General features: G+C 37.9%; 105 protein-coding genes, 2 tRNA genes and 1 pseudogene (2 of these 108 running past the window's edge). 63 read left to right on the top strand and 45 right to left on the bottom strand.

Annotated elements, in window-relative coordinates; translation table 11 throughout:
- From ABJH90_RS06380 to dnaE, 3 genes are all read right to left on the bottom strand, one after another.
- On the bottom strand, positions 1–896 hold the 5' portion of the coding sequence (locus tag ABJH90_RS06380) for a DUF58 domain-containing protein (protein ID WP_348137651.1). 34 nt of this gene lie to the left of the window's left edge; the window shows 896 of its 930 coding nt (coding positions 1–896); the start codon lies at positions 894–896; the stop codon falls past the left edge of the window.
- Between the two features lie 70 nt (positions 897–966).
- Positions 967–1,284, bottom strand: a complete 318-nt coding sequence (gene trxA, locus ABJH90_RS06375) for a thioredoxin (RefSeq protein ID WP_297703076.1) — start codon at positions 1,282–1,284, stop codon at positions 967–969.
- 100 nt (positions 1,285–1,384) lie between these two features.
- Positions 1,385–5,770 (bottom strand): DNA polymerase III subunit alpha, encoded by a 4,386-nt coding sequence (gene dnaE / locus ABJH90_RS06370; RefSeq protein WP_348137649.1) that lies wholly within the window; start codon positions 5,768–5,770, stop codon positions 1,385–1,387.
- A gap of 156 nt (positions 5,771–5,926) precedes the next feature.
- Between dnaE and ABJH90_RS06365 the strand changes: the two genes are divergently transcribed.
- The 4 genes and pseudogenes from ABJH90_RS06365 (at position 5,927) to ABJH90_RS06350 (ending at position 11,891) form a co-directional block, all read left to right on the top strand.
- The gene (locus ABJH90_RS06365) at positions 5,927–7,351 is read left to right on the top strand and encodes a sulfatase (RefSeq protein ID WP_348137647.1); all 1,425 of its coding nucleotides are present in this window, start codon (positions 5,927–5,929) and stop codon (positions 7,349–7,351) included.
- Positions 7,352–7,472: 121 nt separating this feature from the next.
- Positions 7,473–8,009: pseudogene (locus ABJH90_RS06360) on the top strand (30S ribosomal protein S16); the annotation flags it as partial.
- Between the two features lie 292 nt (positions 8,010–8,301).
- Positions 8,302–8,829 (top strand): ribosome maturation factor RimM, encoded by a 528-nt coding sequence (gene rimM / locus ABJH90_RS06355; protein ID WP_348137645.1) that lies wholly within the window; start codon positions 8,302–8,304, stop codon positions 8,827–8,829.
- Between the two features lie 92 nt (positions 8,830–8,921).
- On the top strand, positions 8,922–11,891 hold the full coding sequence (locus tag ABJH90_RS06350; RefSeq protein ID WP_348137641.1) for a PVC-type heme-binding CxxCH protein: 2,970 nt from the start codon (positions 8,922–8,924) through the stop codon (positions 11,889–11,891).
- A 118-nt stretch (positions 11,892–12,009) separates the two neighbouring features.
- On the opposite strand, the gene ABJH90_RS06345 is transcribed toward ABJH90_RS06350, so the two are convergent.
- Both ABJH90_RS06345 and ABJH90_RS06340 read right to left on the bottom strand, forming a co-directional pair.
- Positions 12,010–13,056, bottom strand: coding sequence for a TIM barrel protein (locus ABJH90_RS06345; RefSeq protein ID WP_348137640.1), 1,047 nt, complete (start codon positions 13,054–13,056; stop codon positions 12,010–12,012).
- A gap of 23 nt (positions 13,057–13,079) precedes the next feature.
- Positions 13,080–15,878: a discoidin domain-containing protein gene (locus ABJH90_RS06340; protein ID WP_348137639.1), complete on the bottom strand. Its 2,799-nt coding sequence runs from the start codon at positions 15,876–15,878 to the stop codon at positions 13,080–13,082.
- A gap of 125 nt (positions 15,879–16,003) precedes the next feature.
- Here ABJH90_RS06340 and ABJH90_RS06335 point away from each other — a divergent pair, with 125 nt between their 5' ends.
- Both ABJH90_RS06335 and ABJH90_RS06330 read left to right on the top strand, forming a co-directional pair.
- The gene (locus tag ABJH90_RS06335) at positions 16,004–17,437 is read left to right on the top strand and encodes a sulfatase (RefSeq protein WP_348137638.1); all 1,434 of its coding nucleotides are present in this window, start codon (positions 16,004–16,006) and stop codon (positions 17,435–17,437) included.
- Positions 17,434–18,147: a methyltransferase gene (locus ABJH90_RS06330; RefSeq protein WP_348137637.1), complete on the top strand. Its 714-nt coding sequence runs from the start codon at positions 17,434–17,436 to the stop codon at positions 18,145–18,147. The genes ABJH90_RS06335 and ABJH90_RS06330 overlap by 4 nt, the downstream gene beginning before the upstream one ends.
- Before the next feature lie 3 nt (positions 18,148–18,150).
- Here ABJH90_RS06330 and ABJH90_RS06325 read toward each other — a convergent pair whose 3' ends face one another.
- Together ABJH90_RS06325 and ABJH90_RS06320 are read right to left on the bottom strand one after the other, a co-directional pair.
- On the bottom strand, positions 18,151–19,029 hold the full coding sequence (locus ABJH90_RS06325; protein WP_348137636.1) for an arginine deiminase family protein: 879 nt from the start codon (positions 19,027–19,029) through the stop codon (positions 18,151–18,153).
- Between the two features lie 10 nt (positions 19,030–19,039).
- A complete protein-coding gene (locus ABJH90_RS06320) occupies positions 19,040–20,356 on the bottom strand; it encodes an amino acid permease (RefSeq protein ID WP_348137635.1) in 1,317 nt (438 codons plus the stop codon).
- Positions 20,357–20,415: 59 nt separating this feature from the next.
- Here ABJH90_RS06320 and ABJH90_RS06315 point away from each other — a divergent pair, with 59 nt between their 5' ends.
- Together ABJH90_RS06315 and ABJH90_RS06310 are read left to right on the top strand one after the other, a co-directional pair.
- Positions 20,416–21,504, top strand: coding sequence for an SRPBCC family protein (locus ABJH90_RS06315; RefSeq protein WP_348137634.1), 1,089 nt, complete (start codon positions 20,416–20,418; stop codon positions 21,502–21,504).
- A gap of 94 nt (positions 21,505–21,598) precedes the next feature.
- Complete coding sequence (locus ABJH90_RS06310) at positions 21,599–22,777, top strand: acyl-CoA dehydrogenase family protein (protein WP_348137633.1); 1,179 nt, start codon at positions 21,599–21,601, stop codon at positions 22,775–22,777.
- 10 nt (positions 22,778–22,787) lie between these two features.
- Here ABJH90_RS06310 and ABJH90_RS06305 read toward each other — a convergent pair whose 3' ends face one another.
- Both ABJH90_RS06305 and ABJH90_RS06300 read right to left on the bottom strand, forming a co-directional pair.
- On the bottom strand, positions 22,788–23,840 hold the full coding sequence (locus ABJH90_RS06305; protein WP_348137632.1) for an aminoglycoside phosphotransferase family protein: 1,053 nt from the start codon (positions 23,838–23,840) through the stop codon (positions 22,788–22,790).
- A gap of 11 nt (positions 23,841–23,851) precedes the next feature.
- Positions 23,852–24,748 carry a sugar phosphate nucleotidyltransferase gene (locus ABJH90_RS06300; protein ID WP_348137631.1) on the bottom strand — a complete coding sequence of 299 codons (897 nt, stop codon included), beginning with the start codon at positions 24,746–24,748 and terminating at the stop codon, positions 23,852–23,854.
- Positions 24,749–24,888: 140 nt separating this feature from the next.
- On the opposite strand from ABJH90_RS06300, the gene hemN reads away from it, so the two are divergent.
- Positions 24,889–26,250: an oxygen-independent coproporphyrinogen III oxidase gene (gene hemN / locus ABJH90_RS06295; RefSeq protein ID WP_348137630.1), complete on the top strand. Its 1,362-nt coding sequence runs from the start codon at positions 24,889–24,891 to the stop codon at positions 26,248–26,250.
- Between the two features lie 31 nt (positions 26,251–26,281).
- A complete protein-coding gene (locus tag ABJH90_RS06290) occupies positions 26,282–27,106 on the top strand; it encodes a universal stress protein (RefSeq protein ID WP_348137629.1) in 825 nt (274 codons plus the stop codon).
- Between the two features lie 127 nt (positions 27,107–27,233).
- Here the strand turns inward: ABJH90_RS06290 and ABJH90_RS06285 are convergent, their stop codons facing one another.
- The 3 genes from ABJH90_RS06285 to ABJH90_RS06275 form a co-directional block, all read right to left on the bottom strand.
- Positions 27,234–28,106 (bottom strand): PIG-L family deacetylase, encoded by an 873-nt coding sequence (locus ABJH90_RS06285; RefSeq protein WP_348137628.1) that lies wholly within the window; start codon positions 28,104–28,106, stop codon positions 27,234–27,236.
- Positions 28,107–28,116: 10 nt separating this feature from the next.
- Positions 28,117–29,508 (bottom strand): Gfo/Idh/MocA family oxidoreductase, encoded by a 1,392-nt coding sequence (locus ABJH90_RS06280; RefSeq protein WP_348137627.1) that lies wholly within the window; start codon positions 29,506–29,508, stop codon positions 28,117–28,119.
- Positions 29,509–29,586: 78 nt separating this feature from the next.
- Positions 29,587–30,018 (bottom strand): Rrf2 family transcriptional regulator, encoded by a 432-nt coding sequence (locus ABJH90_RS06275; protein ID WP_348137626.1) that lies wholly within the window; start codon positions 30,016–30,018, stop codon positions 29,587–29,589.
- Positions 30,019–30,140: 122 nt separating this feature from the next.
- Between ABJH90_RS06275 and ABJH90_RS06270 the strand changes: the two genes are divergently transcribed.
- The 10 genes from ABJH90_RS06270 (at position 30,141) to ABJH90_RS06225 (ending at position 38,144) form a co-directional block, all read left to right on the top strand.
- Positions 30,141–30,647, top strand: a complete 507-nt coding sequence (locus ABJH90_RS06270; protein WP_348137625.1) for a cytochrome c — start codon at positions 30,141–30,143, stop codon at positions 30,645–30,647.
- 11 nt (positions 30,648–30,658) lie between these two features.
- Complete coding sequence (locus ABJH90_RS06265) at positions 30,659–31,240, top strand: fasciclin domain-containing protein (RefSeq protein WP_348137624.1); 582 nt, start codon at positions 30,659–30,661, stop codon at positions 31,238–31,240.
- A 34-nt stretch (positions 31,241–31,274) separates the two neighbouring features.
- Positions 31,275–33,230 carry a Sec-dependent nitrous-oxide reductase gene (nosZ, locus tag ABJH90_RS06260; protein WP_348137623.1) on the top strand — a complete coding sequence of 652 codons (1,956 nt, stop codon included), beginning with the start codon at positions 31,275–31,277 and terminating at the stop codon, positions 33,228–33,230.
- Between the two features lie 130 nt (positions 33,231–33,360).
- A complete protein-coding gene (locus tag ABJH90_RS06255) occupies positions 33,361–34,020 on the top strand; it encodes a hypothetical protein (RefSeq protein WP_348137971.1) in 660 nt (219 codons plus the stop codon).
- On the top strand, positions 34,010–34,447 hold the full coding sequence (locus tag ABJH90_RS06250; RefSeq protein ID WP_348137622.1) for a nitrous oxide reductase accessory protein NosL: 438 nt from the start codon (positions 34,010–34,012) through the stop codon (positions 34,445–34,447). Before ABJH90_RS06255 ends, ABJH90_RS06250 begins: the two co-directional genes overlap by 11 nt.
- A gap of 89 nt (positions 34,448–34,536) precedes the next feature.
- Entirely contained in the window at positions 34,537–34,830 is a 294-nt protein-coding gene (locus ABJH90_RS06245) for a cupin domain-containing protein (protein WP_348137620.1), read from the top strand.
- 8 nt (positions 34,831–34,838) lie between these two features.
- Entirely contained in the window at positions 34,839–35,411 is a 573-nt protein-coding gene (locus ABJH90_RS06240; RefSeq protein WP_348137618.1) for a nitrous oxide reductase accessory protein NosL, read from the top strand.
- A 12-nt stretch (positions 35,412–35,423) separates the two neighbouring features.
- Positions 35,424–36,662, top strand: a complete 1,239-nt coding sequence (locus ABJH90_RS06235) for a nitrous oxide reductase family maturation protein NosD (protein WP_348137969.1) — start codon at positions 35,424–35,426, stop codon at positions 36,660–36,662.
- Entirely contained in the window at positions 36,659–37,369 is a 711-nt protein-coding gene (locus ABJH90_RS06230) for an ABC transporter ATP-binding protein (protein ID WP_348137616.1), read from the top strand. The genes ABJH90_RS06235 and ABJH90_RS06230 overlap by 4 nt, the downstream gene beginning before the upstream one ends.
- On the top strand, positions 37,362–38,144 hold the full coding sequence (locus ABJH90_RS06225; protein ID WP_348137614.1) for an ABC transporter permease: 783 nt from the start codon (positions 37,362–37,364) through the stop codon (positions 38,142–38,144). The genes ABJH90_RS06230 and ABJH90_RS06225 overlap by 8 nt, the downstream gene beginning before the upstream one ends.
- Here the strand turns inward: ABJH90_RS06225 and ABJH90_RS06220 are convergent.
- The 12 genes from ABJH90_RS06220 to ABJH90_RS06165 all read right to left on the bottom strand — a co-directional run bounded on the left by ABJH90_RS06220 (position 38,141) and on the right by ABJH90_RS06165 (position 49,997).
- The gene (locus ABJH90_RS06220) at positions 38,141–38,644 is read right to left on the bottom strand and encodes a DUF1643 domain-containing protein (protein ID WP_348137612.1); all 504 of its coding nucleotides are present in this window, start codon (positions 38,642–38,644) and stop codon (positions 38,141–38,143) included. The genes ABJH90_RS06225 and ABJH90_RS06220 overlap by 4 nt on opposite strands.
- Before the next feature lie 18 nt (positions 38,645–38,662).
- Positions 38,663–39,367: a purine-nucleoside phosphorylase gene (deoD, locus tag ABJH90_RS06215; RefSeq protein WP_348137610.1), complete on the bottom strand. Its 705-nt coding sequence runs from the start codon at positions 39,365–39,367 to the stop codon at positions 38,663–38,665.
- A gap of 3 nt (positions 39,368–39,370) precedes the next feature.
- Entirely contained in the window at positions 39,371–40,021 is a 651-nt protein-coding gene (deoC, locus tag ABJH90_RS06210) for a deoxyribose-phosphate aldolase (RefSeq protein ID WP_348137608.1), read from the bottom strand.
- An 8-nt stretch (positions 40,022–40,029) separates the two neighbouring features.
- The gene (locus ABJH90_RS06205) at positions 40,030–41,301 is read right to left on the bottom strand and encodes an acetyl-CoA hydrolase/transferase C-terminal domain-containing protein (RefSeq protein WP_348137606.1); all 1,272 of its coding nucleotides are present in this window, start codon (positions 41,299–41,301) and stop codon (positions 40,030–40,032) included.
- A 50-nt stretch (positions 41,302–41,351) separates the two neighbouring features.
- On the bottom strand, positions 41,352–42,053 hold the full coding sequence (locus ABJH90_RS06200; protein ID WP_348137604.1) for a sulfite exporter TauE/SafE family protein: 702 nt from the start codon (positions 42,051–42,053) through the stop codon (positions 41,352–41,354).
- A gap of 8 nt (positions 42,054–42,061) precedes the next feature.
- A complete protein-coding gene (locus tag ABJH90_RS06195) occupies positions 42,062–42,508 on the bottom strand; it encodes a FixH family protein (protein WP_348137602.1) in 447 nt (148 codons plus the stop codon).
- A 28-nt stretch (positions 42,509–42,536) separates the two neighbouring features.
- Positions 42,537–43,946, bottom strand: a complete 1,410-nt coding sequence (ccoG, locus tag ABJH90_RS06190; RefSeq protein WP_348137600.1) for a cytochrome c oxidase accessory protein CcoG — start codon at positions 43,944–43,946, stop codon at positions 42,537–42,539.
- Between the two features lie 110 nt (positions 43,947–44,056).
- Positions 44,057–44,944: a cbb3-type cytochrome c oxidase N-terminal domain-containing protein gene (locus ABJH90_RS06185; protein WP_348137598.1), complete on the bottom strand. Its 888-nt coding sequence runs from the start codon at positions 44,942–44,944 to the stop codon at positions 44,057–44,059.
- Between the two features lie 5 nt (positions 44,945–44,949).
- On the bottom strand, positions 44,950–45,132 hold the full coding sequence (locus ABJH90_RS06180) for a CcoQ/FixQ family Cbb3-type cytochrome c oxidase assembly chaperone (RefSeq protein ID WP_348137596.1): 183 nt from the start codon (positions 45,130–45,132) through the stop codon (positions 44,950–44,952).
- A 3-nt stretch (positions 45,133–45,135) separates the two neighbouring features.
- A complete protein-coding gene (ccoN, locus tag ABJH90_RS06175; protein ID WP_348137594.1) occupies positions 45,136–47,337 on the bottom strand; it encodes a cytochrome-c oxidase, cbb3-type subunit I in 2,202 nt (733 codons plus the stop codon).
- 2 nt (positions 47,338–47,339) lie between these two features.
- Positions 47,340–47,555, bottom strand: coding sequence for a cbb3-type cytochrome oxidase assembly protein CcoS (gene ccoS, locus ABJH90_RS06170; RefSeq protein WP_348137592.1), 216 nt, complete (start codon positions 47,553–47,555; stop codon positions 47,340–47,342).
- 72 nt (positions 47,556–47,627) lie between these two features.
- Positions 47,628–49,997 (bottom strand): heavy metal translocating P-type ATPase metal-binding domain-containing protein, encoded by a 2,370-nt coding sequence (locus ABJH90_RS06165; protein WP_348137590.1) that lies wholly within the window; start codon positions 49,995–49,997, stop codon positions 47,628–47,630.
- Positions 49,998–50,108: 111 nt separating this feature from the next.
- On the opposite strand from ABJH90_RS06165, the gene ABJH90_RS06160 reads away from it, so the two are divergent.
- A complete protein-coding gene (locus tag ABJH90_RS06160; protein WP_348137588.1) occupies positions 50,109–50,804 on the top strand; it encodes a Crp/Fnr family transcriptional regulator in 696 nt (231 codons plus the stop codon).
- 138 nt (positions 50,805–50,942) lie between these two features.
- On the top strand, positions 50,943–51,785 hold the full coding sequence (locus ABJH90_RS06155; protein ID WP_348137586.1) for a universal stress protein: 843 nt from the start codon (positions 50,943–50,945) through the stop codon (positions 51,783–51,785).
- A gap of 51 nt (positions 51,786–51,836) precedes the next feature.
- Here ABJH90_RS06155 and ABJH90_RS06150 read toward each other — a convergent pair whose 3' ends face one another.
- On the bottom strand, positions 51,837–52,055 hold the full coding sequence (locus ABJH90_RS06150; protein WP_348137584.1) for a hypothetical protein: 219 nt from the start codon (positions 52,053–52,055) through the stop codon (positions 51,837–51,839).
- Between the two features lie 67 nt (positions 52,056–52,122).
- Positions 52,123–53,310, bottom strand: coding sequence for a hypothetical protein (locus tag ABJH90_RS06145; protein ID WP_348137582.1), 1,188 nt, complete (start codon positions 53,308–53,310; stop codon positions 52,123–52,125).
- Positions 53,311–53,533: 223 nt separating this feature from the next.
- Between ABJH90_RS06145 and ABJH90_RS06140 the strand changes: the two genes are divergently transcribed.
- Entirely contained in the window at positions 53,534–54,811 is a 1,278-nt protein-coding gene (locus ABJH90_RS06140; RefSeq protein ID WP_348137967.1) for an NAD(P)/FAD-dependent oxidoreductase, read from the top strand.
- Positions 54,812–55,077: 266 nt separating this feature from the next.
- Positions 55,078–56,235 carry a homogentisate 1,2-dioxygenase gene (locus ABJH90_RS06135; protein WP_348137580.1) on the top strand — a complete coding sequence of 386 codons (1,158 nt, stop codon included), beginning with the start codon at positions 55,078–55,080 and terminating at the stop codon, positions 56,233–56,235.
- On the opposite strand, the gene hutG is transcribed toward ABJH90_RS06135, so the two are convergent.
- The 4 genes from hutG to hutH are packed head-to-tail and all read right to left on the bottom strand — an operon-like array spanning position 56,227 to position 62,072.
- Positions 56,227–57,195, bottom strand: a complete 969-nt coding sequence (gene hutG, locus ABJH90_RS06130; RefSeq protein WP_348137578.1) for a formimidoylglutamase — start codon at positions 57,193–57,195, stop codon at positions 56,227–56,229. The genes ABJH90_RS06135 and hutG overlap by 9 nt on opposite strands.
- 4 nt (positions 57,196–57,199) lie before the next feature.
- Positions 57,200–59,224 carry a urocanate hydratase gene (locus tag ABJH90_RS06125; protein WP_348137576.1) on the bottom strand — a complete coding sequence of 675 codons (2,025 nt, stop codon included), beginning with the start codon at positions 59,222–59,224 and terminating at the stop codon, positions 57,200–57,202.
- A gap of 5 nt (positions 59,225–59,229) precedes the next feature.
- On the bottom strand, positions 59,230–60,486 hold the full coding sequence (hutI, locus tag ABJH90_RS06120) for an imidazolonepropionase (RefSeq protein ID WP_348137574.1): 1,257 nt from the start codon (positions 60,484–60,486) through the stop codon (positions 59,230–59,232).
- A gap of 5 nt (positions 60,487–60,491) precedes the next feature.
- Entirely contained in the window at positions 60,492–62,072 is a 1,581-nt protein-coding gene (hutH, locus tag ABJH90_RS06115) for a histidine ammonia-lyase (protein WP_348137572.1), read from the bottom strand.
- 127 nt (positions 62,073–62,199) lie between these two features.
- On the opposite strand from hutH, the gene ABJH90_RS06110 reads away from it, so the two are divergent.
- Positions 62,200–62,754, top strand: coding sequence for a nitroreductase (locus ABJH90_RS06110; protein ID WP_348137570.1), 555 nt, complete (start codon positions 62,200–62,202; stop codon positions 62,752–62,754).
- A gap of 3 nt (positions 62,755–62,757) precedes the next feature.
- Here the strand turns inward: ABJH90_RS06110 and ABJH90_RS06105 are convergent, their stop codons facing one another.
- Entirely contained in the window at positions 62,758–63,273 is a 516-nt protein-coding gene (locus tag ABJH90_RS06105) for a DUF456 domain-containing protein (protein WP_348137568.1), read from the bottom strand.
- 131 nt (positions 63,274–63,404) lie between these two features.
- Between ABJH90_RS06105 and ABJH90_RS06100 the strand changes: the two genes are divergently transcribed.
- The 11 genes from ABJH90_RS06100 (at position 63,405) to ABJH90_RS06050 (ending at position 71,773) form a co-directional block, all read left to right on the top strand.
- Positions 63,405–63,881: a hypothetical protein gene (locus ABJH90_RS06100; RefSeq protein ID WP_348137567.1), complete on the top strand. Its 477-nt coding sequence runs from the start codon at positions 63,405–63,407 to the stop codon at positions 63,879–63,881.
- Positions 63,882–63,891: 10 nt separating this feature from the next.
- Positions 63,892–64,443 carry a crossover junction endodeoxyribonuclease RuvC gene (gene ruvC, locus ABJH90_RS06095; RefSeq protein ID WP_348137565.1) on the top strand — a complete coding sequence of 184 codons (552 nt, stop codon included), beginning with the start codon at positions 63,892–63,894 and terminating at the stop codon, positions 64,441–64,443.
- 3 nt (positions 64,444–64,446) lie between these two features.
- Positions 64,447–65,196, top strand: a complete 750-nt coding sequence (locus ABJH90_RS06090) for a DUF3667 domain-containing protein (protein ID WP_348137563.1) — start codon at positions 64,447–64,449, stop codon at positions 65,194–65,196.
- Positions 65,197–65,198: 2 nt separating this feature from the next.
- Positions 65,199–66,332 carry a radical SAM family heme chaperone HemW gene (hemW, locus tag ABJH90_RS06085; protein WP_348137561.1) on the top strand — a complete coding sequence of 378 codons (1,134 nt, stop codon included), beginning with the start codon at positions 65,199–65,201 and terminating at the stop codon, positions 66,330–66,332.
- A gap of 19 nt (positions 66,333–66,351) precedes the next feature.
- Positions 66,352–67,104, top strand: a complete 753-nt coding sequence (locus ABJH90_RS06080) for a cyclase family protein (protein ID WP_348137559.1) — start codon at positions 66,352–66,354, stop codon at positions 67,102–67,104.
- A complete protein-coding gene (locus tag ABJH90_RS06075; RefSeq protein WP_348137557.1) occupies positions 67,101–67,460 on the top strand; it encodes a DUF4260 domain-containing protein in 360 nt (119 codons plus the stop codon). Before ABJH90_RS06080 ends, ABJH90_RS06075 begins: the two co-directional genes overlap by 4 nt.
- Positions 67,453–68,076: a DUF4230 domain-containing protein gene (locus ABJH90_RS06070; RefSeq protein ID WP_348137555.1), complete on the top strand. Its 624-nt coding sequence runs from the start codon at positions 67,453–67,455 to the stop codon at positions 68,074–68,076. The genes ABJH90_RS06075 and ABJH90_RS06070 overlap by 8 nt, the downstream gene beginning before the upstream one ends.
- A 24-nt stretch (positions 68,077–68,100) precedes the next feature.
- On the top strand, positions 68,101–68,502 hold the full coding sequence (locus tag ABJH90_RS06065) for a Dabb family protein (protein WP_348137553.1): 402 nt from the start codon (positions 68,101–68,103) through the stop codon (positions 68,500–68,502).
- A 72-nt stretch (positions 68,503–68,574) separates the two neighbouring features.
- Positions 68,575–68,934, top strand: a complete 360-nt coding sequence (locus ABJH90_RS06060; protein WP_348137551.1) for an MmcQ/YjbR family DNA-binding protein — start codon at positions 68,575–68,577, stop codon at positions 68,932–68,934.
- A gap of 61 nt (positions 68,935–68,995) precedes the next feature.
- Positions 68,996–70,768: a DNA mismatch repair protein MutS gene (locus ABJH90_RS06055; RefSeq protein ID WP_348137549.1), complete on the top strand. Its 1,773-nt coding sequence runs from the start codon at positions 68,996–68,998 to the stop codon at positions 70,766–70,768.
- A gap of 3 nt (positions 70,769–70,771) precedes the next feature.
- Positions 70,772–71,773 carry a metal-dependent hydrolase gene (locus ABJH90_RS06050; RefSeq protein WP_348137547.1) on the top strand — a complete coding sequence of 334 codons (1,002 nt, stop codon included), beginning with the start codon at positions 70,772–70,774 and terminating at the stop codon, positions 71,771–71,773.
- A gap of 39 nt (positions 71,774–71,812) precedes the next feature.
- Here ABJH90_RS06050 and ABJH90_RS06045 read toward each other — a convergent pair whose 3' ends face one another.
- Complete coding sequence (locus tag ABJH90_RS06045; RefSeq protein WP_348137545.1) at positions 71,813–72,913, bottom strand: DUF4407 domain-containing protein; 1,101 nt, start codon at positions 72,911–72,913, stop codon at positions 71,813–71,815.
- Positions 72,914–73,074: 161 nt separating this feature from the next.
- Entirely contained in the window at positions 73,075–74,463 is a 1,389-nt protein-coding gene (locus tag ABJH90_RS06040; protein WP_348137543.1) for a dipeptidase, read from the bottom strand.
- Between the two features lie 161 nt (positions 74,464–74,624).
- On the opposite strand from ABJH90_RS06040, the gene ABJH90_RS06035 reads away from it, so the two are divergent.
- Positions 74,625–74,706 (top strand) — tRNA-Leu (locus ABJH90_RS06035).
- 272 nt (positions 74,707–74,978) lie between these two features.
- Here the strand turns inward: ABJH90_RS06035 and ABJH90_RS06030 are convergent.
- On the bottom strand, positions 74,979–75,179 hold the full coding sequence (locus tag ABJH90_RS06030) for a MarC family protein (protein WP_348137541.1): 201 nt from the start codon (positions 75,177–75,179) through the stop codon (positions 74,979–74,981).
- A gap of 11 nt (positions 75,180–75,190) precedes the next feature.
- On the opposite strand from ABJH90_RS06030, the gene ABJH90_RS06025 reads away from it, so the two are divergent.
- The 12 genes from ABJH90_RS06025 (at position 75,191) to ABJH90_RS05970 (ending at position 92,993) form a co-directional block, all read left to right on the top strand.
- Complete coding sequence (locus tag ABJH90_RS06025; RefSeq protein ID WP_348137539.1) at positions 75,191–78,103, top strand: sigma 54-interacting transcriptional regulator; 2,913 nt, start codon at positions 75,191–75,193, stop codon at positions 78,101–78,103.
- A 256-nt stretch (positions 78,104–78,359) separates the two neighbouring features.
- Entirely contained in the window at positions 78,360–78,704 is a 345-nt protein-coding gene (locus ABJH90_RS06020; protein WP_348137537.1) for an antibiotic biosynthesis monooxygenase, read from the top strand.
- Between the two features lie 6 nt (positions 78,705–78,710).
- Positions 78,711–80,582 carry an arylsulfatase gene (locus ABJH90_RS06015; RefSeq protein ID WP_348137535.1) on the top strand — a complete coding sequence of 624 codons (1,872 nt, stop codon included), beginning with the start codon at positions 78,711–78,713 and terminating at the stop codon, positions 80,580–80,582.
- Positions 80,583–80,584: 2 nt separating this feature from the next.
- On the top strand, positions 80,585–81,643 hold the full coding sequence (locus ABJH90_RS06010) for a transporter (RefSeq protein WP_348137533.1): 1,059 nt from the start codon (positions 80,585–80,587) through the stop codon (positions 81,641–81,643).
- 61 nt (positions 81,644–81,704) lie between these two features.
- A complete protein-coding gene (locus ABJH90_RS06005; RefSeq protein ID WP_348137531.1) occupies positions 81,705–82,676 on the top strand; it encodes a hypothetical protein in 972 nt (323 codons plus the stop codon).
- Positions 82,677–82,816: 140 nt separating this feature from the next.
- Complete coding sequence (locus ABJH90_RS06000; protein ID WP_348137529.1) at positions 82,817–83,920, top strand: adenylate/guanylate cyclase domain-containing protein; 1,104 nt, start codon at positions 82,817–82,819, stop codon at positions 83,918–83,920.
- A 282-nt stretch (positions 83,921–84,202) separates the two neighbouring features.
- Positions 84,203–85,501: an MFS transporter gene (locus tag ABJH90_RS05995; RefSeq protein ID WP_348137527.1), complete on the top strand. Its 1,299-nt coding sequence runs from the start codon at positions 84,203–84,205 to the stop codon at positions 85,499–85,501.
- A 305-nt stretch (positions 85,502–85,806) separates the two neighbouring features.
- A complete protein-coding gene (locus ABJH90_RS05990; protein WP_348137525.1) occupies positions 85,807–87,027 on the top strand; it encodes an acyltransferase family protein in 1,221 nt (406 codons plus the stop codon).
- 679 nt (positions 87,028–87,706) lie between these two features.
- Positions 87,707–88,489, top strand: a complete 783-nt coding sequence (locus tag ABJH90_RS05985) for a helix-turn-helix domain-containing protein (protein WP_348137523.1) — start codon at positions 87,707–87,709, stop codon at positions 88,487–88,489.
- A gap of 123 nt (positions 88,490–88,612) precedes the next feature.
- Positions 88,613–89,800, top strand: coding sequence for an acyltransferase family protein (locus ABJH90_RS05980; protein ID WP_348137521.1), 1,188 nt, complete (start codon positions 88,613–88,615; stop codon positions 89,798–89,800).
- 32 nt (positions 89,801–89,832) lie between these two features.
- The gene (locus ABJH90_RS05975; RefSeq protein ID WP_348137519.1) at positions 89,833–90,534 is read left to right on the top strand and encodes a DUF6090 family protein; all 702 of its coding nucleotides are present in this window, start codon (positions 89,833–89,835) and stop codon (positions 90,532–90,534) included.
- A 284-nt stretch (positions 90,535–90,818) separates the two neighbouring features.
- The gene (locus tag ABJH90_RS05970) at positions 90,819–92,993 is read left to right on the top strand and encodes a DUF5916 domain-containing protein (RefSeq protein ID WP_348137517.1); all 2,175 of its coding nucleotides are present in this window, start codon (positions 90,819–90,821) and stop codon (positions 92,991–92,993) included.
- Between the two features lie 81 nt (positions 92,994–93,074).
- Here the strand turns inward: ABJH90_RS05970 and ABJH90_RS05965 are convergent, their stop codons facing one another.
- The 7 genes from ABJH90_RS05965 to ABJH90_RS05935 all read right to left on the bottom strand — a co-directional run bounded on the left by ABJH90_RS05965 (position 93,075) and on the right by ABJH90_RS05935 (position 99,413).
- Entirely contained in the window at positions 93,075–94,370 is a 1,296-nt protein-coding gene (locus ABJH90_RS05965; RefSeq protein WP_348137515.1) for a TRAP transporter large permease, read from the bottom strand.
- A gap of 5 nt (positions 94,371–94,375) precedes the next feature.
- Complete coding sequence (locus ABJH90_RS05960) at positions 94,376–94,834, bottom strand: TRAP transporter small permease (RefSeq protein WP_348137513.1); 459 nt, start codon at positions 94,832–94,834, stop codon at positions 94,376–94,378.
- Between the two features lies 1 nt (position 94,835).
- Positions 94,836–95,813, bottom strand: a complete 978-nt coding sequence (locus ABJH90_RS05955; protein ID WP_348137511.1) for a TRAP transporter substrate-binding protein — start codon at positions 95,811–95,813, stop codon at positions 94,836–94,838.
- A gap of 287 nt (positions 95,814–96,100) precedes the next feature.
- Entirely contained in the window at positions 96,101–96,229 is a 129-nt protein-coding gene (locus ABJH90_RS05950) for a hypothetical protein (RefSeq protein ID WP_348137509.1), read from the bottom strand.
- Positions 96,230–96,370: 141 nt separating this feature from the next.
- On the bottom strand, positions 96,371–97,723 hold the full coding sequence (locus ABJH90_RS05945; RefSeq protein WP_348137507.1) for a sugar porter family MFS transporter: 1,353 nt from the start codon (positions 97,721–97,723) through the stop codon (positions 96,371–96,373).
- A gap of 61 nt (positions 97,724–97,784) precedes the next feature.
- Entirely contained in the window at positions 97,785–98,048 is a 264-nt protein-coding gene (locus ABJH90_RS05940; RefSeq protein ID WP_348137505.1) for a hypothetical protein, read from the bottom strand.
- 126 nt (positions 98,049–98,174) lie between these two features.
- On the bottom strand, positions 98,175–99,413 hold the full coding sequence (locus ABJH90_RS05935) for a glycosyltransferase N-terminal domain-containing protein (RefSeq protein WP_348137503.1): 1,239 nt from the start codon (positions 99,411–99,413) through the stop codon (positions 98,175–98,177).
- Between the two features lie 93 nt (positions 99,414–99,506).
- On the opposite strand from ABJH90_RS05935, the gene ABJH90_RS05930 reads away from it, so the two are divergent.
- The 3 genes from ABJH90_RS05930 to ABJH90_RS05920 all read left to right on the top strand — a co-directional run bounded on the left by ABJH90_RS05930 (position 99,507) and on the right by ABJH90_RS05920 (position 102,199).
- Positions 99,507–100,661 carry a DegT/DnrJ/EryC1/StrS family aminotransferase gene (locus ABJH90_RS05930; protein WP_348137501.1) on the top strand — a complete coding sequence of 385 codons (1,155 nt, stop codon included), beginning with the start codon at positions 99,507–99,509 and terminating at the stop codon, positions 100,659–100,661.
- 55 nt (positions 100,662–100,716) lie between these two features.
- Positions 100,717–101,733: a UDP-glucose 4-epimerase GalE gene (galE, locus tag ABJH90_RS05925; protein ID WP_348137499.1), complete on the top strand. Its 1,017-nt coding sequence runs from the start codon at positions 100,717–100,719 to the stop codon at positions 101,731–101,733.
- Between the two features lie 112 nt (positions 101,734–101,845).
- Positions 101,846–102,199, top strand: coding sequence for a hypothetical protein (locus ABJH90_RS05920; RefSeq protein WP_348137497.1), 354 nt, complete (start codon positions 101,846–101,848; stop codon positions 102,197–102,199).
- Positions 102,200–102,216: 17 nt separating this feature from the next.
- Here ABJH90_RS05920 and ABJH90_RS05915 read toward each other — a convergent pair whose 3' ends face one another.
- Entirely contained in the window at positions 102,217–102,747 is a 531-nt protein-coding gene (locus ABJH90_RS05915) for an alpha-ketoglutarate decarboxylase (RefSeq protein WP_348137495.1), read from the bottom strand.
- Positions 102,748–102,846: 99 nt separating this feature from the next.
- On the opposite strand from ABJH90_RS05915, the gene ABJH90_RS05910 reads away from it, so the two are divergent.
- From ABJH90_RS05910 to odhB, 3 genes are read left to right on the top strand one after another with little or no spacing between them, the layout of a single operon-like run.
- Entirely contained in the window at positions 102,847–105,666 is a 2,820-nt protein-coding gene (locus ABJH90_RS05910) for a 2-oxoglutarate dehydrogenase E1 component (protein ID WP_348137493.1), read from the top strand.
- A complete protein-coding gene (locus tag ABJH90_RS05905; RefSeq protein WP_348137491.1) occupies positions 105,663–106,625 on the top strand; it encodes a peptidoglycan DD-metalloendopeptidase family protein in 963 nt (320 codons plus the stop codon). The genes ABJH90_RS05910 and ABJH90_RS05905 overlap by 4 nt, the downstream gene beginning before the upstream one ends.
- Before the next feature lie 25 nt (positions 106,626–106,650).
- On the top strand, positions 106,651–107,874 hold the full coding sequence (odhB, locus tag ABJH90_RS05900) for a 2-oxoglutarate dehydrogenase complex dihydrolipoyllysine-residue succinyltransferase (RefSeq protein ID WP_348137489.1): 1,224 nt from the start codon (positions 106,651–106,653) through the stop codon (positions 107,872–107,874).
- A gap of 28 nt (positions 107,875–107,902) precedes the next feature.
- Here odhB and ABJH90_RS05895 read toward each other — a convergent pair whose 3' ends face one another.
- Positions 107,903–108,349 (bottom strand): retropepsin-like aspartic protease, encoded by a 447-nt coding sequence (locus ABJH90_RS05895; RefSeq protein ID WP_348137487.1) that lies wholly within the window; start codon positions 108,347–108,349, stop codon positions 107,903–107,905.
- Between the two features lie 40 nt (positions 108,350–108,389).
- Between ABJH90_RS05895 and ABJH90_RS05890 the strand changes: the two genes are divergently transcribed.
- From ABJH90_RS05890 to ABJH90_RS05855, 8 genes are all read left to right on the top strand, one after another.
- Positions 108,390–109,157: a TatD family hydrolase gene (locus tag ABJH90_RS05890; protein ID WP_348137485.1), complete on the top strand. Its 768-nt coding sequence runs from the start codon at positions 108,390–108,392 to the stop codon at positions 109,155–109,157.
- Between the two features lie 62 nt (positions 109,158–109,219).
- Positions 109,220–110,248, top strand: coding sequence for an asparaginase (locus tag ABJH90_RS05885; RefSeq protein WP_348137483.1), 1,029 nt, complete (start codon positions 109,220–109,222; stop codon positions 110,246–110,248).
- Positions 110,249–110,317: 69 nt separating this feature from the next.
- Positions 110,318–110,408: transfer RNA gene (locus tag ABJH90_RS05880), tRNA-Ser, on the top strand.
- Positions 110,409–110,595: 187 nt separating this feature from the next.
- Complete coding sequence (locus tag ABJH90_RS05875) at positions 110,596–111,381, top strand: MotA/TolQ/ExbB proton channel family protein (protein ID WP_348137481.1); 786 nt, start codon at positions 110,596–110,598, stop codon at positions 111,379–111,381.
- Positions 111,382–111,403: 22 nt separating this feature from the next.
- Positions 111,404–111,847, top strand: coding sequence for a hypothetical protein (locus ABJH90_RS05870; RefSeq protein WP_348137479.1), 444 nt, complete (start codon positions 111,404–111,406; stop codon positions 111,845–111,847).
- Positions 111,848–111,859: 12 nt separating this feature from the next.
- The gene (locus ABJH90_RS05865; RefSeq protein WP_348137477.1) at positions 111,860–112,468 is read left to right on the top strand and encodes a biopolymer transporter ExbD; all 609 of its coding nucleotides are present in this window, start codon (positions 111,860–111,862) and stop codon (positions 112,466–112,468) included.
- A 20-nt stretch (positions 112,469–112,488) separates the two neighbouring features.
- Positions 112,489–112,971, top strand: a complete 483-nt coding sequence (locus tag ABJH90_RS05860) for a biopolymer transporter ExbD (protein WP_348137475.1) — start codon at positions 112,489–112,491, stop codon at positions 112,969–112,971.
- Positions 112,972–113,076: 105 nt separating this feature from the next.
- Complete coding sequence (locus ABJH90_RS05855) at positions 113,077–113,760, top strand: porin family protein (protein WP_348137473.1); 684 nt, start codon at positions 113,077–113,079, stop codon at positions 113,758–113,760.
- A 2-nt stretch (positions 113,761–113,762) separates the two neighbouring features.
- Here the strand turns inward: ABJH90_RS05855 and ABJH90_RS05850 are convergent, their stop codons facing one another.
- Both ABJH90_RS05850 and rpoN read right to left on the bottom strand, forming a co-directional pair.
- Positions 113,763–114,368, bottom strand: a complete 606-nt coding sequence (locus tag ABJH90_RS05850; protein WP_348137471.1) for a hypothetical protein — start codon at positions 114,366–114,368, stop codon at positions 113,763–113,765.
- Positions 114,368–115,343, bottom strand: the 3' portion of a protein-coding gene (gene rpoN / locus ABJH90_RS05845; RefSeq protein ID WP_348137469.1) for an RNA polymerase factor sigma-54. The gene runs 482 nt beyond the window's last position; 976 of the gene's 1,458 nt are visible here — the last part of the coding sequence; the start codon falls outside the window, past its right edge; its stop codon occupies positions 114,368–114,370. The genes ABJH90_RS05850 and rpoN overlap by 1 nt, the downstream gene beginning before the upstream one ends.

Genomic DNA, 115,343 nt, shown 5'->3' with positions numbered 1-115,343 from the left:
TTCAGCACCTTGGTAAAGGGTTCCCTGATATCTACTTCTACATATTTTATGCGGTACTGCGCACATTTTAGTTTTAAGTCATCTAAATATTCACTAATCCCGCTTTCATAGGCATCTTTAATAGTGTCCGCATAGAGATCTATATGGCTGCCAGTTTCTACATCAACAAACCTTTTTGGGGTATTCTCAAAGTTAAAATGTAATTCGGTTTCATTGTCCAGTAAATGGAATAAGACTACTTCATGCTTGTTGTATTTTAAATGCCGAAGTGCATCAAAAAGCTTCTCATCTGAGGTTGAGGTCTGGAACATATCCGTAAAAAGAAAAACAAGACTTCGCCTTTTTATCTTCTCCGCTATCTGATGTAAATAGGAATAGAGCTCCGTCTGTTTGGCCGGCTTTTTATCAAAGCTTATTTCACTTAGTTTGGCAAGTAACATTTGGTGATGCCTTTCACTCCCTTTCTCCGAAGTGTAAAAGGAATAGGTATCAGAAAATACACTTAGCCCTACGGCATCCCGCTGCTTTTTAAGGATATTCATTAAAGCAGCAATAGCAAGTACCCCAAACCCAATTTTATTTAAATTATTAATTGAAAGCTTCTGCATTTCCGGATAATACATGGAAGCTGAATTGTCCAATATCATATGGCATCTCAGATTGGTTTCTTCTTCATATCTCTTTGTATAAAGTTTGTCTGTCTTTGCAAACAATTTCCAATCTATGTGCTTTGTGCTCTCTCCGGTATTATATATTTTGTGTTCGGCAAATTCTGCAGAAAAACCGTGAAAGGGGCTTTTATGGATTCCGCTGATAAAACCTTCCACAATCTGATTCGCCAATAATTCAAGGTTTTGAAATAAAGGGGCGCTATGTAGTTCTGAACGCAAATCCATAGGACCAAGATAAACTAAAAAAGGTTTAGCAACTGCTAAACCTTTTCTAAAATAGAAGTTTCTTTTTTAATTAAAGAACCGCTTCAATTGCATCGGTATATACTTTTTTTGGAGATACTCCAACCTGTCTGGTCACTATTTCACCATCCTTAAATACAAGGACCGTTGGAATATTTCGCACCCCGTATTTTGCAGCAAATTCCTGATTGGTATCTACATCAACTTTACCTACTACAGCTTTACCTTCATATTCAGTACTTACCTCATCTATAATAGGTCCTACCATTCTACAGGGTCCGCACCATGCTGCCCAAAAATCTACCACTACGGGTTTGTCACTTTTTAAAACTACTTCGTCAAAAGTAGCATCGGTTATCTCTAAAGCCATATTGTTTTTGTTTTTAATTACGCAAATTTAGTCAATTATTCTACCTTTTCATTACTCCAATAGTATTCGTTTTTCTTATTACCCTATTGAAAAAGCTTATTTAATTTAATTTATAATGTACGTCCTTTTCTTCCAGAGTATGCAATAGTTCGCTGGTGATCTCTACTTTTTGCTTTCTGCTGGACAGGTTTACCTTAATTTCTTCGTTCATTTCGTATATAACAAAATTTAGCGGATGCTTACCCTTATAAGAGATAAGAGTATCTTTTAGATCGTGAATATTTTCTTCTTTGAGTTGGTCAATATTCAATTTTATCGTCAATTTTTTAGCAAAGTTTTCCATGGTATCCTGCAACAACATAAAGTTTACAAACTGTAACCGTGCATCTCCCTTTTTACCGGTTTCACGGTTTGTCCATCCTTCGCGGACAAATACCTTTACAAATACAAACGAATTAATCATAAAAAAGTGTCGGAATTTTAAATATTCTTCTCCAAAAATGCGAAACTCGAAGGTGTCTGTATAATCCTCCAGGGTAAATAAGGCCCATCCCTTACCATTTTTAGATACTCTGTGTTGCACATCCGTAATAACTCCGGCAAAGGAGAGCTCCCTGTTTATATAGTCTTCCAAATTATTAAAGAAAGAAACATTGGCATTGCAAAAGGCATTAATCTCTGATCTGAAATCATCCAGCGGATGTCCGGAGATATAAATACCAACTACTTCTTTTTCTCTTCTGAGTTTCTCCATTGTACCCCATTCATCACAAGGTGGTACTTCAGGTTCCGGAATCTGCACTTCACTGGTGTCGCCAAACAAGCTTACCTGAGATGAGTTTTCGCTTTCCTGAAATTTGGACCCGTATTTTATAACCATTTCAAGAAATGTATTTCCATCTCCTTCCCTGTGAAAATATTGTGCTCTGTGTGTGTCGCCAAATGAATCGAAACCGCCGGCCAGAGCAAGGTTTTCAAAAGCTTTTTTATTGGCTGCTCTCAAATCTATTCTTTTGGTTAAATCAAAAACCGATTTAAATGGCCCGTTCTCTTTCCTGTTTTCAACAATGGTCTCTACGGCTGAACGTCCTACTCCTTTTATAGCACCCATACCAAAACGGACCGCATTTTCCTTATTCACTGCAAATTTATAATAGGATTCGTTAACATCCGGACCCAGAACTTCCAGCCCCATTCGTTTACATTCTTCCATAAAAAAAGTAACCTGCTTAATGTCGTTCATATTGTTAGACAACACAGCAGCCATATATTCGGCCGGATAATGTGCTTTTAAATAGGCGGTTTGATAGGCGATATAAGCATAGCAGGTAGAATGACTTTTATTAAATGCATAGGAAGCAAAAGCTTCCCAGTCTTTCCAGATCTTCTCTAAAATTTCTCTTGGATGGCCATTTTTTTCACCCCCGTCAAGGAACTGTGGCTTAAGTTTTTGAAGCAGGGCAAATATTTTTTTGCCCATTGCCTTTCTGAGAACATCGGCGTCACCTTTAGAAAAACCAGCAAGTTTTTGTGATAATAGCATCACCTGTTCCTGATAAACAGTTATTCCGTAGGTTTCTTTAAGGTTTTCCTCCATAATCGGGAGGTCATAAGCTATTTCCTCCTCGCCATTCTTCCGCGCGATAAAACTGGGGATGTATTCCATTGGTCCCGGACGGTAGAGTGCATTCATGGCTATTAAGTCATCAAATACAGAAGGTTTCAGGTCTTTCAGGTGCTTCTGCATACCCACAGATTCATATTGAAATATCCCAACCGTATCCCCTCGCTGAAATAGCTCATAAGTGGCTGTATCATCCAGGGGAAATTCATCTGGATCTAATTGAATACCATGTTTGGCTTTTACAATTTTAACGGTATCTTTTATTAAGGTGAGGGTTTTCAGACCGAGGAAATCCATTTTCAATAAGCCTGCATTCTCAACCACAGAATTATCAAACTGGGTTACATAAAGGTCAGAATCCTTGGCAGTGGCAACGGGGACAAAATTCGTAATATCATCAGGAGTAATGATTACGCCACAAGCATGGATTCCCGTATTTCGTAAAGATCCTTCCAATACCCTGGCCATATTGACCGTTTGCGCCTCCAGGTCGTCACCTTCTGAAATATTGAGCAGACTATTCACTTTTTCCAATTCATCAGACCGAAACCGTTTTTTAAGATCAGCCTCGGGAACGCCAAATATTTTACTCAATTTGGACATATTAGGAATCAACTTCGCAATCCGGTCCGCATCATTTAATGGCAGGTCAAGAACTCTTGCAGTATCTCTGATAGATGATTTTGCAGCCATGGTGCCATAAGTGATAATCTGTGCTACCTGGTTAGCACCGTATTTATTGATTACATAATCCATGACTCTTCCGCGGCCTTCATCATCAAAGTCAATATCGATATCGGGCATTGAAACCCTATCAGGATTAAGGAAACGCTCAAATAGCAGGTCGTATTTCAGAGGGTCAATATTGGTTATCCAAAGGCAATAGGCTACCACAGAACCGGCGGCAGATCCTCTTCCGGGACCTACGGATACGTCCATATTTCTTGCTTCCCGAATAAAATCCTCCACAATCAAAAAATAGCCCGGATAGCCAGAATTCTCTACAGTTGTTAATTCAAAATCAATGCGCTCCTTAATTTCATCAGTAATCTCATCATATCTTTTTTTAGCCCCTTCATAAGTGATATGTCTTAGATAGGCATTTTCACCTCGTTTCCCACCATCTGCTTCATCCTCTTTAACCTTAAACTCAACTGGAATTTCAAATTCTGGTAAGAGTACATCCCTGGCCAGCTCAAAAGGTTCAATTTTGTTTACTACTTCCTGAATATTTAAAATAGATTCGGGAAGGTCTTTAAACAATTCTTTCATCTCAGCACCGCTCTTAAAGTAGTACTCCTGGTTGGGCAGTCCATACCTGTAACCGCGACCCCTGCCAATTGGGGTGGTCTGTTTCTCACCATCTTTAACACATAGTAAAATATCATGTGCATTTGCATCTTTCTTGGCACAATAATAAGTATTGTTGGTGGCTACTAATTTTACCTGATGTTTTTTGGCAAATTCAATTAATACTTTGTTAGCTCTTTCTTCATCTTCCTGGCCATGCCTCATTATTTCAAGATAGAAGTCATCTTTAAAAACAGATTTCCACCACAGTAACGATTCCTCAGCCTGATTTTCACCAATATTTAATATTTTGGAAGCCACTTCACCATAAAGGTTTCCGCTTAGGACAATGATATCGTCTTTGAATTGAGTTATAATACTTTTGTCAATTCTGGGAACATAGTAGAATCCATCGGTATAAGCAATAGAAGACATTTTTGCCAGATTGTGATAGCCGTTTTTATTTTTAGCCAGCAACACCATCTGATACCCATGATCCTTGACATTTTTATTTGAATGTTCATCACACACAAAAAATTCGCAACCAATAATAGGTTTTATAAAATTTCTTTGAATGTTGTCTTCATTTTCTGTTTCCTTAGCCGCAGCTTCTTCTACCATTTTGTTGTGGGCCTTAACCTCTTTCACAAAATGAAAAGCACCCATCATATTGGCGTGATCTGTCATTGCTACGGCAGACATTTTGTTTTCAGAAGCACTTGCAACAAGATCCTTTATTTTAATGGTAGACTGCAATACAGAAAATTGTGAATGGTTATGCAGATGAATAAATTCTGCATCTTCAAGCGACTTTATATTTTGGCTCAGGTCTTCCTCGGAAACATCTATTATATCTAATTTTTTCAGATGTTTGGCTATTTTTTCAGAGACCTTCTTTAAATTGATATGTTTTAAACCTATTAATTGAATTTCCTGCGGGTTGGCTTCGATAAATTTTTCAAAATAATCTGGTTGTACATCCAATTGTTCTTTGGTGTATTGCTTTCTCCTTACGAGTTCCAAAAAACATCGGGTAGTTGCTTCAACATCTGCTGTGGCGTTGTGCGCTTCTGCAAAGGGAGTTTTAAACAAATATTGATGAAGCTCAGTAAGAGTAGGAAGCTTAAATTTGCCGCCTCGTCCTCCCGGAAGTGCACAGAGCGTGGCCGTATGTTCCGTACATGTGTCCAGAACGGGCAATTCCCCTAATATCGTTTTTAGATCTGCCCGATAATATTCAGCCCCCATAATGTTAATATCAAAACCAACATTCTGACCGACTACAAATTTGGTTTTGGTTAGTGCGTCATTAAATTTTTCCAATACTTCGTCCAAAGGATGTCCATTCTCCTGCGCGAGTTCGGTGGAAATCCCATGAATTTTTTCGGCGTCATAGGGAATATTGAAGCCTTCTGGCTGAATCAGGAAGTCCTGCCGGTCTAATAAATTACCCAGTGCATCGTGCAATTGCCAGGCAATTTGAATGCTACGAGGCCAATTGTCAGTATCACTTACCGGAGCATCCCATCTTTTCGGAAGGCCAGTAGTTTCAGTATCAAAAATGAGGTACATATTAGTTTGGTTTCAGCGTAAAAAAAGTAGCTAAAAATAATCAAAAACAAAATTCATAAATAGCAGAGTTGTCACGAGTTATTAACGCCAAAGCAGATATTATTTTTTAAGTCTTTCGAGATATATATCTTTAAAACTACCAAAAGCTATATTAAAATGAATATTAGGATCAAATTGTCAAATTTACTAGTGATTTTGAGTGCATTGGTTTGCTCAACAGCTGTACAAAAAACCTTAGGTCAAGATAAGAATAATCGGCCACCCAACTTTATCATAATTTTTGCAGATGATCTTGGTTATGGGGATCTTGGGGTTTACGGCCATCCCACTATCCAAACACCTAACCTGGACCTGATGGCCTATGAGGGTCAAAAATGGACCAATTTTTATGCGGCGGCCAGTGTTTGTACTCCCAGCAGGGCAGCATTACTTACAGGAAGACTTACAGTAAGAAGTGGTATGTCTAGTAATAAAAGAAGAGTGCTCTATCCGAATTCCAGAAATGGTTTGCCCTCATCTGAAATCACCCTTGCCGAACAGCTCAAGCAGGTGGGTTATAAAACGGCCTGTATTGGAAAATGGCATTTAGGACATAAGCAGGAATACCTCCCAACCAACAATGGTTTTGATTATTACTATGGAATTCCATATTCCAATGACATGGATAAGGTAGTTGATATTCCCTATTGGGAGTATTGGAAACAACCCAATGAGGCCATTAAAACAAATCATTTTAATGTTCCATTAATGAGGAATACAGAGATCATAGAACGTCCGGCCAATCAGAATACCATTACCGGCAGATATACCAGTGAAACCATTTCATTTATAAAGAAAAACAAGGGAACCCCATTCTTTATTTATCTAGCACACAACTTACCCCATATTCCCTTATTTGTATCAAAAGAATTCAAAGGCAAAAGTAAGCGTGGTTTATACGGCGATGTATTAGAAGAGATTGACTATGGGGTTGGTAAAATAATTGCCACTTTAAAAGAAGAAGGCCTCGAAAATAACACAATAGTTGTCTTTACTTCCGATAATGGTCCCTGGCTCAGTTTTAAACTTAACGGGGGTAGTGCGGGAGTTTTAAGAGCCGGAAAAGGAACAACATGGGAAGGCGGTATGAGGGAACCCGGAATTTTCTGGGGACCGGGTTTAATTAAGCCGGGATTGATAAACGGCCTTGGTTCTACGATGGATCTTTTTACTACTTTTAGCAGTATGGCAGGTGCCAAAATTCCGGAAGACAGAATAATTGATGGGTACGATTTAAGTGAAACTTTGCTATATGGGAATCAAAGTCCCCGGAAGAAGCTTTTTTATTACAGGGGCACCGATCTTTATGCTGTTCGTTTAGGAGATTACAAGGCACATTTTATTACCCAGGGAGAATATGGCGAGTTTGGTAAAAAGGAGGTGCACAATCCTCCAATTTTATATAATTTAAGTACTGATCCGGAAGAGCGGTTTGATGTAGCTAATGAAAATCCGAATATCATTAAAGCGATTAATTCGCTTATTTCTGAACACAAATCAAAATTGGTAATAGGACAGGATCAATTGGTAGAAATAGAATAAAAGGAAATAGTTTAAAAGTATTGGTGGTTTATAGAAAACACTTATATTTGCACCCCATTTTATAGGGAAAAAATAAAGAATTAATAATCGAGGGTCGGGCACCCTGCAAAATTAATGTGATATGCCAGTTAGAATTAGATTACAAAGACACGGGAAAAAAGGAAAACCATTTTATTGGGTAGTAGCAGCAGATGCACGCTCAAAAAGAGATGGTAAGTTTCTTGAAAAGTTAGGGAGCTACAACCCGAACACCAATCCTGCTACCATTGAATTAAACATTGATAATTCTGTTCAATGGCTTGTAAACGGAGCTCAACCTTCAGATACTGCCAGAAGAATTTTATCTTATAAAGGTGTTTTATATAAGCATCACCTATTAGGTGGTGTTCGAAAAGGCGCTTTGACGGAAGAACAAGCAGAAGCAAAATTTAATGCATGGGTTGAAGAAAAAGCAAAGACTATTGCAAAGAAAGAGGCCGGATTAGATAAGGAAAAGGCTGATGCAAAAACTAAAGCTTTAGAAGCTGAAAAAGAAGTAAGCGAAAAACGAGCTTTAGCTGCTACAGAAGCATTAAATGAAGAGGCTGAAGCAGAAATAACTGAAGAAGCTATTGTTGTTACTGAAGAGGCTGGAGCTGAAGCGGAAGTAACTGAAGAAGCTAATGCTGTTACGGAAGAACCAGTAGTGGAGGAAGCTGCGAAAGAAGAGCCTGTAGCCGAAGAAGCTGCTGCCAAAGAAGTTGTTGAGGAAACTGCTCCTGTAGTTGAAGAAACTGCTCCGGTGGCTGAAGAAGCTATTGCCGAAGAGAAAGTCGAGGAAGCTACTCCTGCTGTTGAAGAAGAAGTTGCCAAAGAGGCTGCTCCTGCTAAAGCAGAAGATGCTGCTGCCGAAGGAGACACTGAAGAAAAGCCTGCTGCTTCTGAAAAGAAAAAATAATTTTTAAAGCGAGATGCAAAAGGAAGATTGTTTCTACCTGGGCAAGATCGTTTCAAAACATAGTTTTAAGGGTGAGGTACTTGTTAAACTCGATACCGATGAGCCCGAAATATACGAAAACATGGAATCAGTTTTTGTTTCATTAGGAAACAATCTGGTTCCATTTTTTATTGAAAAGTGTTATTTGCATAAATCGAATCTGCTCCGTATTCGATTTGAAGACATTTCCTCTGAGACCGATGCAGATCGTATCATAGGGTCTCATTTGTATCTTCCCTTAGAATTCCTGCCCAAACTTTCGGGAAACAAATTCTATTATCATGAAATTATAGGGTTTGAGGTCATCGATAGCCAATACGGAAATATTGGAATTATTACAGCAGTAAATGATTCTGTTTCCCAGGCGCTTTTTGAGGTAAAAAAGGATGATAAGGAACTTCTGATCCCAGTAGCTGATAATATTATTGACAAAGTTGACAGGGCCAATAAAACTCTTTATGTAACTACCCCTGAAGGCTTGGTAGACCTTTATCTTTCCTAGTTCTTTCAATTGAGATTAGAAAGGCATTCTACCCTTTAAGTTCTTTCTTTTTTTTCTATCTTTCATAATCCTTTTTTATTTTGGGTAGAAAAATGAATATCAGAACTGTTTTATATTTTTTGGCGGCTATCGCTTTGTTTTTAAACTGCACAACTAAACATTCAGAATCCATTGAAAGTTTTAAAATACACCCTGATTTTAAAATTGAATTAGTTGCTTCTGAACCATTAGTTTATGACCCGGTGGACATGCAGTTCTCTCCCAACGGTAATACGTATGTTTTAGAAATGCCCGGATACCCTCTGCGGGATGAACAAAGCCGGATTATTCTTTTGAAAGATACTGATGATGATGGGTTCTATGATGAAAGGAAAGTCTACGCGGACAGCCTGGGAGTAGCTTCCTCTTTTATGTTTTATAAAGGTGGTTTCCTGGTTGCCTCCCCACCGCATCTTATTTGGATTTCGGACCAGGACTTTGATGGGTTGGCCGACGAACGAGTTCATATTATGGATGGATTTAGCAATGAGAATCTTCAGCATAATTTTAATGGATTGACTTATGGATTGGACAACTGGATCTATACGGCAAATGGGGGAAACTCAGGAAAACCTTATTTTTTCTCTAAACCTGATTCTATTCTAAATTTAAGAGGTGGCGATCTCCGTCTGGATTTGGAAAATGAAATTGCTGAAAGGGTAGGGGAATCTTCAGGGGGATTTAAAATTACTTTTGACGAATGGGGTCGATTGTACGAAACTCATAACCTGGAACATGTTTCTCAATTGATATTTGAGGATCGTTATTTTCAAAATTTACCTGTTACTCCTAGCCATGCATTAACAAATATCTCCGATCATGATGAAAACGGTTTGTCTAGAATTTACCCCATTGGTGAGCAGGAAACCAGGGTGAATCACCCTGAGCAATCCGGGTATTTTTCAGGAGCATGTGGAATTACATTTTATGGGGGAGGAATTTTTCCCGAAGATTTTGATTCGTCTTTATTGGTGGCTGATTGCGTTCTAAATCTCGTTCATATGGACCTATTAACGGAAAACGACGCAGCTTCCAAAGCAAGCAGAGTTGGAGATAAAACCGAATTTTTGGCATCCAGTGATAGGGCATTCAGACCCGTTAATATGACTGTGGGCCCGGATGGGTCTCTTTATGTTTTAGATATGCACAGGGAAGTCATTGAGCATCCTGAATGGATTCCGGATGATATTGAGGCCGGATTGGATTTAAATGCGGGGAGAAACAAAGGAAGAATCTACCGTATTACCGGAATCCAATATAATTATGACAAACCAAAAGATCTGGAAAATTTCAGTGAAATAGAACTTGTAACGGCCTTGGGGAACAAAAACCAATGGATAAGGAAGACAGCTCAGCAACGACTCGTAACCCAAAAGAACTATAAATCAGTTCCTTTAATTGCAACACAATTGGACAGCACTCAAAATCCTTTGGCAAGAATCCATAGTTTATGGACACTTGAGGGTCTGGGTAGTCTAAATAACAAACAATTAATGAAGGCTTTAAATGATCCTTATAGCCCTATTGCCGAAAATGCCTTGAAAATTCTAGAGGCAAGACCAGAAGAAATTGACAAGTTTATGGAATCATTGCTGGGTTTATCACTGGCAAATAATCCACGCCTTAGAATGCAGGCTGCTCTTACCCTCAGTACTATCTCAGATTCTTTATATTTTGCACATAGGGGTCAAATTGCGTCCTTAATGAAAAAGGCATTAAGAGAGACTCAATCAGATCAATGGAATAGAATGGCAATGTCATTTGCATTAAGCAGACAGGCCAGCAGTTTTGTAGGTGAAGAATTAACTTATAACCAGGTGCTAACAGAAGACCAAAAGCAAGTGCTGGAAATTTTGACCGGAATAATTGGAAAAGAAATGGATGGTCTGAGTATCAAATCGGTTCTGGATGGGATCTATAAAAGTAATATACAAAAATCTTTAAAAGCCGAACTTATTGAATCACTTTCCAAAGGATACATTCAGAGGGTAGATCAATTGGCAGACAAAGACAGTAAGAATTCAATCATACAGGCTTTGAGAAATCTGGAAAATATCAATGACCTCGGAATAATAAAAGCCACTGGAGAACTCCGCCTGGCCATGGGATTCCCTTCTTCTAAAAAGATCAATGAAATAATGGCGAAATCCCAGAAGGATATTTTAGCACAAAAGGGGAGTATAGATGAGCAATTGTTACAATTAAAATTAATTGGCTTGTCTGATTTCGAAAACAGGGCTGCTTTACTTTACAAACTGCTTGATAGCAAAAGGCCTATGGTTTTGCAAAGGGAATCCCTTAAACAATTATGGAATTCTAACGAAAAAGAAGTGGGGCCAAGACTTTTAAGTATGTGGAATTTTTTAGCTCCGGAAGCCAGAAAGCACGCAACCGATATTCTGTTATATAAATCTTTTAATCATGATGCACTTCTAACCGCCATGGAAGATGGTACGGTAAACCTCGGTGAATTTAATCTTGATCTGGAACGCAGGAGAGTGTTATTGTTTTCTGATGATGAAGATATTCGAAAACGAGCAGAGGCGTTGTTTTCAGATAGTGGAGTTGTTCAAAGGAAACAGGTAATATTAGAAATGCAACCTGCTTTAGCTCTAAATGGAGATTCAGAAAAGGGAAGTATTGTATTTCAAAATTTATGTTCAAGTTGCCATATTTATGGAAGTACAGGCAATGAAGTAGGTCCTGTTTTAACCGAAATAAGCAGAAAAAGTAAGGAGTCCCTGATTCATGAAATTCTGGACCCTAATGCCGCCGTGGATACCCGATATTTAAACTACAAAGTAGTCACGGCTGGTGGAAGTATCTATTTTGGACTTGTCAGTAATGAAACAGATACAGAACTTACTTTAAAAATGACAGGTGGGGAAGAAGTAATTATTCCAAAAAATACAATTGAAGTCTTTATGTCTACCGGAAAATCTCTAATGCCGGAAGGACTGGAAGCAGGAATAGATAAACAGGACATGGCTGATTTGCTGGCATTTCTGCAACAAGCGCAATAAAGAATATAAACTTAAAGTTTCGTAGTTTCTTCCTATATGGAGGTTAAAAGTTATACACTAAACAATCGGGAAATAAGTTTCACCAAATTGTTATAATAGGAACAGATATAAAGGCTTCTTAAGCCAGAGACTTTTCACAATACTTCAGACACTTTCTAACTTCCTCTATTGCATTTGAACCTTCAGGTATATCGTATTCCAATTCAATCGTAGCTGGAAATTTATATTTGTTATCCCTGATTAGTTGCAGGGCCTGGGTTATTGGCGTATCTCCGGTTCCCCATGGAAGATTCCCTTTTCCATGCTCAGGTGTTTGACGATCTTTAGTGTGCATACTCATAATACGGTCGTGTTTACTCTTTATAATTTCAAGCGGGTCCGTATTTCCAGCGGCTACATAATGTCCTAAATCCAGATTCAAGGCATTGTACTTTGATTGTTTTAAAGCCGTATCCCAAAAAGTGGGCGTCTGTTGTTCATGACCATGATAGGCTACGAAAATTCCGTGTTTTTTGGCCATATCTCCCAGTTTTTGGGTATGTGCATCATCACCGGGGTGTTCCAACGTTACATGGCTTGCCCCCAAGGTTTTAGCTGCCCGCATGCCCCATTCAATTTCAGCATCAGTATTGTCCTTTCCAAAGGCCCCGGGTTTGAAGGCATAGATAGTAACACCAGCATCATTGTACATCTTTCTAAGTTCCACAAATTTATCCATGGGTACATTCGAACGCCATTGTGCCACTTCTTTTTTATAAGCTGCCATTTTTTCCTGCATTTCCGCGAATTCTTTTTGCTCTTCATCATTTAGGACTTCTCCTTTGCGTTTAGATCTCATAAGAGTGAAATAGGCGCGACGATCAACAGGATTTTCGGGTTTTCCGGCATAAGACTCGGCTGGATCACCCATGAGTTCAATGGCATTTATACCGCAATCTAATATGTACTTTAATGTGGCCTCAGCACTTTGATCTGGCATACTCCTGAAAGAATAAGTAATTACACCTATTTGTACGCCATTTATTATTGAATTTGGCTTGTTGTTGTTTTTTAGCATCGATGGAGCCGCAAAAAGTGAGGGACCAGTAATAGCCGCACCAGCGACAAAAGCGGTGGATGTTCCAATAAACTTTCTTCTGCTAAAATTACTTTTGTTATTTTCCATAATGTTGTTCTTTTAGTGTCCTTTTAGTTTACCAACTTCTCATTTTGGAGTAAACCGAATATTTTCATTTGTCTCATGGACCACGGAATTTCTCCTTCTTCTTTCAAATTTCTTATTTGCGTTATTCTGATAAATTTCGCGGTAACTGCCTTAAATGATATGATGGTATTTTCGTTCTCACAGCTGCCTTCAGCCACCGTTTGCCATTGTTTACCATCTGCAGAAATCAGGACCTCATAGTCCCTGGGATAGGTCTGCAGTGGAGGTGGGGCATCTGGTCTCCAGCCGAATCTTTTTGGAGGAGAGTTAAAATGAATTTCAGTCACTTCTTCCATTTTTGAAAATTCAATTTGAAACCACATTCCCTTTTTTTGTTTTTCTCCGGTGGTCCAGCCTTCAAAATTAAAAGCACCCAAAGGTGATGCCGTTCCACCTATTCTGGCAGGGGCAGAATGGCTAGCAGTAACCTCCCAGTCTTTGGCAGGAATTAAAATTTGTGGAATAGAGGACAAAAGCTCGTTGTATTGATATGAACCTTCATGGTCTACACTTTCAGACCGCACTTTGGCTACATCTTCAGGAGTCACTACATTGGCCTCATTATCCAGATATAATCTTACATAAGAAGTTACAGAGGCAATCCACTCATCAGATTGGTCTCCCATACCTACCATAATCCCACCGGGATATGATTCTCCGTCTAAAGGGCCCTCCAGGCCATGGAGTAGCGTCTTTATAACATATTCCGGGTGAGCCTGAACATTTATAGACCCTGCCAAAGAAGGAGCCATAATAATGCCATTTCCCAGTTGTGTTCCTTTACCATCCGGGCCATGACACTGAGCACATAATTCATTAAAAATCTCCGCACCCCTTTCTATCTGTTCCTGTTGTACTTCTGTAAGTTTAGGTCCGGATCGGGATCCAAAACTTCTCATTTCTTTTGGGTTTAGGATTTGTTCCCCAACCAGCTGCACCCCCAAGGTCTGATTCTGAGTTAAGACAGACTTTATATTTTCCTCCAAAGAAGGAATTTTCAAATGATTTGAAGTCAGCATAGCCTGGATAACAACATCGGTGTTTGGATCCGATAGCAATTCTGCATAATATTTTTCCAGATCTTTTTTGCCCGATTTGGACAGTGACTCACTTGCGCGGAGTGCCTGAATCCGCATTCTTGGATTCGGGTCTTTTAATAGAACCTTTAGTAATTCAGGATCCAAGGAGTTTAACCCCTCCAATGTCCATAGGGCATGAAATCTTCCTAAAAGATTTTCACTTTTTTGAACTATTGTTTTAAGGGTAGGAACAACTGAACCATCGTTGGCCATAACGAGAAGTTGCTGCGCTTTATCGCGCCACCATCCATTAGGATGTTCCAGGTGTTTCACTAGTTGTGCCGGACTCTCCTCAAACATTCTGGGTTTTGTTTTATCGCGTGAATTTCCTTCATAAGAAATACGCCAGATACGTCCCAGACCTACTACTTTATCTAGTTGGTATTGTTCAATCTTCGTTCGCAGATAGGTTCCTTTCTGCACCCATTGACCCTCCTGAATTATCCCATGATACATATCCACGACGTACATGGTGCCATCCGGTGCAGTTGCCATGTCAACCGGCCTGAAAAGGGGATCTGTGCTGCGCAGGAATTCTGATTTTTCATCCTGATAAACATTATGCAGTTTAGTAAGCCCTTCTGTAACTACCGGGTTTATCTGACGGACGATCCTCGCCACCGGTTCTCCATAAAAATACTGTCCTATAAGTTCTTTCGGTAATCTGTCTCCCCTATAGATATCATTGCCTGCAGCTCCGGTAACCCTGTTCAGTGACCCATCAGGTTGGCGAACCTCGTCCATTCCTCCTTGCATGTCTGCAATCTTCACAGGCGCTCCCCAGGGAATTTCAAATCCTTCTTCAAATTCATTTTCTACCTCAAAATTCCCATAATGAATAGGAAACTGGAAGTAGGAGGGTACACCACTCCAACCGCCTTGAAACCATAGCTTCCCCTCATTGTCATGAGTAATGCCCCATTGAGCTCTGTTGTATCCGGTTTTTTCCCTGATCACCCCTCGAGGTGTTTCTTTTACCCGAAACGCATTAACCGTACTGTACAACCAATTATCCATTCCCCAGTACATAAAGGCTTGTTGATGCTCCACATTTCCTGACCGTCCAAATTTATCTGTAAAGAATTCCTTTTTATCTGCTATTCCATCCCCATCGGTATCGGTATATTTATAGACATTATCTGCATCCGATTCCATAGTAAGAATACAATCTTTACCATAGGGTAACACAAATCTGGGAAAGATAAGGTTATCCACAAAGGTGGTTCCTGACTCATAGATGCCATCGTTATTTTTATCTTCCCAACGTGATATTCTACTCACCGGTTCCAGGGTTCCGTCTGAATCGGCTGTTAGCATGTAAGTCCGTAATTCCAACACATACATTCGTCCGTTTCCATCAAAGGAAATAGCACCAGGTTGTTCTATCTCTGGTTCTGTCAGAATAGGTTCTATCTTATACCCGGGAGGTAATAGAAAGTGGGTGGCTTCTTCTTCCGGGTATAAAGGCAATACGGGAGATTTTGGTTCCAGATCAGCGCCTTTCCAGTTTTCACTTTCCGGATCTTCATCCTCAGGAATGGTTAATACAGGTAAGGTATCCGACATGGAACTAATTACTCGCTCAATAGGGTGAGGCCCCTCGCTTTTTGGTTTGCAGCCCGTGATAGAAAAGACAATTAGAAATAATAAGAAAAAACTATTGCGGGCCGGAATTTTTAAATCCACCGAGAATTTAATAATCATACTTTAGATTTAGAACAATCTGCGAATACCATACCAGATGAGTGAAAATTAATTATATTCAGCCCAACTTACAAGTGTTTAGTCAAACTTGTCTTAAAAGAATTAAGAAAACTTAGCTTTTTTCAATGTATCGTAACCTCTCTTTTTGGATCCTGATCCTTCTTTTAGTTAGCTGTAAAAATAAAACAGAAGAGGTTGCTTCTAAGGAGATGAAACATCCAAATGTAGTCTTAATTTTTACTGATGATCAGGGTTATCAGGATGTTGGGGTATTCGGAGCAAATGACATCCCAACGCCACACCTGGATCAGATGGCCGGAGAAGGTATAAAATTAAGTAGTTTTTATGCTGCCCAGGCAGTTTGCTCAGCCTCAAGGGCCGGGTTATTAACGGGTTGTTATCCTAATCGTATTGGGATTCACAATGCCTTTATGCCAGATAGTAAAATTGGGCTGCATCCTTCTGAAACCACTATTGCAGAAATGCTTAAAGCAAACGGATATGCCACCGGCATTTTTGGGAAATGGCATTTAGGAGATCATCCGGATTTTTTACCAACCAAACAAGGCTTTGATGAGTATTTTGGAATTCCATATTCTAACGATATGTGGCCTTTTCATCCACAACAGGGTCCTGTTTTTCATTTTGGGCCTTTGCCATTATATGAGAATGAAACCGTGGTAGACACCTTAACCAACCAGTCTCAATTAACCACGCAAATTACAGAGCGAAGCGTAGATTTTATAAACAGGAATAAGGATCGTCCCTTCTTTCTTTATGTACCCCACCCACAACCACATGTACCCTTGTTTGTCTCAGAGAAGTTTAAGGGAAAGTCTGGTAGGGGATTATATGGAGACGTCATTATGGAGATCGATTGGTCTGTAGGGCAGATTTTGAATGCTTTAAAAGTCAATAATCTGGATAAAAATACCATTGTAATTTTTACTTCGGATAATGGTCCCTGGTTATCCTATGGGAATCATGCGGGTAGTGCTTTGCCATTTCGGGAAGGCAAGGGCACGGCATGGGAAGGCGGTCACAGAGAGCCATTTATAATAAGATATCCCAATGGATTAAATGGCGGCCGGAATATTGATACCCCTGTAATGGCCATAGATATCTTACCTACGCTGGCCGAAATAACAGGTTCAGAATTACCTGATACCGTTATTGACGGCAAAAGTGTTTGGAAATTACTTAACGGAGATAGTAAAGAGAGTCCGCAGGAGGCTTATTATTTTTATTACAGGGTGAACGAACTTCACGGTGTCAGATATGGTAAATGGAAACTTTATTTCCCACATAATTACAGAACTATGAAAGGTCAGAAGCCAGGTAAGGATGGGCTTCCCGGCAATTACGTGTATTTAGATTTAAAAGAAATTGAACTTTATGATCTTTCCAGGGACTTCGGTGAAACCACAAATGTAGCCGGTGAATATCCGGAGGTCGTGGAAAAAATAAAACAGCTGGCAGATGCTATGCGAAAAAAATTAGGGGATTCATTGCAGGAAATAGAAGGAACTGAAATTAGACTGGCGGGTACCATTGAATGAGAAAACCATTTAAATTTAAACAATTCACCATTTACCAGGATCGTTGCGCCATGAAGATAGGCACAGATGGTGTTTTATTGGGTGCCTGGACGAACATCTCTAATTCACCCGAATCAATTTTAGATATTGGCTCCGGCACAGGCATTATAGGGTTAATGTTGGCTCAAAGATGTTATGCGGACACCATAGATGCCATTGAAATAGATGAGGATGCTTTTGAACAATGCGTAGAGAACTTCGAAGCTTCACCATGGGCAGACCGGCTTTTTTGTTACCATGCCTCTCTTGATGAATTCCTTGATGAGGTAGATGATAAATATGACCTGATAATTTCTAATCCCCCTTTTTATTCTGAAGAAGTCTCCAGCGGTGATAGTGCCAGAGACCTGGCCAGACAGAATAGCTCCCTCCCTTTTAATCTTCTTTTTAAAGGGGTGTCTGGGTTGCTCTCGGAGAAGGGTATTTTTGCGCTTGTAATTCCTTATAAAGAAGAAAAGAGAGTGCTACAGGAAGCCTTAAAACTTAGACTTTATCCTGCACGGTTACAGCGTGTAAAAGGCCATCCGGATTCTGAAGTTAAGAGAAGCCTTATAGAATTCCATTTTAAAAATACCGAAGTTTTGACAAATGAACTGATTATCGAAAAGTCAAGACACGAGTATACTGAAGATTATATAAATCTGACGAAAGATTTCTATCTGAAGATGTGAGGTTTAGTCTATTCTGTGAATGGGTCGGGTGAGGCAGGTAGGACCACCCCCACCTTTATAACTGATTTCCTGGCCTTTATAAGTAAAAACAGTACATCCCGCCGCGCGCAAAGCATTTTCGGTATCAGGATTTCCGGCTACCATTATGCATTGCCTGGGGGCAATAGCCAGCACATTACAACCCATAGATTCAAATTCATATTCCGGAACCTCTATAAAACTAAATCCACGATGCAGCAATTCATTTCTGAATGAAATTGGCATTAGCGGGGAATAAACGACTGCCAGATCTTTATCTACCGGACTTAGTATGGACATTAAATGAAAGACATCTGTGGCACCTTTATAATGTGGAAGTTCTGCCACGACTACTTCAATTTTATAAGGGGCCAGCAGTTCTTTTAGCTGTGCAATTCCCGATGAATTAGTGCGATACGTATGCCCAACTGCCAAAGTATTTTTGTCTAACCAGGCCACATCACCTCCCTCAAGAGTCCCCGGGTTTTTTATAGTCCCAAGAATTGGAAGTTTATTGGCTTCAAAGTATTTCTTTTGTGTGCCAGGTTCCAAAGCCCTTGATTGTTTGCCCATATTGCATATAATCATTCCATAATCTGTTGCTATACTGGCATCCCTGCAGTAGATAGAATCTATAGCAACCGATTCAGACTTAGGGAAGCAACTTATGTGAGGCACTTCTTTGGCAAGCAAATTTCTAAAGGTCTTATACTCCTCTTTTGCACTGGTCAGATCCGGTTTGGAAAGGTAATTAAGTGCAAACCATTCTTTTTTTAGCTTCTCTTCATTTACAAAAGCTTCCTCAGCGGTTTTGATGAAAACGGATTCCAATTTTTTGTACTCAGATTGACAGGTATATTGCATCGAATTATTATTATGTGGAATCTTTATTTCTCCATTTCACAAATACATAAAAGGGTATTCCGATCATCAACAAAATAAATCCCCAAAACACAGCCTTTTCACCTGCTCCGAAAATTGCCCAAAGAGAGTAAGAAAAAGCCAAACTACCCATACCATATATTCCCAACCATGGTTGTGAGGGCAGCTTTTTCTCTAAAAGGATACTAACATAGGCAGCAGCAGTAAAGAGATACGGAACTAAGGCACTCAAGGTGCCTAGCAAAATTAAAAACCTGAATTGCTCTACCAGGCCTTCGGCATAATTCATTAGCATTACCCCTGAGGCCAAGGCACTGCCGATCAGCATTCCATAAACAGGGACACCTCGTTTGTTTTCCTTTTTAAAAATTCCCGGAAAGAGTTTATCCTTTGCAGTTGCCCTTGGTAATTGACCAACAATTAGGATCCATCCGTTAAGGGCTCCAAAAGCAGCAATAGCTGCTCCACCAGCAACCAACCCACGTCCTAAATACCCGGTCATAATCCCCATGGCATCGGCGAATGGTGCTGGCGATACCGCAAGTTCCTGAAGTGGAACCATCCCCATGACCGCCACAGTTCCCAATATATAAACCAAAGTGGTTATAATTGTTCCCAGCATAGTAGCCCTCGGGATGGTTTTTCCGGGGTCTTTTACGTTATCTGCTGGAATGGTTGCGCTCTCAAATCCCAAAAAAGCATAGAGGGTCATAGTTGAAGTTATAGCTATGGCTTCAAAACTTGATGAATCACTTACATTGAAAGGTATAAAGTTGTCAATATTAAAAAAGAAAAAGCCCCCAACAATAATCATTAGCAAAGGGGTTAGTTTAAGTAGGGTCGTTACTACTTGTATTTTACCTGATTCCCTGACCCCTCTGGAGTTTACCCAGGTGAGTAACCAAATAGCGCCTAGGCCTGTCAAGACCGAAGCCAAAGAATTTTCATCTAATATCGGAAACAACACCGTTAAAGCACTTACAAAAGCAATGGCCATTACGGCCATACCAACCCAAATAGAAATCCAATATCCCCAGGCTACCAAAAATCCGGCGAATTCCCCGAACCCGGCTCTGGTATAAGCATAAGGTCCCCCACTTTTATTGAGGAACAATTTACTGAGCCTACTGAAAACCAATGCCAATACAAGAGTACCCATTGAAGAAGCTAGCCATCCAATAATACTGATTCCTCCGTAGGCTGCAAGGGCCGCAGGCATCAGAAAAACACCTGCACCAATCATATTTCCAATAACTAAAGAAGTACTCATCCATAGCCCAAGTTTTTTTTTATTCCTGCTTTGGTTCATTGGTTTTGGTTGGTTTTGAAAAGAATTATATATTTTTAAATGTACAAATTAAATAACTCGTGACGGAAAAATTGAAAATCGACCCGGATATAAAAAAGGCAGAAACCTTACCCGCCTCTTTTTATCGAAATCCCGTTTTTTTTGAGGCCGTTAGAGAACGCATTTTTTACAGGTCATGGCAATGGATTGGACATGTAGGATTAGTGGATTCCGGACAGAACGTATATCCATTTATTTTGCTTGATAGGTTTTTAACTGAACCCATGCTTTTAACCCGGGATAAGGAAGACAGGATTTCCTGCCTTACGAACGTTTGCACACATCGCGGGAACTTAGTCGTTGAAAGTACAAAGACGACTAAAAAACTGATTTGTGGTTACCATGGACGAAGCTTCGATCTGCATGGCAAAATGGAGCATATGCCAGAATTTGAAGACGTGGAGAATTTCCCAAGACCATGTGACAACCTCAATAAATTTCCATTAGGGCATTGGGGTCCTTTTTTATTTGTTGGACTCAATCCTGCCTTTGAGATACAGGAAGTTTTGGACGCCATGAATGAAAGAGTTGGGTTTTTACCATTACAAGAGCTTATATTGGATAAAAAACGGGGTAAAGACTATTTTATTGATGCAAATTGGGCACTTTATTGTGATAATTATTTAGAGGGTTTTCATATCCCTTTTGTTCATGAGGATCTGAATGCAGTTTTAGATTACGGAAACTATGATACACTTCTGTATGACCATATGAATTTACAGATAGGCTATGCTAAAGGCACCGAGGAGGTCTTTGATCTTCCTGAAAATCATCCGGATTATGGAAAGAAAATAGCAGCATATTATTATTGGGTATTTCCGAATATGATGTTCAATTTTTATCCCTGGGGTGTTTCCGTAAATTTGATCCAACCCCTTGAAATGAATAAAACTAAAGTATCCTTTTACAGTTATGTTTATGACGCTTCCAAATTGGATAAAGGGGCTGGTTCGCAATTAGATAAGGTAGAAATGGAAGATGAAGATGTGGTTGAAGGCGTTCAGAAGGGTATACGTTCCCGTTTTTATAAGGCGGGCAGATTTTCACCATCACGTGAAAAAGGGGTGCATCATTTTCACCGGCTTTTGGCGGAATTTATTAATTCATAAATCTTCATTTCAGAGCTATTTTCTGTTATAAAATGTCCTTTCTCTTGATTGGTTTGTTATATTCCTTTAACTACCTTTGACAAAAATTTTACGAATGAGGCCAGACTTATTTGAAGCACCAGACTACTATAACCTTGATGAACTTTTAAGTGAAGAACACAAATTAGTGCGAGATGCAGCCCGTCAGTGGGTAAAGCGTGATGTCACTCCGATAATTGAGGAATTTGCACAAAAAGCGGAATTTCCTCAGCAAATTATAGGCGGACTAGCAGAAATTGGAGCCTTTGGACCTTATATTCCTGTAGAGTATGGTGGAGCCGGCCTTGACCAAATTAGTTACGGACTTATTATGCAAGAAATTGAACGTGGAGACAGTGGGGTTCGTTCTACAGCTTCGGTTCAATCTTCCTTGGTGATGTACCCAATATTTGCATATGGAACAGAGGAGCAAAGGAAGAAATACTTACCTAAATTGGCTACTGGAGAATATATGGGTTGTTTCGGTCTTACTGAACCAGATCATGGATCTAACCCTAGTGGAATGGTAACCAATTTTAAAGATAAAGGAGATCATTTTTTATTAAACGGAGCCAAGCTTTGGATCTCAAATTCCCCATTCGCTGATATTGGTGTTGTTTGGGCTAAAAATGAAGAAGGAAGAATTCATGGATTAATTGTGGAAAGGGGAATGGAAGGTTTTTCCACTCCTGAAACCCATAATAAATGGTCCCTGAGGGCTTCCGCTACCGGTGAATTAATATTTGATAATGTTAGAGTTCCTAAAGAAAACCTGTTACCCGGCAAAAATGGGTTGGGAGCTCCTTTAGGTTGTTTAGACTCTGCACGATACGGTATTGCCTGGGGTGCTATTGGAGCCGCCATGGATTGCTACGATACGGCGCTTCGCTATGCCAAGGAGCGAATCCAATTTGGAAAACCCATCGCAGCAACTCAATTACAACAAAAGAAATTAGCGGAAATGATTACCGAAATAACCAAGGCTCAACTCCTGGCATTTCGCCTGGGGCAATTAAAAAATGAAGGAAGAGCTACTACAGCACAAATTTCTATGGCTAAGCGGAACAATGTTGAAATGGCTATTAAAATAGCCCGGGAAGCCAGGCAGGTTCTGGGGGGCATGGGAATAACAGGAGAATATAGTATCATGCGTCATATGATGAACCTTGAAAGTGTAATCACATATGAGGGTACACACGATATTCACTTACTAATTACAGGTGCCGATATTACCGGCCACAACGCTTTTAAGTAACCCCTGTGCTTTAAAATTTCTTAATTATTACTTCCTGCATGTAGTCCATATGCTCTGCAGCTTTTTTAGTAAAGGCAAAGAGATTATGACACCTATCCAGATTCTGGGTTTCATATGTCACTTTATAGTAGATATTCCCATTTAAATAATCTGTTAATGCCCTGATACCATGCATAAAAGGCATTAATTTAACACCAAAAGACAAATGCTGAATTTCTGCTTTAGTGAGGAAATCTGAGTTCTCGCTCAGACCGTCAACAAAAGCTTCAAAGAGCCCTTTGTTAAAAGTTATTTTACTGAGATTTTTTTCGTCTTCGTTCACGTTATTTACTATAGTACGCACGGCATCACCAAAATCGTAATGAAAATATCCTTTCATTACGGTATCAAGATCGATAAGGCATAGTGCTCTTTTATCCTGCTTATGAAAAAGAATATTATTTAGTTTGGTATCATTATGACAAATTCTGAGGGGTAAATTCCCAGGGTCATAAAAACGTAGTTCTTCAAGGGTCAATTTGGCAAAAAGAATCGCTTTTTCAGCCTCTTTTAATTTGTCTGCCGTAGCGCTGCTTGTAGCTTCTGCAAACTGCCGGGCCCTCAGGTTAAGATCGTGAAACCCGGGGATGGAATCTTTAAACATATCAAGAGGTGCCTCTTGCAACAGGGAATGGAATTTACCAATAATTTTTCCTGCTTCTAATGCGATTCCTTCATCCTGCGTGGTATTAAAAGCAATACTATCAGGAACCATTGTCAGCATTCGCCAGCAGTCACTTTTATTGATTTTCAAATAAGGCTTGCCATCAATGGTGCTTATCAGGGAAATTAGGTAGTAGTTTTCATCATTTAAATACGGAAGTGCGTGGTGAATGTTCTGCATTAATACATCAATATTGCTAAAGACTTGTGCATTAAGCCTTTGCAATATATAGCAAGGTCCATCATCTTGCATGAGAGCGTATGTGTCATTGATATACCCTTGACTTATAGGACGTATTTTATAGTCCTTTCTCTCAATGGAAAAATAAGGCAAAACAGCGATGGGGCCATTGCTATCCATTAATATTTAGTCTATGCAGATTCAACCGGCCATAGTGGCGTTCTGTATTCTCCAATATTTGTCATGTCCTGCAATTCCTTCATAGCTTTTTCCTTATCATCGGCATAGGTTATTCCAAACCATTTGCTATCTGAAGGTATTACCGAAACACTTACTTCATTTTGTTCTAACATTTTCTGAATAACAAAAGGAATATATACTTCACCACTGGCAATGTTTTCCTCATTCTCCAGAAATATTCGCAAATCATGTTCAATATGGTCGAAAATAGAAGGATTGCAAACCCAAAAATTCATACTAACCAATTCTTCACCACTAAAGTGAAGTCCCGAATCTGTATCAGTGAGTCCTCCGTTGACTTTTTGAATTTTTGTACGTTCCACTACTGAATGCAATTTATTTCCATCTCTTTTGCAAACTCCTCTGGAAACGGAACCATATTCTGAAAGGGTATCTTCAAGGGTATAAGCCACCAAAGCATATGCATCTTTGTTTCCGCTGCTTTTGATGAAATTGGAAGCATTTTTATATGCCCCCTTTCCGTAGTAGTCGTCTGCATTTATAATTGCAAAGGAATTTTGAATGACATGTCTTGCAGTCCAAACGGCATGCGCAGTACCCCAGGGTTTACTCCTTTCTCCATTAAACCCAGTACCGTCAGGCAGGTCTGTAAGCTCCTGTGAAAGGACATCGAGCTCTATATGCTTGGGTAATTTTGGAGACAAGTAATTTTTTAAAAATTCAACATTATCCTTTTGAGTAATTACAACGATATGATTAAAACCATTTTCTAAAGCGTCGGAAATACTGAATTCCATAAGAAATTCATCTTTGGGCCCCAGGCCGTCAAATTGTTTAAGTTTTCCATATCGGCTGCCTCTTCCGGCTGCCATAAGTAAAAGAGTCATAGTTCTGCTATTATGGCCGCAAAAATAAGTTTTTATACGGGAAATCGTTAGCCAATTACGATTTTACCTAAATTTAAAACTGATTTATGTCATATTATATTGAACATAAATCGAATAGATTTGTTAAAACACTTTTTCAGATGAGTAACTTAGTACGCAAATACAATATCCCCGGTCCGCGTTATACCAGTTATCCTACAGTTCCCTATTGGAATATGGATACATTTTCCGGTAAGGCCTGGAAAGCTACTGTGAAGAAAACTTTTAAGGAAAGTAATGCCACCGAGGGTATTAGCCTTTATATTCATTTGCCATTTTGTGAACAAATGTGCACGTTTTGCGGATGTCATAAGCGTATTACAAAAAGGCATGAGGTAGAAAAACCTTATATAAATACCTTATTAAAGGAGTGGAGTTTGTATTGCGAACTTTTTGATGCCAAACCCAAAATAAAGGAATTACATTTGGGAGGAGGTACCCCGACTTTCTTTTCTCCTGACCACCTTAAAATATTGATTAATGGAATATTTCGGTTTGCGGAAAGAGCCGAAAACTATGAATTTAGTTTTGAAGGCCACCCCAACAACACCACCAAGACTCATTTACAGGTGTTATTTGATCTGGGGTTTAGAAGGGTGAGTTATGGTGTGCAAGATTATAATATTACAGTACAAAAAGCAATTCACCGTATTCAACCTTTTGAAAAGGTAAGAGATGTTACGGAATGGTCCCGTGAAATTGGATTTACATCTGTAGGCCACGATCTAATTTTTGGACTCCCACATCAAACTTTGGAACATGTTAAGGATACAATTTTAAAAACCAAATTATTAATGCCCGATCGATTGGCATTTTATAGTTATGCTCATGTGCCCTGGCTTAAGGGAAACGGTCAAAGAGGATATAACGATATAGATTTGCCCACCGCTGAAGAAAAGCGCAACCAGTATGAGAATGGAAAAGCTTTATTAGCTGAGGTAGGTTACCACGAAATTGGAATGGATCATTTTGCGCTGGAAAGCGATTCTTTATACGCTGCAATGGATTCTGGAAAACTTCATAGAAATTTTATGGGTTATACTGCCTCCAAAACGCAATTGATGATTGGACTTGGAGTTTCCAGTATTGGTGATAGCTGGTATAGCTTTGCACAAAATGTTAAAAGCATTGAGGAATATGAACACCTGGTAGGCAATAATATTATACCTATTTATAGAGGACATATTTTAACCGATGAAGATCAATTTATTAGAAGACAAATATTAAATTTAATGTGTAGCTTTGAGACAAGCTGGGATCTGGAAAGTGGAAACATCGAACTTTTAGAGCAGATCTTGGCCAGGCTAAGGGAAATGGAAAAAGACGAATTAATTGAAATTAGCGTTAATAGAATTAAAGTTACTGAAAAGGGAAGACCTTTTATAAGAAACATATGTATGGCATTTGATTTGTTATTACATAGGAAAGCGCCTGAAACCAGGCTGTTTTCCATGACTATTTAATAGTGTTTTATTCACCTTAAAAACTAAGATCATGAAAACAATCATAGTACCTATTGACTTCTCCGAGCAATCTGAATATGCCTTAAAAGCTGCAGCCTCCCTATCTAAAAAACACGGAGCAGAGATTATTGCACTTCATATGCTGGAATTAAATGAGGCAATGATTTCATCTTCAGAAGGGTTTCATCCTGAACAAACCGTGTTTCTTATTAAAATGGCTGAGAAACGAATTTCTGAGTTTTTAAACAAACCTTACTTGAAGGATGTAAAAAAGGTGACTCCTATTATAAAACATTTTAAAGTATTTAGTGAAGTAAATGATGTTGCCGAAAAACATGGGGCCGATATGATTATTATGGGCTCTCATGGCAGCGATGGGCTTAAAGAAATATTTGTCGGTTCTAATGCCGAAAAAGTAGTAAGAAATTCTGAAATCCCGGTTCTGGTGATTAAAGATGAAATGGAAGATTTCAAGGCTGAAAATTTTGTATTCGCCTGTGCATTTAAAGAAGAAAGCCTTGTTTCCTTTCAAAAAGCCAAGGAATTTGCAGATAAATTATCGGCAAAACTACATTTGGTCTATATAAATACTCCGGGAGACAATTTTCTAAGTACTCAGGATGCTTACGAAAAAGTAAACAAGTATTTACAAAAAGCAGGTGCCGGCAAGGAAGTGAATATTTATAATGATTATAGTGTAGAGAAAGGTGTTTTAAATTTTAGTGAAAGTATCCATGCCGATGTAATCGGAATCCCCACTCATGGCAGAAAGGGGCTTTCACATTTCTTTATGGGTAGTATTGGAGAGGATATTACCAATCATTCCAAAATTCCTGTAATCACATTCAAATTATAGTTTTAGGTTAAATAATTAATTGAAAAGTAAGGGGGAATCAAAAAAAGATTCTCCCTTATTTATTTGCAACGCGATTTGAATTAAATAAAATAAGGGCTTGGGGCAGACTACGGAGCTAAGCGCTTTGCTATTGGTCATTGAGCATCGGAAACAGCTTTCTTAATTCCTCATCTGTAGGTTGTTTTCCATATTCACAAATTTCAAAACTCTCTACGTGCTTTACTTCAGAAGCTTTATCGCCATACCATTTTATTAGGGTCGTCAGCGCAGTTTTATTGGGTGCAGATGGACGCCAGTTAGCGAGCATTTCCAAACGTTCTTTTTCTCCTTTCGGAACCTTATCCAGATTTCCTGAAGTCCATGGAAGCCATTCGAAGAATTGCGATTCATGTGCGGCCATGGCATAAATCTTTTGATCAAAAACAGAATCAATATTTATGACAATGTCAGGGTTAAATGGATTTGGGCGTTCAAAGCCATCTTCAGAATATAAAAAAACTGGATTTTTCTTTAAAGGAGGAGTATTTGCAGCAACATTTGGTACGATAACCATATATGCGGCATCCTGAATTAATATACCCGTATATCGGTGATCAGGGTGGTAATCATTTGGTCTGGGAGCTATTACCACATCTGCATTCCATTTTCTGATCTCACGGATGACCTTTAATCTGTTTTCCAGCGTAGGCATAAGTTCTCCATCGTGATTATCCAAAACTGTATATTCCACCCCAAATCGCTTCCCTGCTTCTTTTGCTTCGGCAATCCTGATTTTTGCCAAGGCTCCGCCTCCTTTGTTGTAGTGCCCGGCATCGCCATTAGTAAGGGAAACAAATTTTACCTTGTGCCCCATCCTTGCTAGAAGGATAGCTGTTCCGCCAGCATCTATATCGCAATCATCGGGGTGTGCACCAAAAACAATTACATTTACTGGATTAGATTGGGAATTACCAAAATGTACAGTGAAAACAATAAAAAAGCAGAGTATAAGATTTTTCATAATACGCTGATTAGGTTAATTTCATATCAATAGGATCCCAGTTAACAGGCTTATTCTTATAATAACTTTCATTTGCCAGTAAAGCTGCTCCTGCTGCCCTAAGGCCGAAATTAGGGTCCTGAATTATTGTGTTCTTGCCACGGATCGCCTGGAAGAAATTATAAAAATGGTCATAGTGACCTCCTTTGTAATCGTCTGGTGCTTCCCAAAGTGTTTCCCCGATATTTAATGCAGATTCTCTGCTTTCAAGATTTTTGGAAGCGTACTCTTTCTTGATTTTCGCTTGAGTTGCTTCCGTATAAGCAACCATGGAATAATTACCAGGGGTCATTCCCAATTCGGAACGCAGGAGTTTTACAGAATTGTAGCCAACCTCCATTACTCCTTCTGTTCCTACCAGCTTGAAACCTCCTCCTCCACCAGATCCGGCAATGAAATTTACCCTGAATGAGGCGTTAAAGGCAGCATGTGTTTCAGATTCCGGATAATCATAAAATGTTAAGGTAACATCGGGCACATCACGCCCGTCTTTCCAATAGCGTAAGCCACCTGTTGAAAGTGCTCTGGAGGGACCTTTGGAGCTGATAATATAATTTAATGTTGAAAATGCATGAACGAAAAGATCTCCGGCAACCCCGGTTCCGTAATCCCTGTAATTTCGCCATCTGAAAAAGCGTTTTTTATCAAAGGGGACTTGTGGAGCAGTGCCCAGGAAGGTATCAAAATCTACCGTATTTGGATCAGCATCAGGAGGAATAGGATATTGCCAGGCCCCTTCCGAAGAATAGCGGTCGTTATACATATCCAGAAGCACCAGGTCACCAATTGCACCATCCTCATAGAGTAGCCGTGCTTTTTCATTACCTAGAGAAGACATCCCCTGGCTTCCTATCTGGCATAACATCCCGGTATCTTTTTGAGCCTTAATTATTTCATGGCCTTCTGTAAAATTCTGCACCATAGGCTTTTCACAGTAGACAGCCTTGCCAGCTATCATAGCATCAATAGTAATTTTTTTATGCCAATGATCAGGGACCGCAACAATAACGGCATCAATGTCGCTGCGGCTAAGGATCTCTCTGTAGTCTCTGGTAACAGCTATATCCTCTCCCCATAATTCTTTAGCCCTGTCTAACCTGCCCAGGTAAAGATCACAGGCCGCTACAAGTTTTACACCTTGCACTTTTAAAGCAGCAGTAGTGTCGTATATTCCTTGTATACCGGATCCAATTAATGCCAGATTTATCTGATCATTTATAGCATAGGTATTTTCTTCATAGGTTCTGTTAAGTAATAGTTTTTGATTATAAGAGGAAGCTAAAATTTGTGGTGCTGTGGAAATTGCAGCTGCGCCCAAACCAGCACGTTTTAAAAATAATCTTCTTGATTGATTCTTTTTCATAATGGAGTACTAAAGTTGATACTTTCTTGTTAAAGTAGTTTAAATTACGCTTTTTTAATAAGTACTCCAAGAAGTGGATTAAATAGGTAAAAAAGCCTTGTTCAGCTCTAAATCCTCGGCCAGATCTTCTATTGTCTTACTTTCCAGTAATGAAATTATTTGTGATCTTGAGGGGCTAATTAAGGCATGTAGTGGGCAGGGCTTGTATTTATTACAATCTTCCAAACTCAGGACACAGGATTCAAATCTTTTTTTACCGTCAATAACATCTATAATTTTTATTATAGGTTCATTTTTCTTTGCTTCATCAATATAAAACCCTCCTTTAGGACCTTTGGCGGAAGAGATGATTTTACGTTTGGCAAGCACTTGCAAGAGTTTGGCAATATAGGCTTTGGGCACATTTATTCTTTCACTGATATCTTTCACCATCATTTTATTATTCTCATCGGAATGTAATGCCAGAAACAATACAGCCTTGAGAGCGTATTTCGAAGAGTTTGAAAGCATATTTCGAATATTAAATTCAACCACAAGAATAAAAAGATATTTTTATCTTAAATATGATTAATATCATGTTTTTTCAATACTTTCACTCTTATTTTTGACCATTAATTAACAAAAACAATCGAATGAAACAACTAATTAGGACTACCGTATTCCTGCTCACTCTAATATTGATGAGTTGTGGCGGAAAAGAAGAAAAGAAAAAAGACGGTTTTAGTGTCACCAGACAAAAGTCAGAAACAGAGAAACCCGCAACCACTCCTGATACTGAAGTGACAAAAGCATCAGAGCGTATAGATCTAACTAACAAGGGTTTAGGGCCTGTGACTTCAATCACCTTAAATCCGGAAATTGATCAGGCAATGGCGACAACAGGAAAAGAAGTGTACGACCAAATGTGTCTGGCATGCCATAGAATAGGCAAAAAATTCATTGGTCCTGCCCCTAACGGTATCCTGGAGAGACGTACACCGGAATGGGTTATGAACATGATTCTTAATCCGGAACAGATGGTAAAAGAAGACCCATTGGCTAAAGATTTGTTGGTAGAGTTCAACGGTTCACCAATGGCGAATCAAGGTCTTACTGAAGAACAAGCAAGGGCGGTGCTGGAGTATTTTAGAACTTTATAATAAACAATCATATGAAAACAATAACTAAATTAAGATTACTTGTGGGTTCATGTTTTATGCTGATTTTATTTGTCGGTTGTAAAAATGAAGCTAAAACAGAAGGAACAACTTCTTCAACAACACCAACAACTGAAGAAGATAAAGAACGTGGCCAGGCCTTTATTGAAGATGACGGATCAACGCCCAATGTACTACAGATTGCTATTGGTTCTCCGGATCATACAACGCTGGTTGCGGCCGTACAAGCTGCGGACCTTGAAAATGTTTTGGTAAACGCTGGTCCGTTAATGGTATTTGCACCTACTAATGAAGCCTTTGCTGCACTACCTGAAGGAACGGTTGACAACTTGTTAAAGCCGGAAAATAAAGATGCGTTGGCCAATATCTTAAAATATCATGTAACCCCTGGAAATTATTCCAAAGAGTTTTTAAAGAAATTTAAAAAATTAGGGCAGGCCAATGATCAGGATGTAATGATAGTTGTTGAAGGGGATGATGTTTTTGTTGGAGGAGCCAAAATAATAGGTAGTGTCAAAGGAGGGAATGGGATTGTCCACGTGGTAGACAAGGTAATTTTGCCGCCGGAAGAATAAAAAACATTAATCAATAAAAACTAAAAATAAAATAATGAAAAATTTAAGCTATTTAATTTGTGTCCTCTTTGGGTTAGGAATTACCTTAAGCAGCTGCAACAACCAATCTCAGAAATCAAATGGGGCTTTATCATCAAGCGCTGCCGAAAAAGTGTATGTAGCTCCTGGTGAACAAGACGAATTCTACGCTTTCCTTTCTGGAGGTTATAGCGGAAACCTTACTGTATACGGACTGCCCTCAGGGCGAATGTTCAAGGAAATCCCCGTATTCTCACAATTCCCGACCTCGGGATATGGTTATTCGGAAGAAACCAAACCGATGTTGAACACTTCTTTTGGATTCGTTCCTTGGGATGATTTACATCACCCTGATATTTCGCAAACTAATGGTGAATTAGATGGCAGATGGGTTTTTGTGAATGGCAACAATACTCCCCGTATAGCAAGAGTAAGTTTGAGTACTTTTGAGACCGAAGAGATTATCGAGGTTCCGAACAGTGCAGGTAACCACAGTTCGTCATTCATTACAGAAAACACGGAGTATGTAGTAGCCGGGACTAGATTTTCAGTACCTGTACCTCAGCGCGATATGGCCATTAATGAGTACAAGGGAAATTTCAAAGGCGCTTTGTCTTTTATTAGTGTAGCTCCAGACAATGGGCGATTAAATCTGGAATTCCAGATATTGATGCCAGGTTTCAATTATGACCTTTCGCATCCCGGTCGTGGAAAATCTCATGGATGGTTCTTCTTTTCAACGTATAACACCGAAGAGGCCAATTCTTTATTAGAAGTTATGGCTTCGCAAAATGATAAGGATTTTATCGCTGCTGTAAACTGGAAGAAAATAGAGGAGTATGTTAAAAATGGTGGCGGGACTAAAATGCCTGCTAACTATGCGCACAATGTCTATGACGAGGAAAGCCATACAGGAACTTCTACCATGATAAAAGAGGTAGTTACGGTAGATCCAACCAAAGTGCCTGGAGCTTTGTACTTCCTGCCCACACCTAAATCACCACACGGCTGTGATGTAGATCCAACAGGGCAATATATTATTGGTAGCGGAAAACTGTCTGCAGACATTACGGTACATTCGTTTGATAAAATGTTGGCCGCAATCGAAGGAGAAAAATTTGATGGAGAGGCTTATGGTATTCCTATTCTCAAATTTGAGGAGGTCTTAGCAGGTACTGTAAAAAGTGGAGGTTTAGGCCCACTTCATACCGAATTCGATGGTAAGGGGAATGCTTATACTACCTTCTTTATTTCTTCGGAAGTTGTTAAATGGAAAGTGGGAACCTGGGAGGTTGTCGATAGAAAACCGACTTACTATTCCGTAGGACATTTGATGATTCCGGGTGGAAATTCAAGAAAGCCTTTCGGGAAGTATGTTGTTGCTATGAACAAGATTACCAAAGACCGGTATCTTCCTACTGGTCCTGAAATGGAGCACTCTGCTCAGATTTATGATATTTCAGGGGAAAAAATGGAATTGATTTATGATTTCCCAACCCACGGTGAACCGCATTATGCTGCTGGTTGCCCTGCCGAGTTGTTAGCAACAAATTCGAAAAAGATCTATCGATTGGATGAAAATAAGCATAAATATGCCACTATCGGTGTTGATGATGCACGTGTAGAGCGCAATGGGAATGAAGTACATGTTTATATGTCTACCATCCGAAGTCATTTTACACCTGACAATATTGAGGGTGTCAAAGTAGGGGATAAGGTTTATTTCCATATCACAAACCACGAGCAAGATTTTGACGTACCACATGGTTTCTCCATTATTGGTCAGGGGACTTCCGAAATTTTAGTAATGCCGGGGCAAACCAAGACTTCTTTATGGGAACCTAAAAAGGTTGGGGTATGGCCATTCTATTGTACTGATTTTTGTTCTGCCTTACACCAGGAAATGCAAGGTTATGTTAGAGTATCTCCTGCTAATTCAAATATTGACCTTTCTTGGTCTTTAGGCGAATAAAAGTACTTAGGTAGAATAATTAATTTACAAATAAAAGCGGGCTGTGTCTTGGACCTGCCCGCTTTATTCTCAAATTAAAGTATCCTTTCAAAATAATGTTTGATTTATAAACGATCAAAAAGTAGAAATGATGAAAAAAGCAAGTATCTTAATGATCATTGGTCCTTTGTTTCTTTTGGGATTGTATTTTTTCCCACTCTGGAACATAATGCTGGGCGCACCTCAATATCCGGAACCTTTGGGAATGAACATTTATATTGATGGTATTAAGGGAGTCAGCGAATTTGATATTCAGAACATTGATGGTCTTAATCATTATATTGGGATGCGTACACTACCAAAACCTGAGGATATGTGGGAGTTTAGTACCTTTCCATGGGTCATTGGAGGAATGGTGGCCTTAGGTGTATTGATAGGCCTGCTGGGATTTTTTGAAAAAGTTAGCTATAAATGGTTTATGGGATGGTTCGTACTCATGAGTATCTTAGGATTACTGGGTATGTATGATTTTAATGAATGGATGGTAGATTACGGCACCAATTTAGATCCTAATGCTATAATGAAACTCACCAATGCAGATGGCACTCCTGTGAGCTACAAACCACCACTTTTTGGGCATGTAAAAATGCTTAATTTTGACGTAACCTCTTTGCCATCAACAGGTGCGTGGTTCATGTTTGTGGGTATGATACTGACTGTAATGGCATTTTTTGTGGGTAAAAAAGCATGGAAACCTAAAAGCAAGGCCAGTGCGGTAAGACCTATTAAAGTAAAAACAAATGATAAGTAGATTCATTTTAGTAACTATTGCACTTTTGTCATTTGTATCGTGCGAGGTTAATCCAAAACCGATTAATTATGGTTCTGATGGATGTCATTTTTGTTCGATGATCATTGTTGATAAACAACATGCTGCTCAAATAGTAACTAAAAAAGGTAAGGCATTTAAATTTGACGCGGTGGAGTGTATGGTGAATCATTTAAAGGACGTAGATGTGACATCTATTGAACTTTTTATGGTTAATGATTACCAAGCCCCGGGCGAGTTAATCGATGCCAGAAAAGCTACTTTTTTAATAAGCAAGGAAATTCCTAGTCCTATGGGCGAATACCTGACAGCATTTCAGTCCAGAGTTGAAGCTGAGAATGTTGAAGCCGAAAATAATGGGAAATTGTACTCTTGGAACGAGTTGTTGACAAGATTTAAAGTGCAATAATAAGATTCAATTTAATGGTTAATGGTATTCGGTCAACTTATGTCCGGTAAATTCTGTTAACCATTATTTTTTAAATAAAATTTTAAATAATGTACAATATAAGCAGTCAAATAACAGATCAGCGATTCGATAATTTACAAATCCAAAAAATAGTAAAGACTAATGCTTTGGAGATTCTCAGTATTAGTTTAGAAAAAGGGGCAACCTTTCCTGAACACACGTCTCCCTCAGATGCACAATTGATTGTATTGGAAGGGGCTGTGATTTTTAATATAAATCAGGAAGAGTACGTTCTTTTGAAACATCAACTTTTTTGCTTTCCTAAAGAAACACCACATTGGGTAAAAGCCAATGAAAATTCTAAATTTTTAATCATAAGATAAAAAGTAATATGAAACATACTTTATGTTTTTCTATATTATTTCTATGCCTAATTTTGACTAAGGTATCTATTGCACAATCTCATGAGCAATGTATTCATTGCAGTATGGCTGTCAAAAATCTACAGTTCAAAGCACAGGCACAAACCCAGTCAGGAAAGTTAATTTGGTTCGATGCTATAGAATGTTTGGTAAATTATTTAAAATCCAAAAATGAAAATGTCTTTCAAAAAATTCAGGTAACCGATTATAATAGTGGGAAGGTTATTCATGCGGCTAATGCATATTATCTTAAGTCTAAAGCTATTCCAAGCCCCATGGGTGCTAACCTTTCTGCCTATATGCTTCAATCAGAAGCAATAAGTGTGCAAAAAGAAAAGGGAGGAGATGTATATAACTGGGAAACCTTAAAAGAAAGATTTATTGATTTAGTACATGGTGCACTAGGTTTTAATTTTTTGCTTGCAGGAAGTAAGCTAATTTTAGGAGCTGAAATTGGAATACCTTTGTATCAGAATTACAATGGCATCTTTATGAATGAAAAATTTGGATTTAACGGATCTGCAAAATATAATGTATTTTAGGGGCTTCTTATGATGAGATACGGAGCTTTTATATTTTTTTTATTTAGTATATTTTCTGGCTTCGCTCAAGTGCCAAAGACAATAGAAATCTGCCCATCTTGTAAAGTTAAAACTATAAAGGATGGGATTTCTAATGCTTCGGAATTTGACACACTTCTCATTAAAAAAGGCATCTACAAAGAGTTCAATATCCTTGTCGACAAACCCTTAACCTTGAAGGGTGAAAACTACCCGGTAATCGATGGCGAAGACCGTGGGGAAATCATTCGCATTGTTTCTGATAATGTGACAATTGATGGACTATACATTATTAACGTCGGTACCAGTTACACCACTGATTATGCGGCCATAAGGGTCGTCAAAAGTGAAAACTACCTGATACAGAATGTAGTATTGGAAAAACTGTTTTTCGGTATATATCTTGAAAGATCGAACAATGGTAAAGTGTATCACAACAAGATTATCGGCGATGCTGTGGATGAATATAATTCTGGCAATGGTATTCAATTATGGTATTCCCACAATGTTCAGGTAGACCGAAATATCGTGCAAGGGGTACGTGATGGTATTTACCTGGAGTTTTCTGATAACATTACCATCAATAACAACGTGAGCGCAAATAATCTTAGGTATGGCCTTCATTTTATGTTTTCGAATGATGATGTGTACACAAATAATACTTTTGAGAACAATGGCGCTGGTGTGGCCGTTATGTTTTCCAAACGTATCAAAATGGTAGGCAATATATTCAGAAAGAATTGGGGTACGGCCGCATTTGGTATGTTGCTCAAGGAAATCAATGATGCTGAAATTATTGGCAATACCTTTCAGGAAAACACTATCGGCATCAATATCGAAGGCTCAAATCGCATAGAATATAAAAACAATAACTTTATTAGCAACGGGTGGGCCGTGAAAGTATTGGGTGCCTGTTATACCAATTCATTTGTCAATAATAATTTCCTTTACAACTCTTTTGATATTTCGTATAACAGTAAATTGAACGACAATGTTTTTGAGAAAAATTATTGGAGCGATTACACGGGATATGATTTGGATAAAGACGGAATAGGAGATGTGCCCTATCGACCTGTGAAATTGTTCTCATACGTTGTGAACCGAACACCCGAAACGATAATACTATTGCGCAGTATGTTTATGGATATAATTGATTTTTCCGAAAAAGTGTCACCCGTTTTTACACCGGATAACTTATTGGATGCAATGCCGTTAATGAAAAAATCAGAATGATACAGATAGAAAATCTACATAAAAAATTTGGAAGAAACCAGGTACTATTCAATTTGGATTTAGATATTCATAGTGGTGGAATATTTGCCGTACTGGGTCCCAATGGATCTGGTAAAACCACATTAATCAAATGTATTTTAGGAATGGTAATTCCTTCATCAGGCGAAATTGACGTACAGGACAACACAATCAAAAAGAATTGGAAATACAGGCAGGATATAAATTACCTCCCTCAAATAGCGAACTTTCCGGGCAACCTCAAAGTGAAAGAACTAATTAGGATGATCAAAGACCTTCGGCAAAAGGAAAGTAAGGAAGAAGTGTTGGTAAAGCTTTTTGGTTTAGAACCTTTTTTGGATAAAAAATTAGGAACACTTTCTGGCGGTACTAAACAAAAGGTGAACATAGTATTGACCTTCATGTTCGATAGTTCCTTGATTATTCTTGATGAACCTACTACAGGATTGGATCCAGCCTCACTGATAAAGTTAAAGGAATTGATACTTCAAGAAAAAAACAAGGGCAAGACCATATTGATCACTACCCATATCATGCAGTTCGTTGAAGAAATGGCCGATGAGATTGTATATCTTTTAGAAGGCAACATTTTTTTCAAAGGTAGTGTTGAACAATTGATGACCAGGACCAAACAAACAGATTTTGAACATGCCATAGCGGCCATAACAATACAGACAGCTGATGCTTAAGATTTTAAAATATAGCTTTTACGATTTAATGCGAAGCAGATGGAGTTATGTGTACTTTCTATTCTATTTGGCATTGGGCTTTGTACTTTTATTTCTGAACAATGACCTTTCAAAAGCTGTAATTACTTTAATGAACGTTATCATTGTTCTTGTTCCGCTTATAAGTACCATCTTCGGGGTCATGTATTTTTATAATTCGAAAGAATTCACTGAACTATTACTGGCCCAACCTTTAAAAAGGAATTCCATATTCCTTGGGCAATATCTGGGTGTGGCTGGCTCGTTAACGATGAGCCTGGTATTAGGATTGGGAATACCTTTTATTCTTTATGGTTTGTTTAGGAGTGATGCAATATGGGATTTTTCCTTATTATTGATAACAGGGGGATTTCTTACCCTAATTTTTACTGCTTTGGCTTTCAATATTTCACTATCGAATGAAAACAAGATCAAAGGTTTTGGGTATGCCGTGTTGTTGTGGCTCTTTTTAGCAGTAATCTATGACGGCTTGTTTTTAATGTCATTGATCCTCTTTGAAGAATATCCCTTAGATTCTTTTTCCTTGGCAGCAACTATGTTCAACCCAATTGACCTTTCCAGAACCTTGATCCTTTTAAAATTGGATATTTCAGCACTTTTAGGCTATACTGGCGCAATATTTAAGCAGTTCTTTGGTACGGATAAGGGCTTGATCGTTTCTATATTGACGCTGATCCTTTGGACCGTTTTGCCCATTTGGCTATTGTCTTACAAAGCAAAAAGGAAGGATTTTTAATTTGAAAAGGGCATTATAAAATCTTGATAAGTACCCCGGGATGGATGTTTCTTTGTCATCAAGACCGTTTTATCCTCAAACGAATAAACAATCCTGAGGATGTCTTCTTGCCGTTTTAAAAACGGGTTGGTTTTGCCCCAGGCAACTATTACGATATCGGAATCTTCTATGGCCTGTCTTATAAAACTGTCATTCTCTTTCCCGATTTTAGATGAAGCTCCTTTAAAATCTTTAGTTTGTATATAAGCAAACTGATTAACTACTTTAATAGTTTTTATGTTTTCAAATAACTCAATTTCTTTTTCAAAAATGAGTTTTTCAAGAAATTGAACGGACTTATCCGCAAATTTTGAATTGGCAACACTGGGATTTTGCATAAGAACACAGAGCGAGCTGCCGTGTGTTTTTAGTGTGCTTTCTATGGTAAGCTGATATCGGAATTTTTTACAATTGGAAAATTTGGCTTTTACGAGTACGCCGGGGATGTGCTTATAAATCATCGTTTAACGCATGCTAATTTAGTCTTCGCAAATGTTCAGCGCTATTTGAACCATTTCTTTAAAAGTTCGTTCCCGCTCTTCAAAACTACATTTTTCACCAGTAACCATTGAGTCGGAAATGGTAAGTATGGTTAAAGCCTCAATATTGTGCTTGGCTGCAATAGTGTAAAGTCCAGCGGATTCCATTTCAGCACAAAGCACTCCATATTTAGCCCATTTTTTATAAGCCATCGGATCTTCTTCATAATACAGGTCCGAAGAGAGTATATTACCTGCCTTGATAAGAATGTTGTTTTCTTGCGCATATAAAGCAGCCTTCAAGATCAAATTGAAGTCGGCTGTTGGGGCATAATTAAAATCATTAAAAATGGCATTATTAATACCCGAATTTGTAGATGCGGACAGGGCCAAAACAATATCCCTGATTTTAACATCCTCCTGATAAGACCCTGCTGTGCCTACCCGGATTATTCGTTTCACATCATAATCATTAATAAGTTCATGATAGTAAATCATGGCAGAAGGGATGCCCATACCGCTTCCCTGTATTGAGATACGTTGCCCTTTAAATTCCCCTGTATAACCTAGCATACCACGAATTTTTGAGTAACAATAAACGTTATCCAAAAATGTTTCGGCAATCCATTTGGCTCGTAATGGATCACCCGGCATTAAAACGGTCTCGGCAATCTCATTCTTTTTAGCTTCAATATGAGCACTCATAGATTATAGATTAGAATTTTTTACTATTTCAATTCCAGAGGAGGTGCCTAAACGTGAAACGCCCATATCAATGTAACGTTTGGCCGTTTTTTTATCTTTAATACCTCCTGAGGCTTTAATCTTAATTCTGTCTTGAATTACGCGTTTTATCAATTCAATATCTTCAAATGTAGCTCCTCCTGAACCAAATCCGGTTGAAGTCTTCACAAAATCTGCCTTTCCCTCAACAACCAGCATACTGGCTATTTTTTTTTCTTCAGCAGTTAAGTAACAGGTCTCAATTATTACTTTCAATTTCCTTGACCCAATGGTCTGTTTTATTTTAGTTATTTCATCTTTTACCAGATCGTATTCTTTGAATTTTAACCAACCAATATTTATAACCATATCTATTTCATCTGCCCCATGCTCAATACAAAATTGTGCCTCGCATAGTTTAGCTTCAGTAGACATGGCGCCTAACGGAAAACCAATTACCGCGGCTATTTTGACAACGGAATCTTTCAATTCGTCTTTTGCCAACGCAACGTAACAACTGTTGACACAAACTGAATAAAAATTAAATTCCCTGGCTTCATCGCATAATTGTCTTATTGCCAAGGGTGTTGCCGTAGGCTTTAATAAAGTATGGTCAATATATTGCTCTAAATCCATTGCTATTTTTATGATCGTTCAAAACGCTCATAGGCGGCTTTAATCAACATTTCACGATGATCAGGATGTGAAATAGATATCAAGTCTTTTGCCCTTTCATATAAATTTTTACCAAAAAGATTTACCACGCCATACTCGGTGACCACGTAGTGAACGTGAGCTCTGGTAGTAGTAACTCCTGCACCCTCTTTAAGGGTAGGGGTAATCTTGCTTACTCCTTTTGCCGTGGTTGAGGAAAGGGCAAAAATTGGTTTTCCTCCTTCAGAAATAGTGGCGCCTCGTATAAAATCCATTTGACCTCCCACACCTGAGAAGTGTCGTTGACCAATACTATCTGCACATACCTGCCCTGTTAGATCTATTTCAATGGCGCTGTTTATTGCAGTTACTTTGGGATTTTGTGAAATTAAACTAGTATCATTAGTATATCCGGCTTCTTTGAAATGCACCGATGGATTGTCATCGACAAAATCGTATAAATTTTTAGTTCCTGCCGCGAAACAAGTAACAATTTTACCGGTTTTAATCTCCTTTTCCTCACCCGTAATAATGCCTTCCTCAACCAAAGGTAAGAGACCATCGGAAAACATTTCTGTATGTACTCCTAATCTTTTATGGTTGTGTAAATTGCTTAAAACAGCATTGGGAATATTTCCGATGCCCAATTGTAAAGTGGCACCATCTTCAATAAGTCCGGCTACATTTTTCCCAATTTGGTGTTCTAAATCGGTTATTTGGGTTAGGGGTGCAACATGGATTGGCTCATCAACTTCTATGGCCAGATCAATTCTATTAATATGAATAATACCATCTCCATGTGTCCTTGGCACCTGAGGATTTATCTGAGCAATTACTTTTTTAGCAGTCTGTATTGCAGGCAAGGCAATATCGACAGAAACGCCCAAAGAACAATACCCATGCCTGTCCGGGGGGGATACCTGAACCACCGCCACATCAAGAGGTAAAATATTTCGCCTGAACAAAAAATGTATTTCACTGAGAAAAATGGGAATATAATCACCTTTATTTGTATTCACTGCCTTTCTGACATTGCCTCCAACAAAACAACTGTTTATGTTAAATGCCTGATTATATGGAGGTATTGCATATTTAACCTCCCCTTCCGTATGTATTGATATAATCTCTACTTGTTCTAATTCCTCATATCTTTCACAAATTCTATTGATTAAAGTATTAGGAGTCATAGCAGCTCCCTGAAGAAATATCCGATCCCCGGATTTTACAATGGCGGCAGCTTCTGCTGCGGTAACAATTTTCATGTTAGTATTTTTACTTGATTTATAAAATGCCTCATTTAAATAATTTAAGGCTAATGACATTCTAATTCTGTAGAAACCACATTAACCATAGGCTTGGGAGATACATATGGTATTCCTAAACCCATTCCTCTCAGAATAAAAAGTAACCCTATGATAACTACAAAAACTGGTATTAATTTACGTATTCGCTGCTTTGCAGAATCCTTTAATATTCCGCTCAGGTAAACGGCTGTTGTCATTAATGGAACTGTTCCTAAACCAAACAAAACCATATATAACCAACCTTCAACAGCTGTGCCCATGGCAATTGCTCCCAATAGAGCCATATAAACCAGTCCGCAGGGCAGGAAGCCATTTAGAAACCCAATAGTGAGAAAAGTATCTGCCGTTTTCTTCTTCAGTGCTTTACCTAAACTGCTCTTAATTTTTCCAATAATCCGATACACAGGTTTTGAAAGGCTAAGTCTGTTTATATATCTATAGGGTATTATTACAACTAATATCATGAGTACACCAACAAGAATTGATAATTTTTGCTGTATTCCAAAGATGTAAAGTCCCTTACCCAACAACCCAAATAATAAGCCAATAATGCCATATGCCATTAGTCTTCCAAAATGGTAAATGAAAACCTGACCTGCTTTTTTATATTTATTATCCTGACTTACAGGCAGCATAAATGCAATTGGCCCGCACATGCCTATGCAGTGCAAGCTTCCCATAAGGCCCAAGATTAAGGCAGATAATAGCATATCATTAATTAATAGGTGATACTTTTTTTTATCAAGTACTTTTTGCCTTGATAATTCCAGTAAATTTTTATGTCCCAACGACCATCCAACAAACGTTTGTCAGGTATGAGCAAATGTTTATTGGATAAACTTATAGGAAAGTCAAAATCCAAGTGTTTATTGGATGGTCTGTACAGGGACACTTTACCTTTTATTTCTTTATAATTCATTTTTGGCGGGAAAGTAATAGCTAACCCATTTTCCTGGTGTATAAAACTAAACCGGGGTGCATAATCTTTGGCATTAGAAAGTGCGTCAATCTCCTTTTGATAGGCTAATTCTTCCTTGTAATACTCTTCTGTGACCAAATCATGATTGGCACTGTTATCTGTACTGGCAAGAATGACGAAATACATTATAAATGCAATAAATGCAACGAATGCCAAAACTATTCCTGTTCCCCAATTAAATTTCATACTCTATATTTCATATTAATGAATACTCCTAATTATAACTTCTTGGTGCCAGGAACCTTGCCGTTGTTGTTTCAATTAATTGATCCCCACTATATACACCAATTTTTAGTTTGTCTTTATCCCCATTTAAAGCGGCATTATTAATTTCAATAAACAAGGTGCCCTCTGCTAATTGCTGCGCTGGGACTTCAAAACTGCGATGTGATACCAAATCAATTTTTCCTTTATGTGAGAGAAGTTTAAAACTTACATCATCAATGTCTTTGGATGTTTTATTTATCAGCTTATAGGTGTAAACATTACTGATTATATTTCCTTCTTTATGTTCATATAGCTGACCAGGTAATCTTAAAATATTGGCTTCCAGATCGTTTCGTAAGAAAAGCATTCCAATAAATACCACAGTTAATATAGTAAGTACGGCAGCGTATCCTTTTAATCTGGGATTAAAAGTAAATTTCGCCTTTCTTTCAATATTGTCCTCACTTGCGTAACGAATGAGACCTTTTGGAAGATCTATTTTTTCCATAATCGTATCACACTCATCTATACAAGCCGTGCAATTCACACATTCCAATTGTGTACCATTTCTGATATCAATACCTGTTGGGCATACATTCACACATTGAAAGCAGTCTATGCAATCTCCGTGACCAAGCGCTGACCTATCTTCATTTTTTCGAAATTTCTTACGGCCATTTTCAGCTTCACCCCGCTTATGGTCATAGGCAACCACAATAGACTTATTGTCTAATAATACCCCTTGCATTCTTCCATAGGGACAAGCAATAATGCAAACCTGTTCTCTGAACCATGCAAAAATGAAATAGAATACTGCAGTAAAAATTAGCAGAGACACCAATGTATTAATATGGTTCAGAGGACCATCGGTGATGTATTGTATTAAGCTGTCACTTCCAATTAGATAGGCCAGGAATACATTAGCTATTAAAAAAGATATAATAAAGAAGACGAACCACTTAAGTAATCGCTTCCTTATTTTTTCTGCATTCCATGATTGCCTGTCCAAACGCATCTGAGCACCTCGATCTCCATCTATCCAGAATTCAATTCGCCTGAAGACCATTTCCATAAAAATAGTTTGAGGACACATCCATCCACAAAATATACGTCCAAAAGCAACGGTAAAAAGTGCGATAAAAATTACCCCGATGATCATGGAAATAACAAAAAGATGAAAATCCTGAGGCCAGAAGGGAAAACCAAAAATATTGAACCTGCGTTCCAAAACATTAAACATAAGGAACTGGTTGCCATTTATCTTAATAAATGGAGAAGCAAATAGGAATATCAATAATCCGTAACTAACCCATTTTCGATATTTATAATACCTTCCACTAGGTTTTTTGGGGAATATCCAGGCCCGCTTTCCTTCTTCGTCAATGGTCCCAATACTATCCCTGAAATTCTCTTCCATAGTTTTAATTACTATTCCCTACTCCTGCATGAATAGGAGCTATACATTCATAACAACCAGTTATAGAATCTGTATTTTGTTCCAGAACAACCTTTAAAGGACGTATTTTCCTATTTTGGCGCATTCTCGTCAACCCATAGATCTCCTTCCGCTGCTTTGGGATTAGCGGCTGTAGTACCTTGGAAATTAAGTAAATAACTAGATACCTGGGCCATTTCTAACGGTTTCAGCGTTTGCTTCCAGGAAATCATTCCTTTGCCGGCTCGTCCTCCTTCAGAAACGGTATTAAAAACATTTTTAATTCCGCCTCCAGATATCCAATATTCATCTGTAAGATTGGGTCCAATTCCACCACCACCATCTGCCATATGACATACAACGCAATTGGCTTCAAAAATGGATTTTCCTGCACTAATATCGGAGGCCTCGGTTAACAATTCTACTGTATTGACATCCACCAAATCCTTAGCTGTTTTTTTGTAAGCTTCTATTTCGGCCTGTGCTTCCGCTACCTCGAGTTCATATTCCAAATCCTGGTCATAATCACCATAAATTTCGAATCTTATCAGGTAAATAACACCAAAAATAATCGTCGCATAAAAAAGGTAAACCCACCATGGCGGTAATTTGTTGTCGAGCTCTTTTATACCATCATAGTTGTGGTCCAAAATGATTTCGCCTTCAGCTTCTATGGGTTTGGAGCCTAATAGTTTTTGGTACATCTTCTTACCCCAACTCCATTCCCATTGTTTTGATTTAGATTCCAAATATCTTTCTTTACCTTCTGTAGAAAGGGTTTGAAACATAACATTTTCAATAGATTTTAAAATAAGTTCAATTGCAATTAAAATCAATAACACCATCAATAGAAAGAACTGTGTTATAGGATATTCAATAAATGCGGGTTTTTCTCCGGAATCAATAAAGTACTCCATCAGTCCGAAGATGATAAAGAATATTACTGGGATTCTGATCCACCAGGGTGACATATTTTTCATGGCTTTTATTGTTTTGGTTGATTATCTTCTAATGGTATTTCACTTACTTCTTTTATATGCTCTTTGGAGGCGGTAAATACCCACCAAAAAAGAATGGCAAAAAATACAAAGAAGATAAGTAGCGATATCATGGGATAGGTGGCGATGCCTTCCATACTTTCCATGTGATTTTTTATAAATTTTAGCATGATCTATTTGTTTTCTGACATTAATTCGTCGGTTTCCTTAACTTTTATATCTGTACCTAAGCGCTGTAAGTAAGCGATTAGAGAAACGATCTCACGATCGCGCATTTCTACAAATTCCGATCCGTTTTCGGCTGCTATTTTTTTATCTTCTTCATAAGATTTTACAAAATCGGGATCAGAATAAAGGTTTTCTTCTATTTGAATAGACTGCTCTTCCATAGAAGTTGCAGCATTTGCGATTTCTTCTTCTGTATAAGGGACACCAAGGCTTACCATAGCCTCCATTTTGCTTTGGATGCCACTGCGATCATGTTCATTGCGGACCAACCACTGATATGCCGGCATGATAGAACCTGAGGAGGTGCTTTGCGGGTCATACATATGGTTAAGGTGCCAGCTATCGGAATATTTACCCCCAATTCGCAATAAATCGGGCCCTGTACGTTTACTACCCCAAAGGAATGGGTGATCATAAACAAACTCACCTGCTTTGGCATATTCCCCATAACGTTCCACTTCACTGCGGAATGGACGAATCATCTGAGAATGACAACCTACACAACCTTCACGTATATAAAGATCTCTTCCCTCTAATTCCAAAGGAGTATATGGTTTTACACTTGTAATGGTTGGTATATTGGATTTTACCAGAATAGTAGGGACTATCTGGACAATCCCTCCAATAAGAATGGCTATTGTAGCAAATATTGTCAATTTAATAGGTTTACGTTCCAGCCAGGTATGATACGTTTCTCCTGCCGTTCTTTTTTTAGATACCCTTGTTAGTGCGGCTGCTTCTGCAAGTTCATCTTCCACCTTGCTACCTGAGCGAACAGTAACTACTATGTTGTATAACATTACAACAAACCCAACAATATAGAGGCTGCCGCCAATAGCGCGCATCCAGTACATTGGCATAATTTCATTTACCGTTTCCAGGAAGTTCCCGTAAACAAGAGAGCCGTCCGGATTAAATTCTTTCCACATTAAGGCTTGCGTAAAGCCGGCCACATACATGGGCAGGGCATATAATATGATCCCTAATGTCCCGATCCAAAAGTGGAAATTGGCCATGGGCAGGGAATGCAATCTTGTTTTAAACATTTTAGGCACCATCCAGTAAATCATTCCAAAGGCCAGAAAACCGTTCCATGCCAGGGCACCTACATGAACATGCGCAATAATCCAGTCACTAAAATGAGCAATGGCGTTTACATTTTTTAAGGATAACATGGGACCTTCAAAAGTAGCCATCCCATAACCTGTAATTGCAACCACCATAAATTTAAGGGTTGGGTCTGTACGTACTTTATCCCAGGCACCTCTAAGCGTCAACAACCCATTTATCATACCACCCCAGGATGGAGCAATTAGCATTACAGAAAATGCAACACCTAAGTTTTGTGCCCAATCCGGCAGGGATGAATAAAGTAAATGGTGAGGTCCGGCCCAGATATATATAAAAATCAATGACCAGAAATGGACGATAGATAATCTATAGGAGTAAACAGGTCTGTTCGCAGCTTTAGGAACAAAATAATACATAAGTCCTAAAAAAGGTGTGGTAAGGAAGAAGGCCACAGCGTTATGACCGTACCACCATTGAACCAGAGCATCCTGAACCCCTGCATATACCGAATAACTTTTTAAAGCGCTAACAGGCAATTCTAAACTATTGAAGATATGTAGAACTGCAACTGTTACAAATGTGGCCAAATAGAACCAGATAGCCACATAAAGGTGACGTTGCCTTCTTTTAACCATTGTTCCAATCAGGTTCCATCCAAATGCGACCCATACCAGCGCAATTGCAATATCAATTGGCCACTCCAATTCTGCATATTCTTTAGAAGTAGTGATTCCAAGCGGGAGCGTTATTGCGGCTGCAACAATTATACTCTGCCACCCCCAGAAGTTGAAATTACTAAGGAAATCGCTAAACATTCGGGCTTTGAGCAAACGTTGGGTAGAGTAATAAACTCCTGCAAAGATAGCGTTGCCTACAAATGCAAAGATAACTGCATTAGTGTGCAACGGGCGAAGTCGTCCAAAACTCAGAAATGATATCCCATCGGTAATATTAGGGAATAGAAACATTAATGCAAGTAGTAATCCTACGAGCATACCAATGATTCCCCAAAACAAAGTGGCATAGAGGAATTTTTTTACGATCTTGTTATCGTAATAGAACTGTTGTACTTCCATAATTACAAATTTTGCTTTTTATTTAGTTGGTTTGATTTTTTGATTTTAGTATTGGGTTCTGCAGCTGTGTTTTTTACAACTTCATCTTCAAATAACATTCTGACTGAGGGAGTATACGAATCGTCATACTGCCCGCTGCGTACAGAAATTATAAAAGCAGCAAAGAAAATCAGTGCTACTACAATACTAATTGTAAGCAATAAATAAATGACACTCATACCTACCTGAATTCTCGCGTAAAACTACATTTGTTGACAAGTTCAAAAAATGACATATGTCAGGTTTGTTAATTATTTTAATTTCTTCCCTATTACATTGGTTGCAAGTGTAGCAAAAGCCACAATGCTAATTGAACTCAAGGGCATTAAGATAGCTGCAATTACGGGCTCTAACTGCCCCGTTACAGCAAAATAAAGCCCAACCAGATTATACATCAATGAGAGCACAAAACACAATTTAATAATTTTCATGGCCTTTTTAGAGGCCAGAATATAATTATTTAGATATTTAAATTTTGTGGCATCAAGAATTCCATCGCAGGCAGGGGAGAAAACATTTATGTTTTCAGAAATTGCAAGACCCACATTACTCTGTGCCAGAGCACCGGCATCATTTAAGCCATCACCCACCATTAGGACCTTTTTATCATTGGACTGTAACTCGCTTATAAACTCCAACTTATCTGTAGGCTTTTGATTAAAATATAAAGGAGTCAACTTTGGTAAAAGCTTTTCCAGCCTGGTCTTTTCTCCTGCATTATCTCCTGATAATACTGCTAAATCCATATAGTGCCCCATTTCTTTAAAAACTTTCGAAACTCCTTCTCTGTAATTATTATGAAAAACAAAACACCCCTTATATGAATCATTTGTACTTACGTGAACAGAGGTGCTGTTGTAATCACTTTGTTGCTGATGTCCAACAAAATCTGCTGAACCAACTTTTATGTCACTTTTATCCTTAACACCTTGTACTCCCTTGCCGGTATATTCCTTGTAATCATCAAGGGTTTCTATATTGTGCTCTTTCAACAGTGCATAAAGCGATCTGCTTAGAGGGTGATTGGAAGCCCTAAGGGTATTTTTTAGCAGGGATTCTTCCTCAGCAGTAAGCTCCATGCCTTCATAAGTAATTGAGTTTGAATGCGCTGTGGTTATGGTACCTGTTTTATCAAATATTGCGGTATCTATTTGAGCCAACTGCTCTATTACATTACTGTCCTTCAGGTAGAGTTTCTTACGTCCGAAAATCCGTAACATATTACCTAGAGTAAACGGAGCAGCAAGGGCAATGGCACATGGGCAGGCTATGATAAGTACAGCCGTAAAAACATTTAATACTTTACTGCTGTCCTGGAACATCCAAAAAGATGCCGCAATAATAGCAATAGCTAATACAGCAATTGTAAAGCGCTTTCCAATGCTGTCTGTTAAAGTTTGAAAAGCGGTTGATTTGTCTTTTTGGAAAACAGAATTACTCCACAATTGTGTAAGATAGCTCTGAGAAACACTTTTTAAAGCTTCTATTTCAATAGCACCATTACATTGTCTCCCACCTGCAAAAACTTTATCGCCAGAACTTTTTTGGACGGGTTCAGATTCTCCGGTTACAAAACTATAATCTATTTGGGCCTTTTCCGTTATAAGAATACCGTCAACCGGAATTAGCTCCTCATTTCTTATAAGTAACCTATCGCCACTCTTAATAGCATATATCTGCACCGTTTCTTCCTTCCTTTTTTTGCCTAACCTGGTAACTGCAATAGGGAAATACGACTTGTAGTCTCGCTCAAAAGAAAGGAATGAATACGTTTTTTGCTGAAAGAACCTCCCTACCAGCAGGAAGAAAATTAAACCCGTTAGACTGTCAAAGAAACCGGAACCCAGGTCAAAGAATATTTCATAACTACTGCGAATAAAAAGAACCAAAATACCCAGTGCAATAGGCACGTCAATATTTAAAAGTCCCGATCGCAATCCTTTATAAGCTGAGATCAGATAATCATTACCGGCATAAAATACTACAGGTAGCGAAAAAGTAAACATCAGCCATCTGAATAAACCTTTGTATTGATCCAGCCAAAATTCCCCAACTTCAAAATACTCAGGGAAAGATAAAAACATAATATTCCCAAAGGCAAAACCTGCAACACCTAATTTATAAATTAAACTTCTGTCTATTTTGCTCTTTCCCTTATCATAATCTTCAAGGGAGATATAGGGTTCATAACCAATTCTTGCCAGTAATATAACAAGTTCTTTTAGTGAAACCAGTTCCCTGTTATAGGTTATTCTAGTTGTTTTTTGAGGAAAGTCTACCTGCGAATTCGTGACTCCGGGATGTAGTTTTTTTAAATTTTCCAGCACCCAAATACATGAACTACAATGTATTCCCGGAATAAATAGATTAACAATTTGAATAATTCCATCATCAAATTCAATTAATCTCTGAGCTATGTTATCGGAATTGAGAAAATCATATTTCCCTTCAATTGCTAAAGGAGTAGTGCCAGCGCCCGATTGAAGATCATAGTAATAGGATAAATCATTAGATTGAAAAATCCCATATACCGTTTTACATCCGTTACAACAGAAGTCTTTGTCGTCAAATACTATCGCTGTAGTGTTACAATCATCACCACAGTGGTAACATTTAGTCATATTCTAAAACATTTGCTTAATACCTGAGTGCGAAATTGTAGTAATTTACTTAAAATATATATGATATTTGTCACCTTTTCAATAATTTTGCATCAGTCTAAAGTAAAATCCATGAGTTCTGAAAAGAGGTGCGAGTATTGCATAATTCGTCAATTTAATTCCTTGCGTGCTATGAGTAAGGAAGAATTAAAGCAGGTATCAGATTCGAAGACTTCCAAAAGCTTTAAAAAAGGCGAAGCAATTTTCGAAGAAGGTGAAAAATTGAATGGTGTTTTTTGTGTTCGGGATGGGGTTACAAAACTTTCCAAGCTAAGCTCTAACGGAAAAGATCAAATAGTGAAATTGGCTACTAAAGGAGAAGTTATGGGTCAGCGTTCTGTTATTGCAGAAGAGACCTCAAATCTAAGTGCTGTTGCCGTAAATGATATGGAACTTTGCTTTATTCCTAAAGAAGTTATCATTAATACTCTACATAAGAATCCTGATTTTACATTTGAAGTCCTTCGTCTTATGGCACATGACTTAAAGGAGGCAGATGATGTAATTGTAAATATTTCACAGAAAACAGTAAAACAACGTATCGCCGAAGCATTCATTTATCTTAAATCTAACTATGGTGAGGATAAAGATGGATATTTATCGCTTAGTCTTTCCAGAGAGGATATTGCTAATGTTGTAGGTACTGCCACGGAATCCTGCATTCGAATTATTTCAGAATTTAAAAAGAAGGGCCTGCTAAAGAGTTCCGGTAAGAAACTTGGAATTTTGGATGAAAAGAAATTAAGAGATCTTGCTGAAGGATTCTAGTTAAACCCTTATATACTCCCGACCTACAGTAAATGAACACCTTTCATTAATTATAAGGGATTTAAAAACCTGACATATATCATTGTTTCCATCTAATCCCAGAGGTATTTTTACACCATTGTTTTTTTAATCAGGTGTATGAAAAATATATTATTACCAACGGATTTCTCCAAAAATTCCTTAAATGCAGCAAAGTTTGCAATTGAATTTTTTAAAGAAGAAGAATGTGTTTTTCATCTTTTAAATACATATACCCCTGCTATTGTGCACAGCCGTTTTATGGCCGCTACTATTCATGGTGGGTTGGTGGAAGATAATGTTAGATCTGAGTCTGAACAAGGATTGGAAGAGCTGTTGAATCAAATCAATACTTATTATAAATACCCACAACACAGTTTTAAATGTATTTCTTCGTTTAATCTGCTTACCGAAGAAATCAAGGAGATTGTGAAATCAGAGAATATAGATTTTGTCGTGACAGGAACAAAGGGTGCATCTGGCTTTGAGGAGGTATTTTTGGGAAGTAATACAGTAAGAATAATTAAGGCGGTAAGATCATGTCCAATCCTTGCTGTTCCGGAAGATTTTGAGTATATCAAACCTGTTAGAATTGGTTTCACGACGGATTTTAAAAGAAATTTTAGTGCAGAAGTAATTGAGCCTATGATTCAGCTGACTGCTAAATTTGGTGCTACTTTAAATATAATGCATATTAGTGAGGAGGAACAATTGAACAAGCACCAGCATTCAAATAAAGAGATATTGTTGGAGTATGTTTCGTCTGTCTCACATTGTTTGCATAGCATGCCTTATTTTGCCAGCAAATCGGATGTGATCGAATTCTTCATAAAGGAGTTTGGCATACAAATGCTTGCACTAGTAAATTACCGACATGGATTTTTGGAAGAATTGGTTAGAGAACCTGTTGTCAAACGCATAGCGTTTCATACCCCAATTCCTCTTCTTGTATTATCCGACTAGTTACGATATTATAGAAAGAAAAATTTGTCTCTTCGAATAGAAGAGCGTCAGTTATTTCCTAATTGGGTAATCCTCATAGAAATCTTCGAATGTTTTTGAAGTTTTGTAGTCGTCTGTAATTACTTTATAGACCATATAAACTATCATTATCTGACCAAGTACAGTAAGGTAAAAGACCCAGCTAAAAGCAAAATTCATAGTAGCCATTATGGTCACCATTATTAATAGTATGGTGGTTGCTCCAACCCAGAATATGGCAGAAGATTTCATTTTTTATTTTAAAGTTATTTAAAATCAAAAAACGCTGGTGTTAACACAATGATAAATCTACAGCAAATTAAAAATTCCAAAACATATCTTCGGCTGGAATATTCTTTTGCCTGCCTAGATCCAAAGGATTAAAGTTAAGTACGCTAAATAAATACCAAATGCTTGATGAAATAGCCGGAGTGTTCGGAGCATCTTCCCACAATAATGAAGAACCATAGCTAGTACCTGCATTTGTTGTATATGGAATACCCGTGGAATTTTCCTGGGTAGAATTCTTCATTTGTGCTTTTTGTAGTTGCTGAAGTGTGCTATTTGCTTCATCGGCCATATTTGCTTCTTTAAAAGCTAAGGCCATTTGCGCGGTACCTTCTAACCAAATAACATCTTTATCTTCATCAAAGCAATAACCGGAAATTACCTCTCCGTTAAAACTGGCAACCTGGGTGTTTTTATAACGTTCAGCCTTAAAAAGAACCTCTTCTGAGAAATTCTCAAAAATTAAATAGCCCAGAGAATGCAGGTCCATAGCATAATAATGGGTTTCATTTTCCGGCCATGCTACAAGAAGCTGGTCATTAAGGTCCCAACGTTCTTGTTTAAGAAAATTTAATATCCCCTTATGGAAATCATCGTAACCTTCCACAGCATTAAATGCCATTATAATACCTTCTGTAACCTTATGTATTTGAGTGCCATCTTCATTAATTCCTCCCCAGAGACCACCATCTTCATCCTGTAAACTCCTGATCCAATTTTCCAATAAACCAGTCAATTCAGCATACTTCGTATTTCCCGTTATTTCGTGATAATTATTGAGAGCTATCAATAGCCAGGCATTATCTCCCATCCAGGTTCGCCTGCCGTTAGAACCATCGCTATTTCTTAACTGATAAAAACCTCCATTATTCAAGATGAATTCTGAATCGATACGTTCATTGAAATAATCAAAGACCCCTTCGGCTTTTTCAATTTCTCCTTCAGCCATGAATGCCAATGCGGCCAGGGCATTATCATATAGTGATACGTAGTCTGTTTTTTCAGAACTTGTCAGTAACCCGTTGGCAAGCTGCATATTGTCGATCCATTGAGATATTTGAAGAGCATTACTTTCCAAATTATCTTCTAAATTATTTTCAGGTAAATCAGGTATACCGTTTTCAATATAAATTAGTTCCTCATATACTTCAGTAGTATCAAGGGTACAGGAAAGGGCTAAAAAACCTAAGATTGTAAATAAAAGTAACTTTTTAAGCATGATATAGGTGGTTTTAAAGACTTGGGAATCGTTTTATAAAATTAATAATGATAGTCCGGTCTGTTTAAGGATTACGACCAACGTGTAGTATGTCCGACTAAAACCATTACTATTAGCGGATTATCCCGGAAATGAGTTTTTAACTGAAACCTGATCTGGTCAACTCAGTTAAAAAACATCGATGAACGGTAAGAGTTTCCCTATTTTTACATTAAATTATTTTATGAATCTTCCCGAAACCACAAGAAAAAGAGTAGTAATTATTGGAGCTGGTTTTGCAGGAATTTCACTAGCCAAGAAACTGAGGAGACTTCCGGTTCAGGTTGTTGTCATAGATAAACACAATTACCATACATTTCAACCCCTTTTGTACCAGGTTTCCACTGGAGGTTTAGAACCAGATTCTATAGCTTACCCCATTAGGAAGATCTTAAAAAAGCTTCATAATTTTTATTTCAGGCTGGCTACTGTAAATAAAATAAACCCTGAACTTAAAGAAGTACATACAGATATAGGTAAAATCTCCTATGATTATTTGATTATTGCCACCGGTACACGAACCAATTACTTTGGCAATACAGAGATCCAGGAAAACGCCATGTCAATGAAAAGTGTTCCTCAGGCTTTAAATATCCGAAGTCTTATGCTTCAGAATTTTGAATTAGCAGATAATTGTCAAGATTTGGAAGAGCGCAAGGCCCTTCTGAATTTTTGTATAATTGGTGCCGGCCCCACCGGGGTTGAACTTGCCGGAGCATTTGCGGAATTGAAAAAACATGTATTTCCAAAAGATTACAGACATCTTAATATTGATGAAATGGAAATTCATCTTTTCGAAGGTGCGGATGTTGTTCTACCACCTATGAGTGCCAAAGCTTCAGAAAAAGCAACTAAATTTTTGGAAAATTTTGGGGTTCATCTGCATCTAAATACCATAGTAAAAGGATACAATGGCGACCTTGTAAAAATGGATAACGGTGAAGAGATCAGAACCAGGAACTTTATCTGGACTGCCGGTGTTACCGGGGCGGCGGTTGAGGGCTTAAGTTCTGATGCTTTGATAAAGAGAATTAATCGGTTTAAAGTAGACCGATATAATCAAATTTTAGGCCACGCTAATATTTTTGCCATTGGAGATATTGCTTATATGGAAACTGAAGCCTATCCAAAAGGACACCCTCAAATGGCACAGCCCGCAATTCAACAGGGAGAACTTTTGGCTATGAATTTAGGAAGATTATTAAAAGGAGGGTCCATGAAACCTTTTGTGTATAGAAATAAAGGAAATATGGCAACTATAGGTCGTAATAAGGCAGTAGTTGATCTTCCGGGAATTGAATTTGGAGGATTCTTTGCATGGTTTATATGGATGTTTGTTCATCTAATGTCCCTTGTTGGATTCAGGAACAGAGTAATCGTATTTTTTAATTGGGTTTATAATTACATCAATTATGATAAGGCAGCACGCTTAATAGTCAGACCCTTCAGGACCAGAATATAAAACAGCCCAATTATAACAACTAATTTGGAATCCTTTTATATCTTTGCCAAGTTGTGTTGTGCATCATTAATAATGGTGTATGTGTATAGATGCCGATATTGATTCGGCACTTACCAATGAAAGGCTTTCCAATTTGGGAGGCTTTTTTTGTTTAGAGCTTACCTTGGTTGACAGAATAGAATAATTGCCTGATATTTATGGGGCTTTATTTTACAATACCTTCATTTTGTCGTAATTTTAGGGATGACTTTTAAAGAGATCTGATCATGCCATTATATCATAAACTTGGGAATTTACCACACAAAAGACATACGGTTTTTAAGAAAAAAGATGGCAGTTTGCACTATGAACAATTGTTCGGAACCATCGGATTTGATGGGATGTCTTCTCTAATGTATCATTTATACCGGCCAACTATGGTTAAGGAGGTTGGTGATACAAAGGATATTTCCCCCAAGGCCGCGGTTAAGTATAATATAAAATCCAGATTACTTAAAGGTTTTCAGGTATCCCCGGTGGATGATTATCTCGATAGCAGAAAGGTTGTACTATTCAATAGCGATGTTCATGTTGGTCTTGCAGCCCCTAAAAAATCAATGACAGATTACTTCTATAAAAATGCTGATGCAGATGAATTACTCTTTATTCACAGGGGAAAAGGAACTCTGAAGACAATGTTGGGTGAAATTCCTTTTGGATATGGGGATTATATCTTGATACCCCGCGGAATGATCTATCAAATAGTTTTTGAAGATGAGGATAACAGACTCTTTATTACAGAATCTTACCAACCTATTTACACCCCAAAACGGTATAGGAACTGGTTTGGACAACATTTGGAGCATTCACCATTTTGCGAGCGCGATTTTAGACTGCCGGAAAATTTGCAAACCCATGATGAGCTCGGAGAATTTTTAATAAAAGTAAAGAAACAGGGCCAGTTACATCATTTAGTATATGCTTCGCATCCTTTTGACATAGTAGGCTGGGATGGATATAACTACCCATACGCTTTTTCGATATTTGATTTTGAACCTATTACAGGAAGAGTGCATCAGCCACCACCGGTTCACCAGACATTTGAGACCAGTGCTTTCGTAGTTTGTTCTTTCTGCCCACGCCTTTATGACTATCACCCACAGGCTATACCAGCACCCTATAATCATTCAAACATCGATTCCGATGAGGTGCTCTATTATGTTGAGGGCGATTTTATGAGTCGTAAAAATATTGATCAAGGATATATTTCTCTTCATCCGGCAGGTATCCCTCACGGTCCGCACCCCGGAACATACGAGGCCAGTATTGGCAAGAGTGGAACCGAAGAATATGCCGTAATGGTTGATACATTTAAACCGCTGCAATTGACAGAAGATGCACTTGAAATTGATGATGGCACTTACTATCAGTCCTGGTTAGAGTAGGGCAACTTTATGTATAATAAAATGTAGCAGGCTTGCGGCCAGTTTAGCTGTTTGATCATCGTGGTCATAGGTAGGATTGAGTTCAGCCACATCTGCACTTATTAATTTATTTGTTGAGATGATTGTTTCTAACGCAACTAATGCAATATCTACCGAAAACCCCATAGGAGAGGCGGCGCTAACACCTGGTGCAAAGGCAGAAGCAAATCCGTCTAAATCTATTGTCAGGTATACAAAATCTACATCCTTACAGAACTCATTAATTTTATTAATTACATAAGAAGTATTCTGCTTATGAAATAGCTCGGCCTCAATATATTTTATGTTCCATTCTCGGGCACGCTCAAATAATATACTATCGTTGGCATCATTTCTTATCCCAAGGCATAAATAAGGGAAGTCGAATTTTTGGTTGCTATTTTCGGTTGCGATTTGGTAAAAGGGCGTTCCGGAATTATTGCCATCTTCATTGGATCGAAGATCAAAATGGGCATCCAGGTTCACTATTCCAATTTTTTGGTCATTGCCAACAAATTTTTTAATTCCATTATAATGACCGTACGCTATATCATGACCTCCTCCTAACAATAATGGTAAGCCTTTGTAGTTCAAAATCTGAGTTACTTTTTCAGCCAATACACTTTGAGCTTTCTCCATATCGTCTCCTACGCATACTACATTCCCCGCATCAAAAATTGCAATGCTTTCATTCAGATGCTGCGGTAGTTTGGCCAGCTGTCGGCGAGCAGCATGTGGGCCCTCTTTTGCACCCTCTCGTCCCATATTTCTCTTTACACCTTCATCACATTCATAACCCAGGAGCACGAAAGTCTTTTCCTCAGAGTTTGGGATTTTTTGAAGTTCCAGATCTATTTGTTCAACCTTTTGGTAAACATAAATATCCTGATCGGTTTTTCGACCTGTCCAAATATTTTCGTCTGTTGGTTTGTAAAGAATCATTTGGTTATTCAAATAATCTATCTAACAATTCATCTGTTACCGTATTGGGTAATGTCACTTTTAAATTGGGGGATCGTTTCATCTCCCTTTTAATAGCGAAAAGCGCTTCCTCATTTCTGGCCCAGCTTCTGCGCGATATGCCATTATTTACATCATAAAATAGCATATTTTTCAGTCGTTTAGCGGCTTCATCTGAACCATCAAGTACCATCCCAAAACCGCCGTTGATCACTTCGCCCCAACCAACTCCACCACCGTTGTGTATGGAAACCCAGCTTGCTCCTCTAAAACTATCGCCTATAACATTATGGATAGCCATATCTGCCGTAAACTGACTTCCATCATAGATGTTGCTGGTTTCCCTGAATGGAGAATCTGTGCCGCTTACATCATGGTGATCCCTTCCCAGGACAATAGGTGCAGTAATTATGCCTGAATTAACCGCTTCATTAAAAGCCTCGGCGATCTTAATCCTTCCTTCAGCATCTGCATACAAGATACGGGCCTGTGATCCAACCACCAACTTATTGGAATCAGCCTCTTTAATCCATTTGATATTATCCTGCATTTGTTGTTGAATCTCCTCGGGCGCACTGTCTCTGATTTTCTCCATAACACCTAAAGCTATTTCATCTGTCTTTTGCAGATCTTCAGGATTACCTGAGGTACAGACCCATCTAAAAGGCCCAAAACCGAAGTCAAAACACATCGGCCCCAAAATATCCTGAACATATGAAGGGTATTTAAAATCAATATTATTTTCAGACATAACATCTGCCCCAGCTCTGGAGGCCTCCAACAAAAAGGCATTCCCGTAGTCAAAGAAATAAGTTCCTTTTTCTGAATGTTTATTGATTGCGTTCACCTGACGCCGTAAAGATTCACGAACCTTCTCTTTGAATAGTTCCGGGTTTTCCGCCATCATTATATTCGCTTCCTCAAAGGACAATCCGGCCGGATAATACCCTCCTGCCCATGGGTTGTGCAAAGAGGTTTGATCGGATCCCAGGTGAATGAACAATCCCTCCTCATAAAACTGCTCCCAGACGTCAACTACATTGCCAACATAGGCAAGGGATAATACTTCATTCTTAGCTATTGCCTGTTTGGTCCTGCCAATCAAAGTGTCCATATTGGAATGGAGTTCATCAACCCAACCCTGTTTATACCTTTTGGAAGCCGCAGCTTCATTTACTTCGGCGCAAACCGTAATACAGCCAGCAATATTTCCCGCTTTTGGCTGAGCACCACTCATACCACCCAAGCCGGCAGTGAGAAATATTTTACCATTCGGGGATTCAGATCTTGGTAATACCTTTCTAAAAGCATTCATAACTGTAATCGCAGTTCCATGTACTATTCCTTGTGGTCCAATATACATATAAGACCCGGCAGTCATTTGCCCGTACTGAGTGACCCCAAGTGCATTGAATTTTTCCCAATCGTCCTGACTGGAATAATTGGGAATCATCATTCCATTGGTAATTACTACTCTGGGTGCTTCTCTGGTAGAAGGGAATAAACCCATAGGATGCCCGGAATACATATGCAGGGTTTGCTCTGTGGTCATGGCAGCCAGATACTGCATGGTAAGAAGATATTGTGCCCAATTCTGAAAGACGGCACCATTACCCCCATATGTAATTAATTCTTCAGGATGTTGTGCTACTTCAGGATCCAGATTATTCTGTATCATAAGCATTATTGCTGCACCCTCCACGGTTTTGGCAGGATATTCTGAAATTGGCCTGGCATGCATTTTATACCCCGGTATAAAACGATACATATAAATACGACCATATTTTTCCAATTCCATAGCAAATTCTGAAGAAAGCTCAGAATGCCAGGCTGGAGGAAAATAGCGAAGCGCATTCCTTATCGCCAGCTTTTTTTCTTCCAGGCTTAAAATTTCTTTTCTTTTTGGGGCATGATTTAATTCCTGGATTCTCGACCTTTGCGTGGGCAATACCTTAGGAATTCCCAATAGGATCTCATCTCTAAAACTCAATTCTGTTTTGGAACTTTGCATCTTCCTTATGAGTTATGTTTATTGTAAATCAATTTTCCCTTTTTATAAACTATACATGGTTTAAAAGCCCCCTGGTTGTATAGAACTTCATTAAAATTGGCAGTATGAAACAGATTAAAATCTGCAAGATAACCGGCTTCCAATTTGCCTCTATCCTGCAATTTAAGCGCCGCTGCTGCCCTGAATGTTATTCCTGCCAATACTTCCGCATTAGTTAATTTTTGCATGGTACCTAAAATTGCTGATTGGGTAAGAAGATCGCCCATAGGGGCAGAGCCCGGATTATGATCACTGGCAATAGCCAGAGCACCACCTGCATCCAGAATTTCCCTCGCAGGTGTAAAACTGCAACCTAAACCTAATGATGCTCCGGGAAGTGCTGTGGAAATCACTTCACTTTTTGCTAATAGTTCTATTTCATTAGACGTACTTGCCTCTAAATGATCTGCACTAACAGCATTAAATTTAACTGCAACCTCACTTCCTCCAACAGAGAACTGATCTGCATGAATGGTAATATCAAAACCCATTTCAGCAGCTTTGGAAAGGTAAGGCTCAATTTCTGATTTATTAAATGCCCCTTTTTCAATAAAAGCATCAACTCTGTTTGATAATTTTTCCTTTTTTAAAACAGGGAACAGTTGCTCGCTTATTTCTGATAGATACTCTGACGAATTACCATTAAAATCCCTGGGGAGCATATGAGCAGCCAAACAAGTGGAGACAAAATCTAATGGAAACTGTTCATCTGCCTCCTTAATTGCCTGTAGCATTTTAAGTTCTTCCTTTACTGTAAGACCGTAACCGCTTTTAACCTCAATGGTCGTTACACCATTTCTAAGATGCTGTTTGGCTCTTTTAATTATTCCTTTGATCAGCTCTTTTTTTGTGGCCTTTCTTGTTTGTTGTACAGTATCCCAAATACCACCACCTTCCTCTGCAATTTCCAAGTAGGTTTTGCCAGCATTCCTCATAGCGTAATCCCTGGCCCTGGAACCTCCAAAACAAATATGTGTATGCGAATCTACAAATCCCGGAAGGCAAATGTGATTTCCTTCTAACTGAATTAATTTTACGTTCAGATCTTTTACTTCGGTTGCGAGTTTTTTATAGCTGTCAATTGTCTTAATAAGGCCATCAGCAAAAAGAATCCCGGCATTTTCAATGATCCGTAGCTGACTATCTGAAACAGCACCTTTTATAGGCATTCCTGTCATAGGAATTACCTGGTTTAAGGGCCCAATAAGTGTTAATTGCTCCATAGTAATTAATAGTTTTCAAACTCTTCTGAATAAGTTGTCTGTAAAGTGAGATTCTTTCTTCTACAAACCTTATTAATATGGTCTATAATGGTTTGGTTTCTTACCAATTCTATTCCTTGTTCAATATCATCGGCAAAAACCCTGTCTTTTTCTGCAAAGGCCACTTTTTTACGAACTTCCTTATGCACTTCTTCAAGCAATATTCCCGATTTTAAAGGTTTTCTATATTCAAAAGCCTGGGTGGCCGTTAGTAATTCAATGGCCAGTATTTTTTCTAAATTTTCAAGTACCCTTAAAGCTTTTCTCCCGGCAATAGACCCCATACTTACATGGTCTTCCTGCCCCATAGAAGTAGGAATACTGTCGGCGCTGGAAGGAAAACAAAGTCCTTTATTTTCACTGGCCAAAGCAGCGGTGGTGTATTGAAGGATCATGTATCCTGAATTTATTCCCGTATCTTCCATGAGTAATTTGGGAACACCCGGGCTATTACCCTCCAAGGCCAGATAAATCCGCCTGTCTGATATATTTCCCAGTTCAGAAGCTGCCAGACAAGCATAATCCAATGCCATAGCCAGAGGCTGTCCATGAAAATTACCTCCACTAATTGTCAATTCTTCATTGATGATAATTGGATTATCTGTTACGGCATTCAATTCTACTTGCAACAATTCCTTGAGATGTAACCAGGAATTTCTGGAAGCTCCATGGACCTGTGGAATGCAACGCAAGGAATAAGGATCCTGTACCCGCTCACAGTCAATATGATTTTCCATGATCTCAGAACCTTTCAGAAGTAATTTAACCCTTTGTGCCACATGTATATTGCCCTTGAACGGCCGCAGCTTATGTAATTCATTGTAAAAAGGTTTTACGGAACCCTGTAAACCTTCAATCATCATGGCTCCTATAATATCTGCATGTGCAAGGCAATTGTGTAATTTTTCTATCACTTTGATGCTATGTGCAGCAATAAACTGGGTGCCGTTAATTAGGGCTAACCCCTCTTTGGGGCCAAGTTCCAGAGGTTTCAACCCTGTTTTTTTAAATAGTTCTTCAGTGAGTATAATTTTGTTTTCAAACAGCACTTTGCCAAGACCTATCAGAGGTAAAAACAGGTGGGCAAGAGGAGCTAAGTCTCCTGAGGCTCCAACGGAACCTTGAGAAGGTACCAGTGGGATAGCATCGTTGTCTATGTGCCATAGAATTCTGTCTAAGGTTTCTTCTGCAATACCAGAATATCCCTTTGCAAGCGAATGTATCTTTAAAATGAGCATTAGTTTTGCCAGTTCTGTCTTAATAGGCTTGCCAACACCAACACTATGGCTTTTGAGGATATTTGTCTGAAGTATTCTGGTTTCTTCTTTAGAAATATTTGTGGTGCACAAGGGTCCGAACCCAGTATTTATCCCATAAACAGCCTGCCTTTTTTCAACTATGTTTTCAACTACAAGTTTGCTGTCCCGGACCCGTTTTCGCGCAGCATTTGATAATTGACCTTGAATTGTTCCCCTTGCAATTCCCAATGCAAGGCGGCAACTAAGTTCTTCTTCCCCGTACAGAAAGGTATCAGTTGGTGAAACCATTAAATAGAATTTTTAGTACTATAAATGTATTCATTAAGTTTCAGAAAAATGGAATTGGAGCCCCACTTTAATTTGAATATAATATCACAGTAAGAAAATCTAACTTTGCAAACTTAAAATGTTTAGAATGGTATTTGAATTAATTAAAAAAAGGCGATCTGTATTTCCCGCTCAATATACAAACCAACCGATAAATAGATCGGAGATTGAAAAAATTCTGGAAGCAGCTAACTGGGCACCTACTCATAAAAAAACGGAACCCTGGAGGTTTAAGATCTTTTTAGAAGATTCTAAAGAGCAGCTCGGACAATTCCTTGCAAATAAGTACAAGGAAACAGAGGCGAACCCAAAGGCTTTTAAAGCGAAAAAACTTCTCGAAAACCCAAGCAGGTCTGCCGCAGTCATAGCCATCTGCATGCAAAGAGACCCAAATGAAAGTCTTCCGGAATGGGAAGAAATTGCCGCCACAGCAATGGCTGTTCAGAATATGTGGCTTTGTTGCACAGAAATGGGGATAGGTTGTTATTGGAGCTCGCCGGGCCTGATAAAATATATAGGTGAATTTATTGAACTGGGTGATGGGGAACTATGTCTCGGGTTTTTATATATGGGACGTTACGAGGAGGAAATCTCAGTTGGAGAAAGAAAACCTATTGACGATAAGGTGGTTTGGTTTAATTAGGAGCTAGTAAAAAAACGGAAATAATTTTTCCTTATACTCCCAGGTTTTGGCAATAAAGAGTCCAAAATAAATTATAGTAACCACAAATTTTAAGAAAGTCCCGGTAAGAAAGCCAACAAAGGAACCAAAAGCGGCTTTAAGGGCTGTTTTACTCTCCGCTTTATTTATTAATTCTCCAATTAAGGCTCCAATAAACGGCCATATAACTATACCAAAAATACCCAGTATTGGAAATATTATTGCTACAAGAAGCCCAACTACGGTCCCGAACATTCCGGCTTTGCTGCCCCCAAACTTTTTAGTACCCATTGCCGGGATAATATAATCTAATGTGAATACAATTACGGCAACCAAAAGTGTGATCCCCAAAAACCACCAGTCATTGGGTATTGCCTTGGTAAGCACCAATAATAAAAGACCTATCCAGCTTATTGTAGGGCCTGGTAAAACGGGTAAAAAACTTCCTAAAACACCTATAAACATAAAGATAAATCCCAATAAGAATAAGGCAATATCCATGAAAACCATTTATTATTGGACGAAGATAGGGTCTATTTGTTACATGTCTTTTTAGGGTTGCAGGAAATCCTGGATTTCTGAAGCTTAATTGCCCGAAAAAGTCGTAATTTTCCGCAAGGAATACCGCTTATATGAGGAAGTTACTAATTTTGTCTTGTCTTTACTTGATGTCTTCCTGTAATTTGTTTACTTCTACAGAAGTGAAAACCCAAAGACTGGTGGAAAAAGAATTACAGGCGATCAATTGGAACGATGTAGATCAGTACCCGCTCTTTGATGATTGTGACGAAACAGTGTCTAAATCTGCTCAAAAAGAGTGCTTTGAGAACACCTTGCTTTTGCATTTTTCTATGATCTTACAGGAATTCGAATTTATATTGGACAAAGATGTTGAGGAAGTAGTATATGTTGATTTTTTGGTGGATAAAGAAGGAAAATTGACCGTTTTAAATATTGATAAAAACAGTATTATTCAGGATCAAATTCCCGAATTTGATGGGATTATAAGTAGAAGTCTTAAAAGTCTGCCCCGGGTTGAGCCGGCTTTAAAAAGGGGAATACCTGTGAATGCCAAGTGCAGGATCCCAATTATTTTAAATTCAGAGTAAACAAAATAGATTGCAGAACGAGAAAATTATATTGGGGATTGACCCTGGAACTACCATCATGGGATTCGGCATCATTAAGGTGCAAGGGAAGAAGATGACATTTATTCAAATGAACGAATTAATGCTTAAGAAATACAGTGACCCTTTTACAAAACTCAAGCTTATTTTTGAACGAACTATTGAACTGATTGACACCTACCATCCGGATGAAATAGCCATTGAAGCCCCTTTTTATGGGAAAAATGTCCAGTCTATGCTAAAACTTGGCCGGGCACAGGGAGTGGCCATGGCAGCCGGACTCTCAAGGCAAATTCCAATAACTGAATATTTGCCCAAAAAAATAAAAATGGCGATTACGGGCAATGGCAATGCCAGTAAAGAACAGGTAGCGAAAATGCTTCAAAGTACTCTTGGATTAAAAACACTTCCAAAAAATCTGGATAGCACAGATGGTCTGGCAGCTGCAGTTTGTCATTTCTACAATGAAGGCAGGGTAGAGGTAGGTAAAAGTTATACCGGATGGACAGCCTATGTTAAGAAGAATGAAGACCGGATAAAATAAGTCATGAATACGAATAACAACGCATATTGTCATAATTGTGAACAATCATGCCAGGGTCGTTTTTGTCCGGCTTGCGGTCAAAGAACTTCTGTGCATAAGGTTAACTTCAAAGAAACCTTTCAGGATCTTGCGGACCAGTTACTCTCCCTCAGTGCTCCCCTTCCCCAAACCCTAAAAATGCTGGTAATAAATCCAGGCTATCTTTTAAGAGACTACCTTTATGGAAAGCGCAGAAGGTATTACAGGCCCATATCCTTTTTCCTCCTCACTACTTTGTTTTACCTCATTATTCGTGGGCTGGTCGGATCTGAGGGACTGGGGCAGATCATTGGAGATCCTAAAGATAATCCCTTTGTGGATTCAGATTTTATTTACCAGGCCCGGGAATTTATGATTGAAAATATCAACAGCCTGCTGTTCATTTTTGTGGCTGTTCTGGCACTGGCAATGAAACTGTTTTACCGCAGGTATTATTCTCTAGCAGAGTATTTTGCGGTATCTTTTTATTTGATTGGATTCTATATGTTATTGGTTACGTTGAATTTATTCTACATCCGATACGTCAATCAAAACATCCAGTACTTGTCGACGCTGGTCATGAATGTTTATTTTGTGTATGCCATGGTTTCTTTTTTCGGCCATAGAAAATGGCTGACGGCTATTAAAGCCTTTATTGCCTACATTCTGGCTTATGTGTTTTATATCCTCCTGGCTTCCATCCTCTCTTATATTATCATAGCTTTAAAACAGTAATAATGTCAGGCATTTATATCCATATCCCTTTTTGCAAACAAGCCTGTCATTATTGTGACTTTCATTTTTCAACTAGCTTGTCTAAAAAAAGACCTATGCTTTTAGCTCTGGAGCAGGAATTATTGTTAAGAAAAGAGGAATTAAAAAATGAGAAAATTGAGACTATTTATTTTGGAGGGGGAACACCTTCTGTATTGCAAACAGCCGAAATAGAACACTTAGTGGAAGCAGTTTACAGGAACTATAAGGTAATTGAAACTCCTGAAATTACTTTAGAAGCCAACCCTGATGATTTGTCGGTAACCAAAATTAAAGAACTTAGTGATTCATCTATCAACAGATTAAGTATTGGCATACAGTCCTTTTTTGATCAGGATTTAAAACTGATGAACAGGGCACATAATGCTAATGAAGCGCATACTTGTATTGCGGAAGCCAAAAAGTATTTTAATAATATTTCGATTGACCTTATCTATGGAATACCAGGGATGACTAATGCGCGTTGGGAAGAGAATATTGCCCAAGCATTGTCTTATAGCTTGCCTCATATCTCATCTTACGCTTTGACCGTGGAACCCAAAACTGCTTTGAAGGCCTTTATAGAAAAGGGGGTAATTCCGGATGTTGATGATGAAATAGCACAACAGCAGTTTTATTTACTACTCGATCTTTTAGAAGGTGAAGGATACCAGAATTATGAAATATCCAACTTTGAAAAAGAGGGTTATTTTTCAAAGAACAACACTGCATATTGGCAAGGGAAAAAATATATTGGGATAGGTCCTTCAGCACATTCATATAACGGGATTAGAAGGGGATGGAATATCAGTAATAATTCAAAATATATAAAGTCGATTAATCAGAACCTCCTCCCATTGGAGGAAGAGACACTCACCAAAACAGATAGATATAACGAATATGTAATGACTGGCCTGCGAACAATTTGGGGGATTTCACTCTATAAAATTCAAACGGAATTCGGCAATTCATATTATGAGTACCTGCTGCAGCAATCAGATAAATATATCAAAGAGGAAATGCTCTCTGTTGATGGGGATAAAATTTATGTTACCAAAAAAGGAAAGTTTTTATGCGATGGGATCGCAAGTGATTTATTTATGATTAAATTGAGTTAAGATTCTTAGATTAAGGCTTATGCTGGCATTAATAAAACATAATAGCAGGGACTATCAGATAGACCTTTCCAAGCCCCTGGATATTTCAATTCCATTGAGGGGCAATGAGTCTAATGTAAGGGCCTGGAACTTAAATGCGCCTGTAATACAACCACATAGGGAAGGGGATTTTGTAGGGAAAGTATCTGAAGGAGCTTCCACTAATTTTAACGATATCAGTTTTAATCCCCACGCACATGGAACTCATACAGAATGTATAGGACATATCACAGAAGATAACTATTCCATAAATAAGCAATTGTCCGAATTTTTTTTCCTTGCTGAGGTGGTTACCATCGCCCCGGAAAAATATCAGAATGATTTTGTAGTCTCCAGAAAGCAAATTCAGTATGCGATAGGAGATAAAAAATGTGAGGCCCTCATCATCAGAACCTTACCTAACCTTAAGGAAAAGTTATCAAGGAAGTATTCCGATACAAATCCACCTTATTTATTAGAAGAAACCGCTCAATATTTAGTTGATAGGGGAATAAATCACTTGCTCATAGACCTGCCTTCGATAGACAAGGAAAATGACAATGGAGCCCTACTGGCCCACAGGGCTTTCTGGCAGCTTGAAGGCAACTTGAGAACCAGAGCTACTATTACAGAATTTATTTATGTAAATAATTCTATTAAGGATGGTACATATATTTTGAATTTGCAATTTGCCCCAATAGAGAATGATGCAAGTCCGAGCAGGCCGGTTTTATTTAAACTAATAATGCCATGAAAACTCTTATTAAAATAGAGGAATGGGCTATGTTTGGATTTGGATTCTATCTTTTTACGTTTCTCCCATTTTCCTGGTGGTGGTTTTTTGTGTTTCTTCTGGTCCCGGATATTGGAATGTTGGGATATATTTTAGGAAATAAAATTGGGGCGGTTACATATAATATCTTTCATCATAAAGGTTTGGCGATAGTTATTTATATTTTAGGAGTATATTTTTCTCTTCCTTTGTTAGAAGGTGCCGGAATAATTTTATTTTCACACTCAGCTATGGACAGAGCTTTAGGCTATGGCTTAAAGTATGAGAAAGGATTTAATTATACGCATTTAGGCGAATTAGGAAAAACCAATGGATAGTATTTTAGAACTTTTTTTAGGATTAATATTAGGAGCAATCCTTATGTACTGGATGTACTCCTTATTTCGTATAAAGAGGAACAAAGAACTTACAGAGCATCAATCCACAATAATACTGGAGAAGATTAAAAGCGTCTGTAAGTTGATATCTGTGGAGGGTGATTTTGCAGAAATATACAAATATGAAAATACCCGGGAACACTTTATGAGCTTGCTAAGCAGCAAGAAAAAGGCCCTTATAGTAATTAATGCAAAAGCTCAAATAGGTTACGACCTTAAAAAAGTATTAATGCACGCTGATACGGACAAAAAGAAAATAATTCTTACTAACTTTCCCCAGCCAGAAGTGCTTTCAATACAACCGGAACTTGAATTTTACGATATAAAGAATGGGCTTTTCAATTCATTTACCCCAAAAGATTTGACAGCATTAAATCAGGAAGCTAAAAAACATGTCATGGAGAAAATTCCTGAAAGCGGGCTCATGGATACAGCTCGGCGGGAAGCTTTGGAAGCTGTTTTATTGATCGAGAAAATTGTTGAAACAATCGGGTGGAAATTAGATTACTCAACTTTGGAATTAAGCGAAAATAAAAAACCTTTTATTGAAAAATAGATTTTAAATTTAAATCATAACAAGATGAAAAAGACAGTTTGTATTTTAACCCTTTTATTGATATCCATAACAGCATACAGTCAACAAGATAAGCAAATGAGAAGTTTAGATCCAGGTTTTGTACACACCGTATATTTTTGGCTCAACAATCCGGATAATGAGGATGACCAAAAGCAATTTGAAAAGGCGATGAAGAAATTCATGAAGAAGTCGAAACATGCCAACACCCATTATGTTGGCAAGCCGCCAAAGGCTACACGCGATGTGGTAGATGATTCATTTACCTACGCATTGATAGTTAGTTTTAAAAATGCCAAATCTCAGGAGAAGTACCAAACAGAGAAGGCACATTTGGATTTTATTGATGAGGCCCAAAGCCTTTGGAATAAGGTAATTGTATATGATTCCCAGGGGGTCAAACTATGATCTTTCCAGAAAACACCTAGGTGTTCTTCGCCTTATATTTTAACGAAGGTTTACGTTAAAGTGCTTTTGAATATGAACATTGAAGAATTCAGAGAACTTTGTTTACATAAGAAAGGAGTTACGGAAGAATTTCCTTTTGACGCGGATACGCTGGTCTTTAAGGTGATGGGTAAAATATTTACCATTGCCCCGCTTGAACGGATTCCGTCACAGGTGAATTTAAAGTGTGACCCGGAAAAAGCCATTGAGTTACGCGAAACCTATGACGGAATTATTACTCCTGGATATCATATGAGCAAAGTGCACTGGAACACATTATTTCTGGGACAGTTGCCTTCTAAACTGATATCGGAACTTGTGAATCATTCCTACGAATTGGTAGTTTCTAAGCTAACAAAAAAACAAAAAGCTGCGCTCGAGGGTATGATTTAATCTTTAAATCCCTTTAAGAATACCATATCTTTACCACCTCAATTCAAAGAGCAAGTTAGTTATGCTTAATCCCTCCGGGTTTTACAAAGAAAGAAAAGACAAATTGAGTGAGCTGCTTGTTCAGGTGAAACGGCAATTATGGGTCTCCAGTATGCTTAGGCTAACAGTTTTTATCCTCGCAATTTTCGGAATATACCTGTTTTATGATAGTTCAAATTATATTCTTTTAATTATCCTAATTGCGGCCATATTGTTCCTTTTTTTGGTTTCGAGGCATACCGACCTGAATTACCGAAAAAGTAAATTGCTGGCCCTGATCTCCATTAATGAAACCGAGTTGCAGGTATTGGATCGAAAATTTTATCAGCTCCCGGATGGAAATAACTTCACAGATCGTGGACATTTTTATAGTCAGGATATTGATCTTTTCGGGAAGGGATCTTTTTACCAATATTTTAATCGCACGGCTTTACCGGAAGGCAGTAAAACATTAGCTACACTACTTACTGCAAACAATATCGAAAATGTAATAGATAAACAGGAAGCCATAAAAGAACTTGGGTCAGATGCAGAATGGAGACAGGAATTTTCGGCAGTTGCCAGATTGATAAAAACGGAAATCTCGTCGGCTAGTTTAATAGGTTGGCTAAAAACATATCAGCCATTCGTTCCTAATCTGATGAAAACGCTACCCAAGGTGTTTTCAGTTTTGTCACTTGGATTAATAAGCCTTTATTTCTTTGACTATGTTTCAGGATGGGGGTTGCTATTTTGGTTTTTCCTAGGCCTAGGTATAACAGGTAGGTATTTAAGCAGGATCAATGCGCTTTCTCAGAACACGACGCAAGCACAGAGCAGTTTTCAGCAGTATCAAAAATTGATATTGCTTTTGGAGAATAGGAAATTTCAAGCCCGGGTATTGGAAAATGAAAAAGATAACATTTTGGAAGAAGGCGTAAAGGTTTCCCAGGTTTTGAAACAATTTTCAGGGATGTTGAACGCCTTTGACCAAAGGAATAATATGCTTTTTGGAGTATTGGCCAATGGATTCTTTTTATGGGACATGAGGTATGGCTATGTCATTGAAAAATGGATTAAAGTTCATGGCAATAATGTAGAATCCTGGCTAAAAACTATTGCTTTTTTTGATGCTTATAACAGCCTGGGAAATTTTGCATTTAATCATCCTGATTATACTTTTCCGGAAATTACAAAAAATGACCTTATTATAGAGGCGCTAAATATTTCTCACCCTATGCTGGACCCGGCTGAAGGGGTAACCAATAATTTTAAAATTTGCGGGGAAGAGTTCTTTGTAATTACCGGCGCAAATATGGCTGGTAAGAGCACATTTCTACGTACTATTTCCCTTCAGATTGTTATGGCCAATATGGGCTTGCCGGTATGCGCTACCTCGTTGCGATACCAACCCATAAAACTGATTACCAGCATGCGCACTGTAGATTCTTTGACAGAACATGAATCCTACTTTTTTTCTGAACTAAAGCGTTTAAAGTTTATTATTGATAACATAAAAGAAGATAGATACTTTATTGTTCTGGATGAAATCTTAAAGGGAACCAACAGCACAGATAAGGCCATAGGTTCCAGAAAGTTTATTGAGAAGTTAGTGAATTCCAATTCAACCGGTCTGATTGCGACGCATGATTTAAGTCTTTGTGAAGTTGCTAAAAGTCTGGATAGGGTTGAAAACTATTTTTTTGATGCTGCAATTGTAAATGAAGAGTTGCATTTTGACTACAAATTCAAAAAAGGGATTTGTAAAAATATGAATGCCTCATTTTTGTTGAAGAAAATGAAAATCGTTGAATAAGCTATGGATTCACTAACACAAATAGTTTTAGGGGCGTCCGTAGGAGAGGTGGTACTTGGTAAAAAGGTGGGGAATAAGGCAATGCTCTATGGTGCAATAGCCGGTACTATACCCGATCTTGATGTCTTAAGTAGCTATTTTGTAGATACGGTTACTTATACTGAATGGCACAGGGGTTTTAGTCATTCTATTCTCTTTAGCCTCCTTTTTGCACCGGTTTTCGGATGGCTTATTTTTAAGATCGAAAAAAAATCCGGGGTAAGCTGGCGAGAATGGTCCACGCTTATGTTCTGGGGTTTGTTTACACATCCCATTTTAGATTCCTTTACCACCTGGGGCACACAACTTTTTTGGCCTTTTGACCTACGCCTGGCTTTTCAGAATATTTTTGTTATCGATCCAATATATACGCTGCCTTTTCTGTTTTTCCTGATTCTGACAATGAGAGAACACAGGCTGTCACCGGCCAGAAGAAAATATAACCGAATGGGCCTGATGGTTAGCACAGCTTATCTGGCAGTAACCATACTATTAAAGGGAATTACCTATAAGAAATTTACCGATAATTTGGAGGATCAGGAAATTGCTTATGAGCAGATCCAAACCAGGCCAACCCCATTTAATTCAATACTATGGACCGCTAATGTGGATGCAGGGAACGAATATCTAATAGGAGAATATTCCTTGTTTGATACTAAACCAATTGTGTTCAGGCCTTATCCAAAAAACCACGACTTATTGGGAGAACTGGCAGGTGAGGATAAGCTTAACCGGTTAATAAAAATTACCGAAGGCTGGTATACCATTTCGCAGAAAAAACAAACCTTACTCTTTAATGACCTTCGTTTTGGTTTGATAAACCTGAATCCCATTGATCCTAAATTTGCTTTTAGTTATAAACTGTTTAAAATAAATAATAAGGTAATCGTTGAGGAAACCCCAAAATTCAAAGAAGATGCACAAAACGTTCTAATAGATTTATGGGCAAGAATCTGGGGGAATTAATCCTCTGGTTTCCAATTCTTTTATATTGGTTAATACACCTTATAAGCTTTTTATCTGAAGATCATGAAAAGTATCTGCCTGCAGACGTAGCAACTCTTCTGCTTTCTGTTTTTTATATGCGTATACAGCTTCTTCTTCTGCAATTTCACCATAAATTTTTTCATTTAAGGTAGTATCTGTAGCCAGGATATTTTGTCGCTGTAATACTTTTTGCATCACCCAGGTCTCTACGGCACTTTCCTCATCTTCCAACTTAAGGTCATAGGGTCCTTTTGGAGCCAGAAGCTTAACAATTATAGGTGAGGTTTCTATGGCAAGGAATAATAAGAAAATAAAGAAAGAGGGAAACCATGGCAGTTCTCCCAGGGCACTTATACGGGCCATAAGGCCATCAAATCCGTCAATAATTGGCTGAGAATCATCTACTGCCTGTGAATATTCTGCATTAAGCGAGGTGATCTGGGTTTCTATACCGGCTATTTTATTTGTATTTGCTTCCTTTAATTGTCCTAATTCCAATAAGGCAGCATCGTGCTTTTCACGTTTTTCTTTATACACCGGTCCTTTGCCTAAAAGCATGGTCCCTGCTCTTCCTTCGGCCTCTGAAATATAGGTGTCGTAAAGGGCGTTGGTCTCCGCTTCTTTTATGTTTATTTCATTCTTTAGGGCTGTAATATCTTCGTTCAGACTGGCAACCACCGGAGTGTATTGCTGTGCAATCTGTGCCTTATTTGCCAGAGTGAGTTCGTTTTTTTGTTCCAATAAAACCTGGTTGATTTCCTTTTCGAAAATTTTCATTTCCAAAGGTTTTGAGATCACTACGGCAATAATAATAGCCAGAATTATCCTGGGGGTAGCCTGTAAAAATTCACTTTTTATACTATCTCTTTTTTTAATAGTGGAGACAATAAACCTATCCAGATTAAAAATCAATAGGCCCCAAATAAGGCCAAAAAAGATTGCTGCGTAAACGTTGTCAAATACCGTAAAGAGTGCATAACTACTGGCAATAAATGCCATTACGGCGGTAAAAAAAACAGTGGCACCTATGCCTGCGTATTTGTTTTGTTCTCCTGAAGAACAGGATTCAAGAATGCGGGTGTCCGCTCCGGAACAGAGGATAAAAAAGCTTCGTATCATTATAGTGTTCGTTTTTGATTCTAATGGTTAGAACGCAATTTGCATAGATTTGTTACACTAAAATGAAATAAAATCATCTCGTTAAGAAGGTTTTATGAATTCCAGGAATTTTCCTTCAATATTTTTTGAGGAATTCACGACTCATCTCAAATCTAAATACTCTAAGAAAGAAGTTCCGTATAGTATTTATAGAAATAAGGTATCGTTTCAATTCCTTTTAAAAAATTCCATACCCCAAAATGTTCATTCGGAGAATGAATGGCATTGCTGTCGAGTCCGAAGCCCATTAAGATGGATTTAGTTCCTAACTCCTTTTCAAATAGCGGAACAATAGGGATGCTACCCCCGTTTCTCTTGGGTACGGGTAATTTTCCAAATGTAGTCTCATAAGCTTTACTTGCTGCCTGGTAACCTATACTGTCTATGGGTGTTACATAACTTTCACCACCGTGGTGCGGAGTTACTTTCACCTTAACTCCGGTAGGGGCAATATTTTCAAAATGGGTCTTAAAAAGTTGTGTAATCTCATGCCAGTCCTGATGTGGTACGAGCCGCATAGAGATTTTTGCATAAGCCTTGCTCGCAATAACGGTTTTTGCACCTTCTCCTGTATAACCACCCCAGATGCCGTTTACATCAAGGGTAGGTCTTATGGAGTTTCTTTCATTTGTGGTATAAGAAGATTCACCATAGACATCTTCAATGTCCAGGGCGGCTTTATACGCCTCCAGCTTAAAGGGTGCTTTTTCCATGGCATTGCGCTCCTCCCGGGTGAGTTCTTCTACCTTATCATAAAATCCCGGTATTGTAATATGGTTATTTTTATCATGCAAAGAGGCAATCATTTTTGCAAGGATATTTATAGGATTGGCAACTGCTCCTCCATACAATCCTGAATGTAAGTCCCGGTTTGGACCTGTAACTTCTACCTCCACATAACTCAATCCCCTGAGACCTGTCGTTATTGAAGGAACATCATTAGCTATCATTCCGGTATCGGAAATTAAAATAATATCATTGGCTAATTTTTTATGATTTTCTTTTACAAAAGCGGACAAGCTTTCACTTCCTACTTCTTCTTCCCCCTCAATCATAAACTTCACATTACAGGGAAGCGAGTTGTTTGCAACCATAAATTCAAGGGCTTTCACATGCATATAAACCTGTCCCTTATCATCAGAGGCTCCGCGGGCATAAATGGCACCATCGGGGTGGAGTTCCGTTTTTTTAATCACAGGTTCAAATGGAGGGGAGTCCCAAAGATCTAAAGGATCTGGCGGTTGAACGTCATAATGCCCGTAAACCAGAACGGTTGGCAGATTCTTATCAATTGTTTTTTCTCCATAAACGATGGGATACCCTTGAGTTTCACAGATCTCAACAATATCACAACCGGCATCTTTTAAAGAAGAGGCAAAAACCTCTGCAGTATCCAGTACATCTTGTGAATAAGCAGAATCTGCACTAACAGATGGCATTTTTAGAAGTTGGATGAGCTCATTTATAAATCGTTCTTTGTGTTGTTCCAGGTAAGCCTTTATGTTTTGCATTATCAATAATTTGAAGAATGACTAAATTTACGAAAAGAAGGTTGATAATTTTAAACTTCGATTATTTTTAAATTGAAATTTTGCTTTATATTTGCAACCCCATAATAAAGATAGTTCCTTCTCCATACTATTTCAAAGGAGAAGTTATCAGGATGGGAAATGCAGGCGTGGTGGAATTGGTAGACACGCTAGACTTAGGATCTAGTGCCGAAAGGTGTGAGAGTTCGAGTCTCTCCGCCTGTACGAAGTAAAGGCCCATCTAATAAAGATGGGCTTTTTTTTTATGAAAAGTGGAGAGGGGAGAAGTTTATCCCGCCATCGGCGGGAAGTCTCTCCGCCTGTACAGTTTAAAAAGCTTCCCTATTTAGGGAGGCTTTTTTAGTTTTGGGTAACCCACGGGTAACACAAATCGATTTTTCTCCTAGGGCTATTTCAAATAAATATTTTTGATATCATTTATTTACAAAATAAATAATTACTAGCATGTTGAAAAAATTATTGTTTTGCCAATACCTTCAAAAAAGAACTTGAATACCATTAATGAACATTTGAACAGCAATCATTACCAATATCATCCCCATTAATCTTTCGAAAGCATAAAGACCTCGTTCCCATAGTATTTTATTAAGAAAAGGAGCTGCCAATAATAAAATCTTTTCCATGAAAGATCTAAATAGTTTAATTTTAACTAGTACTACTAGCTGTAAAATATTCAAGACAGGAAATTATGAAAAAAAAGACCAGCCAAAATCTTGAAAATAAATCTGACACAACAAAATTAACACCGCACGAAAAAAGTAAAGGGCTGTCTCAAAAAACATTTGAGCAGGCAGAGGATAAATTTAAATTGTTAGTAGATCAAGCCGGAGATGCATTTTTTGTCCTTGATTATGAAGGTTCGATTATGGATGTTAATCTCCAGTCATGCCTAAGTCTTGGTTATTCACGCCGGGAACTTTTGAAAATGACGATTCAGCAAGTTGATATTAAGGTTGTTGAGAAGGAGCATAAAAACCGGTTTTGGAATCCACTTAAAACAGGGGAATACTTAAATTTCGAAGGGATCCATCAACGAAAAGATGGGAGCACCTTTCCTGTTGAAGTTAGGCTTGGCCGGTTGGATTTGGAGGGCAGAAAATTACTACTGGCACTGGCCCGCGATATATCAGAACGAAAGAAGTCGGAATTGGCTCTTATAGAGAGTGAATCAAAACTAAGAGAGGCGCAAAAAATTTCTAAAATTGGAATCTGGGAATGGGATCTTGTAGCTGACAAAGGATACTATTCTGAAGAGACGTATAAGATTTTTGATGTAGACCCTGATCCTGATACAAAGATTGTCTCTGATAAAATGATTGAAATAATCCATCCGGAAGACCGTGAGCATCATGACCATATAACAAAGAATCTGTTAAATAAAAATGTTAGCAACGACCCATATGATTATCGTATTATACATAGAGATGGTACGATTCGGCATATATATACAGAAGTGCAGGTTGAATATGATGCAGATGACAATCCCGTAAAAATAGGTGGAATTGTTCAGGATATTACTGAGCGCAAGTTAGCAGAGCAAACCCTAAAGAAAGAAGCTGAATTTCAAGAACTCGTCGCCAAAATCTCTTCCCAATTCATCAACCTGCCAGCTGATAAAATCGACCAGTCAATTAATGAGCGGTTTAAGGAGATTGGAGAATATTTTAATGCTGATCGTGTAACAATTGGCAAATTAAATGAAAAGGGTGAAGTATTGGCGGCTACCAATATGTGGTTCTCTGACAAGATAAATATTGAAGTGTTTGCAGCTGATATGGAGGACGCAATTTATCCAAATTTTGTCAACTACATCAAAGACAAAGAATATTGGAGTTTCTCAGATCCTGATGAGTTTTCGCATTGGCACCCTGAGTATGAAACTAATCTAAAAATCAAATTTAAAGCAGGTCTCGCAGTTAATTTAGATTTTGATGGGTCAGTAATTGAAATATTCGTCGTAGATTTTTTAAGCTCATATGTTCTGACACAGACCAATATTAAGCAGATTAAACTGCTGGGAATTGTTTTTTCCAATGCCTTGAATAGAAAGCGGGCAGAGCATGCCCTAAAAAAAGAAGCTGAATTTAAACAACTTGTTTCCGAACTCTCCTCCAGATTCATAGGGCTATCCGGAGTTGAATTCGAGAATGCTATACAAGAGAGCCTTGCGAAGATTGGCAGTTATTTCAGAGTTGATACTATAAGACTTTATCAGCTTTCTCATCAAGGAGAAGTATTGAAATTCAGGCTTATGTGGCTTTCAGAACATCTTGCCCCACAAGAAGAAATGTCAGTGATTCATAAAATGAAATATCCTAATCTCGCTGCACATTATTTGCAAGGAGAATCTGTTATATTCAATGATAGTCCACAGTGGCCGGAAATGCGCAAGATTCTCAAATTCTTTGGAACTAAAACTGGTGTTGGAGTTCCATTGGAATCTGGCACCTATGGGGTTGATGTATTTGCCATGGATAAGGTATCGTCAGAGTATACATGGTCTAAGGACGTTATCGAGCAAGCTAAAACAATTGGAAAGGTTTTACTAAGTGCGATATTGCGTAGTGAGGCAGAAGTTGAACTCCAAAACGGATATTTAGAAATCAAACGATTAAAGGACCAGCTGCAACAGGAAAACACCTATTTGAAGGAAGAAATAAAAGGAATTAAAAATTTCGATACTATTATCGGTCAAAGTAAAGCCCTTAAATATGTTTTGTTTCGCGTTGAGCAAGTAGCTCCAACCGATACAACAGTTCTTATTTCAGGAGAAACAGGCACTGGTAAAGAAGTATTTACTAATGCTTTACATCAATTAAGCCTTCGAAAACATAAAGCTCTGGTTAAGGTTAATTGTGCTGCTCTCTCTCCTGCTTTGATCGAAAGTGAATTATTTGGTCATGAAAGGGGGGCTTTTACAGGGGCAAATGAAAAACGAATCGGTCGATTTGAACTTGCCGATGGTGGAACTATTTTCCTGGATGAGATAAGTGAGTTGTCATTAGAAATTCAGGCTAAATTGTTAAGAGTTTTACAGGAAGGTGAATTTGAAAGGTTGGGTAGCTCAAAAACTATAAAAACTAATGTAAGAATAATCGCCGCTACTAATCGGAACTTGAAGGAAGAGGTTAAAAATAATCGTTTCCGTGTAGATTTATATTATCGTTTAACAACTTTTATTATAACAATTCCGCCTTTGAGGGATCGCAAAGAGGATATTCCTCTTTTAGTAAAATATCTTGTCAATAAATTGGGAAAAAAGCTTAATAAATCTATAAAGAAAGTTCCTCAAACCGCAATGCGAAACCTGGTAAATTATTCATGGCCAGGAAATGTTCGTGAACTAGAGAATGTCATCGAAAACGCTCTTATTATCTCAAACGGAGAAGTGCTAAAAACTGAAGTGCCTGGAAAGGTTATATTAACTACTAAGGGGAAATCGAAACTAGAGGATCTTGAACGTGAACATATAATTAAAATCTTAAAATTGGTGAATTGGCAAATTGGAGGAAAAGAAGGGGCTGCTGAAAGATTAGGTCTTAAGAGAACTACACTAAATTCGAAAATGAAAAAGCTCAATATTAAAAAAACGTCAAGATAGTATTTTCCATTCCCATAATTGACCTTTTCACAATACAAATCTATTCTTTTTGATATAATTTTCTAGCAAAGATAAAGCGACTATATTTCGTCACTATGACGAAATATAGTCGCTTTATTGATTTTGATATCAACTAGTATATTGACAAAAATACGTGTAAAGCATTGATATACAAAATATTAAAATTATTAACTTTTTTTGGCACGGTTTTAGGTTACCGGATTCTAAAGAAGTTAATATTTGATACAATAAATCAATGATTAGTATAAAATATAATATAAAAGCAAAGCCAGGGAAGAATCTGGAATTATTACAGGTTATGGGTTCAAATATTGTAAATATGCAAAGGGTAGAAGGATGCTTAAATATTGATTTTGAACAAGATAATCTGGACAAGGATCAATTTGTTTTTCGAATGGATTGGCAAAACAATAATCTTTTTAAATCACTTTTGAACAGTAATGAATTTAACATTTTTGCGGGAAGCATACATGTTCTTTGTCATAAGCCTACAGTTGAATTTGTTGGCAAGGATAAAAGAGTTATAAGAATTATAGAAAAGAATTACAAAAAAGAACTACTAAAAGAATTTAATAACTAAATGAAAATGAAAACTATCTATAAATTAATTCAAAGAAGGAATACTCCTTCTGGTTTTGGTGTTTTGAAAATATTTTTCTTGCTGATTTTTACATTCAGCACATTGCTTGCTTTTAGTCAAAGTCAAGTGAACACTAAACAAAAAAAGAAGCCTAATATATTGCTTATTGTTGCTGATGATATGGGCTACTCTGATCTAGGTTGCTACGGAGGCGAAATCAACACCCCTGTATTGGACAAGCTTTCGAAAGAGGGTATGCGATACACTAACTTTTATGTGAGTCCAACTTGTTCAGTTACCCGATCTATGCTACTATCAGGAACTGATAATCACATTGCAGGTCTGGGTAATATGGGTGAATTGAAGGCCCCGAATCAAATGGGGCAGCCCGGTTATGAGGGTGTACTGAACCAGCGTGTGGTTACTGTTGCCTCATTGCTACATGACAATGGCTATCACACCTACATGGCTGGCAAATGGCACCTGGGTTTAAAACCGGATGAGTACCCACACGCTCGTGGTTTTGAGCGTGATTTCTCATTACTTGTGGGCGGAGGTAGCCACTTTGATAATGCGTGGAACCTTGAATGGCAGGTACCTAAAGCACCATATACAGAAGATGGTCAACCTGTGGCTGAATTGCCTAAGGACTTTTACTCCTCTAAGAACTACACCGACAAGACCATCCAGTTTATAGATGAAGGCCGCCAGGATGGAAAACCTTTCTTTGCTTACATGGCATATACGGCTCCCCATGGCCCACTTCAAGTGCCAAATAGATGGTTGCGCAAATATAAGAACCACTACGATGAAGGATGGGATGGGATCCGCGAAAAACGCCTGGCACGCATGCAGGAACTGGGTATCATAGAAGAGGGTGCAAACACCGCTGATCGTTTGTATTTTCTGCCAAGATCCAGCGCTTTAGCACCAGCAGCAAGAGTGGCACTAGGCAGGAAGATGGAGATTTATGCCTCGATGGTTGAATACATGGATGATCAGATCGGACATGTATTTGAATATCTGAAACAAATTGGAGAGTATGACAATACTATCGTAATCTTCATTTCAGACAATGGAGCAGAAGGAAACGACCTGAGGAGTATGGTAGCAGGTCAAGCAGGCACTATGGGATTTATTCACGGTATGAATAATTTTGCTGAAAATAGTCATAATTCCATTGGTCGTAAAGGAACATATGCTGAATATGGTGCTGCCTGGGCCCAGGTCTCCATGGCTCCATTCCGGATCTATAAAGGATGGACAGCTGAAGGCGGCATTCGCTCCCCTCTAATTGTTAGTGGTCCTGGAGTACAGGGCTCCGGCGGATTGAATAAAGAGGCTGTACTTCATGTTAAAGATATTGTTCCAACGGTTCTGGAACTGGCAGGTATTGAGCACCCATCATCCTTTAATGGGCGCGAAGTGGCACCGGTTCAAGGTAAGTCATGGGTGGAAATGTTAGAAGGTAGAACTCAATCACCCAGAAGTGCTGATGATTGGCTTGGTTGGGAACTATTTGGCAACAGGGCGATTCGCCAGGGAGACTGGAAGATCAATTCACTTTATCAGCCAATGGGTACCGGAGACTGGCAGCTATACAACCTTGCCGATGATCCCGGGGAACAATACGACCTCTCTGAAAAAAGACCTGATAAAAGGAAGGAGCTTATCGCTTTGTGGGAAGAATATCAGAAGACGAACGGTGTTATCATAGGAAACAGGTCACCTTTTGAAAGGGCAAAAAAAGCGCTTCCCGATCCGCAGCCAGAATTCGATAATTACCCACCTCGTCGTGGTTTAGAAGCGGTTCCTTATGAACAACTTCTAAAATTGATGAGTGGAGAAAATAACAAAAAGGGATCAAAAAAAGAATAGATATGACTGCAAAAGGAAATAATAAAAGCAAAAAACATCTGAATCCACTTCTTCAATTTGGGATTGTTTTCATAATTATTACCATCCTACCATTAAGAAGTTCGCTATTCGCTCAAGATGATGGCGCCAGAGCTTACTGGAATGCAAGAGAAAAAACAAACATATTTTCTTTTCAATATTTAGCTATGAACCTAGATGCCTCAGATGCTAAAGTCTTTGCCCCAGGTCAGTATATTTATGGTAATGCCGATGTTGACGCAAATATGAGTTTTGGTTCTTTTGCCCATCATTTTGCATTTTTTAAACGTCCATCCTCCTTTGCTGTTAATATTATTGGAGGTAGTGTTGGCGCAAATTTTAATTCCAATATATCCCCAGAGTTTTTACCTCCAGGAATAGCCCCAGGTATTGCCTTTAGTCAATCAAGTTCTGGATTTGGTGATCCAAGCGTTGCGTTTGTAACAAATTTAATTGGTACACCTCGACTTAATAGCACTGTAGACCTGTTGAACTATGAGCCTGGCTTTAGTATGGATGTTGCATTATTATTGTCGGTTCCTGTAGGTGCCTATGAAAATGACAAACTTGTGAATTTAGGACTTAATCGTTGGTTTGGCCGTATTGCACTTCCTCTCAAGTACCATTTTGGGGTGTTTGCACCCGGGTATATGTCGAGCTTTGAATTGACCCCTTCAGTTTATTTATTTGGAGATAATGATAATTTTAATGCAGGGCAAACCCTGAAAAATGAACCGTTATGGCAAATAGAATCTCATTTAACCCATGATTTTACGAGCAAATTTTTCGGTTCACTTGATATGCTTTACCAGAATGGCTTTCAGTCCGAAATAAATGGCATTAAAGCTGGTGAAAACCTTGAAATTGGAAGTCTTGGTTTTTCGATGAATTACGAAATTCAAGATAATATTATGATACGCGGTAGTTATAGCTCCAATGTGTTTGGTAATGACAATTTGAATACCAGCGTTATTAAAGTTCAGTTTGTTTACAGCTGGAATAAGACAGTAGAAAACGCTAAAAAATTATCAGGAGGGGAGTAATGCTCTGGTTTTTTATTTCGCAAAACAATGAATTCAAGAATATTAATTTAAATAAATAAAAATGACAACAACAACTTCTATAACACTAGTTATGGACAAATTTAAATTGAAAAATTTTTATATTGGCCTATTTTTTATAGTTGCTCTATTTTTACCATCAAGTATTTTTGCTCAGGAAAAAGAACAGGATTCTGTAAAAATATCTCAGGAGCTATTAGATGATTACAAAGAATTAAAAAAAGCAGCTAAACAGGAGAAAATACAAGAAAATGTAGAGAAAGATGGAACAGGTAATGATCCGCGGGCATTTACGGATAAATGGATGCCCTTTTACCGCTTTCAGGAATTAGAAAATGGATTGACCCAGCAAGACGTGACAGCGTTTGGTACTATCGCTTTCAGTGATAACATCGGCGTGTTCTTTGAATTGCCGGTCGCCCAGTACCGTGATTTCAGCGAGATATCAGGATTGCCCCAAGACGCTCCTGCTAGCGCCATAGGTATGGGTGACGTGAGTCTTAAGTTTCTGGCCAGACTAAAACCTTTGGATTTTTCGTATGGTAAACCAGGGGAAATGAACAAAAAAACTGGTGCCATAATGTTAGGTACAGATTTCGTTTTACCAACGGCAACTAGTCCTTTGTTAGCTGGAAATTCATTTAAGTTAGCACCGATATTGGGGGTTGTGATAGATACACCTATGCATGGATTTTTCGCCATGCTAAACCTCTATTACTTTGATGTTTACAGAACAGATGCTGCCCCAACAACCTCTTTGTATGTGGGTCGTTGGTTTTATATGCAGCCTTTGACCCCTCCTGGTAAATGGTGGGGCTTGTTCTTTTTAATGCCTGAATATCAACCAATTTATAATTTCGAAACAAAAGATTTTTCTTCCTGGCTAGGTGTAGAACTTGGAAAGATTATTACTGAGGGCAATGTAGCCTATATTAAACCAGGATGGGGTTTGGGTAACTCAGAGTCTACTGACCGTAAAACTACTATAGAGATTGGGTGGAGGTATTTTTTCTAATTAAAACAGCATAAATTTATTATTTAAAAGGTGAGGGGTTATAATAAGTTTTATTGAACCGATTATAGTGTGATATAGAGGGTCAATTAAGCTCTATTGAAAGCATTTTTGTTATTCCAACAAATTATAGAAACTGAATTATGAAACTACCTGTTAATTTATCGTTGAAGTCCCGTATCCGACTCATAAATATATTATTGTCGATTGTGGTCTGGGTAGCAGCTTTAAATTTACTTGTATTCTTAAGGTTTACTGGCAATCCTACCTCTGTTAACCCTGTTAATACCGCTGTTCCAATAGATATTTCAGCATTATATCTGAATGTTACACGGGGCGGGATTATTTTGGGCATTGTATTAGGCCTCTTAGAATTGATTTTTGAACGGAGGATGTTCAAAATAATGTCTTATGGCCGCATCATCCTTGTAAAAAGTGTTTTCTATATATTTATTTTTGTATTAACTGCATTTCTAACAAACTTCATTTCATTCACAATTTATCATGGCAGTATAGATTTTGACCAATGGACAAAAAACTCTGCATTGGTGTCATGGCAAGTACCGCTTGTTTATATTTCGCTGGTCTGTATCCTAATTAATTCTTTCAAAGAGATCAATTTAAAATTTGGTCCGGGAAATTTGTTTAAATTGTTGTTAGGAAGATTTCACAAGCCAAAGAGAGATCGTCGTATCTTCATGTTTCTAGATCTCAGATCATCTACTAGCATTGCAGAGAAGTTAGGACATATAAAAATTAGCCGCTTGCTACAGGATTGTTTTACTGATTTATCTGTTGTCCGGAATTACAAAGCTGAAATCTATCAATATGTGGGAGATGAAGTGATTTTGTCCTGGTCGATATCCCATGGTCTAGAAAATCTGAATTGTATAAAGGCATATTTCAATTTTCAGAATTTACTGGAAAGCAGGAGTGATTTTTACAAGAAGAAATATGGACTTGTTCCTTTTTTTAAAGCTGGGTTGAACGTGGGTGACGTTACCATAGCTGAGGTCGGACAAATAAAACGGGAGATAGCATTCCACGGTGATACTCTCAATACTGCATCAAGGATCGAGGGAATGTGTAATGAATACGAGAAAGGCCTGCTTTTATCTCAGACACTAAAAAAATTGATAGAGGAAAGAACAGAACTTAAATTTCACATGGTAGGAGAAGTTCTGCTTAGAGGTAAAAGCAAACCTTTAAAAATTTATAGTATTGATGAAATTGATTTGAATGTGTAATCTATTATAAATATTGAAAATAGTTCAAAATGAAATAAAAAGTCAAGAACATAATTTTAACAAGCCAAGCTGTTGATCCACTATTGGGTAATGAGATTAAAAGTGGGCAACTATTTAATTCGCACTGTCATCTCTGCCTTTACAAAACAAAATAGCTTCTCGTTTTAAGAGAAGCTATTTTGTTTTAGGAATATTTTAAACACAAAAGTTATCTTGCAAGTTTTTACAAAAGATTTATAACATTGTTGTGAAGCTGATTGTAATTCAATTTAAAACCAAAGGATGCAAAAAACCATGAAGGAGCTTATTGACGGACAGTCACTGTCGAAATTACAATACGCGACCTTTTTTGTATGCTTTGTTATGAATATTTTGGACGGGATGGATGTCATGGTTATTTCCTATTGTGCATCCGCAATTGCAAAATCCTGGCAGGTGGGCCCGGAGGAGTTGGGTATTGTTTTCAGTTCGGGACTTGCAGGGATGATGATTGGGGCGATGTTTTTGGCACCTTTTGCCGATAAGATCGGAAGAAAGAAAATGATACTGATCAGTGCTTTTTTGATGGGTGCCAGTATGCTCATGACTGCCTGGTCACAAAATGTTTCCGAATTGATATTGTTGCGTTTTTTAAGCGGTATAGGCATAGGAAGCATGTTAGCAAGTACGGCGGCACTGACCGCAGAGTATGCCCCCGACGGTAAAAGGGATTTTTGGGTCAGTTTTGTTTTGTCGGGCTATCCTGTAGGAGCCGTATTAACGGGCATAGTATCGGCAAGTTTAGTGCCGGCTTATGGATGGCCTATTATGTTCAAACTAGCCGGACTAGCCTCCTTTATCTGCTTGCCACTTATCTATTTTTTACTGGCGGAATCGATTTACTTTTATATAAAAAAACAACCCAAAGGAGCATTGCTCAGCGCAAATACAATTTTGAGTAAACTGGGACATGAGGCATTGGAAAGACTCCCAAAACGGGAGGTAAAATCTTCAGGTATTCCAGTGAACAAGCTACTCAACAAAGAGTACAGGATACCTACATACCAGTTATGGACGGCCTTATTCATGGCATTTGGATGTTTGTACTTTCTAATAAGTTGGATACCAAAACTTGCAGAGGCTACAGGTCTTTCAATGTCATTGGCAATCTATGCCGGTACGGTTTTCAATGTGGGGGCCTTTTTTGGGATCATTATCCAGGGCTATTTTTCCTCACGAACAGGATTAAAGAGGACAGTGGCTGTTTTTTTGGTGGTAACAGGCATTTTGATGGCTACTTTTAAATTGTTTAGTGACTCCAGTGCCTTGCTCTTTGTAATTGGTTTACTCGGTTTTACGCTGCAAGGTGGTTTTGTGGGATTGTATGCAGTTGCTGCAAGGATGTATCCCACGGAATTCAGGACCACCGGGCTGGGTTGGGCTATAGGCATTGGCAGACTCGGCGCTGTGATTGGGCCGGCTCTGGGTGGTGTCCTTATAGGAATGGGGCTTTCGATGGCGGAGAATTTTTTGATTTTTTCCATACCGGCCATAATTGCGGGAGTGATAACTTTTTACTTAGCTTCAACAAAACTATCCTGAAGAAGAACTTTCCCAATATGTTTATAGGATTAAAGAAGCCCGGCTAATTCTAAGAACGAACTTAGGTAAAAAATTGACGATTGAAGAATAGCAGAAAGGGTGGGCCAGAATTCCAAATCGGCATTTAATACCGCTTTTAATAAAATTACCGCTCAGACACTCTCTGTGTTTAAGGATTCGTAACTATCTGATAATCAAGTATGTTTTGCATGTGCCTATAAGGACGAACACCGTACTTATAGGGAGATTCTTTGTACGGTGTGCTGTATGCATAGATTTGTTTCATAATTAAAAAGTGAATTATTATGAATACACAGATCAAATCAGTTAACGAAAGAAAACATTATATAGATTGGCTCAGAGTTCTAGCTTTTGGCTTGCTCTTTCTCTTTCATTCATGGAGACCTTTCGATCATTTTCCGTGGCACATAAAAAATGAGGAGCAAAATTTTATTTTTGACATGCTCACTATGTTTACCCATGGATGGCGCATGTTCCTTATTTTTTTAGTGTCCGGAGCTGGTACCTGGTTCGCGATGCGATCACGTAAGGATGCCTTCGTCAAAGATAGAATCAAACGATTAATCATTCCTTTTCTATTTGGAATCTTACTTATTATACCTCCTCAGCGGTTTTATGAATGGATTATGTTCCGTGATTTTACAGGCAGCTTTCTTGATTTTCTGACTTTATATCCTTTCCAACAGCTTGATGCCAATATGGGTAGTAGTCTGTTGTTATGGTTTGGTCATCTGGGAACTCATATATGGTACTTACCGTTTTTATTTGTGATGACAGTGTTTGCGCTTCCATTGCTTAAAAAAATTCAAAACAAACGGTTCGACTTCTCTGGGTTAAAAAATGTTATGAAAAGTAATTATGGGGTATTCATTTTAGTGTTGCCAATGATTCTTGTCCGGGTCATATTAAAGCTCATTTATCCCGAATACACAGATTGGGCAGATTTCTTCGTGTATTTATTCCCTTTTTTATATGGTTTCCTTTTTATGAGCGACCCTGAATTTATTAATATAATAAAGAAAAAAATGTATCTTTTTCTTGTTGTGGGGCTAGTAAGTTCAACTTACTTTTTATATACAGGTTCACAAAACCCTGAAAATGTCCAAGAATATTTACACCCAAGTTTTTCTTTATATCACATTCAGATAAGTATTGTATCTATGCTAATTGCTTATAGCTGGATTTTATTCTTTTTAGGTTTTTTTGCAAGTAAATTTAATTTCAAGCATTCCGTGCTTATACCTGCTAATATAAGTATCCTGCCTGTTTATATACTGCATCAAACCCTCATTATCGTATTTGGTTTTTACATCGTTGGCCTGGAAGTGAATCTGTATTTAAAATTCCTGATTATCACGGTTACTGCCATTCCAGCAGCTTTATTATTATATAAGATTATACAAACCAATAATATTTTACGATTTCTATTTGGCTTGAAAATAAAACAAAAGAAACAGCCTGTTCATGCTATACAAGACAAGAATGTGATTGCATTGGATAAGTAGGACTTAACTAAAAGTAAGATTAGTATTAATTCTCAAAATAAATCAAATGGCTAATGCAAATATTTTAAAGACAGGTAACGAATTGGCGTTATTATCAATGTCTTTTTCTTTAATATAATCATGCTTTTCAGGCCAGTCCGGGTCTGTACATATTATGTCTTATGTATTTATTCGTTTATATGGATAAATAATAACATCATATATACCATAAAAATACTTTCACTGGGGATTGATTATTTCACTCCAGTTTTTTGGAAACTCTCCTTTTTTGTGGGCTACTGAATTATTTCTACATTTGGATAGTATGCAGGAAATACCCCTTCACATTGATTTTATAGCCCTAATTGTTCTAATAGGTTCATTTCTAAGTATTTTCACTTCGTACTTTCTAATTAAAAAGTCGTGGAATCGGCACTTACCAAATCTCTTCATGGGTTTTTTTATGCTTGCAATTGGGCTATCTATGTTGGAGGGATGGTTGAATTATACAGGCTATATATTCAAGATGCTATGGTTGACCAATTTTTCAGAACCAACTAATTTTATAATTGCTCCCCTAATCTTTTTGTTTGTAGCATCTCAATTTAAAGATTTCAATAAAAGGAACTATTGGTGGCATTTTCTCCCCTTTTTATTTTGGTTGGGATATTGTTTCTTCTTTTTCATTCAATCGGACGTGATGAAATACAATTCGACTATTGATGTAATGCAATTGGATTATCCAATGATCAAAAGCAGTGGCAAAATTTATGATGATCCCCTGGGCATTAGGCCCTTCATAAACATAATGACGGGAATATCTTTTGTAATCTATAATATTCTGATTTTGAGGTTAGTTTTTATAAAGTCAAGATCCTTAGGGCAGACCATCTTCAATACTACAAATCAGACATTAAAAACCATACGAAATTCTATCTACCATTTCGTCATAATAATTATCATTTTTATAGCCGTAAAATTGATCTTTAAAAATGATGTTGGGGATTATTTTATCTATTTGTATATATCATTTATGGTTTTCGTCACCGTTGCCCAAATCATGAATAAATCTGATTATTACAATGAAGTATCTACCTTTTTGGAAGTCCCAAGTTTAAAATACAAAAAGTCCTCCCTGGATGAGGCAGAAAAAAATGTCATTCTCAACCATATTGTTGCCCAAATGGAAAATGAAAAATATTTTGTGAAAAGTACTGCCTCTTTGTCCGGTTTGGCAAGGACCATTAATGAATCCCCCCATCATGTTTCCCAGGTCATCAATGAAAACCTTGGGCAATCTTTTTTTGAACTTATGGCCACCTACCGAGTGCGTGAAGCCCAGCAAATTTTAAAGACTAAATTGGGTAAAAAATTGACCATTGAGGAGGTGGCAGAACAAGTTGGCTATAACTCCAAATCGGCATTTAATACCGCCTTTAAGAAAATTACCTCTCAGACACCCTCTACGTTTAGGGATTCGTAACCACCTGATAATCAATTATATTTTATACGGGCCGATAAGGACGAACAACGTACTTATAGGGAGATTCTTTGTGAGGTGTGAAGTGTACATAGCTTTGTTTCATAAACAAACAGCAAAATCATTATGGACACAAAAATCAAATCAAAAAACGAGCGGAAATATTTTATAGACTGGCTGCGAATTGGCCTTATCATCAGTGTCTTCTTCTTTCATGTCGGTATGATTTTCAGGCCTGAGCAATGGCATGTAAACAGTGCCGAATCATTTCCATTTTTAGACCCCATTATGTGGTGGTTGCATCTTTGGAGAATGCCTTTACTGTTTTTAGTTTCCGGTGTGGGCACGTATTATGCTATTGGACATAGAACCAGCTGGCAATATGTGAAGGAACGTTTTAGAAGGCTATACATTCCTTTTACGTTCGGCTTTTTCACCTTGGTTCCGTTAATGGTCTATGTTGAGCGTATTGAGAACTACGGTTCATTTTTAGATTACTTACCACATATGTTTGATGGCGGACCATACCCTGTGGGGAATATTTCATGGCACCATCTGTGGTTCATTCTTTATCTGTTCATCATATCACTTTTGATCGCCCCGGTTTTAAACTATACCAAGAGTGGTCATTATAATATGGTAAGAGGAAGATTGATAGTGATCATTTCCAGAAAAATGGGTTTAAACTGGTTAATACCAATTATTATACTCTCGCAGCTGATCCTGAGACAATATTTTCCAAACAGCACACATGCACTGTATAATGACTGGGCTTATTTTACCTATTACCTGCTATTCTTTGTAAGTGGGTTTATGTTGTTCACCAGTGATAAAATAATTAATGCGCTTGCCAGGGACCGAAGGTTGTACTTATATCAAACCATTGTTTTTACCATGCTGCTCTTTGCTTTACCATCAATTTTTGGAGAATCTTCAATAGTCCAGGATTATTCTCGCGGCATAACTGAAATGGTAATTTCATTATCCTGTGGATTAACCGCCATAGGTTACTTCCGGGAATACTTCAATAAGGATCATAAACTTAGAAAAGTGCTGAATGAGGCAATTTATCCCTTCTATTTATTGCACCAACCAGCTTTAATTTTTGTTGGCTATGTTGTCCTGCAATGGGATATTACTTATGGAATGCAAGCAGTTTTAATAACAGCGCTCTCGCTTGTATTTATCCTTTCAAGCTATTTTATCATTAAGAAATTCAATTTTTTAAGAGTGGTGTTTGGGATGAAAAGAAAGAAAAAGATAGAACCCTCAAAAATTGTTAACTTAGAAAACACCATAGTTTTTAATAAATAAGCGTAATAAATTTAATTCTCAAGTTCAAAAAAATGAAACTATTTAAAACCCTTAGACAAAATAATATTAATAATGGAAACTTAAGGAGATATCTGCTTTATGCAATAGGCGAAATCCTTCTAGTAATGATTGGTATTAGTTTGGCGTTTCAAGTAAGTAATTGGGATGATAATAGGATTAGAAAGAACGCTGAAATAAGATTTTATGAAAATATTAAAGAACAAATAATAGATGATGAGGAACTAATTGCTGGCCAAAGACATTATAATAATCGTCATATGGTACAATATAAGTACGCCAATGAAATTATTGAAGCCAATGACCGAAGTAAATTAGATACACTCGGAATTATAGTTCGTAATCTTACTAATTATTCAGATTTTGATAAGGAAGGCAATATATACGAAACCATGGTGAATAGTGGACAAATTAAATTACTACATAATCATGAAATTGTTAATGGTATTAGAGAGTTGGAAGAATTGTATAATTATATGAATAGAATGGAAAACATTCATTACGATGCCATGATGCAACATTTAGTCTTAGCGTTAAATCCTGTTATTGCATTCGCTACCAACGAAATTAAAAAGCCTGATGCTGTTTTTACCTATGAATTTCAAAATCTTGTAGTAATGCTTATGCAAATTATGGAAGAAAAGGACGAAGTTTATACTAATACTTTATATGAAATTGAACGCGTGCTCAAATTAATTGATGAAGAATTGAAGTAGAAGATATTTTAGATATGATTACCATATGTACTTCTGGAATAGAAACTTCTTTATAGATTTTAGTTTCTGTTGAAATAGGAGGTCCACAGCGTTAATGTTCAGTGCTGACAAACTAGAGATTTGTCATATTTTGAAAACCAGGAGTGACCATTATTACTTAAAATCTCTTCTGGCAAAAAAAAGAAAAAACTTTATTTTTCTTCTGAGTTAATCCCCAAGGAATATATTTTCGCGAAAAATTCCAACGCAATAACTGTATCTTTAATTCAAATAATTTGCCGACAGTGTTTTTAGTTAAAAGGCCCTTCCTTTTTCTTGGATTATTATTGGTCTTCCATGCTTTGGCTCAAAGCCAGGTATCTGAAAGGCCTTCACTCCAGGCTGGAAGCTTGGCTGGTGAAATAATAATAGATGGAGTCCTAAATGAAGAGGATTGGCAAAATACTCCGGTTATGGATTCCTTCCTTACAACTGAACCGGTAGAAAGGGGCATGCCTTCTGCGCCAACCTTGGTGCGCGTTATTGCAACGGAAAAGGCTATTTTTATTGGGGTAGAATGTAAAGATCCTGATCCGGATAGGATTGTCAGGTTTTCCAAACTTAGAGATACAGATATATCCAATGAAGATCATATCAAAGTGGTGATTGATCCATTTTTGGACGGGCAGTCGGGCTATATTTTGGCGGTTAACGCTAATGCAGCTCGCTATGACGCGCTGGTATCCAACAGAGGAGAATCTGAAAATGAAGACTGGGATACCATTTGGGAAGCCCGCGTATCTATTGATGAAAATGGTTGGAATGCAGAGATACGACTGCCTATTCAAAGTATTTATTTTAAAAAGGGATTAACAGAATGGGGTTTTAATATTGAACGTCGTATACAAAGAAATCAGGAAACGATTCGCTGGGCAAATGTAGAGCGCGATCAGTTTTTTGGGCAGACAAGCAGGGCGGGTCTTTTAACTAATTTACCTGTTTTCAATTACGGTTGGGGTTTAAGTGTGAGGCCATCCTTAGTAAGTTCATTGAATAAAGAAGGTGCTGATGCGGCGACAATTTTTAAACTGGAACCAAGTCTGGACGCCAGTCAGAGGATAGGACCAAATGTATTGGCAACTGTAACCGTGAATACTGATTTTGCCGAAACAGAAGTAGATACAAGACAAACAAATCTGACACGCTTCCCTCTTTTTTTTCCGGAGAAACGAGCATTTTTTCTGGAAGGGTCAGATATATTTGAATTTGGTTTCGGTACAGGAAGCAATACGGTCCTGCCTTTCTTTAGCAGAAGAATAGGGCTTGTTGATAACGAACAAGTGCCCATAATTGCAGGAGCTAAGATTAATGGCAGGGTTGGAAATACAGCTTTTGGCGGCTTGGGAGTGCGAACTGATGCTTTTGATTCAGCAGGCTCATCCTATGATGCCACCACTATGGGTGTGATGCGCGTAAGGCAGAATGTTTTCAAGGAAAGTTCTGTGGGGCTTATAGCATCCGTAGGAGATCCTTTAGGCCGGGATGGCAGCTTCATGTCCGGGTTGGATTTTACCTATCAAACTACTCGATTTAAAGGAAATAAGAATTTAATTGCCGGTGCATGGGCATTGTATGCAGATCGGGAGGATTTAATGAATGACAGATCTGCCTTTGGTTTTAAAGTAGACTACCCAAATGACAAATGGGACTTGTCCTTAACGTATTCCCGCATAGGGGAAGACTTTGATCCCTCTCTTGGGTTTGTACCCCGACAGGGTGTTCATTATTCGAGATTAGGTACTGTATACGCTCCCAGGCCCAATTGGCCTTTAGTGAGGCAAATGTTTTATGAGGTTTTTGCCAGCTACGTAAAGAGCATTAACGGGGAATGGCAGTCCTATAGCTTATTTACGGCACCTGTTAACTGGCGATTGGAAAGTGGTGACCGAATAGAAATGAATGTAAGACCTGTGGGCGAGAATATCACTGAACCCTTTGAAATAGCTGATGGTGTTACTATCCCGGTAGATAAATACCACTTTATACGATACCGATTGGAAGCTCAATTTGCTGCTAAAAGACGCCTAAATGGTCAGGTAAGTTGGTGGTTTGGTTCTTTTTATGACGGGACGTTAGATGAATTGGAATTGGAATTGAACTGGAATCCGAGTTCATTGATGGGATTTGAATTCAGTGGAGTCCGGAATATTGGTCGATTGCCCTGGGGAGATTTTGATCAGACCCTGGTGGGTATGCGTGTACGGTTTAATGTTACCTCCGATCTGCAGTTAAATGCCTATGGTCAATATGATACAGATAGCAGGATTTTAGGGGTAAATGCTCGTATTCATTGGATATTTTCACCCCAGGGAGATATATTTTTAGTCTATAATCACAATACACTAGATGATATTACAGACCGATGGACGCTGCAAAATGAACAGATTGTATTAAAAGTGCGGTATACTTTCAGATTGTGATCACGAAAATATTCAAATTTAACTTTTAGCTGAGTTTTAAGAATGGGCTTTTTATTTTTGGAAACAGACTAATTCCTTCCACTACAAATCAAACAAACCTGGTAGCCAAAGGCTTAGTTGAGGTAAATAAGTGATCAGGAACAGCGCAATGATCATTACTACAAACAAGGGCAGGAGGGGTTTTATTACTTTTTCGATAGTGGTATTGGCGATTCCTACTCCAACAAATAATACAGATCCAACCGGGGGAGTACATAAACCAATACAGAGGTTTAAAATCATAATAATGCCAAAATGCACCGGATCTAGTCCCAGCTTCATCACTACTGGTAAAAATATTGGGGTAAAAATAAGGACAGCGGGAGTCATATCCATAAATATTCCAACGAACAGAAGCAGAAGGTTTATGATAAGTAATATTATAATCTTATTATCACTAATGCTCAATAAACCGGTACTGATGTCCTGAGGGATATTTTCAAAAGAAAGCGCCCATGACATGCTCATTGATGCACCTATCAATAACATTACAATGGCTGTTGTAGAAGATGAATCCAATAAAATTTGAGGAAGTTTCTCAAAAGTAATTTCCTTATAAATAAAACCAAGGACAACGCTGTAAAGCACTGCAATGGCCGATGCTTCCGTAGCTGTAAAAATCCCTGTTACGATGCCTCCTATAACCACTACCAACATAAATAAGCTGGGGACAGCATCAATAAATGTTTTTATTATATTCTTGAATGTACTTCGCTTTCCAACCTTGTACCCTTTTTTCCTTGCCCAAAAAGAAGCAACAAGCATTAGCAACAAACCTGTAAGTATTCCGGGAATATAGCCGGCTAAAAATAAGGCCGCGATAGATGCACCCCCACTAGCCAGGGAATATACTATCAGCACATTGCTGGGAGGAATTAGGAGTCCGGTGGTTGCAGAAGTAATATTTACAGCAGCACCAAATTCCCTTGAGTATCCGTCTTTTTCCATTTCAGGACCTAATATACTGCCCATGGCCGATGCCGATGCCATAGCAGAACCTGCAATAGCACCCATTAGCATGGCTGAAATGATGTTAATAAGAGCTAAGCCACCTGGTAGGGCCCCAACTAATGTTTTTGCAAAGGCAATCAACCTGTGAGCAATACCTCCTTTGTTCATTAACTCACCCGAGAGAATAAAAAACGGAATAGCCAGGAGCGCAAAACTGTCTAATCCTGTCCCAATGCGTTGAGAGACTGTTGTAAATGCAGGTAATGCAGGGATGCTCACCAACATTGTAAGCAACGCGGATATTGTTATACTCCACGCCACAGGAGTACCTATAGCCAGCAAGCATATAAAGCTGATAATCAAAACAAGTACAGGAATATATTCCATAGGATTTATTGATTTAAAATATCAGAGATCTTGTAATATATGATCAACAAGCCGCTTATAGGTATAATCATATATACTACAGCTAAAGGAACTTGTAATGCAGGGGAATATTGATCCAATACAAAGGTGACATAAACCAATCTGGAACCGCCTATAACTAATGCAAACAAGCAGAATAGAATAATTAAAATACGGACTATTAATTTTAATTTTTTTTGAGTCTTTGCACTTAAACGCGAGGGGAGTACATCTATGGCAACATGTTTATTTCGGCCCGAAACGTAGGCAGCTCCCAAAATCCCAATCCATATCATCAGGTACCTGGCCAGTTCATCGGTAAAGGAACTGGGCGCACCAAGGAAATATCTGCTAAATACCTGCCATAGAACATTAATAACCATTATACTCATTATGATTATTAACACCCTGGCCAAAACCTTGTCGATCTTATTCCTTAGTTCCATTTTATCGGGTTTCCTGAATCTCTTGTATTAATCTATAAAGTTCTTCATTCACTTTGTACTGTTCATAAATGCCCTTAATTTTTTCCGAAAATAGGGTTTTATCTGGTCTAATAATCTTAACACCGGCTTCCTGTACTGCGTCTAATGCTTCTTTCTCAGACTCCATCCATAATTTTCGCTGGTAACTTATAGAGTTTTCTACGGCTTGGGTTAGCCACTCCTTTTCTTCTGAAGAAAGTCTTTTCCATAAATGAGTGCCCGCAAGAAGTACATCGGGAAGCACAGTATGCTCATCCAGCGAATAGTATTTGCAAACTTCATAATGACGTGATAAATAAAAACTTGGGGGATTGTTTTCTGCACCATCCACGACTCCTTGTTGCAGAGAAGTGTACAATTCACCCCAGGATATAGGTGTTGGGGAGCCGCCTAAACTTGTTACCATATCTATTGCTGTAACACTTTCCATGACCCTTATTTTTAGTCCATCAAGGTCCTCAGGCGAATTTATAGGCCTGTCTTTTGTATAAAAACTTCTACTGCCCGCATCGTAATAGCCTAAACCTTTAAGCCAGTATTTCTCGCCATCTTCCAATAGTTGTCTCCCAACTGGTCCGTCCAAAACTTTAAATGCATGTTCCCTGTCTCTAAAAAGGAAAGGGAGCCCTAACACTTTCATTTTGGGAGCAAAATTTTCTAAAACGCCGACAGAAACTTTAGTCATATCAAGGCTTCCAATTTGTAATAATTCCAGACATTGACGCTCCGTTCCCAGTTGCTGACTGGGATAAATTTCAAGAATGAGTTTGCCGTCTGAAAGCTCATTTAGATCTACGCCCATTTTGACCATAGCTAAGTGAACAGAGTGGTTTACATCAAGGCCGTGGGCCAATTTGATGGTCCTGGTTTTCTCGAAATTTTTACAACCAAAAAGCCCTGAAATTATTAAAAGAAAATATACCAGCGTGCAAAAGCGCATTAAATCCCGTTTAAAGTTTCTATTTGCAATATACATAAGTAGACTGTTATAATCCGGAATATTAAATTAAGGAAGTGAATTGACAATAAGTTTTGTGGAAATATAGATTCCAAAAGGTTTTAAAGAAACTAATTTCACCAGGCTTATTATGAACACCACTTTTTAAACCTAAGGTCAGACAATGATTGATTGTATTTGAATTAATACAAAATGAGATAAGAAGTATAAATAAGTTATAAGATAAATATTAAAGGGTAAGATTGGGGAAATTTGGATTTGCGTCCTGTTTAAAAGAATCCCAGGCCTGCCAAAATAAGGGTAATTACAACGGCAGCCAGAATTAAGACCAAAACCACTACCATTATGCTAAGGAACCCGTTAAGGAGCTTTGTGCCAAAAGATAATTGATCTTCCATAATTCATATAATTTCCTACAATGTACATATTTATGACAATAAAATTACATTTGGTATGCCATATTTCGACTAAAAGTCAATCGGAATGGGCCTTTTTGAGATGTAATACCTGAATTTTCGGTAAAAGGTATTTTACTTTTTTCACGAATTTTTATCCGGACTTAACTTTTTTCCTAGTTCTTCAAGTGAAATTCCTTTGGTTTCAGGCATCATAAATAATACAAATAACAATTGTAGTACCATCATAAATGCAAAAAACAGAAAGATTGGCCATGGGTTGTCCTTAAAGATACCATCATTGGCATCGAGGAATATAGGAGTAAGCAAAGTGATTAAAGCCGCAAATATCCAATGTGTTCCGGTACCCCATGATTGCCCAAATGCTCTGACTTTATTTGGAAAGATCTCGGAAATAAAAACCCATATAACCGCACCTTGTCCAATGGCATGTGAGGCGATAAAAATGAGAATGAAGACAAGAAGAATTGTAGAACTGGCTCCACTGTAAAAACACCAGCCAACCATTGCGAGACTTATGATATAACCCACCGACCCTATTTTCATCAATTCTCTTCTTCCCACTTTATCAATTAATCGTATCCCTACAAGGGTAAAAATTAAATTGACAACTCCTATGGAAATAGAACTGAATAAAGATTCTCTGGCAGCCAAACCTGCTCTTTCTAAAATCTCCGGCGCGTAGTAAAGAACAAAATTAATTCCGGATAATTGGTTGAAGAACGCAAGTAAAAATGCGAGAATAAGTGGTTTTTTGTACTTGCTTGTAAATAACTTTTCTTTTTTTTCTGTAGGATTAAAAGAATTCTTTATTTCTTCGAGTTTTACCCGGGCATGTTCTTTGTTTGAAAGATATTCCAATACTTTTATTGCGCCCGCATCATCCTGTTTTTTTATCACTAACCAGCGCGGGCTGTTTGGTATCTTTAGAACCATTAAACTATATATTAAAGCAGGAATAGCCTCCACGCCAAGCATCCAACGCCAATCATTGGCCCCATCAAAACCTTTGAATAAATAATTGGAAATAAAAGCGATAAAAATTCCAAAGACAATATTAAATTGATATAAAGCTACCAACTGTCCCCGGTTTTTAGATGATGAAATCTCTGAAATATAAATTGGAGCAGCGACAGAGGAAGCGCCTACCCCCAGCCCACCAATAAATCTGAAGAATGAAAACATATAGGGATCAACAGCCAAAGCAGATCCCATGGCAGAGACAAAATATAAAACACCAATCCAGAATAAGGTCTTCTTTCGACCAAAAAGATCACACGGGATGCCTCCAAAAAGAGAACCTATTACCGTCCCCCATAAAGCCATAGACATTATAAAAGTACCATGGAACCATGGTGAAGTGTTCCACAATTCTTTAATTGGTAAATTGGCACCACTTATTACAACGGTATCAAAGCCAAATAAAAAACCCGCCAGCGCGGCGGTTAATGAAATTCTGAAAATCCTTTTGTCCATGGTTTGCTGGTTTTGGTAAATCTAGCAAAAAAAGGAAGAGAAAATAAATTTGAAATAGAAGTCAGGCAGTCTTGGGTTTCAAAGAATCTAAAATACTTGTTTTTTTCTTTTTTTCAATTGCCCGGTCTTGCTGTTCTTTGGTAGGCTTTACAGAACCTGGGTTTGATTTTAAATCCCTGTCTTTTTTATTGTCATTATAAGGTAGAGAATCTATAGTAGTATTTTGTTTTGTTTTGGGGTCATCAACTCCTTTTGCACTTTCCCTGCAGGAAATAGTACAAAACAATACACATAACAATAAGGTATGAAAAGGGGCAAATTTCATCAGTCTTATTTTCGGTTTAATTACAAAAGAACAGCCAGTTTCTAATTAATTGGATTTTCCTTTGAACCACTATTCCCTTCGCCGGATGATCCTATTTTGGGTTTTCATCCGAAATGTAATGAATAGCTATATTAATGTACGGATATGATTCATTACTTGGATGCTCGCCCCTTTGTTTTTATTAATGTAGGAAACATTTATCTTACCAGCTGTAAGTCTGAAATGAGAATCCAGAAACAGTTTATCTGCCAGTTTGGTAAACTCGGCTTTATCATGCACGGGAAAGATGCCATTTAGCTGAACTAATTCTTCCGCTTCCTTAAATCCTGCATAATTAGGCCCTATAATTACCGGAATTCCAAATACTGAAGGTTCCAGAGTGTTATGAAGTCCACCTTTTAAAAACGCCCCTCCTACATAGGCTATATCGGCATAGCTATAAATTTTTGTCAATAGTCCAATGGTGTCCACGATCAGAACTTGCGAGTCTCCCGTAAAATTTTCTGAAGATTCCGATAACAAAACGGTATTCTTATTAATACTTTCCCGCAGACGCTCTATATCCTTTGGGATAATTCTGTGAGGAGCAATCACATATTTCATATCATGCGAAGAGGAATTGATATAATCAACCAAAATTTCTTCATCCTCAGACCAGGTACTGCCCATTACAAAACAGGTGAAATTATGCGCAAAACTATCCATAAATTCGAGTGAATTATTTTGCTGCAAGATTTCAGAAACCCTGTCAAATCTTGTGTCACCACTTATCGTGATATTATCGAGACCAATAGAATTCAATAATTTGACAGATTCTGAATCCTGAATAAAAAAGTGGGAAAACTTATGCAATGCTTTTCTCATAAATCCTCCATACCATTTGAAATAGATCTGATCACTTTTAAAAATTGCTGAAATAAGTAGTATAGGAATACCGCTTTTATGAAGTTCCTTGAGCATATTAGGCCATATTTCATATTTTATAAAAATGGCGATCTTAGGTTGCAAGTATTTAATAAATCTCTTAGCATTAATTGTAGTATCCAAAGGAAGATAGGTTACCAAATCGGCCTCAGTCCTGTGTTTTATTACTTCATAACCAGATGGAGAAAAAAATGAAACTACAATTTTGAAAGAGGGATATTCTGCTTTCAATTTTTCTACAATCGGTAAGCCTTGCTCATACTCGCCAAGTGATGCGGCGTGTACCCAAATAGTGGAATCTTTTTCTGTGATTTGTTTTTTTAATTCCGTAAAAACATTCTTTCTTCCATTTATAAAAAGGTTCACTTTGGTGCTGAAAAAAGCAATTATAGGTAAAAAGAGCGAGGTGATATATATTGCTAAATTATAGAGGATATACACGTACTGAGAATTTGTAGCTAAAATACGCTTCTTTGTTAGATTTCATTGTGGCGGTTCCTTATTTTTGTATTATTGCTCACTTAACAAGCACTTATGAAAAAGCTACAAATGGTAGACCTGGTTGGACAGTACCAGGGTATTAAAAAGCAAGTAGATGAGTCCATAACGCAGATATTGAATTCTGCCGCTTTTATAAATGGCCCCGAAGTTCATGCCTTTCAAAAAGATCTGGAAGATTATTTGCAGGTAAAGCATGTAATTCCTTGTGCTAATGGTACAGATGCCCTTCAAATTGCAATGATGGGCCTTGGGCTTCAACCGGGAGATGAGGTAATTACGGCAGATTTTACCTTTGCAGCTACCGTTGAAGTAATAGCCTTATTAAGGCTAACACCGGTATTGGTAGATGTTGAATCTGACACCTTTAATATTGACCCGATTGCCATTGAAAAGGCGATAACTTCCAAAACCAAGGCCATCGTACCTGTTCATCTTTTTGGGCAGTGCGCGAATATGGATGTCATTATGGAAATCGCTGAGAAACACGGGCTTTTTGTTATTGAAGATAACGCCCAGGCAATTGGGGCTGATTATACTTTTAAAAACGGAACAAAGAAAAAAGCCGGTGCTATTGGACATGTGGCCTCTACCTCATTTTTTCCATCCAAAAATTTGGGATGCTATGGAGACGGGGGAGCAATATTTACGGATAATGACGAACTGGCTCATACCATTAGAGGAATTGTAAATCATGGAATGTATACCCGTTATCATCATGATGTCGTTGGAGTGAATTCCAGGTTAGATACTCTCCAGGCAGCCGTTTTAAGAGCAAAACTACCACATCTTGACGCTTATTGTAACCGGCGAAGAGATGCTGCCCGAAAATATGTGAACGCTTTCCAGGGACAAGATTTTATTATTTTACCTAAAACAGGGATTGATTGTTCCGGAATTTGTGAAAACTGCGATTGTCACGTATTTCATCAATTTACAATTCGAATTATGAATGGTAAAAGGGATGAGTTGGCAGAGCATTTGGCGGAAAAGAACATCCCTTTCGGAATTTATTACCCAATACCTTTACACAGACAGAAAGCGTATTTAGATAAACGCTATAAAGAATCAGATTTTCCGGTGACCAATGAACTTGTTAAGGAGGTTATATCCTTACCCATGCATACTGAATTGGAGGATGACCAAATCTCATTTATCACCGATACGATAATTCAATTCTTAAAAAATTAATTTTACACTACTGTTTATGTCAAATTGACTATCCATTTAAACTAGAACTATTTATATGAAAATACTTGTAACTGGCGGACTCGGATTTATTGGTTCGCATACCGTAGTGGAGTTACAAAATTCTGGCTATGAAGTTGTTATTATTGATGATTGTTCTAATTCTTCAGAGAAGGTTTTGGATGGTATTTTTGCAATTACGAAAAAAATGCCCGTCTTTGAGAAAATTAATTTAAGGCAGAGAGAAAAGGTTTATGATTTTTTTAAAAGGCATGCCGATATTAAAGGGACCATACATTTTGCAGCATCTAAAGCGGTTGGGGAAAGTGTGGAAAAACCTTTATTATATTACGAGAACAATATAAATACCCTAATCTATCTGCTTCAGGAAATAACCGCAAATAAGAAGCAGAGTTTTATTTTTAGTTCCTCTTGCACTGTTTACGGACAAGCAGACCAAATGCCCATTACGGAGGATGCTCCTGTAAAAAAGGCTGAATCACCTTACGGTAATACAAAACAGATTGGAGAGGAAATAATTAGTGATACATGTAAGGTAAATCTGGAACTACAAGCCATCTCATTAAGATATTTTAACCCTATGGGTGCGCACCCCAGCGCGGAGATAGGAGAATTACCTATAGGTGTTCCTCAAAATTTAGTTCCCTTTATTACGCAAACAGGGGTTGGTTTAAGGGAACAACTCTCTGTTTTTGGCGATGATTATCCAACAGCGGATGGCACCTGTATTAGAGATTATATTCATGTGGTTGATTTAGCAAAGGCCCATGTTGTGGCCTTGGAGCGACTTTTGAATGGGAAGAACCCACAGAATTATGAAGTTTTTAATGTGGGTACAGGCGAGGGTAGTTCTGTCCTTGAAGTTATCTCTAGTTTTGAACGGATTTCAGGAAAGAAACTTAATTATTCTATTGTAGAAAGACGGTCAGGTGATATAATTTCTGCATATGCGGATACTAAAAAGGCCAATGAAATTTTAGGCTGGAAAGCAGGATCTACTTTAGACCAGGCTATGAAATCTGCCTGGGATTGGGAACAAAAAATAAGAAGTTAAAGGCTTCAAACTCATTTATTAAATAAAATAATGCTTTTTCTTTGTATCCATACATGAAAGATGGTGTGGCCTACTCCATTAGATGGAATTAAAATAAGGGGGGAATTTCTTTATGATACCAGTATTCAAAGAAAGTGAAGAACTAATAAAGTTTGCCAATACTCATCATCTGTATAAAGATCTTATTCTGCAATTAAAAAAGGATTTTGGGCTGGCTAATTTAACTTTGGATTTACCTGAAGATAGCAATCCCAATGAATTAAAATACTTACTTCAAAAGAACATTCAATTCCTTATTGAAGAGAAGTTTTCAGATTTCGTGAATCTTCTTTATATCGTGGATTTACCGGAAAATACCGCCAGACAAATTTTGGAAACGGAGAAACAGAATATCAGTGATCATTATACCTTTCTGATTTTAAAGAGAGTATGGCAAAAAATATGGTTTAGGCAGAAATACCAATAGTAACGAAGAATGCCCATTTAAAAAAATACCCGTACAAAAGGAACCCAGGGATCTGCATAAATACTTCGGTCATTATGCAATACGTCGTATTGTATGCCAAAAGTAACATTTCTTGTGCTGTATCCAACCCCCATAAAAAGTGCGGTAGTCCAGTAATTTTCATCCGAGTAGATGGATGTTGAACTGTAATTGGTACTAACTCTTAACTGCTGCAATACAGCTGATAATTGAATGGCTGGGATTGGATTAAAAAAATTCAATATGCTCCCACCGTATGCCGTAAATTCGGAATCTCCGAATTTGGAATATTCAAAATTCAAAGCCAATCCTGTCCCAAACTTCTCGCTTACCTGATAAACAGCACTTGGAGCAACGGCAATGCTAAAGCTGTCGCTTCCGAAACCAAGGCCTAATGCACCTCCAAATCGGACATTTCTCCAAAACTCATTTTGTGGCTTTATTTGCTGCGCAAAGGAAGTTAAACTCACAAATGAAAATACTGCTATTAAAACAAAAGTTTTATATCGGGATAAATGTTTCAAGACCATAAACTATGATTTTCAATTAATACACTCCTATATAATCTCATAAACTATTAATTATTGTATTTTTGACCTAATTTTTTACAATATATTGAATTGGCGTACATGGATAAATATTCCTTTTTAAATACAGCACATACGTCTTTCTTTGCAGAATTATATGACAGGTATCTCACAAACCCTGATAGCGTAGAACCTAGTTGGCGTGCTTTTTTCCAGGGATTTGATTTTGGAATGGAAAGTACCCTGGATGAAGTAGGCATAGACGGTCATACTGGATCTTCTGTGGTTGTTGATGGGAAATCGGTAGCGATTCCCGAGAATCTCTACAAAGAATTTCAGGTGGTAAAATTAATTGATGCTTACCGAAGTAGAGGCCATTTGTTTACCAAGACCAATCCTGTTAGAGAAAGAAGAAAATATACACCTACGCTTGAAATAGAAAATTTCGGATTATCTCAGGCCGACTTAAACACAATATTTAATGCCGGTGAAGTGATTGGGTTAGGTCCAAGGGAACTGGGTAAAATAATTAGCCATTTGCAACGAATATATTGTGATGCTATAGGGGTAGAATATATGTATATAAGAAAGCCTGAACGTGTTCAATGGATACAAGAGTGGCTGAATGTAAATGACAATCACCCGAATTTTAACCAGGACAGAAAGAAGCAAATACTACGAAAACTTAATCAGGCTGTATCTTTTGAGGCATTCTTACACACTAAATATGTGGGTCAGAAAAGATTTTCACTTGAGGGGAATGAATCGCTTATTCCGGCAATTGATGCTGTGGTTGAAAGGGCAGCTGAAATGGGTGTAAAGCAATTTGTCATGGGTATGGCCCATAGAGGAAGGCTTAACGTTTTAACTAATATTTTTGGAAAGTCTGCCAAAGATATTTTTAGTGAGTTTGATGGCAAGGACTATGAGGAAGAAATTTTTGACGGCGATGTAAAATATCATTTGGGATGGACCTCTGAGCGTAAAACTTATAATGGCAACAAAATTAACATGAACATTGCGCCTAATCCTTCACATCTGGAAACCGTTGGGGCGGTTGTGGAAGGTATTAGCCGGGCAAAACAAGACACACATTATCCGGAAAATTTTTCTAAGGTTTTACCTATTGTGGTTCACGGTGATGCCGCAATTGCAGGACAGGGAATAGCCTATGAAATAGTGCAGATGGCACAATTAGACGGATATAAAACCAATGGTACGATTCATATTGTGGTAAACAACCAAATTGGTTTTACTACTAATTATCTCGATGGGAGATCTTCCACATATTGTACAGATGTCGGCAAAGTTACATTAAGCCCTGTTTTACATGTGAATGCTGATGATGTAGAGGCTGTAGTCCACGCATCCCTATTTGCTTTAGAATATAGAATGCGCTTTAAAAGCGATGTTTTTCTTGATTTGTTAGGATACAGAAAGTATGGACATAATGAAGGAGATGAACCACGCTTTACACAACCTAAATTGTATAAAGCAATAGCCAAGCATAAGAACCCAAGAGAGATATATGCCGAAAAATTAATTGACCAGGGTATTATTGATAAAGATTTTGTAAAAGAGCTGGAACAGGAGTATAAAGCTAGTTTAGAAGAAGAATTAGAAGATTCAAGAAAAGAGGATAAAACCATTATTACTCCTTTTATGGCGGATGAGTGGAGTGGTTTTCAAAATGTCCGTGAATGGGAAATGTTAGATGCTGTAGACACTTCTTATGATAAGGCAAAATTAACTGAAATAGCAAAGACCATTACCCAATTACCCAAGGATAAGAAGTTTTTGCGTAAAGTTGAAAAACTCGTGGGGGATCGCAAAAAAATGTTCTTCGAAACAGATAAGCTGGATTGGGCAATGGGAGAATTACTCGCCTATGGAACCCTATTAGAAGAGGGCTTTGATGTTCGTATGTCTGGGCAGGATGTAGAAAGAGGAACTTTTTCACACCGTCACGCAGTGATGAAGGTGGAAGAAAGTGAAGAAGAGATAATGTTATTAAACAATCTCAATGATAATCAGGGAAGGTTTCAGATTTATAATTCGCTTTTATCTGAATATGGCGTAGTAGGTTTTGACTATGGATATGCCATGGCCAGCCCAAATACCTTAACTATTTGGGAAGCACAGTTTGGTGATTTTAGTAATGGCGCTCAGATTATGATAGATCAGTATATATCTGCAGCAGAAGATAAATGGAAATTACAGAACGGACTGGTAATGCTCTTACCGCATGGATATGAGGGCCAGGGAGCTGAGCATTCATCGGCAAGAATGGAAAGGTATCTTCAACTATGTGCAAGAGACAATATGTATGTCGCAGATTGTACTACCCCTGCAAACATATATCATTTGCTAAGGAGACAAATGAAAGCTAATTTCAGAAAACCTTTAATTGTATTTACGCCTAAAAGTTTGTTGCGTCACCCAAAAGCTGTTTCAGGTGTAGAAGAATTTTCCAGCGGTGGTTTTCAGGAAGTAATTGATGACGCAAGTGTTGAAATTAATAAGGTTAGAAGTGTGGTCTTTTGTACTGGGAAATTTTATTATGACTTGTTGGCATTTAAAGATGAAAACAAACGAGATGATGTAGCTTTGGTGCGAGTTGAGCAATTATTTCCTGTTCCTGAACAAAAAATGACCGCTATTATAAATAAGTATAAAAAGGCTGATGATTGGGTTTGGGCGCAAGAAGAACCAAGGAATATGGGGGCATGGAGCCATATGTTTACTCATTATGGCGAAGCTCAAAAGTTTCGCGTGGCTTCAAGACGCTTTTATGCATCTCCTTCAGCGGGCAGTGCCGTTCGTTCTAAACTAAGACAGCAACAGATAATAGATTATGTCTTTGATAAAACGAAAGATAATATGACCAGGCGGGTTGTTAAAAGTGAATATAAAAAAGAATGAGACCTGTATTACTCTTATTGTTATTATTCTCACTGGAATTATTCTCGCAGGCTGAGCAACCAAATTATGAAAGGTTTGTATCAGTATTTGCTGAACGTTTTAATAGTGGGGATTATGATGGAATATACGAGTTGTACGATGCCGGGATGAAAAATGCTTTTACCAAAATCGAAACCAGAAATTTCTTTGAGAATAATATAAACCGGTTGACAGGTGAGATTAAATCCATGCAGTTTTATACGCTACGTCAAGGTGCTCATGTTTACAGGGTGGTTTTTGACAAATCTGTGGCGGATTTGACAATTTCTTTATCCTCGGAGAGTAAAATAAGCGGTTTGTTAATCTCCAAACCAAAGCCCTTAGGGATCCCGTTATTGGAAAGGAATACAACAATAATGAGTTTGCCATTTAATGGAGAATGGTTTGTATATTGGGGAGGAGTTACTGAAACTCAGAATTATCACCTTAATGAGGTGACACAGCAATATGCCTATGACATCTTGAAGGTAAAAGATGGAGCCTCTCATGATGGAGATCCCATGAATAATGAAAGTTATTTTGCCTTCGGAGAGGAAATCATTGCTCCTTGCGCTGCCAGGGTTATTACAGTTATTGATGGTGTCCCTGACAACATTCCGGGAGAAACCAATCCGCAGGAGCTTACAGGGAATACGATTGTATTGCAGACCGACAGGGATGAGTTCGTGCTTATGGCCCATTTAATGAAAGGTTCTATTATTGTTGAGGAAGGCCAGGATATAAGTAAAGGAGAAATCCTTGCGAAATGTGGTAACTCAGGAAATTCAACGGAAGCTCATTTGCATTTAAGCTTGCAAAATGCCGCAGATATGGAAGATTCAATAGGGGCCAAATTATATTTTGACCGCATAGAGGTCAATGGAGAGATTAGATTGGATTATCTTCCGGTAAAAGAAGATTTTATTAGTAATAGTAATTAAAGAAACCATTATAAAAGTGTAAGGCATGATTTTAGAAATGAAAGTTCCATCTCCGGGTGAATCCATTACTGAAGTTGAAATAGCAGAATGGCTAGTAAGTGATGGAGATTATGTAGAGAAGGACCAGGCAATTGCTGAGGTAGATTCAGATAAAGCAACTCTGGAATTACCGGCTGAAGAGAGCGGTATAATCACCTTGAAAGCAGAAGAAGGAGACGCTGTAGCCGTTGGAGCAGTTGTCTGTCTAATAGATACAAGTGCCGAAAAGCCAAAAGATGGAGCTTTAATAACCGAAGAAAAAAAGGTTGATAAAACTGAAGTTGTTGTTAATCAGGCTGAACCCGCCAGGAAAGAAGTTGCAAAAGAATCCTATGCAAAGGGTGTGCCTTCACCTGCCGCCAGGAAAATACTCGATGAGAAAGGTATAGATCCCGCAAGTTTAAACGGAACTGGCAAAGACGGTAGAATTACCAAGGAGGATGCAGTGAAATCTGTGCCTTCAATGGGTAGCCCTACAGGTGGTAGTCGTGGTGAGCGCAGGACTAAACTTTCTATGCTAAGGCGTAAAGTGGCAGAACGTCTGGTAGCTGCTAAAAATGAAACGGCTATGCTAACTACTTTTAATGAGGTAGACATGTCGGCAATTTTTGATTTGAGAAAACAATACAAAGAAATTTTTAAAGATAAACATGATGTAAGTCTTGGATTCATGTCGTTTTTTACCAAAGCCGTGATAAGGGCTTTGGAGATGTTCCCTTCTGTTAACTCGATGATTGATGGTAAAGAAATGCTTTCATTTGATTTTTGTGATATAAGCATTGCCGTTTCCGGGCCAAAGGGTCTTATGGTACCTGTTATAAGAAATGCCGAAAATCTTACTTTTAGAGGTGTAGAAGCAGAAGTTAAACGCCTTGCATTAAGAGCCCGTGATGGACAGATTACTGTAGACGAAATGACAGGAGGAACTTTTACGATTTCTAATGGAGGGGTTTTTGGTTCAATGTTATCAACACCAATAATAAATCCACCGCAAAGCGGAATTCTCGGGATGCATAATATCGTAGAACGACCGGTGGTTAAGGAAGGAGCTATAGTTATCGCGCCAATAATGTATGTAGCACTATCTTATGATCATAGAATTATTGATGGAAAAGAATCTGTAGGATTTCTGGTTGAAGTAAAAGAAGCTTTGGAAAACCCTGTGGAAATATTGATGGAAGGTAACACGGAAAAAGCCCTTGAGTTGTAGATAAATTAATAGTAGCAAGTCGCAAAAATTATTTTTTATTTTTCAAAAATAAATTCCCGGAAGCATAATCAATCACAGCCTTGCATTTTATTAGAATATCTGCCCCTATAATCCCGTCAACCGGAAGTGACTTGTGTTCTTTGAGGGCTTCATTTACGTGAACCAGGTCAAAAACAACTATCTTTTGCTTTTCCTTTTTCCAACTACCAATTTCAATTTTATTTTTTGTTGAAATCAGTGTTTCCATATCAGTAGCACCAGCACCAGCTGCTTTGATTTTAGAGTCTTTTGAAACGAGTTTAAAATAACCGGCTTTATCAACCCCCACACAGGTATTTGATGCACCCGTATCTAAAATGAAACGTCCGCTAACTCCATTAATACTGGCATTAATCTCCAAATGATTGGTGCCGCTTATAATCAGAGGAATTTTAGAATACCCTTTATGCTTTAAAACTTTTTTCAGATTGCGCATCTAATATTTTTTTTGACAAAGATAATTCTATTTTTGCTCTATGATTATTACAGATACACACACCCATTTATATAGTAAAGCCTTTGATGAGGATAGGGATAAAGTTATACAAAATGCTATTGAACAGGGAATTGAACGCTTTTTCATTCCGTCTATTGATTCTTCCTACACCAAATCAATGTTGGAACTTGAATTGCAATACCCCAGAAACATGTTTTTGATGATGGGTTTACACCCAACTCATGTAAAGGAGAATTATAAAGAAGAGCTCAAACATGTTGAACTTATGTTATCAAAAAGGCATTTCTATGCCATAGGCGAGATAGGAATAGATCTCTATTGGGATAAGACTTATTTAAATGAACAGCAGGAGGCATTTAAATTCCAAATACACCTGGCAAAAAAATATGGCTTACCTATAGTAATTCATTGCAGAGATTCTTTTGACGAAATTTTTGAGGTGCTCGAAGAGGAAAAAGCAGAGGACCTTTTTGGAATATTTCACTGTTTTACTGGTACGGAAGAACAAGCCAAAAGAGCTTTAAGTTATAATATGAAGCTTGGCATAGGAGGAGTTGTTACCTTTAAAAATGGGAAAATCGATACATTTTTAAACAAGATTGACTTGAATCATATTGTATTGGAAACAGATAGTCCTTATTTGGCCCCTGTACCTTATAGAGGTAAACGCAATGAAAGTGTATATTTACTTCAGGTATTAAAAAAACTCTCAATGATCTATGGTCTGGATGAAAAGGTGATTGCAAATATTACTACGCAGAATTCAAAAGAGGTGTTCGGGGGATAGTACTTTTTTACTTTTATAACATATATTCAAGAATAGTTTAAAACAAAAAATCACTTTACTAAATGAGCAAAAAAGTTAGCATTTTACTCATCTATACTGGAGGCACTATAGGAATGGTCAAAGACCACCCTTCGGAAACCTTAAGAGCTTTTGATTTTAACAAGTTAGTCAGTAAAATCCCGGAATTAAGTCAGTTGGAGTGTAAAATTGAGAGTATATCATTTAAAAACCCAATAGACTCCTCCAATATGAATCCTTCACATTGGGTTTCTATAGCTACTATAATTGAGGAGCATTACAACAGATTTGACGGTTTTGTTGTGCTTCAGGGCAGTGACACCATGAGTTATTCTTCATCTGCGTTGAGTTATATGCTCGAAAACCTTTCGAAACCAGTAATTTTTACCGGTTCGCAATTACCTATTGGAGATCTTCGTACAGATGCCAAGGAAAATTTAATCACTTCTATTCAAATAGCTGCCTTGCAAGAAAATAACCGGGCGGTAATTCAGGAGGTATGTCTGTATTTTGAATACAAATTATACCGTGCAAACAGAACTACCAAGATTAATGCAGAGCACTTTGAGGCATTCACATCATTAAACTTCCCTGCTCTGGTAGAATCAGGAGTTCATTTAAAGATCAATCAAAATTATCTTCTAAAAAATCAAAAAAATAAAAAGTTAACGGTCCATAAAGTCATGGACACCAATGTTGCAATTTTTAAACTTTTTCCAGGTTTTAGTCGGGAATTGCTACAGGGATTATTGAACATACAAAACTTAAAAGCGTTGGTTTTTGAGACATATGGTGCAGGAAATGCCCCTACCGATGATTGGTTGATATCAGATTTAAAGGAAGCTATAAAAAATGGATTGCATATTGTTAATGTAACTCAGTGTTCAGGGGGTTCAGTAATTATGGGCAGATATAGTACAAGTGAAGAGCTTAAGAGATTACAACTTATTGATGGAGGTGATATCACAACCGAAGCGGCGATTACCAAACTTATGTACCTATTAGGTAGCGGTGTTTCACATAAATCTTTCAGAACAATTTTTGAAACTTCAATACGCGGAGAATTGACTTAAAATTAAATGGGTAAAGTTTTTTAAACCAAATTTTTTTTTGTTAATTGCTCGCCCTGTTATTTACAGTATAGAGAGGTGGCCGAGTGGTCGAAGGCGCACGCCTGGAAAGTGTGTATACATCAAAAGTGTATCGAGGGTTCGAATCCCTTCCTCTCTGCCATAAACAAAAAATTAGTATTTAACTTCGGGCTAATAAAGAAGTTAAATTCGACTTTTTTGTTCCTTATAGAAAGGAAATGCCAAATTCAATTGCATCAGCCTTCTAATAGTATGAAGTTTTAATTTTTTAATTGTATTTTTTTTTTATCTTTAACCCTATTAACTAACTAAATTTAAGTTTGAAAGAAATGAAAAGATTATTCTCGATCCTGGCCATGGCTGGGTTATTTGTTCTAAGCACAAATACGGTAAGCGCGAAAGCGAACGCAATAGTTTCTAATTTATCTACAACTGTAGCTACGGCTACAATTATGCTTCAGGATGAAGCAGCGGATGAATCGACCAAAGGTTTTACCCAGGTTTTAAAAGAGCAGTTTATTCAAGGTGGAGCTGGTTTTATGGGGATTGTTCTTTTATGTTTGATATTAGGATTGGCAGTTGCCATTGAAAGAATCATTTATTTGAATATGGCAAGCACTAATACAACAAAATTGAAACAACAAGTAGAAGATGCTCTTGCATCAGGAGGTATCGAAGCTGCAAAAGAGGTATGCAGAAACACAAAAGGGCCGGTTGCTTCTATTTATTACCAGGGCTTGGATAGAGCAGGTGAGAGCATAGAATCAGCTGAAAAGGCAGTTGTTGCTTACGGTGGTGTTCAGATGGGACAATTAGAGAAAAATGTTTCCTGGTTATCTTTATTTATAGCTATTGCACCGATGTTAGGATTCATGGGAACAGTTATTGGTATGATCCAGGCCTTCCAAAAGATTAGCGCGGTTGGTAACCTTAGTGCATCATTAATTGCGGGGGATATTCAGGTTGCTTTATTAACCACGGTCTTTGGTCTTATAACGGCTATTATTCTTCAAATTTTCTATAATTATATTATTGCTAAAATAGATAGTATTGTAAATGACATGGAAGATTCATCGATCTCTTTGATCGATATGTTGGTAGACCACAAAAAATAAATCGCACTAAATAATAAATATTATGAATAAAATTATTAAAATAGTATTAGTTGTTTTAGGCGTGTTATCAGCGGTACTTTGGTATCAACTGCCAGGAAGAGATGTTCCTGCCTCTGAAGCCGTAGGTAGTGGGGCGATGAACATGATGTTCATGATTACTTATATTCTCTTGGGATTTGCAGTTGTCGTAAGTCTTGTTTTCACACTTAAGAACTTATTTGCAAATCCGAAAAGCCTGAAAAAGACCCTAATGGTTATTGGTGGGTTTGTAGTGGTTGTTCTTATTTCTTATGTTCTTGCAAGCGGTACGGATGTTAGTATTGAAGAAATGGCCGGCAGGGGTATTGATACTTCAGAAACTACGATAAGAAGAATTGGGACTGGTCTCAATATGTTTTTTCTCCTTGTGCTAATAGCCATTGCAGCTATGATTTTGGGTGCATTTAAGAACATGTCGAACAAATAAAAACTTTAAACTATGCCTAGAAGAGGAGGACCACCAGATGTTAATGCAGGATCTATGGCAGATATTGCCTTCTTACTGCTCATTTTTTTCTTAGTTACTACTACTATTGAAACGGATGCAGGGTTAGACAGGATGCTTCCGCCAATGGAGCCGCCAGACACAGATGTAGTCATTAAGCAAAAGAATATTTTTACGGTTAATATCAATAAAAATGGTCAGTTGCTGGTTGAAGAAGAGTTAATAGATCTTAAGCAGCTTAGAGCAAAAGCTATCGCATTTCTGGATAATGGAGGTGATGGTACTTGTAATTTCTGTAAGGGTAAAAAAGATGCCAGTTCTTCAGATAATCCGACAAAAGCAATTATATCTCTGAAGAATGATCGTGAAACCAAGTATGGCACTTATATAACGGTGCAAAATGAATTGGTGGGTGCTTATAATGATCTTCGAAATAGAGAAGCACAGCGTCTTTATGGAAGAAATTTTACGGAAATGGAATCTGAATTTCTTAATCCTGAAACACCAGCGAGTACCAGGGAAGATTTAAAGGAAAAGGTTCAGAGAATACAGGGGATCTTTCCTCAAAAATTATCCGAGGCAGAAACATCAACTAGTAATTAACCTTGAGTTAAGTTATAATTATGGCAAAATTTAATAAGAAAAAAGATGGGGATCTACCCGCGGTATCTACGGCTTCTTTGCCGGACATTGTTTTTATGCTATTGTTCTTTTTTATGACTGTAACCGTAATGAAAGATAGCTCGTTAATGGTTCAGAATACCTTACCAAATGCTAGTGAGGTAAAGAAGTTGGAAAAAAAGGATAGAGTATTGTACATCTATGTGGGTAAACCCACTCGAGAATATCAGAAGGTTTTTGGTACTGAACCAAAAATACAACTGAACGATAAATTTGCAAACGTTTCTGAAGTAGGGGATTTTATTTTGCAGGAAAGAGCTAAAAAATCGCAGGAACTACAGAATGTTCTAACTACTGCTCTTAAGGTAGATAAAGGTGCCAACATGGGTCTTATATCAGATATTAAACTAGAGTTACGAAAAGTGAACGCTCTAAAGGTTAATTATACCACCTATGAAGGTGATGCTTTTAGAAATTTGCAGTAAAGAATTAACTTTCATACTTAAATAATTGTAAAAAGCGCTTCAAAATATATTTGAAGCGCTTTTTTTATACTCTTGGTTTCGTTTATTATTTACCTTTAATGTTCTATGAAACGCTATACACTATTTTTAATTTTGGGTTTCACGATAAATCTTTGCGCACAGGAGAATGCTGAGGTCGAAGATCTTAAATACCTGGAAGATCAATTTTATCTTGGTATAACGTATAACTTTATACTAAATATGCCTGAAGGAGTCACTCAGGGTAATTTTTCTTATGGATTACAAGGCGGATTTATAAAGGATATTCCTTTTAACAGCCGAAGGAATTTTGGAATAGGTATTGGTCTTGGTTATGCATATAATAACTACTATACGAACTTGTTTGTTAATGAAACCGAGAGCGGTCTCGAATATATCGTGCTTGATTCCGATGTATCTTATAAGCGAAATAAATTGGATAATCATGTTATAGAAATGCCCATAGAATTCAGATGGCGCACATCCACACCAAGTGATTACAAATTTTGGAGAGTTTACGCTGGCATGAAATTGGGCTATGTTGTAGGTAGTAGATCCAAGTTTGTGTCTAATGAGACAAAGATTTCTTTTAATAACTCAGATATTCGTAATTTCAGATATGGTGTTATGCTTAATCTTGGCTATAGTACCTTTAATGTCCATGCTTATTATGCATTAAGTAATTTGTTTAACGATGGTGTAACTACTAATGAAGGAGATTCAATTGAATTCGTGCCTTTAAGAATTGGAATTATCTTCTATATCTTATAAAATTATAGCCAGAATTTGATAGTCAGTAATTGGGACCCAAATCCAATTAGAAAACCAATAAAGACTTCAGCTCTGCTATGCCTATTCAGATAGAGCCTTGCGGTAGCTAGGATTCCTGTTAACAGAGTAAAAAGGCTTATGGCAATAATTAAATTAATTTCAAAATGAATACTCAGGGCTATTAAAAACATAAGGTAGCTACCTATACCCACCAGATGTAAACTGGTTTTAAATTTAAAAAAAATCAAAAAAAGGCTGGCCATTGTAGCAATTAGCAATCCAACAAAGAAAAAATTCACTTCAAGGATATAATTATTGGGGATTACCTTTATTATTATCATTAGGAGTAAGGCAATTTGGATAATCAATGGATATTTTCGTTCATTTATTCCTGGTAAAAAAATTGAACTTGCAACGCCCAGGTTTTTCAATATGAGAAAGCTAATAATGGGGATGATGACAGTGAGTATAAAAATTGGTAATACGTTGCCACTTTGAAGTTCAAGGGGGCTGTATTTCGGGGTTATCACAAAATAAGTAATAGTACCCGCTATAGGCACAAAAATAGGATGGAATAAATGGGAAATTATCTTGAAAAACAGTTTCATTAAATCTGTTTTCTAAGACGAGCCACCGGTATACCCAGTTGCTCTCTATACTTGGCTACAGTTCGTCTTGCGATTGGATACCCCTTATCTTTTAGCATGGCAGCCAATTTATCATCTGTGAGTGGTTTTTTCTTTTCTTCATCCCTTATTACAGTTTCCAATATACTTTTGATTTCCCTGGTAGAGACATCTTCCCCTTCTTCATTCTTCATTGATTCGGAGAAATATTCTTTAATCAATTTGGTGCCATAGGGAGTGTCAACATATTTACTATTAGCAACTCGTGATACTGTGGATACATCCATATGAATGGCATCTGCAATATCTTTTAAGATCATTGGCCGCAATTTGCGTTCATCACCGCTAAGAAAGTATTCTTTTTGATATTGCATTATTGCATTCATAGTAACATAGAGTGTTTGCTGCCTCTGTTTTATGGCATCTATAAACCACTTTGCAGAATCCAACTTCTGTTTGATAAACATTACAGCATCTTTTTGTGACTTGGACTTATCCTTTGCACTTTTATAACCAGCTAACATATTACTATACTCATTCGAAATATGGAGTTCAGGAGCATTTCTTCCATTTAATGTCAATTCCAGTTCTCCATCCATAATCTTAATAGAAAAGTCGGGAACAATATGTTCAATAACCTTGTTACTGCCCGCATAAGATCCGCCTGGTTTGGGATTTAATTTTTCAATTTCTAATACGGCTTCTTTAAGCTCATCTTCATTTATGTCGTATTTCTGAAGCAGTTTCTTGTAGTGCTTTTTGGTGAATTGCTCAAAGGATTTATCCAGAATGTCAATAGCTAATTCAATATTTGATGTTCTCTCTTTACGTTTAAGCTGAAGAATGAGACACTCATCCAATGTTCTTGCAGCAACACCAGGAGGATCCAATTCCTGAACAATTTTTAAAACCTTTTCAATATCCTCCGCTTCGCAATAGATATTTTGTGTAAAAGCC

The organism is Eudoraea sp., assembly GCF_039969275.1.
Classification (GTDB): domain Bacteria; phylum Bacteroidota; class Bacteroidia; order Flavobacteriales; family Flavobacteriaceae; genus Eudoraea.
The sequence above is the reverse complement of the archived record's forward strand: the minus strand, read 5'-3'. Positions and strand labels throughout refer to the sequence as shown.

Excerpts from the sequence above, each read along its gene's own strand:
- trxA (WP_297703076.1), bottom strand. The coding sequence starts at position 1,284 with ATGGCTTTAGAGATAACCGATGCTACTTTTGACGAAGTAGTTTTAAAA.
- dnaE (WP_348137649.1), bottom strand. The coding sequence starts at position 5,770 with ATGTACCTCATTTTTGATACTGAAACTACTGGCCTTCCGAAAAGATGG.
- ABJH90_RS06365 (WP_348137647.1), top strand. The coding sequence starts at position 5,927 with ATGAATATTAGGATCAAATTGTCAAATTTACTAGTGATTTTGAGTGCA.
- rimM (WP_348137645.1), top strand. The coding sequence starts at position 8,302 with ATGCAAAAGGAAGATTGTTTCTACCTGGGCAAGATCGTTTCAAAACAT.
- ABJH90_RS06350 (WP_348137641.1), top strand. The coding sequence starts at position 8,922 with ATGAATATCAGAACTGTTTTATATTTTTTGGCGGCTATCGCTTTGTTT.
- ABJH90_RS06345 (WP_348137640.1), bottom strand. The coding sequence starts at position 13,056 with ATGGAAAATAACAAAAGTAATTTTAGCAGAAGAAAGTTTATTGGAACA.
- ABJH90_RS06340 (WP_348137639.1), bottom strand. The coding sequence starts at position 15,878 with ATGATTATTAAATTCTCGGTGGATTTAAAAATTCCGGCCCGCAATAGT.
- ABJH90_RS06335 (WP_348137638.1), top strand. The coding sequence starts at position 16,004 with ATGTATCGTAACCTCTCTTTTTGGATCCTGATCCTTCTTTTAGTTAGC.
- ABJH90_RS06330 (WP_348137637.1), top strand. The coding sequence starts at position 17,434 with ATGAGAAAACCATTTAAATTTAAACAATTCACCATTTACCAGGATCGT.
- ABJH90_RS06325 (WP_348137636.1), bottom strand. The coding sequence starts at position 19,029 with ATGCAATATACCTGTCAATCTGAGTACAAAAAATTGGAATCCGTTTTC.
- ABJH90_RS06320 (WP_348137635.1), bottom strand. The coding sequence starts at position 20,356 with ATGAACCAAAGCAGGAATAAAAAAAAACTTGGGCTATGGATGAGTACT.
- ABJH90_RS06310 (WP_348137633.1), top strand. The coding sequence starts at position 21,599 with ATGAGGCCAGACTTATTTGAAGCACCAGACTACTATAACCTTGATGAA.
- ABJH90_RS06305 (WP_348137632.1), bottom strand. The coding sequence starts at position 23,840 with ATGGATAGCAATGGCCCCATCGCTGTTTTGCCTTATTTTTCCATTGAG.
- ABJH90_RS06300 (WP_348137631.1), bottom strand. The coding sequence starts at position 24,748 with ATGACTCTTTTACTTATGGCAGCCGGAAGAGGCAGCCGATATGGAAAA.
- hemN (WP_348137630.1), top strand. The coding sequence starts at position 24,889 with ATGAGTAACTTAGTACGCAAATACAATATCCCCGGTCCGCGTTATACC.
- ABJH90_RS06290 (WP_348137629.1), top strand. The coding sequence starts at position 26,282 with ATGAAAACAATCATAGTACCTATTGACTTCTCCGAGCAATCTGAATAT.
- ABJH90_RS06285 (WP_348137628.1), bottom strand. The coding sequence starts at position 28,106 with ATGAAAAATCTTATACTCTGCTTTTTTATTGTTTTCACTGTACATTTT.
- ABJH90_RS06280 (WP_348137627.1), bottom strand. The coding sequence starts at position 29,508 with ATGAAAAAGAATCAATCAAGAAGATTATTTTTAAAACGTGCTGGTTTG.
- ABJH90_RS06275 (WP_348137626.1), bottom strand. The coding sequence starts at position 30,018 with ATGCTTTCAAACTCTTCGAAATACGCTCTCAAGGCTGTATTGTTTCTG.
- ABJH90_RS06270 (WP_348137625.1), top strand. The coding sequence starts at position 30,141 with ATGAAACAACTAATTAGGACTACCGTATTCCTGCTCACTCTAATATTG.
- ABJH90_RS06265 (WP_348137624.1), top strand. The coding sequence starts at position 30,659 with ATGAAAACAATAACTAAATTAAGATTACTTGTGGGTTCATGTTTTATG.
- nosZ (WP_348137623.1), top strand. The coding sequence starts at position 31,275 with ATGAAAAATTTAAGCTATTTAATTTGTGTCCTCTTTGGGTTAGGAATT.
- ABJH90_RS06255 (WP_348137971.1), top strand. The coding sequence starts at position 33,361 with ATGAAAAAAGCAAGTATCTTAATGATCATTGGTCCTTTGTTTCTTTTG.
- ABJH90_RS06250 (WP_348137622.1), top strand. The coding sequence starts at position 34,010 with ATGATAAGTAGATTCATTTTAGTAACTATTGCACTTTTGTCATTTGTA.
- ABJH90_RS06245 (WP_348137620.1), top strand. The coding sequence starts at position 34,537 with ATGTACAATATAAGCAGTCAAATAACAGATCAGCGATTCGATAATTTA.
- ABJH90_RS06240 (WP_348137618.1), top strand. The coding sequence starts at position 34,839 with ATGAAACATACTTTATGTTTTTCTATATTATTTCTATGCCTAATTTTG.
- ABJH90_RS06235 (WP_348137969.1), top strand. The coding sequence starts at position 35,424 with ATGAGATACGGAGCTTTTATATTTTTTTTATTTAGTATATTTTCTGGC.
- ABJH90_RS06230 (WP_348137616.1), top strand. The coding sequence starts at position 36,659 with ATGATACAGATAGAAAATCTACATAAAAAATTTGGAAGAAACCAGGTA.
- ABJH90_RS06225 (WP_348137614.1), top strand. The coding sequence starts at position 37,362 with ATGCTTAAGATTTTAAAATATAGCTTTTACGATTTAATGCGAAGCAGA.
- ABJH90_RS06220 (WP_348137612.1), bottom strand. The coding sequence starts at position 38,644 with ATGATTTATAAGCACATCCCCGGCGTACTCGTAAAAGCCAAATTTTCC.
- deoD (WP_348137610.1), bottom strand. The coding sequence starts at position 39,367 with ATGAGTGCTCATATTGAAGCTAAAAAGAATGAGATTGCCGAGACCGTT.
- deoC (WP_348137608.1), bottom strand. The coding sequence starts at position 40,021 with ATGGATTTAGAGCAATATATTGACCATACTTTATTAAAGCCTACGGCA.
- ABJH90_RS06205 (WP_348137606.1), bottom strand. The coding sequence starts at position 41,301 with ATGAAAATTGTTACCGCAGCAGAAGCTGCCGCCATTGTAAAATCCGGG.
- ABJH90_RS06200 (WP_348137604.1), bottom strand. The coding sequence starts at position 42,053 with ATGCTATTATCTGCCTTAATCTTGGGCCTTATGGGAAGCTTGCACTGC.
- ABJH90_RS06195 (WP_348137602.1), bottom strand. The coding sequence starts at position 42,508 with ATGAAATTTAATTGGGGAACAGGAATAGTTTTGGCATTCGTTGCATTT.
- ccoG (WP_348137600.1), bottom strand. The coding sequence starts at position 43,946 with ATGGAAGAGAATTTCAGGGATAGTATTGGGACCATTGACGAAGAAGGA.
- ABJH90_RS06185 (WP_348137598.1), bottom strand. The coding sequence starts at position 44,944 with ATGAAAAATATGTCACCCTGGTGGATCAGAATCCCAGTAATATTCTTT.
- ABJH90_RS06180 (WP_348137596.1), bottom strand. The coding sequence starts at position 45,132 with ATGCTAAAATTTATAAAAAATCACATGGAAAGTATGGAAGGCATCGCC.
- ccoN (WP_348137594.1), bottom strand. The coding sequence starts at position 47,337 with ATGGAAGTACAACAGTTCTATTACGATAACAAGATCGTAAAAAAATTC.
- ccoS (WP_348137592.1), bottom strand. The coding sequence starts at position 47,555 with ATGAGTGTCATTTATTTATTGCTTACAATTAGTATTGTAGTAGCACTG.
- ABJH90_RS06165 (WP_348137590.1), bottom strand. The coding sequence starts at position 49,997 with ATGACTAAATGTTACCACTGTGGTGATGATTGTAACACTACAGCGATA.
- ABJH90_RS06160 (WP_348137588.1), top strand. The coding sequence starts at position 50,109 with ATGAGTTCTGAAAAGAGGTGCGAGTATTGCATAATTCGTCAATTTAAT.
- ABJH90_RS06155 (WP_348137586.1), top strand. The coding sequence starts at position 50,943 with ATGAAAAATATATTATTACCAACGGATTTCTCCAAAAATTCCTTAAAT.
- ABJH90_RS06150 (WP_348137584.1), bottom strand. The coding sequence starts at position 52,055 with ATGAAATCTTCTGCCATATTCTGGGTTGGAGCAACCACCATACTATTA.
- ABJH90_RS06145 (WP_348137582.1), bottom strand. The coding sequence starts at position 53,310 with ATGCTTAAAAAGTTACTTTTATTTACAATCTTAGGTTTTTTAGCCCTT.
- ABJH90_RS06140 (WP_348137967.1), top strand. The coding sequence starts at position 53,534 with ATGAATCTTCCCGAAACCACAAGAAAAAGAGTAGTAATTATTGGAGCT.
- ABJH90_RS06135 (WP_348137580.1), top strand. The coding sequence starts at position 55,078 with ATGCCATTATATCATAAACTTGGGAATTTACCACACAAAAGACATACG.
- hutG (WP_348137578.1), bottom strand. The coding sequence starts at position 57,195 with ATGATTCTTTACAAACCAACAGACGAAAATATTTGGACAGGTCGAAAA.
- ABJH90_RS06125 (WP_348137576.1), bottom strand. The coding sequence starts at position 59,224 with ATGCAAAGTTCCAAAACAGAATTGAGTTTTAGAGATGAGATCCTATTG.
- hutI (WP_348137574.1), bottom strand. The coding sequence starts at position 60,486 with ATGGAGCAATTAACACTTATTGGGCCCTTAAACCAGGTAATTCCTATG.
- hutH (WP_348137572.1), bottom strand. The coding sequence starts at position 62,072 with ATGGTTTCACCAACTGATACCTTTCTGTACGGGGAAGAAGAACTTAGT.
- ABJH90_RS06110 (WP_348137570.1), top strand. The coding sequence starts at position 62,200 with ATGGTATTTGAATTAATTAAAAAAAGGCGATCTGTATTTCCCGCTCAA.
- ABJH90_RS06105 (WP_348137568.1), bottom strand. The coding sequence starts at position 63,273 with ATGGATATTGCCTTATTCTTATTGGGATTTATCTTTATGTTTATAGGT.
- ABJH90_RS06100 (WP_348137567.1), top strand. The coding sequence starts at position 63,405 with ATGAGGAAGTTACTAATTTTGTCTTGTCTTTACTTGATGTCTTCCTGT.
- ABJH90_RS06090 (WP_348137563.1), top strand. The coding sequence starts at position 64,447 with ATGAATACGAATAACAACGCATATTGTCATAATTGTGAACAATCATGC.
- hemW (WP_348137561.1), top strand. The coding sequence starts at position 65,199 with ATGTCAGGCATTTATATCCATATCCCTTTTTGCAAACAAGCCTGTCAT.
- ABJH90_RS06080 (WP_348137559.1), top strand. The coding sequence starts at position 66,352 with ATGCTGGCATTAATAAAACATAATAGCAGGGACTATCAGATAGACCTT.
- ABJH90_RS06075 (WP_348137557.1), top strand. The coding sequence starts at position 67,101 with ATGAAAACTCTTATTAAAATAGAGGAATGGGCTATGTTTGGATTTGGA.
- ABJH90_RS06070 (WP_348137555.1), top strand. The coding sequence starts at position 67,453 with ATGGATAGTATTTTAGAACTTTTTTTAGGATTAATATTAGGAGCAATC.
- ABJH90_RS06065 (WP_348137553.1), top strand. The coding sequence starts at position 68,101 with ATGAAAAAGACAGTTTGTATTTTAACCCTTTTATTGATATCCATAACA.
- ABJH90_RS06060 (WP_348137551.1), top strand. The coding sequence starts at position 68,575 with ATGAACATTGAAGAATTCAGAGAACTTTGTTTACATAAGAAAGGAGTT.
- ABJH90_RS06055 (WP_348137549.1), top strand. The coding sequence starts at position 68,996 with ATGCTTAATCCCTCCGGGTTTTACAAAGAAAGAAAAGACAAATTGAGT.
- ABJH90_RS06050 (WP_348137547.1), top strand. The coding sequence starts at position 70,772 with ATGGATTCACTAACACAAATAGTTTTAGGGGCGTCCGTAGGAGAGGTG.
- ABJH90_RS06045 (WP_348137545.1), bottom strand. The coding sequence starts at position 72,913 with ATGATACGAAGCTTTTTTATCCTCTGTTCCGGAGCGGACACCCGCATT.
- ABJH90_RS06040 (WP_348137543.1), bottom strand. The coding sequence starts at position 74,463 with ATGCAAAACATAAAGGCTTACCTGGAACAACACAAAGAACGATTTATA.
- ABJH90_RS06025 (WP_348137539.1), top strand. The coding sequence starts at position 75,191 with ATGAAAAAAAAGACCAGCCAAAATCTTGAAAATAAATCTGACACAACA.
- ABJH90_RS06020 (WP_348137537.1), top strand. The coding sequence starts at position 78,360 with ATGATTAGTATAAAATATAATATAAAAGCAAAGCCAGGGAAGAATCTG.
- ABJH90_RS06015 (WP_348137535.1), top strand. The coding sequence starts at position 78,711 with ATGAAAACTATCTATAAATTAATTCAAAGAAGGAATACTCCTTCTGGT.
- ABJH90_RS06010 (WP_348137533.1), top strand. The coding sequence starts at position 80,585 with ATGACTGCAAAAGGAAATAATAAAAGCAAAAAACATCTGAATCCACTT.
- ABJH90_RS06005 (WP_348137531.1), top strand. The coding sequence starts at position 81,705 with ATGACAACAACAACTTCTATAACACTAGTTATGGACAAATTTAAATTG.
- ABJH90_RS06000 (WP_348137529.1), top strand. The coding sequence starts at position 82,817 with ATGAAACTACCTGTTAATTTATCGTTGAAGTCCCGTATCCGACTCATA.
- ABJH90_RS05995 (WP_348137527.1), top strand. The coding sequence starts at position 84,203 with ATGCAAAAAACCATGAAGGAGCTTATTGACGGACAGTCACTGTCGAAA.
- ABJH90_RS05990 (WP_348137525.1), top strand. The coding sequence starts at position 85,807 with ATGAATACACAGATCAAATCAGTTAACGAAAGAAAACATTATATAGAT.
- ABJH90_RS05985 (WP_348137523.1), top strand. The coding sequence starts at position 87,707 with ATGAAATACAATTCGACTATTGATGTAATGCAATTGGATTATCCAATG.
- ABJH90_RS05980 (WP_348137521.1), top strand. The coding sequence starts at position 88,613 with ATGGACACAAAAATCAAATCAAAAAACGAGCGGAAATATTTTATAGAC.
- ABJH90_RS05975 (WP_348137519.1), top strand. The coding sequence starts at position 89,833 with ATGAAACTATTTAAAACCCTTAGACAAAATAATATTAATAATGGAAAC.
- ABJH90_RS05965 (WP_348137515.1), bottom strand. The coding sequence starts at position 94,370 with ATGGAATATATTCCTGTACTTGTTTTGATTATCAGCTTTATATGCTTG.
- ABJH90_RS05960 (WP_348137513.1), bottom strand. The coding sequence starts at position 94,834 with ATGGAACTAAGGAATAAGATCGACAAGGTTTTGGCCAGGGTGTTAATA.
- ABJH90_RS05955 (WP_348137511.1), bottom strand. The coding sequence starts at position 95,813 with ATGCGCTTTTGCACGCTGGTATATTTTCTTTTAATAATTTCAGGGCTT.
- ABJH90_RS05950 (WP_348137509.1), bottom strand. The coding sequence starts at position 96,229 with ATGGAAGATCAATTATCTTTTGGCACAAAGCTCCTTAACGGGTTCCTT.
- ABJH90_RS05945 (WP_348137507.1), bottom strand. The coding sequence starts at position 97,723 with ATGGACAAAAGGATTTTCAGAATTTCATTAACCGCCGCGCTGGCGGGT.
- ABJH90_RS05940 (WP_348137505.1), bottom strand. The coding sequence starts at position 98,048 with ATGAAATTTGCCCCTTTTCATACCTTATTGTTATGTGTATTGTTTTGT.
- ABJH90_RS05930 (WP_348137501.1), top strand. The coding sequence starts at position 99,507 with ATGAAAAAGCTACAAATGGTAGACCTGGTTGGACAGTACCAGGGTATT.
- galE (WP_348137499.1), top strand. The coding sequence starts at position 100,717 with ATGAAAATACTTGTAACTGGCGGACTCGGATTTATTGGTTCGCATACC.
- ABJH90_RS05920 (WP_348137497.1), top strand. The coding sequence starts at position 101,846 with ATGATACCAGTATTCAAAGAAAGTGAAGAACTAATAAAGTTTGCCAAT.
- ABJH90_RS05915 (WP_348137495.1), bottom strand. The coding sequence starts at position 102,747 with ATGGTCTTGAAACATTTATCCCGATATAAAACTTTTGTTTTAATAGCA.
- ABJH90_RS05910 (WP_348137493.1), top strand. The coding sequence starts at position 102,847 with ATGGATAAATATTCCTTTTTAAATACAGCACATACGTCTTTCTTTGCA.
- ABJH90_RS05905 (WP_348137491.1), top strand. The coding sequence starts at position 105,663 with ATGAGACCTGTATTACTCTTATTGTTATTATTCTCACTGGAATTATTC.
- odhB (WP_348137489.1), top strand. The coding sequence starts at position 106,651 with ATGATTTTAGAAATGAAAGTTCCATCTCCGGGTGAATCCATTACTGAA.
- ABJH90_RS05895 (WP_348137487.1), bottom strand. The coding sequence starts at position 108,349 with ATGCGCAATCTGAAAAAAGTTTTAAAGCATAAAGGGTATTCTAAAATT.
- ABJH90_RS05890 (WP_348137485.1), top strand. The coding sequence starts at position 108,390 with ATGATTATTACAGATACACACACCCATTTATATAGTAAAGCCTTTGAT.
- ABJH90_RS05885 (WP_348137483.1), top strand. The coding sequence starts at position 109,220 with ATGAGCAAAAAAGTTAGCATTTTACTCATCTATACTGGAGGCACTATA.
- ABJH90_RS05875 (WP_348137481.1), top strand. The coding sequence starts at position 110,596 with ATGAAAAGATTATTCTCGATCCTGGCCATGGCTGGGTTATTTGTTCTA.
- ABJH90_RS05870 (WP_348137479.1), top strand. The coding sequence starts at position 111,404 with ATGAATAAAATTATTAAAATAGTATTAGTTGTTTTAGGCGTGTTATCA.
- ABJH90_RS05865 (WP_348137477.1), top strand. The coding sequence starts at position 111,860 with ATGCCTAGAAGAGGAGGACCACCAGATGTTAATGCAGGATCTATGGCA.
- ABJH90_RS05860 (WP_348137475.1), top strand. The coding sequence starts at position 112,489 with ATGGCAAAATTTAATAAGAAAAAAGATGGGGATCTACCCGCGGTATCT.
- ABJH90_RS05855 (WP_348137473.1), top strand. The coding sequence starts at position 113,077 with ATGAAACGCTATACACTATTTTTAATTTTGGGTTTCACGATAAATCTT.
- ABJH90_RS05850 (WP_348137471.1), bottom strand. The coding sequence starts at position 114,368 with ATGAAACTGTTTTTCAAGATAATTTCCCATTTATTCCATCCTATTTTT.